Origin of the sequence: Rhodococcus sp. Eu-32, from assembly GCF_003336925.1 — a bacterium.
GTDB classification, from domain to species: domain Bacteria; phylum Actinomycetota; class Actinomycetes; order Mycobacteriales; family Mycobacteriaceae; genus Rhodococcoides; species Rhodococcoides kyotonensis_B.
In genome coordinates, this window is the sequence record NZ_QGNK01000009.1 from 115,344 (window position 1) to 230,686 (window position 115,343).

The following is a 115,343-nucleotide window of genomic DNA, read 5'->3' on the forward strand; positions in this document are numbered from 1 at the left end:
TCGACGCGCAATCCCCCGCAAGATCGCGCACGTCGTACTCAACACGATCGATATCGAACGCACCGCCGCGTTCTACACGCAGGTGCTCGGAATGCGGATCTCCGACTGGTCCGAGCGACAGATGACGTTCCTGCGGTGCAACTCCGATCACCACGTCATCGCGCTGAATCAGGCGTCGTGGGCGTCGGTCAACCACATCGCGTACGAGATGCCGACCATCGATCACTTCATGCGCGGCATCGGGAGCCTGCGCGCCCACGGCATTGCGCCGCAGTGGGGCCCGGGCCGTCACGGGCCGGGCGACAACACGTTTTCATACTTCACCGATCCGGCCGGTCTGGTCTGCGAATACACCTCCGAGGTAGCTCAGATCGACGAGGACGCCTGGCTGTGTCGAACCTGGCGTCGCACACCCGAACTCTCGGACCAGTGGGGTACCGCAGGCCCGCCGACCGCCACTGTGCGGGCCGCGATGGCCGGTATCCCCGACCTCGGCGCACGGGCCCAGTTCCAGTCGGATCATCCCGACTATTTCATCCCCACCCACGACCTCGTCGGTGCGTCGTGACCGAACTGCTGACGGAGCGCACGATGTTCGTGGACGGGCTGCACCTCGTCGAACATCGGCCGTCCCGCATGCCCGCCGCGACGCCGACGGTCCTGCTGTTGCACGGCATCGGCGGCTCGGCACGTTCGTGCACTCGGCTCGCGTCCGAGTTGGCCGACGCAGGCATCCATGCCTGGTCCCTCGACGCGGCCGGCTACGGTCGGTCTGCCGAACCCACAGGCCCCGATCACGACTTCGTCGCCGACATCTTCACGGTCGCCGACGCCGTCTCCCCCCACCGCCCCCTCGTGCTGCTCGGCACGTCGTGGGGTGGAGTTCTCGCCCTGAGCGCTGCTGTGGCTCGTCCAGATCGGGTGGCCGGACTCGTCATCGCGGACAGCACCCGTGGCAGCGGAACGACATCGGCGAAGGCCGCGGCGATGCGCGACCGCGCCCGAGACATGCGCACACGCGGTTCCGACGCCGTCGCGGTAGAACGGGCTCCGATGCTCGTCGCCCCGGGATCCGATCCCGCTGTCGCGGAATCGGTTCGACAGTCCATGGCTCGACTACGCCCCGAGGGATTCGGGGCAGCAGCCGAATTCATGGCCGCTACCGACCATGGACCCCGCCTGCATCAGATCGCATGTCCGACAATGGTCGTCGTCGGCGAATACGACGCGGCCACCGGCGTCCCGGAATCCCGTCTCCTTGCGGACCGCATACCCGACGCCAGTTTTCACCTGATCCCCGGTGCGGGCCACGTGGCCATCCAGGAACAGCCCGCGGCCGTAGCGTCACTGGTCGTCGACTTTCTGGAGCGTCTCTCATGACCGGCACGGTCGTCGTCACCGGCGGCGGGCGCGGACTCGGCCGGTGCATTGCCGAACGCCTGTGCGCCGACGGCAACCGAGTGGTCATCGCCGAACGAAACGCAGACACCGCCTACGCCACCGCAGAAGCACTGCGCAGGAACGGTTACGACGCCGACGCCGTCGTCACCGACATCGGTGACAGCGACTCCGTCCGCGCCCTCGCGGATCGGATGCGAACCGAGCGCGTCGTCGGGCTCGTCAACAACGCCGCTATCGCCGACGGCGTCGGAGGCAAGACCTTCTACGAACTCGCCGACGACGAATTCGACCGCGTCACCTCGGTCAACATTCGCGGCACGTGGGCAGTCACGAAGTACCTGTGGCCGGCGCTGCTCGAATCGACCGGATCCGTCGTCAACATTGCGTCCGACGTCGCGATGTACGGCTCACCGCGCCTGGTGCACTACGTCAGCTCCAAGGCCGCGGTCATCGGCATGACGCGATCGATGGCACGCGACGCCGGCGCACATGGCGTCCGCGTCAATGCCGTTGCGCCAGGCCTGGTTCGGATCGAAGCAACCGAATCGGTTCCCGATGCCCGATACCGGACGTACACCGAGGGGCGCGCACTGAACCGCGAGCAGACCCCGGACGACGTCGCAGGCGTCGTGCGATTCCTGCTGTCCGACGACGCTGCCTTCGTCACCGGCCAGACCATCGTCGTCGACGGCGGCTTCATCTTTCGCTGAGGAGCTCACCATGGATTTGCAGTTGAAGGGCCGAAGAATCCTGATCACGGGCGCGAGCTCGGGGATCGGACTCGCCACCGCGACGATGCTTGCGAACGAGGGCGCTCGTCTCGCTCTGTGTGCTCGCGACGAGAAGCGCCTGAGAGCGGCCACCGAGGGGTTGGCCGACACCACGGACGTGGTGACAGCGTCGTGCGACGTCACGCAGCGAGCGTCCGTCGAACGATTCGTCGACGACGCGGTGGCCCAGCTCGGCGGGCTCGACGGCGTGGTCTGCAACGCAGGCCGCTCGCTGATGAGCACACTCGACGAGACCTCCGACGACGAGATCCGAGCCGAATTCGACCTCAAGATCTTCGGCGCACTGAACGTCGTACGCGCCAGCCGGAAGGCTCTGGCGTCGTCGGATGCCGGCTCGATCGTCGTCGTCAACGCGATCCTGTCGCGCCAACCCGAATCGCGCCTCGCGGTCACCGCCGCCGCACGAGCGGCCTTGCTCAACCTGACACGGTCGATCGCCAACGACCTGTCGGCAGAACACATTCGAGTCAATTCGGTGTTACTGGGGCTGATCGACACGGGTCAGTGGCAACGCCGACATGCCGACAGCGACACCGATCGGTCGTTCCCGGAATGGAGCGGCGAGATCGCCGCCGATCGCGGAATCGGTCTCGGCAGGTTCGGTACCGCCGAGGAACTGGCCTTCCCCATCACCACGCTGTTGTCCCCGCGCAGCAGCTACATCACCGGCGCATCGCTCGACGTCGGTGGCGGTGTCCATCGCTACGTCTGACCGACCGTCCAGCCTAGGAGTAACCATGAAACCAGAATTAACCGATCGTCGAACCGGCGGTGACGTGCTGGTCGACGTCATGAAACGTCATGGCATCGGAACAGCGTTCGGTGTCATCAGCATTCACAATCTTCCGCTCGTCGAAGCCGTCGACCGTGATCTCGAGTTCGTCGAGATGCGTCACGAAGCCGCCGCCGTCAACGCTGCCGACGCGTATGCACGTACGACGGGGCGCATCGGCGTCGCATTGACGAGCACAGGGACAGGAGCGGGCAACGCGGCGGGTTCGATGGTCGAGGCGCTGACTGCCGGGAGTCGGGTCCTGCACATCACCGGCCAGATCGAAAGCGAGTTCCTGGCGCCGGACCGGCCGTCACCGAGCCGCGGTGTCATTCACGAGTTTCCGAAACAACCGCAGTTGCTGGGCGCCGTGTCCAAGCACAGTTCCACCATCTGCGACACCAAAGACGTTGTCGTGGAAATCGAAAGAGCCATTGGCCACATCACGACCGCACCGTACGGCCCGGCCAGCATCGAATGGCCCTCCGACCTGCAGTACCTGGCGACACCGGAGAATCAGCGACCGTTCGACGTCCTCGAACCGAGAACAGCGAAACTCGATTCCGCCGCACTCGACCGCGCCGCGGATCTGCTGAACGCCTCGGTGAGGCCGATGTTCTGGTTGGGCGGCGGTGCTGCAGGCACCGGTGAACTCGTGCGCGAACTCGCGCACCGGATCGGGGCCGGGATCCTCACCAGCAACTCCGGCCGCGGAATCGTCAGCGAGAACGACCCGTTGGTGATCGGCAACTTCGCTACCACCCCTCAGGGACGCGCACTGCTCGCCGACTGCGATCTGCTTGTCGCGGTCGGCACCCACTTCCGGTCGAACGAGACTGCCTCGTACCACCTTCCGCTACCGACGCGCATGATTCAGATCGACATCGAACCGTCGACGATCGGCCGGGTCTATCCCGCTGAAGTCGGCATCGTCGGCGATGCTCGATCTGTTCTCACGGCTCTCAGCGAGACGGTCGCTGAGAGCGATGGATGGGCCGGGGCCGTGACCGAGGTACGCGACAGCGTCCGCGCCGAGCTGAACGATTACATCGGCGGCTATTCCGAGATCTGCACCGCCATTCGGACGCAGCTTCCTGCTGAATCACCCATCGTTCGCGACGTGACCATCCCGTCGAGCCAATGGGGCAACCGACTGCTCCCGATCGTCGAGCGCGCCACCAACGTCTTCCCCCTCGGCGGCGGGATCGGCCAAGGCCTCGCGATGGGGATCGGCGCTGCGCACGGGCGCCCCGAAGTACCCACCCTGGTCATGGTCGGCGACGGCGGTCTCGCGGTTCACCTGGGAGAACTCGCGTCGTTGGCGGGATCCCACGCGCACGCGATCGTCATCGTCTTCAACGACGGCGGCTACGGCGTGCTTCGAAACATGCAGGAGAAGAACGGGTTCCGTCGTGCTGGCGTCGATTTGCACACGCCGCGTTTCGATCTTCTGGCAGCGTCGATGGACATTCCGCATCGATTGATCCAGAAAGCGGAAGCGTTCGCCGACGCACTCGCGGAGGCGATCGCGCGCAACGGCCCCAGCATCATCGAGGTCGACGTCGCCTCGATCGAACCGACACCGGGCCCGTTCGTACCACCGGTGCACATCCCACAGGACGCAGGCCGATGACCACGACCGCAGCCATCCGGTGGTGGGACGACGACGCACAGATAGCCGTCACCGCCGGAACGCCGACCCACGTGTTCGCTGCGAAAGCGGACGCATCGCCCGCCGTCGAACTCGCACTGAACTACCCGACCACAGTGCTCAGCCTGGTACTGGCCGACCCGCAGATCGACGTCGACGCACTGGCCGACCAGCTCGCCGCCGTGGCAGTGCCGACACTCGTCATCGCGTCGGCACCTGATTCGTCGACCGACTTGACTGTGCCGCAACGCCTTTCCGGCGCGATCGACAATGCGGTGTTCGTCGTCATCGACGACTGCACCCACCCTGTCCACACCGGCAACCGAGAGTCGTTCCGCGAATGGACCGCGTCGTTCGTCACCATCGCCGAGGGCCTCGCACGTCGCGCCGGTACAGCCCTGGCACCGCCCACTCCCCTCGCCGAAGGAGCACTCGAATGAACACTCGCACGGCCCGCGAGCAGTACCTGGACAGCAATCAGACTCACCCTCAACCGATCACACCCTACGAAGCCAAGCTCGCCGGGTCACTGACCGAGATCTACTCCGGCGGCGTCGAGACGCTCGACGGCGTCGTAGACGGTCTGAACGACCTCGGTCTGCACGGGCCGGACGGCGGTCCGTGGACTGCCGAGAACTTTCGCGCCGAGATGCGCAGATTGGGGAATTGACATGACCACCACCGAAGTTCGTGCAACCGGCCGTCGATCGGGCCCGACCTATGCCGTCGGCACCCGTCGTCACCTCGATGCTGCTGACATCGCCGCCACCGGGATCCGGGATCGCTGGTACCCGATTCTGCCGTCCCACATGGTCGAACCCGGCGCGATGGTGCCCGTTCGACGACTGAACGTCGACTGGGTGTTGTTTCGGGACGCTCAGGGCACCGTCCGCATGCTCGAGGACCGGTGCCCGCACCGCAGCGCACCGTTGTCGGTGGGCCAACACCTCGGCGACCGCATTGCGTGCCTGTACCACGGCGTTCAGGTCGACGGAACCGGAACCGTCGTTTCGGTCCCGGGCATGCCGGGGTGTGCCCTCGAAGGTCGGCGCGCCACAGTCTCTTTGGAGGTCGTCGAGGCGGCGGACACCATCTTCGCGTTCATTCCTCTGACCGCGGACTCGGTTCCTACGCCCTTCGTACTCCCCGACCGACTGGCCGACCCCGAGGTGTCCTGGTTCCCGAACTACGCCGAGTGGGCCGGACCATGGCGCTTCTACATGGACAACGTCCTCGATCCGATGCACGGAGCATTCCTGCATCGCAACTCGCATTCGATGTTCGGCGGCGACGTGTCGGCACGCTTCCGCATCCGCGAAACGGACCGCGGCTTCTTCTTCGAGAAGACCGACCAACGTGGCGTCAACTTCGACTGGGTCGAGTTCGTCCGCGGATCGATGGACTTCGTCGACCTCGAGATTCCCTACGGACCGGGCGCCGGCCCGGGCGGCGTCTTCGGCATCGTGGGGATGAGCACGCCCGTCGATGCCGAGAATTCCGTCGTCTTCCACTGGCGCACCCGACGCGTCAGCGGGTGGGAGAGGGAGTCGTGGCGGTTCCTGTATCGCACCGTGCTCGAGGAGAAGCACTGGCAGGTTCTGGAGCAGGACCGGACGGTCCTGGAGGTGCTGGCGTCCGACGCGGACCACGAAGAGCACCTGTACCAGCACGACCTCGGTGTCTCGCGCATTCGACGGATGTACCGCGCCGACGCCGTCGCCCAGGCCGAACAACTCGCGAAAGCGAACGCGTGACGTCCCCCGACAACACGCTCATGCTGACGATCTTCCTTCGCCACGATCAGCAGCAGAACCTCGAGCAACTACAGACGCGACTCGACGACGCCGACTGGTGGCACGGATTTCCGCCCGACAGCTGCGAGATCGTGTCCTGGGTGGTGGCCATGGGCGTCGGACAGATCGTGACGCTGCGGTTGCCCGCCCATCGTCTGGCATCGGTGAACGTAGAACTCGAACGCCGAGCCTGGGGAAGCTTCACCACGGACGTCCATCCCACCTACGACTTCCTCCCCGTCCGCGCACGCCTCACGCGCGAGTCCGACGACCGTCGCACCGTCGTCGAATCCTCCAACCTCCCTGCCGAACCGACACACCAGGACGCATAATGAGCGGACCGACTATGACAAGCAACCGCACCATCGAGATCACCCGGCCCAATTGGCCAGTGCTGGCACTGGCCTTCATCGCCGTGGTCCTCGACGGGTACGACACCATCGCATTGGGGCTGTCGATCCCCTCGCTCGCACGGGACTGGGACGAATCGGCGTCCCACTTCACACCGGCTCTCGCGTTGACGAGCCTCGGTGTCGCGATCGGTTACATCGCCGTCGGGCGGCTCGTGGCTCGGTTCGGGTGTCGACGCGTCGTCCTCGTCGCCGTCGCCGTGTTCACCGTCGGTTCACTGCTGACGGCGTGGGCAGACTCCATCGTGGAACTGACGACGTTGCGCTTCATCACCGGACTCGGACTCGGCGCTGTCATGCCTGCCGCAGTCGCCCAGGCGACCGCGCTCAACCCTGCACGGTTTCGCCAGTCGATCGCGGTGTTCGTGACCATGGGAATCTCGCTCGGTGCGCTCATCGCAGGCGTCGCCGGCAGCCAACTGGTGAGCAACTTCGGATGGCCGTCCGTGTTCATCGTCGGTGCCGTCGCGTCCGCGATCTTGATGCCGTTTCTCTGGATCGGGCTACCCGACGAGCGCGAGACGCTCGGTGATATTCCTGCCGTCGACGCCAAACACGGCGCATCGGTTGCCCGTTTGTTCGACGCTGACGTCCGTACCCGAACGATCTTGTTGTGGGCGTTCGCGTTTCTCGTGTTCTCTGTGTTCTACATATTTTCGTCGTGGCTACCGACTCTGCTCACGAGCTACGGCTTCAGCACCGGGCTTGCGCCACTCGGTTCAGCTGCTCTGGGCGTCGGCAGCATCATCGGCGCGGGCGTACTGATGCTTGGCGTACTGAAGTTTCGGATGACGTCGGTCTTGGCCGGAACAACCGTCGCCGCTATCGCTTTTCTCGGCATCTCCGCATTCTTGGGACCGGACAAAGCTTTGCTGCTACTCGTCTTCGGTGGTGTCGGGCTCGGTCTGCAGGCGGGCATGATCGGACAAGCTGCGGTTGCCGTGTCCATCTACCCGCAGCAGACCGCCGCTACCGGAGTCGGGTGGGCATCGTCGATGGGACGTCTCGGTTCGGTGGTCGGCCCCATTGTCGGAGGTGCGCTTATCGGCCTCGGCACATCGACCAGCACGATCGTGTTGCTTGCCTGCATTCCTGTCTTCGCGGCTCTGATCGTCATCCTGGTCCTCGGACGGGTTCCCGCAAAGGCCCCGGCTCGGCGCGAGAGCTATTCCGCCGTGCCGAAGACACGCTAGCCACGTCCATCTCCGACGGGAGTGGAGACGGAGAACGGGTTCCACACGTTGTCCTCCGTCGAGGCACCGGGCTGCCAATGCGAGATCCACGGCCCGGTGCCCTCACTTTGGTCGAGCACACCTGCTTCCATCCAGGTGTACTCGCCGTCGAGCAGACCGGACGCAATGTGGTGATCGGTGTCGTCGGTGTTCTGCCACAGTGCACCGAACAACTTCTCCACACGCAGCGTCGCCTGCTCACAGAACGCCGCCGCCAGGGCGTACGAGGCTTCGCCCTGGCTGGCGTCGTCGGCCCGCTGGCTCTCCGCGCGAACGATCACCGCGGACATCGCGAACAACTCTGCCCCGATATCCACGATGCGACCGAGGAATCCTTGCCGATACTCCAGCTTCGCCTGCCACCGCGCCATCCCGTACAGCATCGAACGGGCCAGTTTGCGCGAACTACGCTCGACGAAGCGCACATGCGTTGCCAGCGAACCGAACTCGCTGTACGACGTCGGAAGCTGCCCCTTGCCCGCGACGAGCTGCGGCATCCACTTGGCGTAGAACTTGCCGGCCTTGCCCGCGGCCTTCGCCTTCGTGTTCAGATCGGCCTTCGGGTTCACCAGATCGCCGGCCGCAACGAGATGCGCGTCGGACGCCTCGCGCGCGACGAGCAACCGCATGATTTCGCTCGATCCCTCGAAGATTCGGTTGATCCGCATGTCACGCAGGAGCTGCTCGACGGGGACAGCCCGCTCGCCGCGAGCTCTGAGCGAATCGGCCGTCTCGTAGCCGCGCCCACCTCGGATCTGCACCAACTCGTCGGCGACGACCCATGCCATCTCGCTCGACCACAGCTTCGCGAGCGCCGCCTCGATCCTGATGTCGTTGCGACCCTCGTCGGCCATCTGCCCGGACAGATCCAGGACAGCTTCGAGCGCGTAGTTGGTTGCCGCGATGAACGACAATTTGCTTTCGACTGCCGCGTGCTTGCCCACCGGTCGGCCCCACTGCACGCGTTCTGCAGACCATTCACGTGCGATCTTCTGGCTGAGCTTGCCTGCTGCCGAGCACATGGCAGGGATTGCCAGACGGCCGGCGTTCAGCGTGGTCAGCGCGATCTTCAGGCCGTCGCCTTCACGGCCGATCAGGTTCTCCTTCGGCACGCGCACCTTGTGCATGCGAGTGACGCCGTTCTCGATTCCGCGGAGGCCCATGAACCTATTGCGCCGCTCGACGGTGATGCCAGGCGAGGTGGCCTCGACGACGAATGCCGAAATCCCGCCGCGATGCCCCTCACTCTTGGGCACGCGAGCCATCACCACCAACAACTCCGCGACGACGCCATTCGTCGTCCACAGCTTCACGCCGTCGAGTTCGTACGCGTCGCCGCCCTCGATCGGGACCGCTGCGCTTGCCATGCGCGCAGGATCGGATCCGACGTCCGGTTCCGTGAGCAGGAACGCCGAGATCGCGCCCTTCGCGCAGCGCGGTAGGAACTTCGCTTTCTGCTCCGCCGTGCCTGCAAGCTTGAGCGGCTCGGGCACGTCGATCGACTGGTGGGCCGACATGAGCGCGCCGAGGGAGGCGTGCACCGAGCTGATCAGCATCAATGCCTTGTTGTAGGCGACCTGGGAGAGACCGACTCCGCCGTAGTCTTCGGAGATCTTGAGGCCGAAGCACCCGAGTTCTGCGAAGCCCTTGACGTACTCGTCGGGGATGCGTTCCTCTCGCTCGATCACCGAGCCGTCCACCGTGTCGCAGTACGCGGCCAGCTTTTTCAGGAAGCGGTCGCCCTTCTCGGCGTCCTCGGGTGTCGGTTTCGGATAAGGATGGACCAGGTCGAGCTGGAACCGTCCGAGGAACAGTTCTTTGCAGAACGAGGGTTTGTCCCACCCTTCGGTTCGCGACTCCTCGGCGAGAGCTCTCGACTGCTCTTCCGTTACGTTCGACTTCTGAGTGGTCACCATCTCGACTCCTCCTAAGCGATCGGCTATGAAGTCGAGTGTTCTCCTTCTCTGGCGTCTACGGACCGAAACGGGCGCTGGTGTTACCGATCGGTAGCGATCGACCGTGCACGGGTCGCACGTTCATCCCTTAGGACCCCACAGGCGTTTGCGCAGCGGCGGCGGTGAGAACAACGTTCTCGGGCTGAGTGACAACAACTCTCGACGGCGTGCTTCACTCTGATGCATCTCGCGGAGCACGGACAGCAGTGCGTTCGGCTCGACAGCCATCGCACCCACTGGTAGTTCGACGTAATCATCTGTGTCCCAACGAAAGCGCCCTTCTTGCGGGACAGAGCTGTGCGTCATCAAGCGGATCAACGGCGTCTTCGTGGTCCCCATTTTGTGGTGAATGAGCTTTACCTCGTCAGCGACGTCGAGGATGGATGCCCAGGACAACACGATGTCGCCGGCAGTCCGAGCAAATAGAGAGCGCTTGGTTGTCCTGACCACAACCTCCGAATACAGCTCAAGACCCAACGTCGAACGAAGCATCGAGAGAAGCGGCACCAAACCAATAGTGACTACCGCGAAGAACGCCGAGATGACGTAATGGTGAACACCTACCCGCGACTCCGGCAGGAGCGATTCGTAGCCCCAATGCCATACGAGTAGCACACAGGTGAAGAAGACGGCGCAGCCCAGCATCATGACCGTGATCAGATTCACCCCCAGCGCGCCTGGGCCAACCCGTACCCCGGATCCGTATTCGTCACGGACACAGGTAGTTACACGACGGGACAGCCGAACCCACCTGAAGCCCGCCATCTGCACGCCGATCCACAAGCATACGAGGATCATTGCGCCCCCACCGGCCGCGCCGATCGACCCAGCCACGCTGCCCGCATCACCCGACAATGCGAATACGAACGCGACGACTCCCCAAAAAGCCATGAAGACCGACATGGCCAACCACAGCAGGTTGAGCCGTTGCGGCCAAGTTTCACGCCAAATCGCCACTCCGGCAGATGATTCAGAGTTCGGGATCGGACCGCTCATCCTGCTACCTCCACAGGTATTGACCGAACTTCGGGAAGAAATATGCCGCGCCGGCACCCGCCGCTAATCCCACGACCAGACCCACGGCAGTTCCCGCACCGGGGACGAGTGACCCCATCACGGCACCCGCGCCCGCCGCGGCCGCGATACTCGCCAGCGTCCCCGCACTTTCCGTGACAATCGCCTTCGTCGGGTCCATCCCGCCTTCGATGTCGTTCGCGATGGCAGGGATGGTTCCGAGCACCGCACCTGCAGGTCCAAGCCTCCGACCGATGCCGTACACGAGATCATCCGCAGCAGATGCGGCAGCAGTCCTCAGACCCTCGCCTGTCGCTTCAGCCATTCCGCTGATCACCGTGCCCGCGACCAGTGCAGGCACGTCAGGCTTCCACGAGAACCCGCCACTTTCGTTCTCGACAACGGTCCCGCCCACCGTTCGGACCGAAAGCTCGCGCAGGGTCGAGACCTGTGACCTGAAGACCTCGCACACTCCCCTGGCCGCATCGTCTGCCTTCCTCAACGCCGTCGCGACCGCGACGGTGGCTTCTTGGGTTCGAATCTGTAGCGCAAGGACCGCATCCTCGGCGAGCGGACCGGCGATCTCGCGCAACGACGCAGTCACGCGGTCAGCGGTCACCGACCCGGTGTCGTCGACGTCGAATCCGCGGTCGAGCAAGTCGTCGACAAGATCCAGCAGGTTCGACCGAGCCGCATTGACCAACTCGAAGCCAACCTCGAACTTCTCACCGATCCGGCTCAGTTCATCGGCGAGTGAGGCAAGTGTCGACGCCTCCCACACGACTCGCTCGGCAGCGGCGACAGCAGCATCCCCATGCCACGATTCCGCCAGCACATTCTGCTCGGACACGACGTTGTCGCGCTCACTCCGAATGGACCTCTGCACCCGCTTCAGGCCGTCTGCCGCGTCGAGCAGGAACGTCGGGTTCCAGGCACGGACCTCAGCAATCGAGCCGCTCACTCGGCGCTGCTCATCGCACGAAGTCTGGCCGCGAACTCGTCCTCGGTCATGCGGTAGTCCTCGGCCGATCCCCGAGCAGACCCAGCGAGCGCGTCCATCCGCTGCGACATCCCGCGCAGAGCGGATCCGGAAACTCCAGATGCTTCGGTGCACAACCCAGGCAAGTCTGTGCCAGGTAGCGCGCTCTGCGCGGACCAGTACGCGCCGACGACGTCGATACTGCGCAACGCTTCGCTCACGTCCCGCGTCACCGAGGCAAACCGTCGCAAGATCCCTGGATCTACGTCCACCACCACACCCATCGTCCGGAAAAGGCCTACTTCTTCGGACGCGGCGGGACATGGGACGGTTCCATGCCCAGCACAGAACGCACGAAAACGGCGGGGCAGGTGACTTCATTGTCACCTACCCCGCCGCTTCGAAAACTTGCTATCTCGCCAACGCGACGGTTCTGAGAAACTCCGTCGGCACCGATCCGTTGTTGACGTACCGGTACGCCCGGTCACTGCGTAGACGCGCGGACTCTCCGGCCGCGATGGTGGCGACCTCGTCATCCGCCGTCAGAGTCAGCTCACCCGACGTCACGTGGAACAACTCGAACGACCCCTGCGCGTCGGGCATGCCGCCGTAACTGTCGCCCGGCACGAGCACCCATGACCACAGGTCCGCTGCACGCACACCCGGTGTCGACACGAGCAGGTGCGCCGTGCTTCCCGCCGGCGACGTCCACACCAGAAGGTGCTCGTCCGCCGGAATCTTCTCGATGGCCGCCTCACCCGGGACCGTGTCGCTCAGCAACTCGGTGAAGTCCGTTCCGAGACTGCGCGCGATCCGCGTGACCGCCACGAGACTCGGGTTGGCCTGCCCATGTTCGATCTGCGTCAGCAGTCGCCTGCTGACCTGGGCCTGGTCTGCCAACTGCTGCACCGTCATGTCGCGACCGGTGCGCAGAAGGCGGATGCGTGACCCCACCTGATTCAAGAAGCTCTGTGTCAGAACTCCGTCTTCGGTGGACTCGCCACCGCCTGAATCAATCACGCTGCGTCGCTCACACCGCGAAGAGCTGCTCGATGTCAGCGAACGCCTTGAACTCCAAAGCATTTCCCGACGGATCCAGGAAGAACATCGTCCACTGCTCGCCCTTCTCACCCTTGAAGCGCACGTACGGATCGATGACGAACTTCGTGTCCACAGCCTGCAGGCGTCCCGCGAGCTCCTGGAACTCGTCGACACTCAGCACCAGACCGAAGTGCGGAACCGGAACCTCATGTCCGTCAACGGGGTTGGTGCCGCGCACACCCTGATCGGGGCTTCCGCCGACCTCGTGCGTCACGACCTGGTGTCCACGGACGTTCCAGTCGGTCCACTTGGTGTCGGAGCGGCCACGCGAAAATCCAAGAACCTCACCGTAGAAGTGGCGAGCAGCTTCGATGTCGTGAACCGGGATTGCAAGGTGGAACGGGGGGATGTTGTTTGTCATGAGAGAAGAATACTGCTCATGTTATGAGCATGCAAGTGCGCATGTCATGAGCAGTATCACTACCGTCGACCCGTAAGGGCTTGCGGCGACAGCAATTTCGCCACGTCGTCAGGCGTCAGCAAGCCGGATTCCACGGCCAGCTCAGCGACAGTCCTGTCCGACGACAGTGCGCGTGCCGCGAGTTCGGTGGCCGCGTCGTACCCGATGTGCGGATTCAACGCGGTGACGACGCCGGCAGATCGCTCGACCGTCGCGCGCATGCGGTCGACGTTCGCGGTGATGCCGGGGACACATCGATCCGCGAGAGTGCTTGCAGCATGGGACAAGTGCGTGATCGAGTCGAGCAGCTTGTGCGCGATCAACGGCTCGAACGCGTTCAGCTGCAACTGGCCCGCTTCGGCGGACATGGTGATCGCGAGATCGTTGCCGATCACCTCGTACGCCACCTGCGTCACCACCTCGGGCACAACAGGGTTGACCTTGCCGGGCATGATCGACGAACCCGCCTGCACCGCCGGCAGATTGATCTCGCCGAGACCGGCACGAGGTCCAGACGACAGCAGTCGCAGATCGTTGCAGATCTTCGACACCTTCACCGCCGTGCGTTTCAGCGTGCCCGAAATCTGCACGAACGCACCGACGTCCTGCGTTGCTTCGAGCAGGTCGGTGGCCGTCGTCAACTGCAGACCGGTGAGTCGACTCAACTCGGACCGCACCAGTTCCGCATAACGTGGATGCGAATTGAGGCCGGTGCCGATTGCCGTTCCGCCGAGATTGATCTCGTCGATCAAACGTGCAGCCTCACCGAGTCGATGGATGTCCTCGCCGATCATGACGGCGTAGGTGCCGAATTCCTGACCGAGCGTCATCGGCACCGCGTCCTGCAGCTGCGTGCGGCCCATTTTGATGACGTCGGCGAACTCCAACGCTTTCGCCGCGAACGCCGCAGCCAGATGAGCCATCGCCGCTTCGAGATCCGCGAGCGTCGACCGCACGGCGATCTTGACCGCCGTCGGATAGACGTCGTTGGTGCTCTGCCCGAGGTTGACGTGTTCGAGCGGATGGATGAACGCGTAGTCACCACGACTACGTCCCGACAACTCCAGGGCGCGGTTCGCGATGACCTCGTTCGCGTTCATGTTCGTCGACGTGCCTGCGCCACCTTGGATGACGTCGACGACGAACTGATCGTGCAGGGAACCGTCGGCGATCTCGCAGCAGGCGGCGATGATCGCGTCCGCACGTTCCGCGTCGAGCAGCCCGAGTTCTTTGTTCGATTGCACCGCAGCTGCTTTCGTCAGCGCAAGCGACCGCACGAGCGCCGGGTACTTCGCGATCGCAACCCCGGTGATCGCGAAGTTCTCCAGCGCCCGCAGGGTATGCACACCCCAGTAGACGTCCGACGGCACGTCGCGATCGCCCAGCAGGTCGTGCTCGCTGCGGAACGAGTCCGTCATGACACGACCGCGTCGAGCACCAGCATGTGACCGGGGTAGTGCGTCGCCGCATACGCGAGATCGGCTGTGCCGAGTGCCAACTGAGGCGTGACGCCGCAATCCCAGAAGACGGGGACCTGCCCCTCCCCCACTCCGGCGAAGATGCCGAAGTCGGGACGGGAGATGTCGTCGATACCGAGGGCGGCCGGATCGCCGATGTGCACCGGTGCACCGTGACCGGTCGGGTAACGACCGGTCACGGCGACGGCCTCGTCGACCAGATCTGCATCGACCGGTCGCATGCTGACGGCGAGGGGTCCGTCGAACATGCTTGCAGCTCCGGCAGTTCGGAGGATGCGATCGGTGATGTAGACCGGCGGCGCGGTCGTGGCGACGGGAATGCCTGCGCGACGCAGCGGCCCGTCGAAGGTGTGGCTGCACCCGAGCACGAAGGCGACGGAGTCGTCCTTCCACCAGGCGCTGAGGTCGTTCGGCTCGTCGACGACGGTGCCGTGATCCCAGACTCGGTAACGCGGGAGCATCGTCGAGATGTCTACGGTGCAGCCCTGGTAGGTCATGGTCGGGTCACCGGGCTGCGTCCGCCCGAGGACCGGACACACCGTCGGATGCGCGGCGCAGTACTCCTCGAAAGCTGCTGCGGCACTGGCCGGCACGACGACGAGGTTGGCCTGCTGATGGTCGTCGAGCAGACCGGCTGTGGCCGTGGTCCATTCGCCCGACGCGATCCGCGTCCGCAAGTCCAGAGGCGAGGCAGGCGCTGTCACAGCAGAGCCTCCTTCGAGGACTCACGCACCGTCGTGAGGGTCACGAGCGCGAGCACCGCGGCGAAGATGAGCAGGAAGCCGGGCATGAGCAGGTTGTCCGTCTTGGAGATCAACCACGTCGCGAGGTACGGCGTCAGACCGCCGCCGATGATCGTGCCGATGTTGAACGCGAAGGACAGACCGGTGTAGCGCACCCGCGTCGGGAACTGTTCTGCGTAGGTCGGGTACGTGACCGACTGGACGATCGGCATCGGCAGTGCGAGAACGACCATAGCGCCGACGGCGAGAGCGAAGCTTCCCTGATCCATGACGATCATCGCGGGCAGAACGAGGATGGCGTACCCGAGGAAGCCGATGGTGATGATGCGCTTGCGGCCGTGCTTGTCCGACAAGCCACCGAAGATCGGCATGAGCGTCGCGACGAACAGACTGATGGCACCCATGATCCAGAAGGTGTTGGACTTCGAGTAGCCGAGGTACGTCGTCAGGTAGATGTTCATGAAGATCAGGCCGACCCAGTAGCCGGTGTTGGAGCCGATTGCCAGGAAGATGACCTTGAACAGTGCACCGGTGTGCTCGGTGAAGACCTCACGCAGAGGCGTCTTGGCCGGCTTCTCCTTCTCGGTGACGGCGAGGAATTCGTGCGAGTCCTCCAGCTTGCGACGCGCCATCAGCGTGACGACGATGAGCGGCAGGGCAAGCAGGAACGGGATACGCCAACCGAAATCGCGAAGTTGGTCGTCGGACAGGATCGTGCTCGTGAGGCCTGCGACCAGTGCGGCGGTACCGCCACCGATGGCCACGCCGACGGGGGTGAAGGCACCGAAGAATCCGCGACGGCCGTTCGGTGCGGATTCCGCTAGGTACGTCGCCGAGCCGGTGACCTCGCCGCCGGCGAAGAAGCCCTGGGCGAGACGGACGAGAAGCAACGCGAGAGGCGCGAGAATGCCGATGGATTCGGCCGTGGGCAGCAGGCCGACGACGGCGGTCGCGGTACCCATGCCGACCACGGTCGTGATCAGTACGGGCTTACGGCCGATGCGGTCACCCAGGCGACCGAGGACGATGCCACCGAGCGGACGCATCAGGAACGCGCTACCGAACACGGCGAGCGTCGACAACAGGGACGCCGTCGGGTTGCTGCTGGGGAAGAACAGCGGACCGATGACGACGGCGAGGTAGCCGTACACGCCGAATTCGTAATATTCGACGGCTGTGCCCGCTGCGGCCGCGACTGCTGCGCGGCGCGCGTTCTTGGGCTTCACGTGGTCCTCGGGTGGGGTGAGAGACCCAGGTACGGTGGTCATGGAATGTCTCCAGTTCGGTGAAAGTCGGTGACGTTCGCGGTGGACGGGCAAGTCGAGTCGCGGGCGCACTGATGAATGGGCGACGGTTCCCTGGAGTCCGTCGGCAGGATTGCCGTCCTGCTGATGGTCTTCGGGATCGTTCTGGTTGTCGGTCAGAGAGAGTTGGAGAACGTGACGGTGGATCCGACGGCGGCTTGGCCGAGCAGATCCAGATCGTCCTCCGTGACCACCCCGATGACGGGATAGCCTCCTGTCACGGGATGATCGGCCAGGAACACGATGGGCTCCCCGGATGGGGGAACTTGTATCGCGCCCAACGCCATTCCTTCACTGCGAAGGTCGACCGAGCCGATGGTCAGTGGCTCGCCGGTCAAACGGATGCCGACGCGGTTGCTGTTGGCACCCACTGTCCAGCTGGTCGATACCAGAGCTTGTTTGTCTTCCACGCTGAAGAGCGAATCTCTGGGTCCCCACCGAAAGCGTAGCTGCACAGTACCTTCCGGGTACCGGGAGCGTGCAAGTTCGAGTGGAAGTTCTGGGGCGGTCGTCGTCGGACCGAGCTTGTATTCGTCACCCGCTGCGATGGCGGCGGGGCCGAGACCGGACAGGGCGTCGCTGCTCGCGGAGCCGAACGTCGTGTCGGCACGGATGCCGCCCGAGATCGCGACGTAGATCCTCAGGCCGGCAACCGGTCGTCCGACCGAAAGGCGCTGACCTGCAGCGAGATAGACACGCTGCGGCTCACGCACGACACGGCCGTCGACGCGCACCTCCACCGGCGCACCGGTGAGCGCGACGTAACGCGGACTCGTGACGGTGAACGACAGTCCGCCGAACAGGTTCTCGAACACGGCAGCATTCTCGGCGTTGCCGACGAGTCGATTGGCCAGCGCTGCCGCAGCACGGTCGACCGGGCCCGACGCGGTGATACCGAGGTGGGCGTATCCCGCACGGCCCGCGTCCTGGATGGTCGTCGAGGCACCGGGATCGAGGATGCAGGCAACGACTGTCTGCGTCGGCTTTTCGAGGAGTGTAGTCATCGGATGACCCTTTCGAACACGATGCGGTCCCCGACAGCCAGCCGACTGGGGTTGTCCCACTCGGTGTTCCACAACACGGCATCGGTGTGGCCGATGATGTGCCACCCACCAGGCGTACGACCCGGGTAGACGACGGTTTGCGTGCCGGCGATTGCGATGGCACCGGCGTCGACCTTCGGTCGTGGCGACGTACGACGCGGCAGCGTCAGCTGGCCGGGGCAGCCGTCGATGTACGCGAAACCCGGTGCGAAACCGAAGAATCCGACGGTGTGGGTTGCCGCGGAGTGTTGTGAAGCTACTTCCTCGGTGGTGATTCCCAGTGCAGCGGCGACGTCGTCGAGGTCCTCGCCGTCGTAGACGACCGGGATGGTGACGGTGCTTCCGTGATGCTGTTGCGTGGCCTGGGTGAGGCTGGGGTCCTGCAGGAAGCCTCGGATGTGGTTCTCCAGCACGGGCATGTCGTGGCTGCGGTGCGCGATGAACAGAATCGACGCGGCTGCCGGGACGACGTCCTGCAGCAACGCTGCCCATTCGCTACGACGTACCGCGGCGATCCACGCCGGGATCACCTGCGGCTCGAGGTCCACGAGCCATCCGCGGTCGCCTGCGCGATGCAGGGTGTCGAACTGAATCACGGGCGCCGTCCGATCGGGCTCAGGCCGAAACCGCTGTCGGCCAGCGCCTTACGCGTCTGCATTGCGATCTCGACCGCGCCTGCGGTGTCGCTGTGCACGCACAGGGCAACCGCGTCGTACGACGGCGGGAGCACCCGCACGGTGTCGCCGTCGACGGACACCGTTTCACCGGTCTGCACCATCGTCACGGCCCGTTCGGCGGCAGCCTCGGGCTCGGTGATCAGCGCCGCCGGGTGACGGCGGCTGACCAGCCGAGCCTTGGACGTGTAGTTGCGGTCGACGAAAAGCTCTGCGATGGGATGAATTCCGGCATCGATGGCCTGGGTCCAGACCTCGGTGTCGTACTGGCACAGGATAGGCAGCGTCGGGTCGACGAGCGTGACTGCCTCGACGATGGCGCGGGCATGCCCGGCGTTGTCCGCTGCCACGTTGTACAGCGCGCCGTGCGCCTTGAGGTACGTGACCTCGGTGCCGGCGACACGGGCGAAGGCCTGCAGGGCGCCGATCTGATAGACGAGGTCGTTGACGAGCGTCGACACCTCGACGTCGATGAAGCGACGACCGAAGCCGGCCAGGTCACGGTAGGAGACCTGTGCGCCGATCGAGACACCCCGCGCGGCAGCCTCTTTCGTCGTCCGACGCAGGATGTCGGGGTCGCCTGCGTGGAAGCCACACGCGACGTTGGCTGCGCTGACGGTGTCGAGCAACGGGCCGTCGTCCATGATTCCCCAGACACCGAATCCTTCGCCGATGTCGGTGTCGATGTGCACGGCGGTCACAGTTTGGCCCTCCAATAGGTGTTCATGTCGTCGGCCGAGTTCTCCCAGGCCCGGTGCAGGCCGGTTTGCCCACCTTCGATGTGGGCCAAGATCAGATCGGCCAAGGCGGTCGCGTCACCACTGGAGAGCGCGTCGACCATGCCTTTGTGTTCGCACTGCACGCGCTCGTAGGCGTTGGTGCCGTGCACGTAGAAGCGGGAGTACGGCTCGAGCCGGTGGTACATCTGCGCGATGATCTCGTAGCGCATCGGTAGCCGCGACAGCCGATACATGTCGAGGTGGAACGACAGATTGGTGCGTGACCACGTGTCCGCGCCGGTGTCGCCGACGTTGTCCATCGCCTCGGCCATGGCCTCGAAGCGAGCGATGTCGCGACGAGAAACCCGCTCGACGACGTGCTCGGCGAAGCTGGGCTCGATCAGACGTCGGAGGTCGTAGATCTCGTCGATCTCCTCGATGTCGAGCGCGGTGACGAAGGTTCCGCGGCCACGTTCGGAGCGCAGCAGACCCTCGCCGACCAGCGTGCGCATCGCCTCGCGCAGCGGAATTCGCGAGACGCCGAAGCGATCCGCCAACTCCTCCTGCACCAGCCGATGGCCGGGCGGGTACACACCCTCGACGATCGCGGTGCGCAGGTCAGCGGTGAGATCACCGCCCTCGGTGTGGTGTGGGCCACGAACTGTTGAAGCCATATACGTTGTATACACTGCATCCAGAGGGCTGCGGAACCACTTTCCCGATTTTGTCCGAATCCGTAACGGAACCGACCCGTCGCGTAACACGGGCGATACAGAGGGGCCCCAAAGCACACCAGGCGGTACGTCCCGGTGTGAGTGATGTTCATGCCAACTTGGTTTACCTGGGCAGCGGCGAGCGTTTCGACAAGACCTGCCGTCGTCGGGTTGCCGACCGGGACGCTTTACATGACGCCGCTACTTCTCGGTCAGCGGCACCTGAACGACCATTTCGACGACTGCGCCGACAGATATCTGTTCACCCGGGACCGAGACAACCAGCGTGCCGTTCCCGACGGCTTCGGCTGCAGCTATCGATTCGCGGACGCACTGACTCCGGAAGACCCGACACCGTTCTGAAGGGCGGAGCGCTTACCCGATCTGTACCCTGCAGCGTTCTTCAGAACACCAGTCGCGATGGTCAGCATTACAGCGCCCGCGAGAACCCACAGCGCCAACGTCACGTCCGGTGCCCACAGCCGCATCATCGACAACGACGCACCGAACAGCGAAGGCACACCGATCAGCGCGCCGTACAGCAGGATTGCACCCACCAAGACGGTTATCGAGACGCGCATGACCGCGCCCCGGAACGACCGCGGCTCGACTCGACCAGTGAACAGCCTTGTCGCAATCCACAGCGCCAGGGCGACCAATACCGCAGCAAAGCCCAACAGAATGCCGAGCACCGAGGCTGCCGCCGATGCAGGCAGATCAGTCGTCGCCCCGGCGAGCACCAGCGTCGTCAGATTGCGGCCTACCGCGGCAACTCGGTCCGCTTCGATTTCGCCATATCGATTGGTAGTCAGAACCATTGCGGTATTCGCGGCGGGTACCAGCGCGACATATGTGTAGTATCCGGGAACAGCGCCCGAGTGCCACCACACCTCGCGCCCTTCGATGTTCTCGTGGAACAGTCCGTTACCGTACGTGGTCCCCTGACCCGTATTCACCTCACCCACGCCGGATTCCCACGCCTGCAACTGCCCGAGCCGCCACGACGCGTATCGGCTCAGTTGATCGATGGAACCGGCCAAATACCCGTAACCCAATCCCGCGGAGTCGACACCGACGTCGACCGGCTTGGACGAACCGAAGAACGGCACATGCCCAGGCGGGACCTCGCGAGCGAACTCGTCGGGATCGGTGATGGCGCCAGCTCCGGCCGGCGCCAGAACTTCCCTTTCCACAGCATCGGCGAAGGAACCGCCTGTGACCTGCTCCACGACGGCCTGCAGCACAAGGTAATTCAAACTCGAATACCGGAACGTGCCTCGCTCGGAGACCCCGTCGGGTCGCGTCATCGACGCGACTGCATCGGACGCTGATTTACGACGGCTCCAGTCGTCGGTCACGGTGACGTCGTGTGGGAGCCCGCTCGTGTGGTGCACGAGATCATCGACCGACACCGCAGGATCACCCAGTAGCTGCTCCGCCTGAGGTACGACGTCGACGACGGGGGTCGCTGCATCGACCACTCCCCTGCGCTCGAGTCCAGCCACGACAGCGGCAGCAAGTTGCTTCGACACCGATCCCCACACGAATGCGGTCGTCTCGTCGATTGCATCCCCGTTGCCATCGGAGCCAGTGGATGCCTCCGACACCACCCCGTCGATATCCACGATTCGAGCCGTCATCCCTGGTGCGCCGATCTCCGAGGCCCACTCGTCGACGGCGTCTCGAAGGTCGGTCGAGGACGGCGCCTGCGCGGCAACCGGACTTGCGAGTGCAAGCAGTATCCCGACCGAAATCACGCCTACGACAACCCTGCGCTGCGCGTTCGTCATTTGTCCCCCTCAATCGTTGATCTCAACCGCGCACCGTAGAACTGCAGCCCAAAAAGCATCAATATCCAGATCCGAGACTCTTCGCCCGGTCGCAGGCCCCAGGCGATCTTGCCCCAGAAGTTCAGCAAGGCCTGCAAATCCCTCGTGTCGCGCTATATGCCGGAAATAGCCCCACGAGCCGTACGTCATCAGCTCACCGGACTTGTTGATCCACAACGACATCGGCGGATATCTGTATCCGTAGGGGTGAAAGAAGATAGAGCCGTTGGGGGATGCCCCGAACCAGAAGTCATCATGGTCCCCTCTGGAGTCGTCGAGGCTCTCCTGCAGAACGAACAAGCTGTGCGCGCGACGCCGATCGTCGTCGGATCCGATGGCATCGAGAAATGACTCTTTGGTCCACGTCGTCGTATTTCGCGGAGCTCCGGCGGTTTTCGCCTTTGCTGCCGCCAGCTCAGCGCCGTAGGCCGAGGGAACGAGGAACTCCAAGTTACCGTGCCTCGCATATGCAAGTTGAAGCGCCGTCACGCGAATCTCGTCACGGGTGATGCGGTTCAAGTACTCGACAAGCCTGCGGAGATCAGCGTCGATACGGTCGACGACGAGGCACAAATGCACGCGGCCGAATTCGATGTTGTGGCCTAGCTGACCCAGACTGCTGTCTCCGAGGGCACGGAGGTCAAGTCCTCCCTGCCGCGCCCATTCCTGGCTGAACCATGACTCGCCTTCGACGCAGATGGCCGAGGCGTAATCGAGAACTTGCCCGATCACCATTCGTCGGCGTTCGGAATTGGAGGCCAGCTTGCACTCGACAACAGTTATCGATCCATCGAGATCGACAATGCACACGTCGGCCGGGCCGGCCGACGTCGAGAACTCGCGGACAGTCAGCGCGTCGGCGGACACACCCGGGACGTGACCAGGCGTTGCAGCGATCACTCGCTGCAGATGGTCTTCGTTTGCGTACGCCTCGACGTCTGGTGAGGTCCAATCGCCGGTCGAGCCGAATCTACGAACAAGGAACCCACTGTTCGAGCGGTCGGCCATCAAGTACTCCAGTCGGTCCACGTCGCTGACCCAGCGCACCCGAACGTACACGGCGGCGCACGCCGTCGCGACCCGTTCAGTCAGCCGACGCGCCGGGGCAATGCTTGGTTCACCAGACCGAACGACGATGATGTTGCCCGTGACCTTGTGGATTGTTGCAACCGGCGTCGAAGCCGCCGCAATCGTCGGCCTCGGCGTGTGGATGATCGTCACCCATCGGCAATTGAAGAGCACGCGCGACGCGCTCGAGCGCGCACGCAGCGATTCGCAGCACAAGCGTCGGCGACGCGGTATCGCACCGATGGCGATCAGAACGGCTTTCCAGACCGCGGACTCGCTGATCAACAAGGGGTTCGGCGCAACGGTGCGAAACTCGATCGAGGATCTCGCCGGATGGGCCAAGGTCGAACGCCCAGACCTGGCCCGGCTGACCGCGGACGGTGACGTCGTCGTCATGTTCTCCGACATCGAGGGCTCGACGGCGCGCAACGAAGAGCTGGGCGATCGAGGGTGGATGAAGCTACTGGAAAGACACAACAGGCTGATTCAGAAGCAAGTCGACGCGCATGGTGGCCACGTCGTCAAGAACCAGGGCGACGGCTTCATGATCGCGTTCTCCGACCCCGAGCAGGCTGTGCGATGCGGGATGGCCGTCCAGGAGGCGCTGCTCGAGAAACCGGATCGCTGGAACAACATTCGCGTACGAATGGGTATCCACACGGGCAGTTCGGTGCGACGCGGCGACGATCTCTTCGGGCTCAATGTGGCCATGGCCGCGCGCGTCGCAAGCCAGGCCGAGGGCGGGGAGATTCTCGTCAGCGAACCACTGAGCGTGAAACTCGGTCGTGACATCCCGCTGGGTAGGCCACGGAAAGTCGAATTGAAGGGTATGAGCGGCAGCCACGAACTGTATCCGGTCGGGCTCCCCGCACTAACGAAATCGAAAGACGATGCGCGAGAACTCGAATAATCATCACGGGTAACGCGTGCTCAGCAATGGCCGATGCACCAGTCGACCCTCGACGATTGGACTGCATGATGATCAAGAAGGTATTTGCCGCCACGGCCCTGGCAGTCGGCGCAACAGCCCTGACCGCAACGCCCGCGTCAGCCGATGGAATTTACGACTCTCCGTTCACCAGCGAGAACACCGAACGCTTCGTCAGCGCATTCGATCCCGCGGCCTATGGTCCACGGGGCAACGACCCCATCATCATCAGCCCGTACGGCACTGGCCAGCCGATCTACAGCTGGAGTTTCCACGGTCAGGGCCAAAGCTGGCAGGTCGACCCGTCAGGCAATGCCCACCTGCTCCGCGGAATCTCCATCCCGACCGGATCATCGGAGGGGGACGTCCGAGGAATTGCGATCTACGACCCCTTCACGATCCTCGACTACTGAGACAAGAATGGTCCATTCATGTTGTCAGACAACATGAATGGACCATCAAGCAATCAGCCCACGTGCACGAAGCGCCTACTCGCTTACGGACGCCAATGCATCGTTGAACGTCTTGCTCGGGCGCATGACGGCTGCGGTGGCCTCGGGATCCGGGAAGTAGTATCCGCCGATCTCGACCTCCTTGCCCTGAACCTCGTTGAGCTCGTTGACGATTGCCTCTTCGTTGTCGGCCAGCGTCTGAGCGAGACCGGTGAAGTGCTTCGCGAGCTCCGCATCCTCGGTCTGCGCGGCGAGTTCCTGCGCCCAGTAGAGGGCCAGGTAGAACTGGCTGCCGCGGTTGTCGAGCTCACCGGTGGAACGCGACGGCCCCTTGTCGTTCTCGAGGAGCTTGCCGGTGGCTGCGTCGAGGGCGTTCGCGAGAATCTTCGCCTTCTTGTTGTCGGTCTTGATACCGAGATCCTCGAGGCTGACTGCGAGCGCGAGGAACTCGCCGAGGGAATCCCAACGAAGGTGGTTCTCCTCGATGAGCTGCTTGACGTGCTTCGGTGCAGAACCACCTGCACCCGTCTCGTACAGTCCACCGCCTGCCATCAGCGGCACGATGGACAGCATCTTGGCACTGGTGCCGAGTTCCAGAATCGGGAACAGGTCGGTCAGGTAGTCGCGCAGGATGTTGCCGGTCGCCGAGATGGTGTCGAGCCCACGGATCAGGCGTTCCATCGTGTACCGGATCGCGCGGACCTGCGACATGATCTGGATGTCGAGACCCTCGGTGTCGTGATCCTTCAGGTACGTGCGGACCTTGCCGATGAGCTCGTTCTCGTGCGGACGGTACGGGTCGAGCCAGAAAACGACCGGCATGCCCGAGTTGCGGGCACGAGTCACGGCAAGCTTGACCCAGTCCTGGATCGGAGCGTCCTTGACGATGCACAGACGCCAGATGTCGCCTTCTTCGACGTTCTGGGTCAGCAGAACCTCGCCCGTCGCCAGGTCGGTGATGTTGGCGACGCCGCCCTCGGGTACCTCGAAGGTCTTGTCGTGCGAGCCGTACTCTTCCGCCTTCTGCGCCATCAAGCCGACGTTCGGAACGGTGCCCATCGTGGTGGGATCGAACGCACCGTTGGTCTTGCAGAAGTTGATCATCTCCTGGTAGATCCGGAAGAAGGTCGACTCCGGGCTGACCGCCTTGGTGTCCTTCGGGCGGCCGTCGGCGCCCCACATCTTGCCGCCTGCGCGAATCATCGCGGGCATCGACGCGTCGACGATGACGTCGCTCGGCGAGTGGAAGTTCGAGATGCCGCGTGCCGAATCGACCATGGCGAGCTCGGGACGCTTCTCGTGGCACTTGTGCAGATCGTCGATGATCTCCTCGCGCTGCGCGCTCGGAAGGGATTCGATCTTGCTGTACAGGTCGGACAGACCGTTGTTGACGTTGACGCCCAGCTCGTCGAACAGCTCACCGTGCTTGGCGAACGCGTCCTTGTAGAACACCTTGACTGCGTGACCGAACACGATCGGGTGCGACACGCGCATCATCGTGGCCTTGACGTGCAGAGAGAACATGATGCCCGTCTTGTAGGCGTCCTCCATCTGCTCTTCGTAGAACTCGATGAGCGCCTTCTTGCTCATGAACATGCTGTCGATGACGTCACCGTCGGTGAGCGAGACCTTGTCCTTGAGCACGATGGTCTTGCCGCTGGTCGTCAGCAGCTCCATCTTGACCTCGCGGTCGCCTTCGACGGTCATCGACTTCTCGCCGTGGTAGAAATCGCCGTGGCGCATGTGCGCGACGTGCGTGCGCGACGCGGGAGACCACTCGCCCATGCTGTGCGGGTGCTTGCGGGCGTATTCCTTGACCGCCTTCGGCGCGCGGCGATCCGAGTTACCCTCGCGCAGAACAGGGTTGACGGCGCTACCGAGGCACTTGGTGTAGCGGTCGCGGATGTCGCGCTCTTCGTCGGTCTTCGGGTTACCCGGGAAATCGGGAAGTGCGTAGCCCTTGCCCTGCAGTTCCTTGATGGCCGCGAGCAGCTGCGGGACGGACGCACTGATGTTCGGCAGCTTGATGATGTTGGTCTCGGGCAGGTGCGTCAGCCGACCCAGCTCGCCGAGGTTGTCCGGCACCCGCTGCTCTTCGGTGAGGTAATCCGGGAATTCGGAAAGGATGCGGCTCGCGACCGAGATATCGGTCGATTCGACGTTGATGTCGGCTGCACCCGCGAATGCCCGGATGACGGGCAGAAAAGCGTGGGTGGCGAGCATCGGCGCTTCGTCGGTCAGTGTGTAGATGATGGTCGGCTGTTTCGCACTCATGTTCTGCCTTTGCCTCAGTGTCCGTCGACGCAACGCTTCGTGTGCTTGCGTCCTCTTCAACCCTAAACTTTGACGTAACATTACGCGCGTACTGCCAGACGCGGAGAACCCCCCGCCTGCTGCGGAAAGTTACTCGCCAGTACCGATCTTGGTCACCCGAACCGGCCTCCCCGTCAAGCCTCGAGCAGCTGCGCGACGACCGTGCACAGATGCCTCACTTCGGCGTTCGTAGGCGCGAGTTCGTAGGCATGGTGATGGCACGCGACGCTCAAGCGGTTCCACGCTATCGCCGCCGCGTCGGCGTGTTCGGTGGTGTCGAGCGAACGCAAGATCGTCAACTTCGACCGCATGTTCGCAGCAGGCGCGTCCGCTCCGAGCGCTCGACAGCGCTGCTCCACCAGAACTTCCAATGCCTGCCTCGCCAAGAATGCGGCCAGACGCGTTGAAGTACCTGCAGCACCCACATTTCCGTCGAGCAGCCGTTCTGCGTTGCGCAGCGTCGTCGCGGGCGCGGTAGCCGTCGTCACGATCGCAGCATTTCGTCGACGACCTTCTGCAGATCATTCACGGACTGCCACGTGACGTCGACGTCGGCACCATGCGTCCCGGCATTCGCAATGTGCAATGCCGCGCGGCGCCCGTCGCGGTAGGACAGCCAGCCCGACAGATCCTTGTCCGGATCGTCGTGTACCGCCAAGGACAGTCGGCTCTTCGTCTTCTTGACGTCCGACCACCTCTGTTCGGTCTCGAATCTGCTTGCGCCACTCCGATGTTGCTTTGCGTAGAACAATTGCTGCGCAGCAGATTCCAACGCCAGTCGAAACAACCCTGGCGCGACGCGGCGCTTGATGTCGTCGGGCACCGCCTCGTCACGTACGAGGGCCCTGACGTCGCCGACGTACCGCGTCGCTTGGTTGAGAGTCTCCGCGACACGAATCTGTGAGCCCGCTTCCCGAGTCACCTCCACCAACCGCGCCTCGACGGCCATCTGCCGGATGGCGGCTGCGAGCCTGTCGTCGTGCGAGAACACGATGACCTGCCGGGTCGTGGCCAGATCGGAGAGAACACGTATGAACCCGTCGATCTTGGCCGGGTCCATCGCTTGAATCGGGTCGTCGAGAACGATGAAGCGAAACGGGCTGTTCGGCGTCGTCGCACGCGGGATGAACAACGCCAACGCCAGCGCATGCAATTCTCCCTGACTCATCACCGCCAGCGCGTCCGACGCGACCCCGTCGACCGAGCCCTTCAACACGGCCCGTCGACGAGTGTTGGTGCCCTCCAAATTGATCGACCCGATCTCGACGTTGCTCTCCTGACGCAGTTCTGCCCAGATCTTCCTGGCCTGGTCCGCGATGGGTTCGAGACGCTGGTTCCTCAACCCGATGGCGTGCGCCGTGATCCATTTCTTGGCTGCGTCCAGGTTGTCGACGGTCTCGTCCGTCGTGCGCGCCGCTTTCTCGAGCTGTACCCATGTCGCCAGACGCGCAGCGATGGGCGCCCACAGATCCTCACGCTCGACGACTGCGGCAGCGGCTTCCTTCTTCACTTGCTCGCCGGCGTCGAGCACTGGAGGCAACGTCCGACTCAGATGATCAGCGAGGTCGTGGATTCCCGGCACCTCGCGGGCTGCGGCGAGCGCAGATTGATACGCGGCGAGAGACGGCAGCTCGACGCCGTCGATGTCAGGCGCGTCCTGCAGATCGTCGATCAGGGATACGGCCGCCCTGCGCGCATCGCCGAGGTCACGACGCCCTTCCTTCAACTCGGTGAGCTGAGCGTCCTCGGCCGTCAACTGTTCGCGGGCGCGCACGGCCCACGCCTCGTCGAGCGTTCCCGTCGCGCACACCGGGCACTCGGTGGTACCTGTGTCTTGGTGGAGATCCAGCGCCGCGCTCAGTAGTGCCGTCCGGCGTTCGACGAGAGCCAGTGCGTCGTCGGCGAGTTCGACCGAGTTGGAGACCGCAGTGCTCAGCGTGCCCACGATCAGGTCGACCTGTTCCTGCAGTGGAATGGGCAGCGCTGCGACAGAACGAAGTCCGACCACCGCAGGTGACTGTGCCGCGGCGGACCCCGTCGCGAGAGCGAGAACGGCGTCGACGTCGACCTTTCGTTTCTTGATGAGCGTTGCAGCTTGGGTTGCGCGGTCGTCCGAGGACTCGGCGCAGATGCGCTTGAGCTGCTTCAATTCATCGCCGGCCTGCTGCCGCGGCGCTCTGGCCGACTTGGCCGCAGCAGCGAGCCGCTTCTCCGCGGCCGCGATCTCGTCCAGCCCCAGCAGCTTCGCGAGCGCGTCGTACAACGTCGACGGGCTGTCCTCGACCAGCCCACCGATTTCGTCGTACGACAGGATCGGGCGGTGCAGTTCGACGGCGTTCTTCCACCCCAAGGCGTCGGTGCCTGGAGACCTCTTCGCGTTGCCGACCTGCGTCCACGTCGAATGGTCGCGCAACGCGTCGTCGGCCTGCCATTCGACGCCGACGACAGTGGGTTCCGAGCCTTCGATGGTGAGCCCGACGCGCACCTCGCACGGCGACGGCCGATGGAGGTTCCGCCACGTATCGGCCCAGAGCTTGGCCTTGTTCTCCCATCGATAACTCTTGCCGGTGACGGCGAATTCGAGAGCCTCGGCGAAGCTCGACTTGCCTGACCCGTTGCGTCCGCTGACGATCGTGATGCCAGGAGCCGGGTGCAGCCGCAACTCGGATTTCGGGCCGATTCCACGAAAGCCCGCAACCGAAATCGACGTCAGGAAAGCGCCGACCGGCTGCTCGCGTTCCGTCGAGTCCGCCGTTCTCCGAGCCTGGATCGACGCGACCCCTTCGAGCTGATCGGCCAGTGCATCGGGACCTTCGAGAGCTGCCAGAACCAGGTATTTGGCGTCGTCGGACATGCCCTGTTCATTTTCGATCGCGTCGAACACGACCTCCATCAACGGTCTGTCCACGGCCTCGTCGGTAGCAGTCACTCGTACACCCCTTCGATGTCGGTCGTCGTCGAACCAGACCCCAGAGTTTCATACGAGTCCGACATCATGTCCCCGAACGGAGCGAGGGCGTCCCCCAGTCACTCAGAGTGACCGGAAAGCCACATTCGGTCCGAACCCCAGGCCCGCCCGAACCGAGCGAGGGCGCCCTCCGGTCACTCAGAGTGACCGGAAAGCCACATTCGGTCCGAACCCTGGCCCGCCCGAACCCCAGGCCCGCCCGAACCCCAGGCCCGCCCGAACCCCGGGCGACCGGCGAACCCGAGGGCGCCCCGCGCCACGAGTCACGTGTTCGGTCGTTCGAACGACACAGCTTTTCGTGTCGACTCCCCACGTTCGCGCAGTTCGCGGCCGCCGGGTTTCGCCGAAGTCGGTGAGAACGGAAAAGTGCCTCCCCGCAGGGCGTTACAGTGGTTCGTGGAAGGAGTCGAGACAACGGCTCACCTCCCATCTAGGAGTGCCCGCATGTCCGAGGACGCCGACTTCGACACGGAGATCGATGCCGCGTGGGAGCGATTCTGCGCCCGGCTCTGCACCTACATCGAGAACATGGAGACCGGCGATCTGCTGACCATCTGTCCGGGTGGTGGGAAACGCCGGGACGACCTGTACCTGACGGTGGCGAACGAACTCGGCGGCCGTCTCGTCGGTGACGCGGCGATGAACGGGCCTCTCGCAGCGGCCGTTTCGTACGAGCACACGACACTGCTGGCCGAACAGGGGTGGACCGAATACGACGTCGGCGACGGTCTGCAACGCACTTTCCGTTTCGAGGCCCGTCCGCACGCCCTGGCACAGGCAGTCGTCGTGCTCATCAGAGATGTGCGCGGGATTGCGCATCCGTCGTTCCTGGCCGCCAGCGCAGTCGGCGCACCGGTCACGCGGGTCTTCGACAGCGGTTCACAGCTGAAGGACTGGACGGTCGATCCCGTACGTGCTCGTCTGGTCGCCGAGGTGGATACCGCTCTCGAATCGATCACCGGGTCCGCGCCGGTCCGTGACGACGATGGCGATGTCATGTTCGAGGCAGGACGGCACACCGCCTACGCAAGGATTCTGGACAAGGAACCGGTCGTAGAGCTGTATGCCGTGTTCGCGATTCACACGCGAGGCCCCACCGTGGACTCCGTCGTGGTGGACCTGTCCACGTCGTGGCCGGATATCAAATTCCTGCCCAACCACACTCACGTCGTGGCGTCGACACGCGTCGACTGCGCGCCGGTCGTGGAGGAACATCTCGGGCGGCGTCTCGGCATGTTCTTGAAGTTCGTCGAGCAGGAGGGCGACGAGATCACCGTCAGGTTGTCCAGGGATGCCGGAATGCGTGTACCCACCCACGCGTTGCTGTCCGACCAGTTCAGACGAATGCGACTGGCAGACATGGATGCCGCCTCGTTGACGTTCACGATCGGATACGAGGCTCGTGAGCTCGGGTTCAGCTCTCCGATGCTTCAGGATGCCGTTGCCTTGGCAGCTGCCGCCCACCTCCATCAAAGGCGTGCCGGTACCGAAACAGGGAGCGACCCGTACATCGTTCATCCGCTTCGAAACGTGTTGCGGCTCGTGCGATTCGGGTGCACGGACGAGGTCGTCCTGGTTGCGGCCGCGCTGCACGACACGGTCGAAGATCAGACCGACAGGATCATCCTGTTGCTCGATGCGGGCACACCGGCCACCCATGACAATGCGCTGGCCGTCATCGCGCGCCATTTCTCACCGTCAGTCGCAACTGTGGTGGCCGCCGTAACCAATCCGTCCACACCGCAGGGCCTTTCGACGGACGAGAATAACCGCGCCTATGCCGAACACGTTGCGGATGCGATCACGGATCCACGGGTATTCCTGGTCAAGCTGTCGGACTTCATCGACAACGCGGGCAGCGTGGAGTATCTCGCCGACGAGAGCAAGCGAATCAGACTGCGCGACAAGTACGCTCCGATGGCCCAGATATTCCTAGACGCACGTGAAACTTTGGGAGACTCGCTGAACCTGACCGCCGAGGGCACGCGTCGTCTCGATGCCCGTCTGGGTAGGTTGGCGCGAGCGCTGGGGTGACCCGCCCGTGTCACGCCAGTGCCCAGCCCACGATTGCGGCGACGATGCAGAGGAAGAAGATCATCGCGATGATCTCCTCCGCATCGTTGCGGCCCTTCTTGCTCACTCTCCGCGCGCGGCGCGACGGTCTGCGTCGGAAAAGCCCGCCGCGGGAGGCGCTCCCATCACTCGCATCGCAGCGCGTTTGCGGTCCTGGTAGTTGGCGACCGAGTCGAACGCCGCGGTGACTCCGACGGTCGTCGACACATAGGTCATCGACTTGTCCGGCGCAAAGCCCAAATCGGTACCGACGTCGACCGCGTCGATGTTGGACCCCAGGAACACGAAGTCCCACTGGTAGTCACGTTCCTGCTGCTCGATGAGCGCACGCACAGCCGTATTCGTCCATTCGCGGCTGGCGTTCTCGTGCCCGTCCGTCATCACCAGGACCGTCACGGAACCGGGGCGCTGATCCTCGGGCAGGGCCGACAGCTCGGCGCCGACCTCGGTGACGAGCCGGCCGATGGCGTCGTACAGCGCGGTGGTGCCACGGGGTTCGAGGACCAGCGGCGGAACATCGGCGATAGGCCGCGAGCTGTACACCACCTCGTACCGATCGTCGAACTGCGCAAGCGTGACGACGGTATCGCCCTCCTGCGCACGTTCTTTCGCGATGAACGAGTCGAAGCCGCCTCGTGTGTCGTCAGCGATCGACTGCATCGAACCCGAGCGATCGAGCACTGCAGCAACAAGGGACAACTGAGGATTGGTCAACGGAACCTCCGGAGGGGAAATGCGCCCGAGATGACGCGATAACTCATGATGGGCGAACCATACCGAGGGGTACCGACAGAAACGGCTACGCTCGGCCCGTGAGCTGCCTTCGCTTCGCGAGGGGCGCCATCGCGAACCAACGCTTGCAGCTACGCGTCAAAGTGCTGGGCTCCGAGTAGCCCAACTGACGTGACACCTCCGAGAGCGAAACATCGACGTTCGACAGCAAGCTCAGTGCGAGTTCTCGCCTGGCGTCGTCGACCAGCGTTTCGAAGCTCTTTCCCTCCGCCCCCAGACGCCGCTGCAGTGTCCGCGGGTGAAGCACCATCAGCGCCGCCACACGATCCAACGTGGCCGCGGCTGCAGGCAACGATCGCACGATCAACGCAGACACCGCGTCGTGGAATGCGACGTGCGCGTCCCTGCCCGCCATGAACCGGACAGCCAGGTCGTATGCAAGTGGATCCACTCGCGGTAAGTGCCGATGCATGATCCCGCGAGGGAAAGTCAATGAATTGCGTTCGCACCCGAAATCAACCGCACACCCGAAATAGTCCGTGTACGTGCGCATTTCCGAAATACGTGGATGCTGGAAAGAAATGTGCGTCGGATGGAAATCCCTGCCGGCCATCATTCTGAACGTCTGTAGCGTCACGCCCAACGCGAGTTCCACGACGTGTGCGCGATACGGCAACCGATGCAGGACGGTATCGACCCCGTAAGACACATCGACCTCGCCGACGGCGAGTTCGACGGCGATTGCAGGGCTGTACACGTGCGCATAACGCGCGACGCCCGCCAGCGCGTCACCGATCGTGTCCGCGCTGCGAGCCGCGATCGCGACGGGACCGAGTATGTCGGGATCCTGTCGGGAAGCGAGCCTGAGCGCGAAGTCCGGCACTCCCAGCTCTCTGGCACACAGGCCGAGCAGCGTCGAGAGCGCACTGAACGGCACGAAGTTGTCGTATGTCCCGATCACAGCGAGATCGATCCCGACGCGGTCGCAGAATTCGAACGGATCTCCCCCGCACTCCTCGATCAGCTCGGGCACCCGGCTGAGGGAAGACGCGCTGATCAAGTCCGCCATGTGTCGAAATGTAAAAAATATGGCGTGTGATGTCAATTTTTCGGCAGCAGTGGCCGTGATGATCGACACAAAGGGCTTGTTCACCGTCGAACGCCTCCAGGAGGTCAACCATGACGACACGCATCGACCGCGACACATTGTTCATCGATGGGCAATGGCGTGAACCGGACACCGGTAACCGCATCACCGCAGTTTCCCCGCTCACCGAACAGGAGATCGGCTCGTTTCCTGCTTCGTCGACAACCGATGTCGATGAGGCGATCAGGGCTGCCCGTAGGGCACTGCGGAGTGACGACTGGGCCGGTCTGTCCACGTCGGAACGGGCAGACGCAATCCGCCGGTTCGCGAACGAATTGGAGAGCAGAGCCGAGGACCGCGCTACGACGGTCACACTGCAGAACGGTATGCCGATCGACTTGGCACGGTTCGCCGAGGGCGCTGCGCCTGTTCAGTTGCTCCGCTATTACGCCGATCTGGCCGAATCGACTGCTGTCGAAGAGCGACGCGTCAGCCAGCCGATGCCCGGGACCACGATCGTCCGTCGAGAACCGGTCGGGGTCGTCGCAGCGATCGCCCCATGGAACTTTCCCGCCGTGCTGTCGATGTTCAAGATCGCGCCCGCCCTCGCTGCAGGCTGCACCGTCGTGTTGAAGCCGTCGCCGGAAACCACGCTCGACTCGTATGTTCTGGCCGAAGCTGCCATCCGATCAGGACTTCCCGCGGGTGTCGTCAACATCGTCACAGGCGGCGCCGACGTCGGACAGTACCTCGTTGCGCATCCCGGCGTGGACAAGGTTGCGTTCACCGGATCCACCGCAGCTGGGCGACACATCGGCCGGGTGTGCGGCGAATTGCTTCGCCCCGCAACACTCGAGCTCGGCGGTAAGTCGGCCGCCCTCGTACTCGACGACGCCGACGTCGAGAACACGGTCAGCGGGCTCGCGACGGCCTCACTGCTCAACAGCGGCCAGACGTGCTACATGTCGACTCGAATCCTTGTTCCGCGCGCGAAGAGTCATACATACATCGATGCGATCACCGCCATGGCGTCGGGACTGACCGTCGGCGATCCCATGGACCCCGCCACCTTCATCGGGCCACTGGTCAGTGCAACGCAACGGGACCGTGTCCTCGCGCTGATCGAGCAGGGCCGATCCGAGGGCGGCACCATCACCACCGGTGGCGGTCGGCCCGACGGTGTCGGGTATTTCGTCGAGCCGACCGTGTTCGCCGACGTCGAGAACACCAGCACGATTGCGCGACAGGAAGTTTTCGGACCAGTCCTCTCCGTCATCGCGTACGACGACCTCGACGACGCCATCGCCCTCGCCAACGATTCCGACTACGGCCTCGGTGGCACCGTGTGGACCTCCGACGAGGAACGCGGCATCGATGTCGCGAGACGCGTCGACACCGGCTCGTTCGGCGTCAACACCTTCAACCTCGACTGGGGCTCGCCTTTCGGCGGCGTCAAGGCCAGCGGGCTCGGACGTGAACTCGGCCCCGAAGGCCTCGCGTCGTACCAGCAGCTCAAGTCCATCTTTCTCGCAACCACGTAAGAAACGAGAGGCTATGTCCGAAGCAGGACTGGCCGGTGCCCGCGCACTGGCCGCGAACACACTGAAAATCGCCGAACAATTCGGCGAGGCCGAATGGAGGGCGGATACTGCCTGTCACGGCTGGCGGGTCCACGATCTGATCGGCCACATGGCATTTTTCTTCAACTTCATCGCCGACCCGAACCTCGTGTTCCCGCCCAACCCGAGCGGTAAGTCCGAGCGGCTCAACGATGCAGCCGTTCGCGAACGTGCCGACCTTCCTCACGATCAGATACTCGAGTACTACCGCGAGCAGTCGGAGGCAGGCCTGGCCACTCTCGAAGCACTTCAGGGACCTGAGCTTCGCAACAACGCTCTCGAGATGTTGGACCTCGGCACCTACGAGCTTCACCAGCTCAGTGACGCAGTGTCGTTCGATCACCTCGTTCATCTGACGTCGGACCTTCTCGCGCCGTTCGGGCCCCTCCGCCCAGGCGACGTCGATGTCGCGGCAGCAATCGATCCGGCGATCGATTGGATGATCGCAGGACTGCCTCAGATGTGCGGCAACGGCGTGGCGACTGCGTCGACATCACCTGTCGGACTTCGACTTACCGGTGCGACGAATCGCAGTTTCGTCCTGACGGTCGACCACGCCACCGTCGTCGTCACCGAAACCGACGACCTTCCCGACCACGTCGCCACCACGTCGGCAACCGACTTTCTACGCTGGGGCACAACCCGATCCGCGTGGCGCTCGGCCGTCGACATCTCCGGTGACCGAACAATAGTGGCGCCGGTACTCGACGCCATCGACATCGTGTAGTACGGACAAAGAAAGAGAACGAACATGTCGCAGCACCTGAAGGACAAAGTCATTCTGATCACCGGTGCGGGCGGAGGTTTCGGGCAGCTCATCGCCGAGAAGACCGCCGCACAGGGCGCAAAGGTCGTCGGCGTCGACATCAACGAACAGGGCCTGAAAACTGTCTTCGACGGCATCGCCGCACGAGGTCTCCAAGGAACCTACTCGGTCGCAGACGTCACCGACATGGAACAGGTAGTGGCGGCAGCGCAGCATGCAGTCACTACCTTCGGCGCGTTAGACGTACTCGTCAACAACGCGGGTGTCATGCCGCTGGCCTACTTCGCCGATCACGAACGCGCATGGCAGAAGTGGCACAAGGCGATCGACATCAACATCAAGGGTGTCGTCAACGGAATCTCCGCCGTCTACGACCAGATGATCGCCCAGGGGCGTGGCCAGGTCGTCAACATCTCCTCGATCTTCGGCAATGCAGGTATCGACGGTTCCGGTGTGTACAGCGCCACGAAGGCTGCCGTCACGACGATTTCGGATTCGCTGCGCATCGAGGCCAAGGGCAAGATCAAGGTCACGACGGTCAAACCGACCGGCGTCACTGGAACCAATCTCGCGAGCTGGATCGTCAACGAGAACGCGATCCTCGGACTCACCGGCCAGCGCGCGTCGACCTTCACCGAGAACATGGGCGCAGCGACCACCGGCACCCTGCGTCCTGAGCAGACCGATGTCGACAACATCGAATACTGGCTCATCAAGCCGGACGATCTCGCCGACGCCGTCGTACATGTGATCGATCAGCCCTGGGGCATCAGCATCAGTGACATCACCGTCCGCGCCAGCGGCGAGGACTATCTCTACTGACCGTTCTCGACCGGCGTCACGCCGTCACCGCTGCGTTCTCGAAAGCCGACACGGTCGATCGCAGCTCCGACGGCGTGGCGCCGTGCAGGATCACGCCGTCGACTCCGAGGTCGAATTGGTGCCGCACAAGGTCGGCACACCGTTCGACGGAACCTGTTGCAGCGCAATTCAACCAGTCGGCGGGAATCACCTTCGTCAGTTCGGCGAAGGTATCGGTATCCCCCACTGCATCGGCCCACCCGGGGAGGCTCCGAACCACGTCGGATCTACGGAATTCCTCGAGCTTGGCCCTGTCCCATCGATTGACCTCGACCAACAGATCACCGTAGACCTGCAGGTAAGTTGCGATTCGGCCGACGGTCTTCTTCAAGATCGTCTGCTCGTCGATCTCGTCGCTGACCGTGGCGTAGCAGGACCAGATCTCGACGCTGTTCGGATCACGTCCAGCCTGCTCCGCCGCGTCTCGTACCGTCTTCACCGATCGTTCGACGGTCTCGTCGGAGAAAAAGGTGTGCAGGACGACGATGTCGTATGCCCGACCTGCCATCGCTAGTGTCTTGTCGCCGAACGCCGTTGTCGCGAGCGGGATATGTTCGTCGAACGTAGGGTCCAGGGACAGGGCCGGGAACGTGCCGAGCGGGCCGTCGTAGTTCAGAATCTTCTCACCGCGCCACAAACGTCGCATGACGTGGGCAAATTCCTCGAGTTCGACAGTAGTGGTCTGCTTCAAGCCCATCGCCGCAATCTGCGGGCGCAGTCCACGGCCGACGCCGAGGGTGAAGCGGCCGCCGGTGAGTCGGTGCATCGTCGAACCGAATGCAGCAGCGATGGAAGGGTGACGGGTGCTGATGTTGGTGGCAGCCGTGGTGATTCCGATGGTGGACGTCACCGCGCCCGCCGCGCCGGACAGTGCGCAGGCCTCCTTGACGTTGAGCCGTTCGGAGATGAACGCCTGGCCGAGGCCCATGGCCTCGGCTTCCGCCAACTCGTCGAGCATGGCCCTGGGACTTTCGACGTGCCCGCCCAAGGTGTAGAACCCGAGCTGGTCGACGCGCGGCTCAGACATGGACTGCCCGCTCGGCGATGTCGACAATGCACGCCATCGCATTGTGATCACGGGCGTGCGCAAGGGAATTGGCGACCATGGAGACGAACAAGTCGTCTCCCCTGTCGGTGCGCACGACCAGCATGGCCGCGGCAACCCCGATGACGAAATTCTGGAACGTGCCGATCGGGTAATCGCGCACGAGGTCCTCGAAGGTGTAGCCGGTGACACCGAGAGACTGCAGTTCGTCGTGATAGGTCTTCAGCAACGCTGCCTCGTTCGCACGGCGGGCTTCCTGCCCAAGCGCGCCTCCGATGAAGTACGCCACATCGACGATACCTGGCCCGAATATCGCTGTCTGCCAATCCAACACCGCAAGTGGCACGTCACCACCTGCGGCATCGAACAGCACGTTGTCGGGCCGAAAATCACCGTGCTGGACGGTGAAGGGCACCGTGCGCAACGCAGCGTAGTAGTCACCGATGTGGTCGGTGAAGGTGCGTCCGAGCGCGAGATCGTCGGCGCTCAACTTCTCCCGGTATCTTTCCTCGAATCCACTCCACCACACGGGCATCATGTCGATGAACCTCGACCAGTACGTGCCGGAGATGTCGAGCCACGGGTTACCCTCGAGTTCGTCCGATCCCCAGAACGGAGCGTGAATGCGGGCCGCTTCGAGAACGGCCAACTGCGTCTCCCCGACGGTGCATCCCTTGATCTGGTCTCCTGGTCTCGCCGGGCTGAGATCCTCGAGCATCAGCACGAATTCCGTTCGATTGGAGTCGATCTCGGCGTGGTGACAGTGCGGCACGCGGACCTTCAGGCGAGGCGCGATGTCCTGATAGAACCGGACCTCTCGCAGGTAGTTCATCTCCGTGCGACCCGCGGACCTGCTCTGCTCGTTCTCGGAGCTGACCTTGAGCACGAACGACGTCGGGGCGTCGTTCGGTCCGGAGTAACTCGGTGTCACCTGGATGCTGTCGGCAACCTGACCGGTGCCGATGGGGCGTGCGACGACGTCGGTGACGGTCACCGTCCGATCCAGCATCCCGGTCTCGTGCAATACCTGGTCGATCCAACTCGGGCAGATATCCGATGCGTGCATATGGGTCCGCCTCCTAGAGAACCGTCACGGTTCCGGTCGTGCCGTCGACCTCGATCCGAGCGCCGTCGGGAATGCGAACGGTTGCGTCGGTTGCCGACACGATGCACGGGATACCGAGCTCGCGGCTGACGATTGCCGCGTGAGAGAACGGGGCACCGACGTCGACAACGACGGCCGCGGCGGTGACGAAGAGCGGGGTCCACGACGGATCGGTGATCGGCGCGACCAGAATGTCGCCGGCGTCGAGGGCCGACGGGTCGTCCGGCGAGGTCAGGACTCTGGCTCGGCCACGAGCAACGCCGGTGCAGCCGGAGACGCCGACGATCGAATCCCCCTGGTTCAAAGTGGGACTGCGCCGATCGGACCGCAGCGGCCATTCCTCGACGGGAGGTGCGGTTCCGTCGACCACGAACGGCGGCTGGCGGTCGAACAGATCCAGGTACGTCTTCTCACGGTCGGCAAGGGTGGCGGTGAGCGACGTCGGTTCGGCGAGATACGCATCGATCTCGTCCGCGAACAACATGAAGATGTGCTTTACCTCGCCCAGCGACCCGGACGCCACCCCGCGCTGACCGAGTTCCAATGCAGCCAAACGTATTTCGTGCATCAACATAGCCGCGGTCGTGCGGCCACGCTCGCGCCCTCGCATCCAGAGCGCTGCCGCGTTCAACACTGCCTCGAATTGCGCCGACGCTTCGGCATCGGCGGCCAGCGCCTCACGTACGACTGCCGATGCCGATTCACGCTGCGATGCACGCTCGGCCGTCTTGGCTTCGGGAGCCTCGGATTCGTCGACGTGACGCATGCGATCGATGGTGCCCAGAGCCAGAGCGGGGTTCACGCCCCACGTCGTAGCGCGGATCTCCCACTCGGCCGGGCCGCGGAAGTCCCAATCCGTCAGGAAATCTTCGAGTTCGCTGGTGAAGCCGACCACGTCGGGATCGTCGGAGGCGCCGAGTCGCTCGTACAGGCCCTCGACCCCGGCGTCGAACAACGCGGCGATCTGGGGCGCCTGCGCGAGACGGCCCAACTTCCACATCCTGATCGACGGCAAGGCAGAGTCGACGTTTCCGATGCCCGCGACCAAGGTGAGCGCCAGCTCTGGACGTCCGATCGCTTCCGTCAACTGCGCCATCGCACCGAGGCCGACGCCGGACTTCAGGCTGGCTTCGATGTGATGCTTGAAGAGTCGGCGGAGAGTGTTCTCGAAAGATCGCATACGCGCGAACAATTCGGAGTCCGAGAGCGCGGACAACTCCGGACGGTCCGCTCGAATCTGCTCGACTTCGACGCGATCGGCGTCATAGGCCGCGAGATCGGTGGCACCGAGCACCTGCTCCGCGAGCCACTGTCCGGCCTTGGCCTCGAACTCGGGATTCTCGTCGAAGTCGCGTCGTTCGCTCTCGTAGCTCGGAATGCCAGGCATGTCGCCGAAGTACTGCAGGTCGACGGCCTCGGCCGACATTCCCGGAACCCGGACGCCGAACAGGCGCATCAGCGACATGTTGATGTAGAGGTAACTGCCGAACGCCGGCAGGATGTTCATCGCGACGTTCTCGTCGTACAGGTCGGGCTCCCACACCCCGCAGGCCACGAACGCATCGCGCCATCCGGGTTCCAGACAGTGTTGAAATCCGACCGACGCGTTCAGTGGGCTTATGGGGTCCGGGAAAATCTCGCCGACGTTCGCCCGCGAGTACAGCGGGTAGATCTTGGATGTTGCGTCGTCGATCGGCCACTCGGCCATGTCGTACCTCTTTCGTTGAGAGGGCCGTCCGCGACAGGGATGCAAGGAGGCCATCGTCGAACCAGACGGTTAGCGAACTTCTGTTCACATTATTATGTGACTGCGATCACGGTGTCAAGCAAGACTTCTGAGTCAGGACGCCCGAGCTGACGCCCTCGGCCCGAGATTGCCTCGACTAGCTGGACAAAAGTGCGAACCTTGAGTCACTATCGGTGAGACGATGTCGGCACACCCACATCGGGGTGTGCGCGAAAGGGGTAGTGCGATGCGCATTTTGGTGACCAACGACGACGGAATCGATGCTCCCGGCCTTTCGGCCGTGGCGGCGGCCCTCGTCGCCTCAGGACACGACGTCGTAGTGGGGGCTCCGGCCTACGAAAGCAGTGGGAGCGGGACTTCGTTGGGAACGCTCGAACACGGCGCGATCATCCCCGTCGAGAATCGTCGACTTCCCGAGCTACCGCGCGTGGACGCGTTCGCATTCGACTGCCCACCCGCGTTCGCCGTACTCGCGTTCTGTGCAGGACAGTTCGGCCCCGCACCGGATCTCGTGGTCAGCGGAATCAACCCAGGCCACAACACCGGCCGATCGGTTCTGTTCTCCAGCACCGTAGGGGCCGTACTGACCGCTCGAATCGCAGGTATCGGCGGTGTCGCCATCAGCTGCGGGTTTCCGCCGTCACATCGTTTCGACACGGCAGCCGAGGTCACCACACGCATCGTTCGATGGATGGACGACCACGGTGCCCTCGGTCTGACACTGAACGTCAACGTGCCGGATCTGGACTTCGACCAGCTCGGAGGTGTACGCGTCAGCACCCTTGGGGCAAGAAGCCTGCTCGGCCTGCGAATGACGAGGGTGGACGGCGGCGTCGAGCTGCGTCGGTACGACAACATTGCCGGGTTGGGTACGGGAACCGACGCGGCGACCGTGCTCGCGGGAGCCGTCGCCGTCACCGCTCTGACGACGGTGGATTCCGACAGGTCCACCATCGCAGCAACATTGGCCGATGTCGGGGATGCGCTGAATCCCGCTGGGGCCGTTCGCATGTGACGGGAGGGCGCACCTCTCGCTGTGCGCCCTCCCGCCAGAACCCGCGGAGCAGCTACTCGTCGTGCTCGCCGCGAGCCCGCCCCGACACCAGGAGCAGATCTTGGTGCAGTTCCATCCAGATGTCGTGATAGCTGTCGTTCATGGGCCGCGCGAACGCGCCGCGGTCACCGCCGCGAATACGCTCCAACGCCGCAGTCAACCGTGGCCCGTACAGAGACATTCGCGAATCCTCCGCGCCCAACGGAACCAGTAACGCCGCGAGCTCATCGTGCACCAGGGCCAGGTCCTCGATGACGCCTGCGTCGTACTCCGGATCCGCATGATCGTTGGGCGTGACTTCGTCCCGCATCTGCCAAGCGCTGCAGATCTTCTTGAACCTTCTGTTCAAGGGAAGAAAAGCTTCGTAGAAGTCGTTCACGGCCGGCCCCGGCGTCATCAAGGCCAGCAAGTCCGCGTGCTTCTCCTTGCCCACGGGGGTCAGCATGCTTCCGCTCATCCGACCCTCGCGCCGCACGACGAGATGCTCGGCGACGAGCGGCTTCAACCTCGAATGCAGGTCTTCCGGCGACATTCCGACCATGGCAGCGAGGACCGGATCGGTTGCCAATCCTTTGACGCGGATCGAATGCAGAATCGAGAATGATTCCTGAGCAGTGGGTGTCATGACTGTCCTCCTGAGTGAGCGAATGCATCTTTCAGTGCGCGCTTGTTCAATTTTCCGGTAGGCAACCGAGGAAGGCACGAGGTGAACTCGACCTCCCGCGGAGCTTTGAAGTGCGCGAGGCGATCTCGACAGAACTCGATCAGCTCTGCTGCAGTGATCGACGGCTCCCGCAGTTCGACGACAGCCTTGACCCGCTCCCCGAATTCGGCGTCGGGCACCCCGAATACGGCAGCATCGAGTACGCCAGGATGCGCGATCAAAGTTTCTTCGATCTCGTCGGGATAGATGTTGACCCCACCCGAGATGATCATGTAGCCGGTCCGGCCGACGAGATAGAGGTAGCCGTCGTCGTCGAGGTAGCCGAGGTCACCCATCTGCTTCCATCCGTTGACGTCTCCCGCGTTCCTATAGCTCGGCGCCGCAGTGGATTCGAACCACACTGTTCCGACGGTCCTCGATGGAACCTCGGCGCCCTCGGCGTCGGTGATGTGGACGACTGTGGGCCCCAGCGGTTTACCGACCGACCCCGGGCGCAAACGCGCCTCCGACGGCGCGATGTAGGTGTGTCCGTATCCCTCCGAAGCACCGTAGTACTCGTGTAGAACGGGCCCCCACCACGAATCGATCCGCGTTTTGATGTCGACCGAACACGGCGCCCCCGAGGTGAAGGCAACCCGGTGTGCCGCGCCCGTGAACTGCTGCTTGTCCGCAACATTCAACAACCGCACGAGCATCGTCGGCACCCATTGAGAATGGGTCACTCGGTACGTGTCGATTGCGCGCAGGGCAGCCTCGGCATCGAACTTCTCCATGCACACGACGGTTCCGCCCACCGCGAGCGTGATCAGCTGGAAAGTGAACGGCGCCGCATGATAGTTCGGCGCCGGTGACAGGAGGACGGTGTCGGCGTCGATGCCGAGCTTGTCGACCAGACCCGCGTGTCGCGGCGGCGCATCCTCGGGATGGACTCCGAGCAAGGCTTGACGAAACGCCTTCGGCCGTCCCGTCGTTCCGCCGCTGAACAACACTCGCGCGCCCAGTAGTTCACCGTCGACCGGGTTGTCGGGCAGGCTCTTCACCGCCGTGGCGAGGTACTCGAACCCGGCCACACCGTCGTCGACACTCTGTAACAACGGGTCATGTCCGACGGATTCGGTGGCCTGACGCACGACAGACGCCAGCTTCGCGCTCGTGACGACTACTGCAGGCTCGCACTCGGCCACGAGTGCTGTCAGTTCCGATGGCTGCAGATGCCAGTTCACCGGGGTCACGTACAACCCGGTGCGCATTCCGGCGGCGACTACCACCGGCCACTCGATGTTGTTCTCCATCGCGATCACCACGGTATCGCCGCTGCCGACACCATGCTCGCGCCACCGATGGGCGAGCTGATTGGATCTGCGGTCCAGCTCGCCGTACGTCAGGGATGCGCCTGACTCCGCCATCACGTATGCGACGGCGTCCGGCCTGCTCCTGGCAATTTTCGGTGGGTACACCTGCAACCTCGTTTGCGAATTGTCGGTCACTAATGCCCATCAGCTAACCGCACGCCACATTTTTGCACAAGATGTGGTTCACACCACTCCAGTTGTATGGTTTAGTGAAACACGAGTCGCAAACCAGTTCTGCACGGGAGGACACGATGACGATTACGGATGACGTCGACCTGATGGACCTTCGTCCGTTCGCGGATGGATCCGATCACCGGGTGTTCGCGCATCTGCGCAATACGGATCCTCTGCACTGGAATCCCGAACAGAACGGTCCTGGCTTCTGGTCGGTCACGCGATACGACGACGTCAAGACCGTGGCATCGTCCTACGAAAGCTTCTCCGTCACAGACGGCACGCAGATTGCGAGCAGGCGCGCCGAGGGAGAGGGCGCCCGGAGCATCCATCACGTCGACCCGCCCGAGCACGGACCGTTACGCGGAATCGTCACCCCACACGTGCGACCGGTGAAGATCAAGTCGCTGGAGAAGGACGTCGCGGCCGTGATCGACTCGCTGCTCGACACCGCCGTCGATGCCGGGGAGGTCGATCTGGTCGCGACCATCACGTCGCAGCTGCCGCTGGTCATGATCGGACGTCTGCTGGGTGCACCCCTCGAGGATTGCCCGAATCTGTTGAAGTGGACCAATCAGATGGCCAGCGAGGACCCCGACTACTCGGAGGGGCCGGAGACCGCGGTGAAGGCGCGCGACGAGGTGTTCGGGTACTTCCGCGGCCTCGAGAAATTGCGACGGCAGTGCCCCGCGGACGATCTGATCAGCGTTCTCACCGCCGCAGAATTGGACGGAAAGCCCTTGGCGCGTGGATATCTGGATGCTTACTACCTCATCCTCATGGTCGCCGGAAACGAAACCACTCGAAACCTGTTGTCCGGTGGAGTTCAGTTGTTGCACGAACACCCCAAGTGGTGGCAGTACATGCGCGACAATCCGGCGAAGATCCGCGTCGTCGTCGAGGAGATGGTGCGAATGACCTCGCCGGTACTGTCGATGCGCCGCACCGCAACACGCGACATCGACATGCACGACAAGACCATCCGCAAGGGCGACAAGGTGGTCATGTGGTTCTGTTCCGCCAACCGCGACGAGCGAGTGTTCGACAACCCCGAAGAATTCCGCGGCGACCGTTTCCCCAACGAACACGTCGGGTTCGGCTGGGGTGCCCACGCGTGTCTCGGCGCCAATCTTGCACGACTCGAAGCGAAATTGTTCTTCACTCGGATCGTCGAACGCGGTCTTCGCATGGACGTCACAGGTGACGTCGATCGATTGCAGAGCAACTTCTTCCGAGGAATCAAGACCCTCCCCGTGACTGTGAACCGGGCCGATGCCTGAGCACGCGGTGTCGTTGGTCGGCGGAACTGCCACGCGGTCGGGTGCACCCATCGACGTGATCGACCCCTTCACCGGCACGTCGATCGGGTTCACCCACGAGTCCGGTTCCGAGACAGTCGATCTGGCCGTACAGTCCGCAGAGCACGCGTTTCACGACTGGTCACGCACAACGATCGAGGAGCGTGCGGCAGTGCTCGAACGAGCGGCCGACCTGCTCGACGAACACGCCGCCGACATCGCCGGCACCGTCACCCGAGAGATGGGCATGCCCATCCGGTTGTCCACGGTGACACAAGCGGAGCTGCCGGCGTCGGTGCTGCGCGCGACAGCCGCTATCGCACGTTCGTTCCCGTGGGTCGAGTCGATCGACGGTGCCCAGTTGCGCCGTCGCGCAAGCGGTGTCGTCGGTGCCATCACACCATGGAACATGCCTGTTCACCAGATCGTCGCCAAGGTATCGGCGGCGTTGGGTGCCGGCTGCACCGTCGTACTGAAGCCGTCCGAGGCCACACCGTTCGACGCGGTGAGCGTGGCGCAGATTTTTCTCGACGCCGGTCTCCCGCCGGGGGCATTCAGCGTCGTACAAGGAACAGGGCGTGTCACGGGTGCCGCCCTCGCCGGGCATCCACGCATCGCGCATGTGTCGTTCACCGGAAGTGTCGACGCCGGACGCACCGTCGCCGCTCTCGCGGCCGGCACGTTGGCACGCACGACGTTGGAACTCGGAGGGAAGTCACCTGCGGTTATCCTTCCTGACGCCGATTTCGATGCGGCTGTCCCCGGCGCCCTCGGAAATGCGTTGGTCAACTCCGGTCAGGCCTGCAACGCACCGACGCGGATGGTGATACCGGCCGAATCTGCTGCCGAGATCGAGCAGAGGATCGCCGAGATGTCGATCGTCCTCGGCGATCCGTCCGACCCGGCCACGACGCACGGTCCCCTTGCCTCCGAGAGACAGCTCGCCCGGGTGGTCGACTACGCCCAGTCCGCGATCGCCGACGGTGGACGCCTCGTGATCGGTACCGGCAAGCCGGAAGCCGGCTGTTTCATGGCTCCGACCGTCATCGCCGATCTGCCTCCGACCTCGCGTGCCGTGCGCGAGGAGATCTTCGGCCCGGTCGTCGTCCTGCAGACCTATCGCGACGTGGAAGAGGCCGTCGCCATCGCAAACGACAGCGACTACGGGTTGTCCGCCGAAGTCTGGGGCAGCCCGACCGAGGCCGAGGCTGTGGCGTCGAAACTACACGTGGGACAGGTGAAGTTGAACGGGGTGAAGACCAGGAGCCGGCCCGCTGTTCCGTTCGGCGGAGTGAAACTGTCCGGGTACGGCCGAGAACTCGGTGCGCTCGGTTTCGCGGAGTTCACCGACGTGACGGCGGTGATGGCATGACACTCGTCGTGACGGGCGCGGCGTCGGGCATCGGTTTGGCACTGGTTCGACGAGCACTGCGAGCCGGCTCGGACGTGTGGGCGGTGGACCGCAACCCCTGCCCGGAGCCGGGCGCGCGAACCGTACTGTGCGATCTCTCGAGTCCTGGCGATATTGCGTCGATCGAACTACCCGACGATATCGACATGCTCGCCAATGTCGCAGGGGTTCCTGGAACCGCGTCACCCGAACTCGTGCTGGCCGTCAACACACTCGGAATGCGTCTTCTGACGGCACGGTGCCTCGAAACCATGACTGCAGGCTCCCGGATCGTCAACGTCGCATCCGTGGCCGCACACCGGAACACACTCGCACTGCCCGACATCGCGACACTGCTCGAGGTGTCCGATCGAACCGAGCTCCGCGCATGGCTCGACACTCACTCTCTCGACGGCCCTGCAGCCTACGACACCTCCAAACGCGCGGTCCTGGAGTGGACGTCGTCCCTTGCCACCTACCTGATCCCCCGGAGCATCGGCGCCGTCTCGGTCAGCCCTGGCCCCACCCAAACTCCGATCCTCGCCGATTTCACGACGAGTATGGGGGCCGCCTCGATGGACAGGTCGGTGGCCGCCGTCGGTCGACACGGAACGGCGGACGAGGTCGCCGCCGTCGTCGAGTTCTTCCTGTCTCCCGCCGCGTCGTGGAGCAACGGCATCGACGTTCCTGTCGAAGGCGGACTGCTCGCGACACGCTCTGCACTGCTGCCCGATCCGCTGAACCTTTCGAAAGGACTCGTTCCATGAGCCTGCCGACCATCGTCGACCTGAACGGTACCGAGCCCGGCAGCCGCGAGCTGCTCGGCGGAAAGGCATACAGCGTCAACAAGATGCGTGCCCTCGGTCTCCCGGTACCGCCCGCATTTGCGCTGACCACTCCCCTCTGCGCTCGGTATTACGAGAACGGCGGCACCTTGACGGACGAGCTGTGGACCGAGGTGCTCGAACACCTCGCACGGCTCGAACACGAGACCGGCCGCAGGTTCGGCGTCGGACCGTTTCCGCTACTCGTCTCGGTTCGTTCGGGTGCAGCCCAGTCCATGCCGGGAATGATGGACACGGTGCTCAATCTCGGCCTCACCGAATCGCTGCGCGACGAACTGGCAACGGCGACAGGCGACGACGCCTGGGCACAGAACACGTGGAATCGGTTCTGCGAGAGCTACACCTCCGTCGTCGGGCCTGTGCCGTCAGATCCGTACGAGCAGCTGCGCGGTGCCATCGGTGCGGTGTTCGACTCGTGGAACAACGAGCGTGTAGCCGCTTATCGTGCCCGCCACGGCCTCGGCGCGGGAACCGGCACGGCAGTGACGGTGCAGGCCATGGTCTTCGGCAACCGCGACGCCGAATCGGGTACAGGCGTTCTGTTCAGCCGCAACCCGAGCTCGGGGGAGAACGCTTTGTTCGGCGAATGGCTCGCGCAAGCGCAGGGTGAGGACGTCGTGTCCGGTGAGCGCACCCCGTCGCCTCTTGCACACCTGAAGACGACGCTCCCGCACCATTATTCGGAGTTGGCGCGGATTGCCGAAGTACTCGAACTGGACCACCGGGACCTCGTCGATATCGAGTTCACGATCGAAGCCGACACGCTGTACGTGCTGCAGTGCCGAAAGGGCAAGCGTTCGGCTGCGGCTGCCGTGCAAGTCGCTGTCGACCTCGCACACGCCGGCGTGATCTCGAAATCCGAAGCGATCGAACGTGTCTCGGCCGAACAAATCCGATCGCTGGAAACCAGCGGCGGCGTCACTGCGGGCGCACCGGTTGTCGCCCAGGGCAATGGGGCGAGCCCCGGTATCGCCGCCGGAATCGCCGTCACCGACACCGACGAAGCTCAGAATCTGGCCGCGGAGGGGACCTCAGTGGTGTTGGTCCGTCCGTCGACCGCACCCGACGACGTTCCGGCCATGTTCGAATCCGTCGCCGTCGTCACCGAAGTGGGTGGTTCGACGTCGCACGCGGCGCTCGTCTGCCGAGAGATCGGTCTCCCCTGCGTCGTCGGTTGCGGGCCAGGCACCGTTGCTGCACTACAGGGTCGGACGATCACAGTCGACGGTGCGTCGGGGAAGATCTACGAGGGGAACGTCCTCCAAACAGGCCACCGCACACACGCGTCGCTCGCAGAGTTGCTGACCTGGCTGCCCGACCCTCTCCCGGCCGACCACCACTTGGCGTCGGTGACCCGTCGACCACTCGAAAGCGCCTGAGACATGACAGAGAATGCGGCCACCACCGGAATCGATGCCGAGTTCACGCGCGCCGGCCTGGTGGAAAACACCGTCACCTCACCGAAACGCGCGAATCGACGCGGCGAACAGACCCGCGACAAGATCGTCGCCGCCGCGACCGAATGCTTCACGGAGTACGGATACACGAGAACTCGAATCTCCGACATCACCCACCGAGCGGACACCGCCCAGGGCAATTTCTACCGGCATTTCGCCGGTTTGGACGACGTGTTCCTCGCCGCCCTGCGGCCGGCATTGGAGGAACTCTCGAACTCACGAGGTCGTCCCGATCGAGCGCACGGCGAGCTGGCGTCGCTCATCGAGGTCAACACGACGTATCTGCAAACCTATGCGCGCCACCGCCACATGCTGCGCCTGCTGCGCGAGGCGGCTGCCGCGAGCGCGAACGAGGGGTTTCAGCAACTGTGGCTGAACCTACGTTCGGACTACGTCGCGCGCACCCGACGATGGCTCGAACGACTGGCCGAGGCAGGAGTCGTCGAGGACCGCGATTTCGAACTCCTTGCCGAAACCCTCGGATGTATGACCGAGCAACTGGCCTATGTGCACATCGGCCTGCCCGCGAGCACACCGAAACGAGAACGCATAGACGAACTCGGCAAGATTCTGGGCGAGGTGTGGCACCAGTCCCTGCCACTCAAGGTGGCCGCACCATGACACTCGTCGAAACGCGACTACTCGGGGTCGATCTTGAAATCCGCGACGTCGTGCAGGAAACACAGGACGCCGTGTCGATCGTGTTCGACGCCGACCTCCCCTACAAGCCAGGACAATTCCTTACTCTTCGCATCCCGAGCGAGCAGACCGGATTCGTGGCGCGGTGCTATTCGTTGGCGAGCTCACCGGCGACCGGATCCACACTCGAGGTGACCGTCAAGCGCACCCGTGCCGGGTACGGCTCGAATTGGTTGTGCGACAACGCGAAGGCAGGGATGACGTTACGCGTGCTTCCGCCTAGCGGAACCTTCACCCCGGACTCGTTCGATCACGACCTCGTCCTGTTCGCTGGAGGAAGCGGCATCACACCCATCATGTCGATACTGCGCACTGCCCTCGCGACGTCGGACGCACACGTCGCAGTGTTCTACGCCAACCGGGACCGTGAATCCGTCATCTTCGACCACGAACTCGAGCGTCTCGAGTCGCGGCACCCGGATCGTTTGCGGGTCGAGCACTGGCTCGAGAGCGACCGCGGGATCCCCTCCCCCGCAGGTTTACTCGACTTCGCGTCATCGACGACCGATCGGCACGCGTTCATCTGCGGCCCCGGCCCATTCATGTCCGCCGTGGAAGATGTTCTGCAAGAGTTGGGCGTCCCGAATGGGAACGTGCACGTCGAAAGGTTCGCCTCACTGTCCGGCGACCCGTTCACCCTTGCCATCGATACTCCGCAGACCGAGAGTTCGTCCACGGTGTCGGTGGAATTGGACGGCGAACAGCACACGCTGGCCTGGCCCAGCGAATCGACGTTGATCGACGTCCTGATCACGGCAGGCGTCGATGCCCCGTACTCCTGCCGTGAGGGTGAATGCGGGTCGTGCGCGTGCATCCTGCGGCGGGGAACGGTAGACCCGGGCACCAATTCTGCGCTCACGCCGGAAGATGTGGACGACGGCTACATCCTGGCCTGTCAGGCCAAGCCGACCAGCCCGAACCTGGAGGTGGAGTTCTAGCCAACGACATTTCGTACACCGTACGGTACGATGCGTCGGCACAGTCCGGCGAAAGGTGAGCATCGTCCATGACCATGACCGAAGCCCTGTCCACGATCATTGTCCGAGGCGCACGGGAGAACAATCTCCACGACGTCGATCTCGATCTACCCAAGCACTCGTTGATCGTCTTCGCCGGAGTGTCCGGCTCCGGTAAGTCCTCGCTCGTGTTCGACACGATCGCCGCCGAAGCGCAACGTCAGATCAACTCGACGTTCACCGCGTTCGCGCAGACATTCCTACCGTCGTACGGTAGGCCGGACGCCGACCTCATCGCCAATCTGTCCGCCGTCGTCATCGTCGACCAGAAGCGTTTGTTCGGTGGCCCACGCTCGACCGTCGGCACCATCACCGACATCGGCGACTGGCTTCGCATGCTGTGGTCGCGCGGGGTGCAACCGTCGATCGGATACGCCAACGCCTTCTCCTTCAACGACCCGGCGGGCATGTGCCCCGAATGCGAAGGACTCGGCGAGGCCAAGGTGATCGATCTCGCCGAGCTGGTCGACGAATCGAAATCGTTGCGCGAGGGGCCGTTCAAGCACCCGGACTTCGAGCCCGGCAAGTGGCCGTACCGCGTGTTCGCCGACTCCGGATTCTTCGACCTCGACGTTCCGATCGAGCAGTATTCGGCACGAGAACGACACCTGTTCTTCGACGCCCAGCCAGGCGAGGTGACGGTTCCGAATCCCGACGCCGTCATGAAGAGTTACGAAGGCATCATCTCTCGCTTCCGGCGCAGCTACCTGTCGAAGGATGCCGATGCACTCAAGGGCAAGGCCAAAGCCGCCTTCGAACGCATCGTCACACGTGGAATCTGCGACGCGTGCGGCGGCACCCGCTACAACGACACCATTCGCGGTGCGACGCTGGAAGGACTGTCGCTTCCCGACGCGTTCGCCATGCAGGTGTCCGACCTCGCCGAACGTCTCGACGGCTGGAGCTTGAAGGGTCTCGACGGCCCTCGGCAGGAAATCGTGCTGCAGCTTCGTCGTCTTGTCGACCTCGGTCTCGGCTACCTCAGCCTCGACCGCGCGACGTCGTCGCTGTCCGGCGGTGAATCGCAGCGCATCAAGATGGTGCGTCACCTCGGCTCGACGCTCAACGACATGCTGTACGTGTTCGACGAACCCACCACAGGCCTTCACCCGCGCGACGTCCACCGCCTGAACGACATGCTGCTCGCGTTGCGGGACAAGGGAAACACGGTCCTGGTCGTCGAACACGATCCCGAAGTGATGGCCATCGCCGACCGAATCGTCGAAATCGGCCCGGGCGCAGGCAAAGCAGGCGGAACCGTCGTCTTCGAGGGAACGTACGACGAGCTGCGGTCCGCCGACACCCGGACCGGAACCGCCCTGCGACGAGAAGGCGCGACGACGCAGCCTCCGCGCACCGCAACGAGTTTCGTGTCCATCGCGAACGCGACGACACACAACCTTCGCGACGTCAGCGTCGACATTCCACTCGGGGTCCTGACTGCAGTCACCGGCGTGGCCGGATCGGGTAAGTCGAGTCTGATTCACGGACACCTGCGTTCGGTCGCGGAGGATGCCGTCATCATCGACCAAGCACCCATCCGCGGCTCCCGTCGTTCCTCCCCCGCCACCTACACCGGCCTGCTCGATCCGATCCGCGCATACTTCGCGAAGAAGACCGGCCAGCCCGCGTCGTTGTTCTCCCCCAACTCCGACGGCGCGTGCCCCGATTGCCAGGGCAGCGGCATCATCTTCACCGATCTCGGGTTCACCGATCCCGTGACGAGCATGTGTGAAACGTGTCAGGGCAGGCGATTTCGATCGGGCGCGATCAAGCACACCGTCGACGGCGTGAGCATCGCAGACATCTTCGAGATGTCCGTCGAGGATGCGCAGGACTTCTTCGAGGTCAAGAAGATACGCGACATTCTGCATCGCTGCTCCGACGTCGGACTCGGGTATCTGTCTCTCGGACAGAACCTTTCGTCCCTGTCGGGTGGCGAGCGTCAGCGACTCAAGCTCGCGACGGAGTTGGTGGGCTCGTCGCCGATCCTCGTTCTCGACGAACCCACGACCGGACTGCACCCGTCGGACGTATCGAAGTTGATCGCATTGCTGTCCGGGATGGTCGACGAGGGTCGCACCGTCATCGTGATCGAACACAACCTCGACGTCGTCGCGGCTGCGGACTGGGTGATCGACCTCGGGCCCGACGGCGGACACAACGGTGGCGAGATCGTGTTCACCGGTACGGTCGACGCGCTGGTGAAGTCCGATACACACACCGGCGTCTATTTGGCGAAGAGTCTGGGCCGCTAGCTTACCTACAGGTAAGTTCGAGCAGCATGAGCCTGACTGAGATCGCACGTGCCGCCTACACGACGCTCGAACCCTTTCACGTGTCGGCTTACTTCAACCCCCAGGTAAGGGAGGCGGGTGACGAACTGGGACTCGACGGGCACGCCTGGTACGTCGGTGCCCGAGCAGCACCGATGGGTGAGACCGCCGCCAGTGTCGTCGCGGCGGCGTTCTACAACTTCAACCCCTCCATGATCGAGAAAGCCTGGCCTGCTGCCGTCGGCGCCGGGTTGGACAGGGTGTCGGATCGACGGTGGGCGATGCTCGACTCGGTCCTCGGTGATGCACTGGGTTCTCGTACTGGCGACTCCGAACTGGTCGAGGTTGCGAAGCGGCTCAGGCACATCGGCGACACCGCGGTGTTCGCCGGCCGTCCACTCGCCGCCGCCTGGCATTCGGCGACCGCACCGGACGCGCCGCACCTTGCGTTGTGGCATGCGATCACCGTCATCCGGGAGTGGCGCGGTGACGGCCACATCGCAGCACTGGTCGACGCGCAGCTGGACCCGACCGAGGCCGTCGTCTTCCACGAAGCTTTCCACCCCGAACCGAAGGCCCGACGCGTCCTCGGAAAGCGGATCACCCAGTTGACTCGCCAATGGTCGGACGAGGAATGGGACGCCGCATTCGATCGCCTCGCCACGCGAAACCTGCTGATGCGCACCGACGCAGGCGAAGCATTGACCGACGACGGCGTCGCACTCGATGCGCACATCGAGGCCAGGACCGATGCACTGGCGTCGGGCATCTGGCGCGACGTGCCCGATGCCGAGGACCTGATCATCCGTGTGCGGCCCTACGTCAAGGCCGTGATCGACGCGGGCATCCTGCCGGGAACGAAGAAGCGCTGACGGGTGGGCATGGTGTACCAGTTACGGTCGGTCGGGTGCGGGAGATCCCGTCCGTCGAGTGACAAAAGTGGTACACCATGCCCACCGAGGTCACTCCGCCCGGCGGTAAGCCTCTTGCACGACATGCTCGGCGATTGCGAGCGACGAGGTAGCGCCCGGCGACGGCGCGTTGCGTACGTGGAGGATCCGCGCGCTACCGGTGATGACGAAGTCGTCCTCGAGGCTGCCGTCGCGGTTCATCGCCTGCGCACGAATGCCGCGAGGGCCGCGTCGGACATCCTCGACGGAGATGGCGGGGACGTATCGACGCGCTTGTTCGACGAAAACTCGTGTGCTCAGCGCAGTTCGGGTCTCGCGTACTGCGGCTGGGATGTTGCGCGCGGCGAATCTCCAGAACCCGGGGAAGCCGATGGCGTCGGCCACGTCCTTCGGCGACAGCGTCCGACGGTCGTAGGATTCGCGACCGAGTGACAGAAAAGCGTTGGGCCCCAACGTCACATCGCCCTGAATCGTCTTGCTGACATGCACGCCGAGGAACGGGTACTTCGGGTCCGGCACCGGATAGATCAACCCGTTCACCAACGCCGACTTCTCGGGTGACAGCAGGAAGTAATCGCCGTAGAACGGCACGATCTTCGGAAACGACGACTCCCCTGCTGTCACGGCGAGGCGGTCCGACTGCAGACCAGCGCATGCGATGACCCGGTCGAATCGGTCTGCACCAGAGCGGGTCTGAACGTCTACGCCACCGGACCGCTCGGCCAGATCCGTCACTGCGGTACGCAGCAGGATCTGCCCGCCGAACGCCGTGATGTCCTCGGCGAGCGCGCGCGTCATGCCCGGATAGTCGACGATCGCCGTTTCCGGGGAATGCAGCGCCTTACGACCGCGGGCGTGCGGTTCGATCGCGCGTATGTCCTCCGCTTCGATCAGCTTGACGCCGGGAACACCGTTGGCCAGCGCTCGCTCGTGGATGGCGTCGAGGCGCCGGCATTCGTCCTCGGTGTGCGCGACGACGATCTTGCCGCACTTGTCGAACGCCACGCCCTTCTCGGCAAGGAATTCTTCGAGCAGCGAAACGCCGCGGCGGCACAGCCTCGCCTTGAGGCTGCCCGGCTCGTAATAGAGGCCCGCGTGCACGACGCCGCTGTTGTGACCGGTCTGGTGCGCTCCGACGAAGGCCTCTTTCTCGAAGACGGTCACCTCGACGCCCCTCGACCTCATCAGCTCCCGAGCAACCGCAAGCCCGATGATTCCGCCCCCGACAACCGCAACCTTGCTTCGCGCCACGTCCCCACCTCGCGTCGATGCTCCGATGACCGGGCCATTCTCACACGGGCCGCGGCGTGTAGAAGTTTTTTTCTGTCGGCGGGAATTGATACCTTGTCGAGCACGTTAGTTGAGTCGAAGACGCTCAAGCTTCCGTAGGAGGAACACGAATGCCGGCATACCTGGGGCCCGAAGGCCCTCGTCGCATCGATATCAGCCGTCTGATGAGCAGGTCCACCCAGTCGCTCATCGGCGACGCGGCCACGTTCGCTGCCGGACGCGGCGACGCCGAACTCGATGCGTTGCACGTGCTGCACGTCATGGCACAGAACGATCCCACCCGCAGCCTCATGCAGCGCGCAGGTGTCCAATCACCCGCCGTCGTCGACGCGGTGGAGTTGCGACTGCCGCAAGGCGGCGGCTCGGTGAATGCCACCGCCCTGAGCAGCACGTTGAAGACCGCGATCCTCGAGGCGCACCACATCGCGCAGTCGCTCGGATCGACGTACATCGACCCCGAACACCTGTTCCTGGCGTTCGCCGCCGATCAGGATCACATCGCCGGTCGCCTGCTGGCGTCGGAAGGAATCACCCCCGAGGGGCTGCAGACCGCGCTCAAGGGCGGAACGGTCGAACCCGCGTCGAATTCCGAGACGCCGACGCTCGACAAGTACGGCGTCGACCTGACCGAACGTGCCCGACAGGGCGGTGTCGACCCGGTCATCGGCCGTACCGACGAAATCCAACAGACCATCGAGATCCTGTCACGTCGCACCAAGAACAACCCGGTGCTCGTCGGTGAGGCAGGCGTCGGCAAGACCGCCGTCGTCGAGGGCCTCGCGCAGCGCATCGTCGACGGCGACGTGCCCGAGCGCCTGCAGGGCAAGCGCATCGTTCAGCTCGATCTGTCGTCCATGGTCGCCGGTACGCGCTACCGCGGCGACTTCGAAGAGCGGCTGACCAAGGTGATCGACGAGATCTCCGCACACAAGGACGAACTCGTCATCTTCATCGACGAGGTTCACACCCTCGCGGGTGCAGGCGGCGGCGCCGACGGCGCCATGGATGCCGGAAACATCCTCAAACCCAAGCTCGCTCGCGGCGAACTGCATATCGTCGGTGCCACCACACTCGACGAGTACCGCACCAACATCGAGAAGGACCCCGCTCTCGAGCGTCGGTTCCAGCCCGTGACAGTGCCCGAACCGAGCGTCGACGACGCCAAGGCCATTCTCACCGGGCTGCGTAGCCGGTACGAGGAGCACCACGGTGTTCGATACACCGACGACGCGATTGCCGCTGCCGTCGACCTGTCCGATCGCTACATCGGCGACCGGTTCCTGCCCGACAAGGCGATCGACCTGATCGACCAGGCCGGCGCCCGTAAGCAGCTGACCCGTCCGGTCGTCGACAGTGCAGCGATCGAAAAGCAGCTCGCCGCACTGGAAGTCGAGAAGGAACAGGTCATCGCTCGCGAGGACTACGAGCGTGCGTCGCAGATCAGGGACGAGGTATCAACGCTGCAGGGGCGCCTGAACGGAACGGTTGCCGACGCTCCCGACGTGACCGCCGAGGACATCGCCGACGTCGTTTCACGTGCAACCGGCATCCCCGCCAGCCAGATGACGCAGGAGGAGAAGGAACGTCTGCGTCGCCTGGAAGCGGAACTGCACGAACGCGTCGTCGGACAGGACGAAGCAGTGAAGGCCATCGCCCGTGCGGTGCGTCGTAGCCGGACCGGTATGAGTGATCCGGATCGCCCCGTCGGCAGCTTCCTGTTCCTCGGTCCAACCGGTGTCGGCAAGACCGAGCTCGCGAAGGCGCTGGCTGCGTCGTTGTTCGGCGACGAGAAGAAGATGCTGCGCCTCGACATGAGCGAGTTCGGCGAACGGCACACCGTGAGCCGTCTCGTCGGTGCGCCTCCCGGATACGTCGGTTACGGCGAGGCGGGTCAGCTGACCGAGCAGGTTCGACGCAACCCGTACTCGGTGGTGCTGCTCGACGAGATCGAGAAGGCACACCCCGACGTCTTCGACACGCTGCTACAGGTGCTCGACGACGGCAGGCTCACCGACGGGCAGGGCCGCACGGTCAACTTCCGCAACACCGTGGTGATCATGACGAGCAACCTCGGCTCGGACATCATCTCCAGCAAGTCCGGTGGTCTGGGGTTCACGACGGGCGAGCAGGACGAGAAGCCTCTGCGCGACCGGGTGATGGGTCGGCTGCGTGAGTCGATGCGGCCGGAATTCCTCAACCGCATCGACGAGATCGTGGTCTTCCGCAAGCTCGACACCGACCAACTGCACCGGATCACCGACCTCATGCTGGAGGAGAGCCGGGAACGGTTGTCGGCCAAGGGCATCGAGATAACCTTCAGCGATTCAGCGGTCGACTGGTTGGCACGGAACGGGCATCAGCCCGAGTTCGGTGCGCGGCCGTTGCGTCGCTCGATTCAGCGGGCGCTCGACGACCGGATCGCCGATCTGCTGCTCGACGACATCCTCACCGAGGGTGGCACCGTGTCGGTGGACGTCGCAGACGACGAGTTGGCACTGAACGTCGCCTAGTGACAATCGAAGCCGCCCGTGTACTTCCGAGTACACGGGCGGCTTCGTCGCATCCTGACCGACCCGCGCACCGAGGCCGCCTTCGCCGGACGCCTGACGTAGACGCTCACCGAATCGCCAGCCGCACGTCGTTTTGCAAGCAATTCAGGCCGCACCTGGCAACATGGTGAGCACCTGCGGGGATACGGACAACACTCCCGCGCGCTATGTTCGACGATGACCCCCTCAGCGTCGAAGGAGCAGCCGTGGCCGATACGTCGTCGTACATCTCGAAGCAGGACCAGCTGGAGATCAGCACCTACACCTGGCCGACACAGCAGACTCCCATCGGCGTCGTACAGATCGCGCACGGACTCGCCGAGCATGGCAGCCGCTACGCGCGATTCGCCGAAGCTCTCAACGGTGCGGGATTCCACGTCGTCGCCTCCGATCACCGTGGCCACGGTTCGTCGATCACCGACACACCTGGAGACCTGGGCTCGATGGGGTTCCCCGCACTGTGGGCGGACATCGAGCAGCTCGGCGAACACCTGCTGGAGACCTACCCGGACCTACCGCTGTTCTTGTTCGGGCATTCGATGGGTTCGTTTGCGGCGCAGCATGTTCTGGTCGAGCGATCCGACCTGTATGCGGGCGTGGTCCTGTCGGGATCGTCGGCGATCGACGTACTCGCAGCAGGCATGGCGGACGCCCCCGCCGGCGATCTGAGTGTGTTCAACAGCGCCTTCGAGCACCGCACCGGTTACGAGTGGCTCTCGCGCGACGAGGCGGAGGTGGACGCCTATGTCGCCGACGCGTTGTGCGGGTTCGACCTTCCCGCCGCCACCGTCCCGGCATTGTTCACCGAGGCCGACAAGCTTGCCGACCCGCACAAGCTCGAAGAGGTTCGCTCCGAGCTGCCGCTGCTGATCGCGTCGGGTTCGGACGATCCACTCGCCGGTGGTGGACAGCTCGTCGAGTTACTCGGGTCGCGCTACCGCGAGGCAGGCTCGAGCGACGTCACCGTCACGATCTACGACGGCGCCCGCCACGAGATTCTGAACGAGACGAACCGCGACGACGTCACCGCCGACATCGTCCGCTGGCTGACCGACAGGGCGACCGGCTAACGGCGTCGTAGATTCACGGGCTGCCCGTCCTCGGGGAAGGGCAGCGACGTGAAATTCAGTGGCGCAGTGTAATTCGGGTCCACACTCCACTCGAACCGCCTCAGCAAGTGGAACATGATGGTCTTGATCTCCGCACCCGCGAAGTACATGCCGATGCACTTGTGGACCCCGCCGCCGAACGGTTCCCACGCGTAGCGGTGCACCTTGTCCTCGCGCCGCTCCGCGGAGAACCGTTCCGGGTCGAACTTCTCCGGATTCGGCCAGTACTGCGCCATGTGGTGCGTGAAGTGCGGTGCCACGGACGCGTACGTGCCCGCGGGGATGTACTTGCCCTGCACCACGGTGTCTTTCACGGCGCGGCGCGCGACGACGGGCGTCGGCGACACGAGCCGCAGACACTCCTTCATGACCAGATCGATGTCGACGAGCTCGTCCAACTGCTGAAACGTCGGCGAATCCGTCTGCAGCGCAAGCGCCTCCGCACGACACCGTTCGCGCCACTCCGGATGTTGGCCCAAATACTGCATCATCGTCGACAGCGTGATGGTCGACGTGTCGTGTGCGGCCATGAGCAGGAAGATCATGTGGTCGATGACTTCGTCGTCGGTGAAGCGTTGCCCGGTATCGGATTCGATGTGGCACAACACCGAGAAGAGGTCGTCGGTCTCGTTGTCACGTCGCGCTGGAAGGTAGCGCCGAAAGAACTGCTCGAGCACCTTGCGCCCGTCGAGACCTCGCTTCCACCTGGTGCCGGGAACCCGATATCGGACGATCGACGTCGCAGCCTGAACGCATGCGACGAAACTCGCGTTGATCGTGTCGATTTCGGCTTCCGTGCTGCCTTCGGCACCGCCCATGAAGATGTTCGTCGCAACATCCAGTGTCAACGCCTTGAGCGCAGGATAGACATGGAAGTCGGCGCCCGGCTCCCAGTGTTCCAACCCTTCGGCGACGACCGGGTTCAACGCGTCGACCGACTTCGCAATACGCTGCCGGGTGAACGCCTGTTGCATGATGCGCCGGTGGCGCAGATGTTCGTCGTCGTCGAGCAACATGAGCCCGCCGTGAAAGAACGGCCCGATCAGCAGCGACCACCCGTCGCTGTTGACGAATGCCTTGTCCTTGTTCTGAAGAACTTCCTGGCACGCGTCGGGTCCGAGAACCGTGATCCACCGCTGGCCCGCCATGGTCAACCACGACACGTCGCCGTATTTCTCCCAGCGACGTCCGAACAGCTTGAGCGGATCCCTCATGTATTCGAGGGTGTGTCCGACGATGGGCACCCCGCCGTCGCCGCGCACGGCGTCGAGCTGCGAATCGGCAGGTGGGGCAGCGAGCATTCGAGCCATGGCAAACCTCCCGTAATCTGACAGGGCATCATGTCAGATAGATGTAGTCTGCGTCACATCCGCCGCATCTGTCAACATCGACACATGACCCCGACGACGCGTCGCTACGCCGGAATGAGCGCCGACGACCGTGCAACCGAACGAAGGTCCCGACTGCTCAACGCCGGGTTGGACGTATTCGCCGACGCAGGCGCGAAGGGCGCGACGATGACCGCGATCTGCGCGCGAGCCAAACTCACCGAGCGATACTTCTACGAGAGCTTCAGCAGCAGGGACGAACTGCTGCGCCAGGTGGTCGACATGGTGTCCGACGAGATCCGGGTCGCCGCACTTGCCGCGCTCCATTCGTCCGACGGCACCGTCGAAACCCGAGTGCGGCAGGCAATCACCGCTTTCGTGACCGTATTGACCGACGACCCGCGCAAGGGACGAGTCGCCATGATCGAGTCTCTCGCCGTCGACTCGTTGCGCCGATATCGTCGAGAATCGTTGCGCGACTTCGCTCGCCTGGTAGCAGACCAAGCGCACGAACTGTACGGCAGCGACGCATGGCCCGAGCCACGGTCGGAGATCAACGGCCTGCTGTTCACCGGCGGTCTCGCCGAACTGATCATCGCGTGGCTGAACGACGAGATCGACGTGACGCCGCAGCAGATCGTCGAGTCCGCGACCTACCAGTTCATCTCCACATCGCATCGACCACGGTAGCTACAGTGGATTCGGTGGCCCACGCTCACCGCTCCAGGCAAACGACACCCCCGGACAAGACGTGCGCGTCGTGCGGCCGCCGAATCGAATGGCGCAAGAAGTGGGAGCGACACTGGGATGACATCAAGTTCTGCAGCGACGCGTGCAGGCGGCGCAAGGTGACATCCTCGGATCACGACCTCGAGAACAAGATCAGGGAATTGCTCGACGCCCGTTCCCGCGATGCGACCATCTGTCCGTCCGACGTCGCCCGGGCGATGTCCGACGACAACTGGCGCGATCTAATGGAGCCGGTGCGTCGCGCCGCCCGCCGCATGGTCGACGCAGGCGAGGTCGAGATCACGCAGAAGGGGTCGGTCGTCGACCCGTCGACAGCCAAGGGGCCTATCAGAATCCGCTGGGCGGCTACGCCGCCCGTGCGCGGATAGTTGGCCTGGGTTGCAACTATCCGCGCACGGGTGCGGAGCGCAATCAGCGCACGAGCCCCGCAGCGGTCCCGGCGTCGATGATCAGCGACGACACCAGTCCGGATTTCAGCACCGCTCGGACGGCCGCGACCTTCGCTTCACCCGCCGCAATGGCGATGACGTGCTCGATACCGCGCAGGCCGTCCTCCGACACGCCCATCCGCCGATCGTCCAACCCGTGCACGCGGTTGCCTTCCGCGTCGAGCAGGAGCGCACAAGACTCGGCCACCACACCTTTCGCCGTCCAGTCCCTCGCCTCCGACGGCGTCAGCAAGTCGTACACCTGCGACAGACCCGGCCCCCACGCGCCGATGGAGACAACGGCTTTCGTCACCGAGGCATGGTGACGCAACGTCTCCTGAATTCCCCGACTGCTGCTCAGCGCAGCGCACGTGCGGGCGTCGGACACGACGAGCGGCGCGTACATCGACCACGCCTGCCCTCCCCCGAGTTCGGTGATTCGACGCACCAGTTCGGCGGATGTCGCACCGACGGCACCCGCCATGCCCGTCAACTGCACGACGTCGCATTCGGCGATGGCGTCGAGATGCGTCGTCATCCGGGACAACGTTCGACCACAGTCGACGCCGAGTACGTCTGCGGGAGTGACGATTTCGCTCAACAGCTCAGCGGTGACGCGACCCACCGCGTCCCACAGCTCGTCCTGACCGTCACTGGCGGTGCGGACCGCGAACGCCATCCGCAATCCGAACTCGTCCTTCAGTGCGCGCGAAAGTTCTATGTCGATCGATTCCGGGGCGTGCACGGTGATCTCGACCATTCCCGACGCGACGGCGTCCTCGAGAATGCGAGCCACCTTGAAGCGGGAAAGACCGAACTCGTCCGCAATCTGAACCCGTGTGCGCCCGTCGACGTAGTACCGACGCGCAATCAATCCTCGCTGGACGAGTTCCTCCGGCCCCACTCTGCGGACCTCGGACTCCTGCGGCATCCCCCCACCTTTCGCTGTCACTGACACCATCATCATCACATGCGCTCATCTGAGCAAGCTGATTGACACATGAGCACGGACAAAGCATGATCCTGTTCACTATGCATGTGAGCAGTGAGGTGCGACATATGAGCAAGCTCGACGACGCCGAACTTCGGCGTCTCGCGCACACCGTGTTGGTCCGGGAGGCCGTCGGCCTGGCCAACCTCGCAGATACCGTCGAGCCCAGCGTCGTTCGCGTCGCCCGCGCCGTGGTCGAGACGTCCGGCAAGGTCATCACCACCGGTTCGGGAACGTCGGGAATCATGGCCGAGCGCCTGGCCCATTTGCTGTCCGTCTGCGGCGCACCCGCCCTCTACCTCCCCGCGATGGATGCACTGCACGGCGGAATGGGCGCGATCGAGACGTCCGATCTCGTGCTCGCCATCTCCAAGACAGGGCGCTCGTCCGAGCTCACTCGACTGGTGACCCGCCTCGTCGAGCGCGGGGTTCGTGTCGTCGCCGTCACCGAGTCCGTCGAATCCCCCTTCGCGTCCGCGGCCACCGACATCGCGGAACTCCCTGCAACCCAGCCCGATTCCGACCCGGGAAACATGATCGCCATGGCGAGCACGCTCGCAGTCGGCGCATGGGGAGACGCGGTCGGCGTCGTCGCCATGTCGTTGAGCGGCCACACGATGCACGACGTCGTGAACTCGCACCCGGCAGGCGGCGTCGGAACTCGCGACGACGTCATGTCCGCGTCGAACGAACCGGTGGTCGGACTGTGACGCGACAGGTCGTCGTCGGTGTCGACTCGTCGACACAATCGTGCAAGGCCGAGGTACGCGACGCCGAGTCGGGCGAGCTGCTCGCCTCCGGGTCCGCGCCTCATACTCCCGCGTTCCCACCGTGCAGCGAACAGGATCCGCGTTCGTGGTGGGAGGCGCTGGTGATCGCCGTCCGAGCCGCGCTCGCCGCAGCCGGCGACGTACAGGTGACCGCGCTGTCCGTCGCGGCACAGTGCCACGGCCTGGTGTTGCTCGACGCCGAAGGTGAGCCGCTGCGCCCCGCGAAACTGTGGAACGACACCACAGGCGCAGAGCAGCTCGCGAAGCTCGTCGAGGCGATCGGTGGCCCGAAGTGGTTGCGCCGCATCGGTTCTCTTCCGACCGCTGCATTCACCATCGCAAAACTCGCGTGGGTCGCCGAACACGAACCCGCGACGGTGGACGCCACGCGTCGAATCCTGTTGCCGCACGACTACTTGACCTTCCGGCTCACCGGTCGCGCCGTCACCGATCGATCCGACGCGTCCGGCACCGGCTACTTCGACGCGACGACGTCGACCTGGCTGCCTGAATTCCTGGATGCGGCCGCGGGTCCACGCGACTGGCTGCCGATGCTCCCGACAGTCCTCGGAGGCGCCGAGCCCGCCGGGGCACTGACCGAGTCCGCGGCCGCCGCGCTCGGCCTTACCCGTTCCGTGCTCGTCGGAGCAGGTGCGGGCGACCAGCACGCCGCATACCTCGGACTCGGTCTGAGCGACGGCGACCAGTACATCGGTCTCGGTACGTCCGGCGTGTTCGCAACCTCGACGCGCACACCGGTGTTCGACGAGGCAGGCATCGTCAACGGTGTCGCCGACACCACCGGCGGGTACCTGCCGCTCGTCTGCACGCTCAATGCAGCCCGAGTCGGTGATACCGCCGCCCGAATCCTCGGAACCGACCACGCCGGGCTCGCCGCTCTCGCCCTCGCCGCCGAACCCACCGTCGGCCCGACACTCGTGCCATTCCTCGACGGCGAGCGGACGCCGAATCGTCCCTACGCACGGGGCCTGCTCTCGGACCTCACGTCGGCGACGACGCGGGAGGAAATGGCACGCGCGTTCCTCGAAGGTCCGCTGCTGTCTCTTTTGTCCGGTCGAGATGCGTTGCGCTCGTTCGGGATCGACTGCGACGGCCCGCTCACGGTCGTCGGCGGTGGCGCCCGGTCACCGGCTACGCTGCAGCTGCTCGCCGATCTCTCCGGCGACACCGTCACCGTTCCCGACGCCGACGAGGCGACGGCACGTGGTGCATGCGTGCAGGCAGCAGCCGTAGCAGCGGGCGTCGACGAGGCGGGGATGGTCGAACTCGCACGGCGATGGACCCCACCCGCACGGACGACCGTCTCGCCGCGGGAGACCACCCGGGACATCACCGAAGTCCGCGCACGCTGGGCGGCAGCAACTGCCGTCGACGCACTGGACCGGCGGGACGACGCATGACGATCACGTTGGCTCCCTGGCACGTCGGGTACGAAAAGCACCTGGCCGGAAGCGTGTACGCCGCAGCACCAGGACTTCGGACGCAGGCCGCCGAGGCACTCGTGGCGGCAGGGATCGCGGTGCACGTCGACGTCATGGCGCCCGGCGAAGGTCTCCCCGTCGGTGTCACGCTGGACGAACTGGACGAGCTCGCTGCCATCGTGCCGCGCGACATGCTCGGAGTTCACCTCGTCGGAAGCGCAGACGGAGTCCGCGCCATGCTCCCGCGTATCCCGGACGTGGGCGATCTGTACGTGCCGCTGGGCACCCCCGGTATCGGCTCGTCGCGAGTGTGGGCGGCGGTGTGGGACGAGGTCGACGAGGCGAGCGCATCGACGGTCGATCTGACCGGGTACGACGGTGTGCTGCTCATGCTTCTCGAACCCGGAACATCGGGAGTTGCCGACCCCGATCGCCTCTCGATCGCCACAGCCCTCGCACGTCGAATCGACGTCACGCTCGACGGCGGAGTGACCGAACATCTGATGCCTGCATGCCTGAGCACCGGTGCGTCGACCGCCGTCGTCGGCCGCGCCCTCATCCTCGATTCCCCACTGCCGGAAGGACACTCATGACCACCGCAACACCGACACCGCCCGCATCGTCGATGCGCGCGAGTGTGATGACGGGCGTGCGGACGCTCGAGATCGAAGATCGCCCCGTTCCGACGCCCGCACCGAACGAGGTGCTCGTCGAGGTCGCGGCAGTGGGCGTCTGTGGTTCGGACGTTCACTACTATCGCGAAGGTCGCATCGGCGACTTCGTGGTTCACGACCCGATGGTTCTCGGTCACGAGCTGTCCGGACGGATCGCCGCCGTCGGCGAGGGTGTCGACGAGAGCCGCATCGGTCAGCGCGTCGCCGTCGAACCGCAGCACCCGTGCCGTCGCTGCGCGCAGTGCATGGCCGGGCGTTACAACCTGTGCCCCGACATGAAGTTCTACGCGACGCCTCCTGTCGACGGCGCCTTCTGCCGCTACGTCACGATCGACGCGGACTTCGCTCACCCGGTTCCGGATTCGCTGTCCGACGAGGCCGCAGCGCTGCTCGAGCCACTGTCGGTCGCCGTCACCACGATGCGCAAGGCCGGGATCGCTCCCGGGTCGTCCATCCTGATCGCAGGCGCAGGCCCCATCGGCATCATCACCGCACAGGCCGCGCGCGCCTTCGGTGCTGCGCGAATCGTCGTCTCCGACCCGGTCGCCTCGCGGCGCGAGCGCGCCCTGACCTTCGGCGCCACCGAAGTGATCGATCCGACGGTCGACGACGTCGCCGCGCTCGATCCACAGGTCGACGCATTCGTCGACGCCAGCGGTGCCGTCCCGGCCGTGCAGAGCGGCATCCGCGCCGTCGGACCTGCCGGGCGCGTCGTTCTGGTCGGAATGGGTGCCGACGACTACCCCCTCCCCGTCAGTCACATCCAGAACCTCGAGATCACGGTCACCGGCGTGTTTCGCTACACCGACACCTGGCCCGCTGCAATCCATCTCGCGTCGTCCGGACTGGTCGATCTCGACCGACTCGTCACCGGACGCTACGACCTCGAGCACGTCGCCGACGCGCTCGAAAGCGACACCGACCCTGCCAGCCTCAAGTCGATAGTGGTGCCTGCATGAGCAACAATCCCTTTGATCTGACCGGACGTACCGCGATCGTCACCGGCGGCAACCAAGGACTCGGACGCGCGTTCGCGTTCGGTCTCGCCGCGGCGGGCGCCAAGGTCGCCATCGCCGGACGCAGCGCGGAACGCAACGAGAAGGTCGTCGCCGAGGCCGCAGCCGAAGGCCACGAGTTCGCGGCAATCACAGCCGACATCACCCGGCACGCCGACGTCGAGCGGATGACCGCCGAGGCGATCGACACGCTCGGTCACGTCGACATCCTCGTCAACAACGCCGGAACCTGCTACCACAACGACTCGTGGGACGTCACCGAAACCGAATGGGACAACGTCTTCGACCTCAACGTCAAAGCGTTGTGGGAGTGCAGCATTGCCGTCGCCGCCCACATGCGCGAGCGTAAGAGCGGGTCGATCGTCAACATCGGTTCCATGTCGGGCATCATCGTCAACCGCCCGCAGATGCAGCCTGCGTACAACGCGTCGAAGGCCGCCGTACACCATCTCACCAAATCCCTTGCCGCCGAATGGGGACCGCTGGGCATCCGCGTCAACGCCGTGGCCCCCGGTTACTGCAAGACCGAGATGGCTCCGGTGGACCGCCCCGATCTCAAGCGCTACTGGATCGACGACGCACCCATGCAGCGATACGCGATGCCCGAGGAAATCGCTCCGAGTGTCGTGTTCTTGGCCAGTGACGCAGCGAGTTTCATCACCGGCTCGGTTCTCGTCGCGGACGGAGGATACACAGCATGGTGAGCACCGAGGTGTCCACCGTCCGGCGCATCCTCGTCGAAGGCATCGACAGCGTCAGCGTCGAGACGGTCGCGACTCCGGAAGCGGCGACCGGAGAAGTCCGCGTACGCAGCACCGTCGTCGGCATCTGCGGATCCGATGTCCACGCCGCACACGGTCGGCATCCGTTCATCGACCTTCCGTTTCGGCCCGGCCATGAGGTCGTCGGCGTCGTCGACGCAATCGGCGACGGTGTCGACGCATCCCTCGTGGGCACACGCGTCGTCGTCGAACCCAACCTCGCGTGCGGGCACTGCACTCAGTGCCTCGCCGGGCGTTACAACATCTGCGCCGAACTCGCGGTGTTCGGGTGCCAGACACCCGGCGGCCTGACCGACGCGTTCACGATCGCTGCCGACCGCGTGATCCCTCTCGACGACGCACTCGACGACCGTCACGCGGCCCTCATCGAGCCCCTCGCCACCCCCGTTCACGCTGTACGACGGGCCGCGACACTCGTCGACGGACTCGACGGCAAACGCGTCGCAGTGTTGGGCGCGGGGCCCATCGGATTGTTCGTGCTGCTCGCAGCACGTCGTGCAGGTGCGACCGTCGTCGTCGCAGATCTTCTGGAGTCGAAACGCGCTCGGGCGCAACGGCTCGGCGCCGTCGGCAGTTTCGATCCGACCGCTTCGGACGCCGTCGCCACCGCGAAAGAAGCCCTCGGCGGGCCTGCCGACGTCGTCATCGACTGCGTCTCGCGGGAATCGTCGGTCGCTCAGGCAGTCGACCTCGTGGACAAGGGCGGCGCCGTCCTGATCGTCGGCGTTGCTGCCGGCGCGACGGCGGTACCTCTGGACCTCGTTCAGGACCGCGAGATCATCGTCGCCGGGTGTCTGATGTACGTCCGCGAGGACGTGCAGGAGGCCATCGACATGCTGACCGAAGGCCTCGTCCCGATCGACGAGTTCGTGACCGGCGAATTCCCGCTCGATCGCGCCGCCGACGCGTTCACGGCGTCGACCGATCCCGAACACGTCAAGGTACTCATCACCGTCGGAGGACGACCGTGACCCGGCTGCTCGAATGTCGAGAGGTGACGAAGAGTTTCGGTGGAGTGCCTGTCCTGAAGGGTATTTCACTCGAGCTGGAGCCCGGCACCGTCACCGCTCTGGCGGGTGAGAACGGCGCAGGCAAGTCCACTCTGATGAAGATCGCGACCGGTCAGATCCGCGCCGACACGGGGACCGTCACGATCGGCGAGCACACCTTGTCCGCCGGCGACCCGAGGGACGCCGTGCGGCACGGTGTGGCCATCGTGCCGCAGGAACTGGCGTCGATCGACGACATGACGGTGTACGAGAACATGTTCGTCGGCCGCGAGAAGCGCCGCGGCTTCTTCCTGGACCGCCGCGCGATGATCGACGAGGCAGCGAAAGCGCTTGCGGTGTTCGACGTCTCGATCTCGCCGACCGCACGGATGGGTAGTCTGCCCGTCGGGCTGCGCCAGATCATCGAGATCGTCAAGGCCGCGCGGACCGGCGCCCAGGTAGTCATGCTCGACGAGCCGACCTCTGCGATCTCCGAGCGCGAGGTCGAGGGTCTCTACAAGGTCATGAAGCAACTGCGTGATCGCGGTGTCGCCATGGTCTACACGACGCACAAGATGGCCGAGATCCGTGCCATCGCAGACCGAGTCGTCGTGCTGCGCGACGGAAAGCTCATCACCGACGAGAAGCTCACCGACATCACCGACGACGAGATCGTCACCGCGATGATCGGACGTGAACTCGAAACCCTGTTTCCCGACGTCGTATCCGGCACGGGTGACGTCGTCCTCGAGGTCGAGAACCTGCACGTGTCAGGCGCTTCGGCTCCGGTGAACCTGACGGTGCGGCGCGGCGAGATCGTCGGTCTGGCCGGGCTCGTCGGCGCCGGTCGCACCGAACTGCTCGAAGCACTGTTCGGTATGCGCGCGGTGACGTCGGGAACAGTCAAGGTGGACGGTCGCACGGTCCCGAAAGGCAAGCCCGCTGCGGCCATCACCGCAGGCATGGCGATGGTTCCCGAGGATCGCAAGATCAACGGCGTCGTCCTGTCGATGAGTGTGTTGGACAACGGATCACTGCCCAGACTGTCGAGCTTCAGCATCGCCGGCTGGCTGCGAAACAGGACTCGCACCAAGACGGTCTCCGACGCCATGGAGTCGGTGCGGCTGCGTAGCCGAGGAATGGGACAGTCCGTCGGTACTCTTTCCGGTGGAAATCAGCAGAAAGTCGTGCTGGCGCGGTGGTTGACCGGTACCGTCAACGTGCTGCTACTCGACGAGCCCACTCGTGGCGTCGATGTCGGGGCCCGCTCCGAGATCTACCGCATCATCACCGAATTCGCCAGCCGCGGAATGGCTGTCGTGATGGCGTCGTCGGACATGCCGGAGATCGTGGGACTGTCGCACCGCGCGTTCGTAATGCGTGACGGTGCGTTCGTCGGCGAACTCGATCGGGACGCACTCGATCACCCCGAAGTTCAAGACTCGGTCTTCCGCATGGCGACCGCCCTGGACACACGTAGCGAAAACCCTGCGGCCCTTGACCGGTCGCCACTCGAGGAGGCACAACAGTGACAACACCCGTCGCTGAACCGGACGCCAAGACGTCCGTCTCGGCAACGACCGGAGAACCGGTGCGCCGATTCTCCGGCGCGTGGGCCGGAGCTCTGGCATTGCGTTATTCCATGGTCATCGTCATGCTGCTGGTGATCGGCTACTTCTCCTACCGCAGTGCTCGTTTCGGCACCGTCGACAACCTGCAGACCATCCTCGTGGCGGCCGCGCCGTTCGCGTTGATCGCCCTCGGGCAGACACTCGTCATTCTCACCGGTGGCATCGACCTGTCGGTCGGCAGCGTCATCGCAGTCTCGGCCATGGCGTCCGCCGCCGTGGCCAAGGCCAACCCGGGCCAGATCTGGATGACGGTACTCGTGGCCGTGGCCGTCGGACTCGTCGCCGGTTCGATCAACGGTTATCTCGTTTCTCGCATCAATGTGCCCCCGTTCATCGCGACACTCGGTATGCTCACGGCCGGTTCGGGTTTCGCGTACGTGATCGGCGGTGGCGCTCCGATCAACGGCCTTCCGTCCGAGTTCGGACAGATCGCCAACACCAAGATCTTCGGAATTCAGATTCCGGTGCTCGTGATGATCATCGGAATCCTCGTGTTGGCCGTCGTCATGAAGCGAACTGCGTACGGCATGCGGGTCTACGCCGTCGGCGGCAACCGCACGGCGGCCGAGATCGCCGGCATCAACGCCAAGAACGTCCTGTTCAGCGTCTACGCGCTGTCAGGCGTGCTCGCGGGATTGTCGGGTGTCATGCTTGCCTCTCGCGTCATCTCGGGCCCGCCGAATCTCGGCCAGGGATACGAACTCGACGCGATCGCCGCGGTCGTCATCGGCGGCGCGAGCCTCATGGGTGGGCGCGGAACCATCTGGGGCACCGCGCTCGGCCTGTTCATGATCCAAACGCTCAACAACGGTCTCGACCTTCTCGTCGTCCCCGCCTACTGGCAGGACGTCATCAAGGGCGTGCTCATCGTCGCCGCGGTGTCGGTCGACGTCTGGTCGTCGAAACGAAGAACCTGACCGATCTTTTCCGAACCCTCGCACAACCCTTCACCGATCTGGAGATGACAATGAAGTTTGCTTCCAAAGTGCTGACCGTGGCCGCCGCCGGCGCGCTCACTGTCGGCCTCACCGCCTGCGGCGCAGGTGATACCAGCGCTCAGGACGGCAAGACTCGTATCGGCGTCACCGTCTACGACATGAGCTCGTTCATCACCGCGGGCAAGGAAGGTATGGACACCTACGCCGCGGCGAACGACATCGAGTTGCTGTGGAACTCCGCCAACAACGACGTCTCGACGCAGGCAAGTCAGGTGGACTCGCTCATCAACCAGGGCGTCGACGCGATCATCGTCGTGCCTGCCCAGGCTGATTCGCTTGCCCCGCAGGTCCAGTCCGCCAAGGACAAGGGAATTCCGGTCATCGCAGTCAACGCAGCACTCGAGACCGATCAGATCTCCGGCAACGTCCAACCCGACGACGTCGCCGCAGGCGCACAGGAAATGCAGATGATGGCCGACAGGCTCGGCGGACGCGGCAACATCGTCATCCTGCAGGGACCACTCGGCGGATCCGGTGAGATCAACCGTGGCGCAGGCATCGACCAGGTTCTCGCGAAGTACCCGGACATCAAGGTTCTGGCCAAGGACACCGCGAACTGGAAGCGTGACGAAGCCGTCAACAAGACGAAGAACTGGCTCTCCAGCTTCGGTGACCAGATCGACGGCGTCGTCTCGCAGAACGACGACATGGGCCTCGGCGCGCTGCAGGCACTGAAGGAAGCAGGACGCACCGACGTTCCGATCGTCGGCATCGACGGCATCGAGGACGGTCTGAACGCCGTCAAGAGCGGCGAGTTCATCGGCACGTCCCTTCAGAACGGCACCGTCGAACTGTCCGCCGGTCTCGCCGTCGCGAACCGCATCGCCAAGGGCGAAGAGGGCGACACCGCGCCGGTGTACGTCATGCCTGCCATCACCCAGGACAACGTCGACGTCGCCATCGAGCACGTCGTCACCGAGCGTCAGGCCTTCCTCGACGGTCTGGTCGAGCTGACGAACAAGAACCTCGAGACCGGCGACATCGCCTACGAGGGAATTCCCGGTCAGTAGCTCGACCCGAAGTCGATTTCACTTCGAGGCGGGGCGGTGCCCCTCCATGCCCGCCCCGCCTCGAACACCACTGTTCGAACGAAAGGTGTGCCCTGACATGACGTCCCTCCCCGCGCCCGTCGACTTCTCGTTCGACGGCATGGTGGCCGTGGTATCCGGAGGTGCGTCGGGTATCGGCGCTGCCATCGGTGCAGCCTATGTGGCACAGGGCGCCACCGTGGTACTGCTCGATCGCGACGGCGACGCGGCCGCCAGGGCTGCGTCGGACATCGGCGCTCGCAGCGTTTCCTGCGACGTGGCCGACCGCGAATCGGTCCGTTCCGCAGTCGATTCGGTGATCGCCGATTTCGGACACGTCGACGTTCTGGTCAATTCGGCAGGCGTTGCGCGTCTGGCACCTGCCGAAGACCTGTCCGACGACTTCTGGAACCTCACCATCGACGTCAATCTCACCGGCACGTTCCTGATGTGCCAGGAGTTCGGGCGCGCCATGCTCGAACGCGGCTCGGGCCGCATCGTCAACATCGCCTCGCAGGCGGCCACCGTCGCCATCGAGGAACACGCCGCCTACTGCGCCTCGAAGTTCGGTGTACTGGGGTTGACGAAAGTCCTTGCCGCAGAATGGGCGGGCCGCGGCGTCACCGTCAACACCATCTCCCCCACCGTCGTCATGACGCCCCTGGGTCGTGAGGCCTGGTCCAACCCCAAGGGCGACGCTCTGCGCGCCCGCATACCGGTAGGCCGCTTCGCGGAAACCCACGACGTCACGTCGGTTGCGGTCTTCCTCGCCTCCCCCGGCGCAGCCATGATCAACGGCGCCGACATCCTCGTCGACGGCGGTTACACGATCTTGTAGTGCGACTGCGCCACCCGTGCGTGGATCGTCGGCCCAGGTTGCAACTATCCGCGCACGGGTGCGGAGCGCAACTCCCGTTTCAGAAGTTTGCCGCTCTGGTTGCGCGGGAGCTCGTCGACGAACGTGACGGTCTTGGGCACCTTGAACGGTGCGATCAAGCCCTTCACGTGGTCGACGATCACCTGCTCGGTCACGCCGTCCGCGCCGTCCTTCAGCACCACCACCGCGGTCACGGCCTCGATCCATTTCTCGTCGGGCGTACCGATGACGGCGACCTCCGCGACAGCGGGATGCGTGTAGACGGCGTCCTCCACCTCACGTGAGGCGACCAGAATGCCGCCGGTGTTGATCACGTCCTTGATCCGGTCGACGACGGTGATGAACCCTTCGGCATCCCGCGTCACGAGATCACCGGAGTGAAACCACCCGTCCTGGAACGCTTCTGCCGTCGCCTCGGGCTTGTCCCAGTAGCCGTCGCACAGTTGCGGTGAGCGGTAGAGAATCTCACCGGGCTCGCCGTCGGGAACGTCGTCGCCGTTCGCGTCGACGACACGTGTCTCGACGAAGAACACCGCACGACCGCACGAGGCAGGACGCTCCTCGTGCTCCTCTGGTTGCAATACCGTTGCGAGCGGACCGATTTCGGACTGTCCGAAGCAGTTGTAGAATCCCAGGTCCGGATACCGCTCCCGTAGGCGGTTCAGTACGGTCACCGGCATGATCGACGCGCCGTACTGGGCCTTGGTCAGCGACGACAGGTCACGCGTCTGCAGATCCGGATGATTCGCGAGCGGCACCCACACCGTCGGCGCGAGGAACAGCGAACCGATTCTGTCCTCCTCGATGCGCCGCAGGATTTCCGGCACATCGGGACGCCTCATCAGATGCACTGTCGCACCGACCGACAGGTACGGCATCGTGAACACGTGCATGCCGGCCGAGTGGTACATCGGCATCGCGATCAGCGGATTGTCGTCCTTGGTGAAACCGAGCGCGATCACGGACGAGACGTACTCCGCGATCAATGCGCCGTGAGACATCATGGCGCCCTTCGGTTTCGACGTCGTTCCCGACGTGTAGAGCAGCTGCGCCAGGTCACTCGACTCAACGGCGGACTCGAGTTCGTCGATGCTCTCGGAACCGTCGAGCAGGTCCGGAAGAGCCAGCACGTGATCGACCGGCAAGTCGGCGCGGACGGAGTCGAGCGTGGCCGCGAGTTCCGGGTCGACCAGTACCGCGCGCGAACCGGACTGCTCGACAAGATATTTCAGCTCGTCCCCGACGAGTGCGTAGTTGACCGGAACGTGCACCAGCCCTGCCCGCGCGCACGCGAGGAACCCGACGACGTACGCATCGGAATTCACGCCGTACGCGGCGACGCGGTCGCCGGTGACCAACCCCAGCGCGAGCAGGCGTCGCGCGGCCCGGCTGACCGCGTCGTCGAGCTCGCGGTACGTGTGGCTGCGGCCCTCGAACGTGATGGCGGTGCGCTCGGGGAATCGGGCGGCCGACCGGCGCAGTACGCCGTCGATGGTGTTGGTTCGGGTGCTCATGAGCGGAGATTATCGTGCGGCTGTGCCACCCGTGCGCGAATAGTCGGTCCAGGATGCAACTATCCGCGCACGGGTGGCGAAGCCGCCCGAACGAACGTCCGCATTGGTTACCATCGCGGGATGCGCTCCTCCGTGCCCGAAGCCGCCTCGTCGTGGCAGGACACACTGTCCCCCGAGCATCTGCGTCGCATACTCGGGGTCCTCGACGTGTGCCGCACTTCCCCGGGTGGCACGCAGTTCAAGGAAAGTCTGGTCGACGCCATCGCGACGATCTTCGACGTCCGCGACGTCACGTTCTTCTTCGGATCGACCTATCCGACGCTGTTCGCCGACCCCGCGCCCCTGCTCACCGGTGCCGCCGAGCCGCTGCTCGTCGAATACCAGGAGCGATGGCGCGACAAGGACGTCTTCGCGCTCCCGCAAGCCCGACGCACGCTGACCGACGACGGGTTCGCGACGCTGGACGATCTCGCACGTCTCCCGGTTCCGCAGAGGTCCTACGTCGAGGACTATCTGGCATCGCACGGGATGGGCACCGCGTCGGCGATCCACCTTCGCTTCGCCGACGGCGAGGCCCTCGTCGGAATGTTCGACCGCGAGCGCTACTGGGATCTCGGCGATCTCACCGCGATCCGATTGCTCGCCGCCCACCTGCGCGTGGCCAGTCGATCCATCGTCATCGGTGACGACGTCGACGCAGAGGACCCGCTCGCGGGGTTGACTCCCCGACAGGTCGAGGTGGCCGAACTGATCAGTGACGGCTTGACCAACGCGCAGATCGCCGCCGAACTGACACTGACCGAAATGACTGTCAAGAAATACGTCAGCCGCATCTTCGAGACCACCGGACTACGCAACCGCGCAGCTCTCACGGCCTCGCTGCTGCGCAGAAACGGGTCGGCTGCCCGTTAGGTTGTCCACTTTCGAGGACTGTCAGCGAGTGTGGCGTGGGTCATACAGTCGCTGGGACCCCATCCCCTCATCACAGTTGGAGAACCGATGACGCGCCTGAAGTTCGGTACGTTCCTCGCCCCGATCCACACGCCCGGACAGAACCCGACGCTTCTGCTCCAGCGCGATCTCGAGCTCGTCGAATACATCGAGAAGCTCGGCTACGAGGAAGCGTGGTTCGGCGAGCATCACTCTGCGGGCGCCGAGATCTACGCGTCCCCCGAGATCATGATCGCCGCCGCAGGCGAACGCACGAGTCGTATCAAGTTGGGCACCGGCGTCACGTCGGTCAGCTACCACAATCCACTATGGGCGGCCGAGCGCATGGTGATGCTCGACCACCTCACCCACGGCCGCGTCCTGTTCGGCCTCGGTCCAGGATCGCTGCCGACCGACGCCGCGATGCTCGGCCTGTCGCAGATCGACACCCGCGAACTGTTGGCGGAGAACGCCGACATCATCATGCGACTGCTGCGCGGCGAAACCGTCAGCGCGAAGACCCGCACGCACGAGTTGTTCGACGCGAAGATCCAGATGGCCCCGTACTCGGATCCGCTGTTCGACGTCGTCGTCGCCGCCATCGCGTCGCCGACCGGCGCTCGCCTCGCCGGCAAGCTCGGCATCGGCCTGCTGTCCATCGCCGCCACCCTGACCGCCGACGGCTTCAGTGCACTGCAACACCATTGGGGCATGCTCGAGGAATTCGCCGAGCAGGCGGGACGGTCCGACGAAGTGGATCGTTCGACGTGGCGCCTCGTCGGCCCGTTCCACATCGCCGAGACCGTCGAGCAGGCATACGAGGATGTCGAGCACGGGATCGAGTACTGGTTCAACTACCTGCAGCACGTTGCCGCGTTCCCGCAGATGGACGTCCGCGGTGAGAACAAGAAAGAGATGATCGACTTCATCAACACGTCGGGCATCGGCGTCATCGGTACCGCGGAGCAGGCACGCGCACAGGTGCAGCGACTCGTCGACCAGTCCGGCGGCTTCGGCACGCTGCTGCTGCAGGGCCACGACTGGGCGAACCCGCAGGCCACCAAGCGTTCCTACGAACTGTTCGCACAGGACGTCATGCCGTACTTCCAGGGCCAGGCGCAGCCGATGCTCGATGCGGCAGCCCATGCCGAATCGGTCCGCGAGGGCCAAGCCGACGAGCATCGCAAGGCCGTCGACCACATGACGAAGAAGTACAACGCCGAGTTGGGAAGGGCCTGATCATGGCAACTATCTCGGTACGACAGGAATTCGACCAGAGCCCGTCCGCGCTGTGGGCCGTCGTCGGCGATCCGGCGGCTGCCGCGTCGTGGATCCCGTCGCTCGGCTCGGCCACGATGGAGGGCGACGTCCGGCACGGTGTGTTCACCGACGGAAACCCGGTGCGGGAACGCATCGTGGCCCACGACGACGAGAACCGCACGTACACGTACGAATACGTCGACGGGCCGCTGCCGCTGGCCAAGTACGTGTCGACGATTCGCGTCGACGCCGCGGGATCCGGATCGGTCGTCTCGTGGGACGCGGAATTCACCGCGTCGGGCGACGACCCGGCCGCGTTGGAGAAAGATCTCGAGAGCGGCATCGGCGACATCTACCGCGCCGCACTCGACGAAGCCGGGCGGCTGGCCCAGTCGTGACGGCCGGTCTTGCTTCACTGTTCGACAAGGTCACCGTCATGCACTCGACCAGCGAATGGGCCGACGTGCATCGTGACCTCGTCGACGTTCTGGGTCCGGCCGTCTTCTCCGACGGCCGGGCCTGGGCCAGTTTCGGCGCGGTCAGCGTGTCCGACGAACCCGGGCCTGCGTGGTCCCTTCTCGCGAAGACGACCGATCTCGAGGCCGTCGCCCGGGCCGCGGAAGACCTCGGGTGGGACGTAGGCACACCGGTTCGAGGTGGCCACGAAACGCGCCTCCCTCTGCGCTCCCCCGCCGGGCTGACCGTCGTCGCCTACGCACCGGAAGGAAAGACCTCATGACCGCACCAGCGCACGACCCCACGCACTTTCGCACGGTGTTGGGCCAGTTCTGCACCGGGGTCGTCGTCGTGACTTCGGTCGACGACGCCGGAAGCCCGATCGGCATGGCCGTCGGGTCGTTCACCTCCGTCTCGCTCGACCCGCCGTTGGTGGCGTTCTTCGTCGCGCACACATCGACGACGTTCCCGAAAATCGCTGCCAGCGAGCGGTTCTGCGCAAACATCCTGTCCCACGATCAACTCGACCTCTGCCGGGCGTTTTCCAAGTCCGGCGGGGACAAGTTCGCGGGAATCGGTTGGCATCCGACCGAATCCGGCGCCCCGGTGTTGGACGGAGCTCACGGCTGGATCGACTGCGCCATCGACAGCGTGCAGCGGCTCGGCGACCACGACCTGGTCGTCGGCAGAGTCGAGCAGCTCGACACCGACGGCGCCGACGAGTCTCCTCTCGTGTTCTACCGCGCCGGGTTCCACGCACTGCAGCGCTAGAGCTTCAGCCCCTCGCCCGCGGGTCGGTGCGCAACGAGGTCGAGGGCGAACCGGACGTACGCAGCCGCGATCTCCTCGGGCTGCTCGTCGCCCTGCGGGTTGTACCACTGCGCGACGGACACGCACATCGTGACGACGGCACGCGCGGCCTCGTGCGGACGGTTCGTTCCGAACAGGCCGAGGTCGACGCCGGACTGCACCTCGACGTCGACCATTCGCTGCAGCGCAACGCGTTTCGTGGCGATGGCGGCATAACTGTCGTCTTCGAGGCTGCGCATCTCGCTCGATCCGACGAACCCCATCTCCTTGCGGTAGCTGTGGTAGAGCGTCAAGCTCTCGACGAGGCGTGAGAACCGCTCGACATGATCGTCGGGATCGCACTCGTCGCGGGCGGCGGTCGCGCGTCGCAGCAGATCGGTCATCGTGAGCTCGAACAGGGCGACCAGCATGGCCTGTTTGCTCGGGTAGTAGTGGTAGAGCGCGGACACACTCGATTCCGCTTCCTCGGCGATGTCGCGAATAGAGCAGCCGTGGTAGCCCTTGCGGACGATGCAGGCCAGCGCGGCCCGCAGGACGACATCCATCGGGACGTCGTCGAACTCGCGCCAGTTGCCGGTGGTCGATTCGTCCTCGTCGGGTCGCCTCGACGCGACGCTCGCCGAACCCGTCGCGAACAGATCGGCGGGCGAGACACCGAGCGCGGTGGCGATCTCGTGCAACCGATCGACACTCATGGTGGTCCTGCCCTTCTCGAGGGCGGTGATGGTCGCCGGGCTCAGTTCGAGACGCCGCGCCAGTTCGCGGAGGGACACACCCGTCGCCATCCGGGTCTCGCGTACGCGCGCCCCGATGTGCACCCCGGGACTGTCTGCCATGGACACCATCTGTTCAGCGTAACGGAACGTGATTGTTCGGCACGATCGAACGACTCGGACATGCGTCAGGGCTAGGGCCTCAGCGCATCGAGATTCGTCCGTAACAGCAACACGTTGTAGTCCGACCACCGAGAAGCCGTGAAGTACAAGTCTTTTCCGTTGGTCGTCGGGTGAATGTAGGGCGCGTAGATGCCACCCGAGGTGTTACGGGCGTCGAGCAGCGTGGTCGGCGCGGTCCACGGGCCCTCGGGCTTCTCGGCGGTCCGAGCGACGATCGTGCGGTTCGCCTCGTTTCCGTACAGCATGATGTACCGCTGCAGGTAGTCGTTCCAGGCCACCGACAACTCGCTGACGGGTTCTTCGACGACCGAGACCGAATCGGCGACATCCGTCGACCACGGTCGTGCAGGATCCGCCGTCGAATATTCGTACTTGCCGAGATCGAGAATGTTCTCCGGCAGGACACGAGACAGGAAAGCTGCGCCGAATCGTCCATTGGGCGTGCCGAATTGGTAGATGTAACCGTCCTGCCCGCGTGTGTACGCGTTCATCTGGAACTTGCCGTTGCTCTCCTCGACCTGCTCGACGCCGGGGATCGTGACACCTGCATTCACACGGATCGTCGACGGCGCCGTCGCCCAGGTCTGGCCGTTGTCGTTCGAGACGGCGATGGCGGAGAAGTTCGTGACCCACCGCCCGGGCGCTCCCCATTCACGCACCGACATGTAGTTCATGTACTGGACGCCGTCGATCGAGATGGCCGCGGTCGGGATCGTCGTGTCCTCGACCTTCGGCAGTCCGAGGCTCGGAATGACTTCACTGGCGAAGTTCGGGGCGAGTGGCTGCACGACCGCGCCCGAATCGACGTCACCAGGAACAGCCGGGCCGACGGTGATCCCGTCGGACAGGTTGTCGTCGTTCGACCTCAGCAGAACGTTGCTGCGCCACTGCTGACCGGTGACCGAGCAGTTGCCGAAGGTGTCGCCGAACGCCATCAACGTCTGACCTGCACCGTTGTCCCAGCTGATGCCGAGGTCGGTGCCCGAGATGCCGAGGGTCTCGTACGTGTCGTTGGGACTCTGCGGTCCGGTGACCCACGCGATCGACTGCGTGGCGCCGGTATCGATGCGCGGCAACGGGCCCTGCGGGCCTCGTGGATCTCTGCCGTCGCCACTTCCCGACGAGCCGAACAGCGGCGACGACCCCGGGCCGCCCAGTCCTCCACACGGATCCGCCGACGCGACAGGGCTGGCGAGGACGGCGAACCCGCTCGTCATCAAGGTGAGGGCCGCACCGAGTGCGATCTGTCGACGTCGTGTGCGCATACGAATCCTCACGGGGTCGTGTTACTCGTGTGACTGATGTGGTGAGTGTTACTGAAATCAACTGTTTGCGCAAGAAATGGGCATCGGCAAACCCCGTTGCAGCGGAATGACATTGGTGTGATTTGCGCGAGAATGCAGCGATACGACTGGCGGCGGGGACGCTACTCGGGCTGTCTCTGCGGAACGGCACCTGTGAAGAACAGGGCGGTCACCGCCAGGAGTGCGGTGAGCGACAACGCCATGCGCAGAGCTTCGAGACGCGCATCCGCATTCAGCTGCACGATGTCGTTCACTCTGGCCTCGTCGATCGAGGCATCCTCGGCGGCCGCGCGCAGCTGTGTGTCGGACAGGAACGGTACACCTGACGACAGTTCGGTCGACGCCTGCTCCTTCACCGCGGCGGGGACATCCGAATTGGTTTGTATGCCAGTGACTATCGACGCGCTCAGCGTGGCGATCAGCACCGAACCGATCAGAGCCGTTCCGAGGGATGCCCCGAGATTGGTGGCCGTGTTCTGGAGTCCACCGACCTCTGCGCTCTGCGAATCCGGCACGGCGGACACCGTCACCGCACCGAGTTGCGACGCGAGCGCACCCAGTCCGACACCCATCAGCAGCATCGGAAGTGCAACGATCCCCGCGTTGGCCCCCGGATCCAATCCAGCGACCAGAATCAGAATTCCGACGATCATCGACGCCCAGCCCGCTCGTACGACACGTCGGGGATTCGCGCGCGGCCACATCCGCGGAATGCCTGCCGCCGAGACGAGGAGCGCCACCGACAGCGGCAGCAGTCGAAGTCCGGTCTGCAGCGCACTGAGTTCGAGGACGACGGACAGGAACAACGGGACGGTGAAGAAGACACCGGCCTGAACGGTGAATTGTGAGAAGAACATGGTCAGCCCAGCGGTGAGCTGGCGGTTTCGCAGCAGTTGCGGGTCGACGAGCGGCTGCGCATCCGTGGCCGCGAGGTGAGTTTGCCAGCGCAGGAAGACGTACAGCAGCCCCGTTCCGGCGAGGATCAGCCAGATCACCGGCGACAACCCAAGGAACATCGGGCCGCCCGTCTGCGCACGCACCCAACCCCATTCGCCGGAACGCAGGACACCGAACACGATGGACCCGAGACTGGCGATCGACAACAGTGAGCCGACGACGTCGAGCCGGGCAGGCTCGGGTGGGACATCCTTGACCCGGCGCAGAACCGCCAGAATGGCCACGACGAGAACGACTTCCCCGAAGAACACGTACCGCCAGGAGGCGAACGTCGTCACCCCACCGCCGATCAGGGGGCCCGCGGCGACCGCCATGGCCCCGGCCGCTGCCACGAGACCATAGGCGCCTGCACGTCGCTCCGGCGGGAAGTTGGCCGCGACCAGCGCCACGATGGCCGGCATGATCAACGCAGCACCGATGCCTTCGAGCAGTGACCACCCGAGCAACAGGACGGGAAGTCCGGGTGCGAGACCCGTCGTGAACGAGCCGGCGCCGTACACGACCAGTCCGATGCCGAAGGCCCGTCTGCGCCCGATGATCGTGCCGATCTTTCCGCCAGTGATCATCAGCGTCGCCATCACCAGCGTGTACAACGTGATCGCAGTCTGAATACCGGTGATGGAGGTGTCGAGGTCGGCCGCGACCGACGCCATCGACACGTTCATCACCGAGCTGTCCAGCGTCATCAGGAATTGGCCTGCGGCCAGTACCGCAAGCACCAACGACGAACCGGACTTCACCCGGGCGGGCATCCTCCGATGATGCGCCGGGAGCTGCCGCCTTCGAATCACCCGGGGAGGGTGACTGTCACCGCTGTACCGCGGCTCCTGATCCGGCGCGGGCGGTGAAGATCATAGGTGCCGGGTAGCCGTTTTCGGCGATGTCCGACGCGATCTTCTCGGCGATCGCATCTTTCTCGGCGGCCTTGACGAGAGCAATGACGCACCCGCCGAATCCGCCGCCGGTCATGCGGGCACCGAGCGCACCGTGCCGGACCGCCGAGTCCGCGATCAGATCGATGTGCGGTGTGGTGATCTCGAAGTCGTCGCGCATCGACGCATGCGACTGATTCATCAGATCACCGACGCGGCGGAATCCGCCGGCCGTCAACGCTATTCCGCAGTCGAGGACGCGTTCGTTCTCGGTCAGGACATGCCGTGCTCGGCGACGGTCGGTCGGATCGTCTATTCGGTTCAGGACATCCTGCCCCTGCACTTCCCGGAGCGAATCCGCCCCGAGAACGTGCGCCGCCCGTGTGCAGGATTCCCGACGCGCCGCGTATTCCCCTGTCGAATGCTGATGTGCTGCATGGGAATCGACGACCAATAACGCCAGACCATGACTGGCCGGGTCGAAGTCGACGGGCGTGACGTCGGACGCCTCGAAGTCGATGAGGAGCGCGCGGTCGGCTTCGCCGTGGAGCGACGCAAGCTGGTCCATCAGGCCGGTCGGGGCGCCGACGAAGTCGTTCTCGGCTCGCTGCGCGATCCGCGCGACATCGAGAAGGTCGAGTTCGACGCCGGTCGCTTCGTTCATGGCCAACAGCACCGCACATTCGAGCGCTGCGGACGACGACAGTCCCGCGCCGATCGGCACAGTGCTGCTGATCGACATCGTTCCACCGACGACGCGATGGCCTGCCGCGGCCAGAGCCCAAACGACACCCGCCGGGTACGCGGACCAACCGTCGACGTCGCCGGGTTGTGCGGTGACGTCGAAGGCGTGCTTCCCTGCCTCCCTGTCTGTTTCGATCGTGATCGTCGTGGAGTCGTCCGGCTCGAAGCGGACGGTCGTACGCTGCTCGAGCGCAATGGGCATTGCGAAGCCGAGGTTGTAGTCGGTGTGTTCACCGATCAGATTGATGCGGCCGGGTGCCTGCGCGACGATCACTTACGCCAACTCCTTCAGACGATCGGCCATCTGCTCGGGTGTCACGTCGGTGATGAACGCGTCCATCGCCGACTCCGACCCCGCCAGGAACTTCAGCTTCGTGGCGGACCGACGCACCGACATCAATTCGATGTGGAAGTACCCGTCCTGCTGACCGCGATCCGGTCGATACTGATGTAGCGCCGAAATGTACGGCAGCGGTGTGGGATACATTCGGTCGAACCGACCGAGCACGTCGAGGTACACGTCGGTGAGCCCGTCGAGCTCCGCTTCGGTGAGGTCGGTGAGATTGTGCACGTGGCGATTCGGAAAGATGTGCACCTCGACCGGCCAGCGCGCCGCGAACGGCACGAACGCCGTGAACTGCTCGTTCGACGCGATCACTCGGACACCGTCCCGAATCTCTCTCGCCAGGATGTTCTCGAAAAGGTTTGCGCCGTGGTTGTTCTCGGCGAAAACGCGAGCCTGACGCAGCATCGACGTGGTCCTCGGCGTCAGATACGGGTAGCCGTAGATCTGCCCGTGCGGGTGGGACAGCGTGACGCCGATTTCCTCCCCCCTGTTCTCGAAGCAGAAGACCTGCTCGATCCCAGGCATCGCCAACAGCGTTTCGGTGCGGTCCCGCCAGACGTCGACGACGAGCCGTGCGTGCTGGTGACTCAGTTCGAAGAACGACGTCGTGTGGTTGCTGGAGAAACAGATGACCTCGCAGCGGCCGACGCCGGGACCCGAATCGCGTTCCGGGTCCAGCGGTTCGGCGGTAGGTCCTGCGTGTGACAGGCTGGGGAAACGGTTCTCGAACACGACGACGTCGTAGTCCGCGGCCGGCACCTCACTCGAATCGCCGCGCGGGGACGGACACAGCGGGCACTGATCGGCCGGAGGCTTGTAGGTGCGGTCCTGACGCAACGCGGCGATCGCGATCCAATCACCGGTCTGGCGGTCACGCCGAACCTCGGACTGCGCGATGGTGGGGCGCGGCGACAGCGGCCTCACATCCGGCACAGGACGAACGTCGTTGCCGGGCAACGAGAAGAAGAGTATTTCGCGACCGTCCGCCAGCGTCGCCTGTGTGGTCTTCATGCATTCTCCGTCTCGGCTACGACAATGGTGTCGACATGTTTCGCGAGTGCCCTGCGGTCGGCGGAAGCGAGTCCGTCGTCCACGACGAGCGTGTGGACGTCCGACATCCGTCCGAACACGTTGGTTCCGACCTCGCGGTACTTGGTGTTGTCGGCGAGCACGAACAGCCGCCGGCCCGTGGCGATGAGACGCCGATTCGTCTCTGCCTCAGCGATATTCGGCGTGGTCAGCCCCGATTCGACGTCGAATCCGTGCACACCGAGGAAGACCGCGTCGACACGGAAGGAATCGAGCGCCGCGTTGGCGACCGGACCCACCAGCGCATCGGACGGCGTACGCGACCCTCCCGTCAGGTAGACGATGGGGTCGGGTTCCGACGGGTGTCCGGTCAGCTCCTGAAAGATCGGGATCGAATTGGTGACGACGGTGATCGAACTGCGTCCGCGCAGTAGCCTGGCCAGCTCGAGCGTCGTGGTTCCTGCGCTGACCGCGATGGTCATGCCGTCCTCGACCGCGCCGAGAGCTGCTCGACCGATTGCCACCTTCTCGGCGTGCTGACGTGCGGCCTTCGCCGTCGACGGTGGTTCGACGCCTCGGTTGTCGCGGGCGATAGCGCCACCGTGCACCTTGCGCAGAACCTCCCGCTCGTCGAGAACGTCGAGGTCACGCCGGATGGTCATCTCGGACACGTCGAGACTGTCCGCGAGGTCGACGACCTTGACGGCACCCTCCGCGCGAAGCGCCGACATGATTCGTTCATGCCGCTCTGCTGCGAGCATCCGCTTCTACCTCCGAGTCCCTGGTGAAATCGAACATTACCAAACATCGAGCTTGGAAATAACGGTCGAATCTGTACGTAAATGTTTGACTCTGTTACTTTATGTTCACATTGCTCACGACCGTGAGCCAGCTCACTCGACCAGGGAGGTTGACGCGTGACGTCGAACCTTGCGGCAGAAGGCGCGCTGTCGTTCAACACGAACGCGCTGGACTACGTCCTCATCGCCGTATATTTCGTATTCGTCCTCGGAATCGGATACGTAGCCCGCCGACAACTGTCGACGAGCCTCGACTTCTTCCTCTCCGGCCGTCGGCTACCCGCATGGGTCACCGGCATCGCATTCGTGTCCGCGAATCTCGGAGCCGTGGAGATCATGGGCATGTCCGCCAACGGCGCCCAGCTCGGTCTTGCCACGATGCACTACTACTGGATCGGAGCGATCCCGGCGATGCTGTTCCTCGGCATTGTCATGATGCCGTTCTACTACGGCTCGAAGGTACGCAGCGTTCCTGAGTTCATGCGCAAGCGGTTCGATTCCAAAGCGCATCTGGTCAATGCGATCAGCTTCGCCGTCGCGCAGATCCTCATCGCGGGTGTCAACCTGTTCCTGCTCGCGACCGTCGTGAGAACCCTTCTGGGATGGTCGCTCTGGGTGTCGCTGATCGTAGCCGCCGCAATCGTGTTGACGTACACCGTCCTCGGCGGCCTGTCCGCCGCCATCTACAACGAAGTGCTGCAGTTCTTCGTCATCCTCGCTGCGCTCGTGCCGCTGACGGTCATCGGGCTCATCAAGGTCGGCGGCTGGTCCGGTCTCAAGGAAAAGGTCGTCCCGACGGTCACCGACGGCAGCGTCACCGCGTCGACGGGTGAACAGCTCTCGTCGTGGCCCGGGCAGGCGTTGAGCGGTTTCGATTCCCCGATCCTGTCCATCGTCGGCATCGTGTTCGGCCTCGGTTTCGTGTTGTCGTTCGGCTACTGGACGACGAACTTCGTCGAGGTGCAGCGCGCCATGGCGTCCGATTCGATGTCCGCAGCCCGGCGCGCCCCGATCATCGGCGCGATCCCGAAGATGTTGGTGCCGTTCGTCGTCGTGGTCCCCGGCATGATCGCGGCCGCGGCCATCGGCGACATGATCAACCTGAAGCAGAACGGCACCGGCGACATCACCTACAACGACGCCATGCTGTTGATGATGCGCGACATCCTGCCCAACGGTTTGCTCGGCGTCGCCGTCGCCGGTCTGATGGCCGCGTTCATGGCCGGTATGGCCGCGAACATCTCGGCGTTCAACACCGTGTTCAGCTACGACCTCTGGCAGCAGTACATCGTCAAGGATCGCGAGGACGGCTACTACATCACGGTCGGACGCGTCGCGACCGTCGTCGCAACGATTCTCGCGATCTTCACCGCGTTGATCGCGTCGGGATATTCCAACCTGATGGACTATCTGCAGACGTTGTTCGGATTCTTCAACGCACCGCTCTTCGCCACGTTCATCCTCGGTATGTTCTGGAAGAAGATGACGCCCGCGGCCGGGTGGATCGGGCTCGTGTCGGGAACGGCGTCAGCGGTGTTCGTGTTCGTCCTGTCCGAGGTCGGGGTGATCAACCTGCCCGGTCAGGGCATGCCGTTCGTGGCCGCATCCGCTGCGTTCGTCGTCGACATCGTCGTCAGTATCGGTGTCAGCATGGTGACCCGACCGAAACCGGCGAAGGAACTCGTCGGCTTCGTGTACTCCGAGACTCCTCGCGAGATGTTCGCCGACCCCGAAGATGCCACCAACCCGTGGTTCAAGCGGCCGGTTCCGTTGGCGGGCTTCGCGTTGGGCCTCGTCGTCGTTCTCAACATCGTCTTCCACTGATAGGGCACTGACATGACCTCACCAGATTCGAAGCCCAGCGCGATCGCGCGGTTGTTCGACATCCGCTCCGTCATCGGCGCGCTTCTCGGCATCTACGGAATTCTGCTGACGCTGGCGGGCCTGTTCCCGTCTGTGTTCGGTAACGAGACCCATTCCTCGCCGTCGAACAACGTGGTCGACATGAGCGTCGGAACGAGCGCCAACCTGTGGGTCGGGCTCGTCATGCTCGCTCTCGCGCTCACATTCGGTGGATGGGCACTCGCGCGGCCTGCGGTCGTCGGGGACAAATAACACCCGTGCGCGGGAATGTATACCCCTCTATACATTCCCGCGCACGTGGGGCTTACAGCCCGATGGTCACACCACCCGACAGCAACGAGTCGTGCAGTTCGATCTGCGTCGGAACGGTCCCGACAGGGACGTCGAAGACGATCGTCGCCTCGATCGCGTTGCCCGGGTTGATCTGCTCGAACGCGATCCCCTGATCGAGCACGATGGTCGCCATGTCGTCGACGGAGTACTGACGCCCCTGGCCGTCGAGCAGCTTCTGCGCCGACGTCGTGAAACTCTGCGCCTGATCACCGATGTTGCGGACCGACATCGTCACGAGCACGTACTCGCCCTGCGCGGTCTCGGTCAGAAAATCCTGTCCGACGCTGGGTACTCCGGGCTGAGCGCCGGTGACGACGAACTCGAATTTGCCGTCGCGCAACGGGGTTCCGAGGCCGACAACCGGTTCCGTTGCCTCGGGAGCCGGGGCTCCAGGGCTCGACGTGCTGGTGTCCCCTGATCCACTGTTGACCGCGGTGACCACGATGACGAGCACGATCAGCGCGAGAATTCCGGTCAGGATCTTGTGCCGGAAGAACCAATTGCGCTTCTCGGTGGGGACGGGCTGAGGTGTTGTCATGAGGAAATCCCTTCGTTCGTTTGCGATGGGACAACAACACCGCAGCGGGCGTGGTCGGCACTTCGGCAAATCGGACGAACCGCCTCATCCTTTCGGTCGGTCGACGGACCGGTCGGTCGATGCCGGACTGTCGGTGACGAACCGTATGGTTTCCGTCCATGAGTACGAACACGCCGCCGAGGTGGCGTCGCCGCGTGTGGACCACCGCTGCGGTGACACTGAGTGTGTTCTGCTCGCTGATGACGCTCGGGCTCGCATCGACATCGGACAATGGGGCGGTCTGGAACTACGGATTCGGTCTGTTGCTGAATCTGATTGCCGGCTTTGCGTTGATCTGGCGTCACGAGAAGCCGTTTCTCGTCCTCGGCCTCTCGGTGATCGGGCCTCTGTTCCTCGAGACCGACGCGACGGCCGCGCTCATCGCGCTGTATGCCGTCGCCCGTTTCGCCACCGGCCGCGCCCTCGGTGTCTCGACGGCCCTGGTGTTCGCCGCGTGCGGAGTTTCCTTGACGTACGACGCCTTCCGGCGTCGCGACTACTCGGTGCTCACGATGGGTGTCAAGGTAGCCGAAGACGGTCCCGTCCCCGACTGGAACGTCCCGCTGTGGATCGCGTGGCTGGTGGCAGCCATCCTCGTCGGCGCCGTCACCGGTCTGGCCGTTCTGCGCCGCACCCAGTCCGATCTCGACGCCGCGGTGCACACCCGCGACCGATATGCCAAGCAGTCCGACGCGTTGCGCGAAGAGGCGATTCTCGTTGCCGAGCGCACCCGAATCGCCCGCGACATGCACGACACGTTGGCGGCCGGCCTCAGCCGAATCTCGTTGTTCGCGGGCGGATTGCAGGTCAACAGCACCGAAGGGCCCGAGAAGGTCGCCAACACCGCGTCGTTGATCAGGCAGACCGCCCACGACGCGCTCGACGACCTGAGGCGCATCATCGGCGTGCTCCGCGGCACAGGCGACTACGCGGGCGGACGGCGAAGCATCGAAGGGGTATCGGATCTCGTGCACAGCGTCCGCGACGCCGGCACCCATGTCACCTACTCGCTCGACCTGGCGCCCGGAGACCTCGGAGCGTCCACCAGTCAGGTGGCCTATCGCGTCGCGCAGGAGTCACTGACCAACGCCCAGAAGCATGCACAGGGCGCGCCGATTCATGTTGACGTGCAGGGCAACAGCGACGTCGGACTCCGCGTCGTCGTCCGTAATCACCTCACCGGTGCACCGGCGTTCGCGCACGGATCGGGCACCGGCCTGACGGGGTTGAGCGAGCAGGTTCGCCAGATCGGCGGCACCTTCGATGCACAGGTCGTCCCCGGCGAATTCGTCGTCCAGGCCTGGCTTCCCTGGCACACGTGAACTTCTGTCGGTGGCGCGTCGTAAGCTTCGCGCACCATGACAGCACCGGGCATCATCACAGTTCTCGTCGTCGACGACGATCGGTTCGTGCGCGCAGGCGTTCGTGACATCTTCGCTGCCACCGGCGACATCGAGGTGGTCGGCGACGTCGACGACGGTGACCGAGTCATGCAGGCCGTGAGTACATTCCGTCCGCACGTGGTGCTGATGGATCTGAAGATGAAGCGCATCGGCGGACTGGAGGCCACCCGTCGGCTCATGACGCTGCAGAACCCGCCTGCCGTCATCGCGATGACGGCACTGGACGTCGACGACCTCGTCGTGCAGGCGGTCGCGGCAGGCGCGCACAGCTTCGTCAGCAAGGACGAAGCGCCCGAAACCTTTCATCTCGCTGTACGCGGGGTCGCCACGGGCAACACGGTCTTCAGCAAGGACTCGCTGCGCCGGATCGTCGCGTCGCAGAATCCGCCTGCACGGACCGTCCCCCCTGCACTGAACTCGCTCACCGACCGCGAGCGAGAAGTGCTGTGCATCATGGCATCCGGCGCGACCACCGCAACCATCTCGAAGGAGATGTTCCTCAGCGAGACCACGGTCAAGACGCACATTTCGGGGATCTTCACCAAGCTGGGTGTCAACAATCGAGTCGAGGCTGCGCTCAGCGCCTTCCGCGCCGGTTGGGTCAGCTGACGACGCCGCGTCACACCAATCCGCGCAATTCCTCCGCACCCGCCCGCAGGAATTCGACGAGGTCCGCGTTGTCCGCGGACACCCGACCCGCGATGCCTTGAAGACACAGCCCGCCGACGACGTCCGACCCGCGCTCTCGCACCGGGACAGCCAGTGCCGCACGCCCGATCCGCGCTTCCTCGCATTCGAACGAGACCTCAGTCGCGAGAATGCCCGCCAACTCCGCGTGCAACGCAAGGCCGTCGACCAGCGTGTGCGCCGTGACGGCTTTCAGCTCCACCGCGTCCAGACATCGAGGCCGGTAAGCCAACAACAACTTTCCGGCAGCGTGAGCGTGCAGGTTACGAGAGATCGTCGACGCCGACACCACCTCGTGATCGGGATCGGTGTCGACGATCTTGAGCGCCCCTCCGCGGAAGGACGCCACGTACAGCCCGTGCCTCGTCTCCGACCGCATCGAATCGAGGACCTGGGCCACGGTACGAGTCTGGTCGGCACCGGTTGCGGCATATGCCAACTCGGACGTGCGACGACCGAGAGCGAAACCCGACAAGTCAGGCGTCCGTGCGAGAAAGCCGTCGGCGACGAGGTAGTTGAGCATCCGGTATGCCGTTGCGGGCGGCACCTGTGTGTGCGCTGCAATCTGTTTCGCGGTGGCTCCCGCCCCGAGATACGCGACCGCTTCGAGCATTGCCAGCGCCTTCTGGACGGCCTTGGGTTGCTGACCCCCGAACCCTGTGCCGGATCCACCCGCCCGCGCATCACGTCGTTCGGTCACCACGTCTACCGCCCGCGCGGGGCCGGAGTCAGGACCGGCTTGCCCGCGTCGTCGATATGCAGTGACGACGCGCCGGGCAGGAGATCTGCGGTCTCGACGCTGTCGAACACACCGATGGCATCGATGCTTTCGGGCCGGACACGTCGGAGTACCAGGTACCACAGCGCACCGGAGCCACCGAGAGCCGCACACCAGGCGATGTACAACCAGGCGCCCGATCGCGCGGTGTCCACCACCGCGAACGACAGCAGCCCTGATCCCGCCGCGGCCGTAAGCAACCCACACACCCGAGTGAAGACGGTGTGCTCACCGATACGACTCAGGAACCGCAGCGCTGCGACCGCGACCATCGTGTATCCCAGGATCAACGCGATCTCGACGACGACGTCGTAGTTGTCGGGCGCGTGATCCGGGTCGTGCCACAGTGATCCGATCAACGACAGGCCGACGAACACGAGAACCCCGGCATACGGCGTCCGAAATCGTGGGTGGACACGCTCGAACACACCGGGTATGACTCGCTCGACGCTCATCGAGAACAACAGCCTCGAGCCCGCTTGCGCGAACCCGAGCGTCGACGCGATCCACGACGAACACACGCCGAGATTGACCGCGAGTACGAGCAGCATGCTGGCACCGGACTCGGTTCCTCCGAAGTACGCGTTGATCAGCACGCCCGCATGGCCGCTCATCCCAGCCCAACCCGCGAACACGTACAGAGAGCCGACGAGCAGCGGCGTCACCAGAATCGTCGACGTGACGGTCCGCAGCGGGCGCCGCGCTTCGGGTCCGAAGAACGCCGCGCTTTCGAATCCCGCCAGGCTCAAGACTGTCTGCATCGCCAGGAACAGCGCGAATCCGATGGGCGCAGACGACGTTGTGACGACGGCGTCGACAGGCACGGGCGACTGCAGCATCACCATCGTGATCACCACCAGCGTGCACACTTCGATGAAGAGAATCGTTCGAGCTGCGAACCGCACCCCGCGGATCGCGACGAGAGCCACCGCAAGCGCGACGACAAGACACCCGATCACCGCCGAGCCGCCGCCGAGTTGAAGTCCGGCCTCGTCGCCGAGTTCCACGAGATTGGCGCTTGCATTCGACAACACCGAGATCGACACCCCGAAGTAGCCGACGAGCAGTGCCGCACCGGCGGTAAGCGTCGCTCGCTTCCCGAGGCCGTGCGCGACGAAGCTGTACAGGGATCCTGATGCCGCCAGCCTCACCGTGAACTGCCGGATACACAGAGCGACGAGCGTCATGATCAGTGTTGCGCCGATGATCGCCAACAACCCGCCCGGTCCCCCTGCGGTCGACGACATCCACAGCGCGATGAACACCATGCACGTCGCCGGTGCCATCGTCGACATCGATTGCCCGACGAGGTCGATCGGTGTCAGCTGTTTGCGACCCAGCGCACCGAGTGGCGAGTACACAGGATCCGAGGGTCGTTCGGTCAACGCGGCTTGCCGAAGAGCTGCGCGTAATGCGCTCGTGTTCATGTTCATCCTGGTGGTGGGTTGTTCCGTGGAACCGAAATGTACGGGTGCCCGATTGCACGCGTGTTTCGTCGGTGACGCCCAATCGAACTTCAAGTGAGAAACGCGGACCGAAAATCGGACCGCCGACGACCGATCTCTGTGGCTCCCGACACATTCGACGCCTCATCAGGCCGTCGACCAGCATGGATGCACCTGTCATGACCTCACACGAACTCGCTCAGCACGTAACGCGCGAGAAGCATCCGCGTCGCATCTCGCTCGCATGATTTCCCCGAAGCACCCGAACGACTCGATCGGGAGCGTATGGACGAGGAGGTGGGCGATGCTGTGGGCAGCTCTGTCGAGTGTGGTCGGTGCCGTGTTGTTGGTGGCCGGCATTCCGAAGGTCGGCGACCGCGATCGGATGGCTCGCCTGGTTCGCGGCTACGAACTACTTCCCGACGCGGCAGCCGGGGTCGTCGGGGCGGCGCTGCCGTGGGTGGAGATCATCCTCGGAAGCGTCCTGCTCCTCGGGATCGCGCCGTCGGTCGGCGGCATCGTATCCGCCGCCCTGTTCGTCACGTTCTTCGCCGGGCTGACCGCGAACCTGTTGCGCGGACGCCGTGATATCGACTGCGGTTGCTTCGCGTTCGGTGGCGGCGCCGACGAAGTCGAGCGCATCGGCTGGTGGCATTCCGCCCGAGCCGCAGCGTTCGCGATCGTGAGCGTCGTCGTCGTCGTGACCCCCGCGTTGTCCGTCCTCGAGCGGGTCGCCGGCGCCGGAATCGGTGTGTTCGGCGTCGGACTCGTCTGCGTCGGGCTCTACGCACGTTCGGTGATGTCGTTCGGGCGCAGGCCGATCGACGACTACTTGAGCAACGCCGCCATCGAGATGCGGGCGGTGCAGTCCGTCAGCCGTTACTGATCGATCCCGAGAAAGGTTCTTCCCACGATGACCGCATTTCTGTTCACCATGGTTCTCCTCCTCACCGCTGCTGTCGTCGGCTTGTTGCTGATGATTCTCGGGCTCGCTCGCGAAATCGGCCGTGTGCAAGTACGTCTCGGTCCACTCGGCGCCCGGATGATGGATACGGGTCCGAAGATCGAGCAGGTCGGCCCGACGTTCCACGGACTGCAGGATCATGTCGGCCGGACGGTCAGCGTCGGCGGCCACCGTGACCGGCCACAGCTGCTGCTGTTCACCGCACCCGGTTGCTCCACCTGCAAGTCGCTGCTCCCTGGCGTGAAGGCAATGGCCAAGGGCGAAGGGGACGTCGACATCGTCATGATCTCGGACGGGACTCCGCACGAACATGCCGAGTTCCTCGCGGGCGCGAACCTCGGCAGCGAACTGAGTTACGTCGACGGCCGAGACGTCGGAATCGCCTACCAGGTCGGCACGACGCCGTTCGGTGTCATGCTCGACGAGCACGGGAAGATCAAGGCCAAGGGTCTCTGCAATCACATGGCTCAGGTCGAAAGTTTGCTCAACGCATTGGAATCCGGCATTCCTTCGCTTCAGCACCTTCACACCCAGGCCGCCCGGAACCGCGGCGTCGCTTAGTTTTTCGTCCACCATCCAGAACGGAGAGCACATGGATAATCACGACCACGCGAAATCGACCGAACAGCGTTACCCGGTCGACGAGAGCACCGTTGCGGAACAGGCGGAGTGGATGGCGGGGCGCGGAGGAAGTTTTGCGAGCCGCTCGGGCCGCAAACTGTCCGAACGTGTTTCGCGACGATCGATGATCTCGAAGATCGGCCGCTGGACTCTCGGCGCGTCTGGCGTCGCGATAGTCAGCTCGTTGCCGGTGTCCCGAGCTCATGCGCAGGAAACTCCGGCATCGCCCCAACCGCAGGTCCCGGAATACGACGGCAGCAACCCCGCCGAGTGCGACTACTGGCGCTGGTGCAGCATGGACGGAACCTCCTGTGCGGCATGCGAGGGCGGCGGATTGACCACGTGCGCACCGGGTTCCAAACCGGGAGCCGAATTCTGGGTCGGTTGCTGCACCAACCCGGCCGACGGCAAGACCTACCTCATCGCGTACTACGACTGCTGCGGCGCCCCCAGTTGCTCCAACGCGTTCTGCGGCGAGCCTGACATGCAGGCGTCGATGTACAACCCCGTCAGCGGAAGCTACGACCAGGAGATCATCTGGTGTGTCTCCGACGAATCCCAGGCGTACACCTGCACGATGGCGCCGATCGTCGGCGAAGATTGCCAGGTCAGGCCGGCCGCACGTCCCAAGGTCGGTGCCGGATCGTGACTCGACACCGCCGCAGGGCAGCATTTGCCGTCGCCCCTCTGGCCGCATTGCTCGCCGTCTCGTCGTGCAGTGCGAGCGACGAGAGCGCCGACGATTCCGCATCGTTCACCGAGGTCGTCTATCCCACAGTCGAATTCACCGCACCTGGTGAAGGAATCGGACTGGGCGAGGAAGACCAGAAGATCACAGGTGAGATCCCCGAACCACTACACGTCGGCGAGATCACCCCGATCGGCGCAAACCAGATCCTGGGTGTCGAGGGTGGATTCGGCAAACTCGAACTGACCGTCAACGCGCTGGACCCGGCGACGGGCGAAGTGACGACACGGGTTGTCGTCGGGCCCGGCATCTGGGACCCCGTCATCCACGGCTTCGTCGGCGAAACCGCAAGCGACCCTGCCATCATCGCCGCCGAGGTGTGGCGTCCACGAGGATCTCGCGGCGCCGCCGACTTCACCGTCACCACGTACTCCGGCAACCTGCTCGACCCGAAGGAAGCGGTGCTTCCCGACGTCGCTCGCGTCCACTCCCGTGAGGGATCGAACGCGGTGACGTCCGACGGGAAGTACTTCGTCAGTTGGGACGACGGACTGTACGGAATTCGCGTCGTCGATCTGGAGTCGGGCGAAGAGTCCGGCGCGATCCGAATCGTGGGTTGTGGGCCGTTCACGTGGATGGTCGGGCACGAGCTGTACAGCGTCTGCGAAGAGACCCGAGAGTTGTTGCACGTGAACATCGGCGACAACGGCGTACCGACCGAAGTCGGACGCGAGAAGGTACTGCCGGACGATTTCGTCAGTACCCGCAAGACCACGTTCGCCGAAGAAGCGAAGAAGGCGCTTCTCGTCAGCGAGAACGGAGACGTCTTCGTCTTCGACTTCTCGGACGGGCTGCCGACACTTCCCGTCACTCCGATCGGAAACGCGGGCGACCCGTCGGGACGCTTCTCGGAGAACGTGATCAACGCCGACGCAACACGATTGACGATCACGTACACCGACAGCATCATCCATCCCGACTCGGCGCGAGGCGGTTCCGTCGCGAAGGTCGTCGTCTACGACGCCGCAAATCTCGCGCCGGTTCGCACGTTGTCGCTTGCCGACATCGGAATCACGAGCTTTTCGTCGATGGCATACAGCGTCGACGGGAAGACGTTCTACGTTCTCGGTGACGGCCCGGAGGTCGACGGCGAATCCCCGCAGAAGCTCGTCGGATTCGATGCAACCACCGGCGCCCAGGTCAGCTCCGTCGACCTCAGCGGGAATGTCGATACCGTCACCAGCCTGTTGACCCCCGAGGAGCTCGAATGACTCAGCCGGCACCCCGGTTGATGCTCGGCCGTCGTCGATTCCTGTCACTCGCAGGCGCAGGCGTCGGCCTGGCAGGAATCGGCGCACTCGGCGTGACCGGATGCAGCTCCTCGTCGGGGGCGGCATCCGGTACCACCGAGAAGCTCGACTACATCAAGTCGACGGACCCCGAGATCGCGGCGGCGGAAGCACTGCGTTCGTCGACGGGCCGGACGGCTGCGTACGCGTTGACGGCAGGCCTGGCCACCGTCGATCTGGGTGGTCGGTTCGTGAACACGTGGTCGTACGGCGGCGCTGCGGTCGCCCCAGAGCTGCGGATGTCCGTCGGCGACACCATGAAGGCGTCGGTGACCAACTCGGTACCTGCGGACACCAGTATCCACTGGCACGGCATTCGCATCCGCAACGACATGGACGGCGTGCCGCCGGTCACGCAGGACCCGATCGTGCAGGGCTCCACGTTCGAGTACTCGTTCATCGCTCCTGATCCCGGAACCTACTGGTACCACTCGCATTCCGGCCTTCAGGCAGATCGTGGCCTGTTCGGTGCGCTGATCGTCGAGGACCCCCAGGACACCTCGGGAGCCGACGCGGATGCCGTTCTCGTGCTCGACGACTGGGTCGATGGTCTCGGCACGACGCCGGATGCCGTCATGTCGGCACTGAATCCAGATCTGCACGGCGGCGGCCATGCAGGACACGGAGGCGCGTCGACCCCGGTTCCCGTGGGCGCCGACGAGGCGACGGTAGCAACGTCGTTGACGTCGTCGGGACACGGCGAGTCTGCTGTGCTGGGCGGCATGACACAACACATCGCGTATCCGCTGCACTTGATCAACGGGCGGCCACCGAACGATCCAGCAGTGGTGGAAGCTGCAGCCGGATCGCGGCTGCGTCTGCGAATAATCAACGCTGGAGCGGAAACTCCGTATCGTTTCGCAATTGCAGGCCACCGGATGACGATCGTCGCGGTCGACGGATTCGACGTCAAACCCACCGAGGCGGACGCCATCCTGGTCGGCATGGCCCAGCGGTACGACGTGCTGATCACCGTCGCGTCGGGCACCTGGCCGATGGTCGCGGCCGTCGAAGGACGCCCGGGATACGCGTCGACCGTGCTGCGTAGCCTCGACGCGGCCCCACTGTCGAATCCCGATGTCGGAGGATCGATTCCGGAACTCGGACGTGAACTGGTGCTCGAAAGTGACTTGCGTCCGGCCGCGAAGGTCATGCTCGACAGCAAGTCTCCCGACCGCGACTACCAGGTGGAGTTGCTTCAGGCCGGTGACCGCTACGTGTGGGCGATGGCAGGCGCCGATGCAGGCAAGCTCGTCATGAAGCACGGCGAACGCATCCGCATCACGATGACGAACAACTCGACGATGTGGCATCCGATGCACACGCACGGCCACACGTTCGCGGTCCCGGACTACGGCGGTCTCCGACGCGACACCGTCAACGTGCTCCCCGGAACCTCGCTCGCGATCGAGTTCGACGCCGACAACCCCGGCGAATGGATGTTTCACTGCCACAATGCCTATCACTTCGAAGCCGGCATGACGGCGAACCTGATGTACGTCCGATGAGAGGTAACCCATGAAGAAGCTCCTGATACTCGTCGTCGCCCTCGCGGCACTGCTCGGCCTGACTGCCTGCGGCAGCGGCGATTCCGGCAGCGACACCCCCGCAGCGACGGTGCGAGTCGAGAACATGAGCTACAGCCCTGCGTCGGTGACGATCGAGAAGGGCGAGACCGTCGAGTGGATCTTCGACGACAACGGTCTTCCACACGACGTCGTCGAATCCGGTGACGAGCTGTTCAAGAGCGAGCTGCTCACGGAAGGCTCGTTCACCTACACCTTCGAGGAGGCAGGCACATTCGACTACCACTGCACGCCCCATCCGATGATGTTGGGCACCGTCGTCGTCGAGGAGTGAGAGTTGTTGCTGCAGCGTCGATTCTACTGTTCGCGACCGGCTGCTCTTCGGAACCGGACATCGACGCGACAGTGCTGATCAGCAATATCCGCTTCGCCCCTCGGGAGGTGAGCATTCCCGTCGGCGGCACCGTCGAGTGGATCTTCGACGACGGCGGCCTCCTCCACGAAGTGCACTCCGACGGCGTATTCGACAGTGGTGTCAACGGCGACAGCACTTTTCGGTTCACGTTCGACACGCCAGGTGACGTGGAGTACCAATGCTCGATTCACCCGTACATGTCCGGGATCGTTCACGTCGGTTGACGTGACCCCATTCGGAAAGGTAACTCGATGACCACAACGATCGATCACTCTGCGCTGCAACAGGATATGCCACAGATACGACCGTCCCTGCAGAACGCGGTCGGGCTCGGATCCCGAACGGTGCTCGTGGCAGGCGCAGCGGCCGTCGGCGCTGGGGTTGCACTTGCTCTGTCCCCCAGCACGACGTCGGGGCTCGTCGGAGCGGTCGTCGTCGCGGGTGCCGTCACATCGCTGGCTGCCAACTGGTCCACGTGCGGAATGTCCGTCGCGGGCGTCGTCGTAGCCCCGAAACAACCGGGCCGCAAGGGCTCTTCGACCCCTGTGCGCCGATTGGGCTGGCACGTACTCGGTTCCGTGGCCACAGGCTCGGTGACCGGCGCAGCGATCGGACTGCTGGGCGGATTCGCACTGGAAGCAGTCCCGGCGGCAGCGATGCTGGGCGTGTGGGCAGTTCTGTCCCTCGCGTACGGACTCCACGAACTCGGCCTCGTGTCGATGCCGACGCCGATGCGTCGGCAGCAGTTGCCCCGGCACCTACGTCGGAGTATGGAGCCGTGGAAGGTGTCGCTGTTGTTCGGCGCGATCATCGGACCAGGGTTCCTGATCTACATCCGGTCCAGCGCGTACTACCTGATGGCGTTGGGCGTGGCAGCTGTCGGATCACCCGCGTTGGGTGCTGCGCTGTTCGTTCTCGTGTCACTCGGTCGATGCATGCCGAGCGCGCTGGCGATCGTGCATACCCGTCGCGGCGGATCGATGCCCGGATTCCTGTCGCTGATGTGTGTCCTCGACCGCCGTGTGCAGGCGGTGACGGGCGCAGTTCTCATCGGTCTTGCGGTGTTCGCGGGACTGAGTATCTGACCCCCTCGTGGATGGCAATGTAGGCGGTCTCGAGCGTTCGTCGGGACAAACAGCACACGTGCGCGGCAATGTATACCTTCATACATTCCCGCGCACGTGGCGCTTACAGCCAATGGTCACACCACCCGACAGCAAGACGCACATCAACGGCTTCTTCACCAAGCTGGGTGTCTCCAACCGCGTGAAGACAGCACTCGATGCTTTCCGCGCCGGGTGGGTGACGTGAGCCGGGCGTCAGATCGGCAGCAGCGGTTCCAGAAGTGCGAACTGTTCCCGGTCCACCCACGACGGGTTGGATTGCTGCGGTGAGCGAAACACCTCGAGACCGGCCAGACCCGGCACGTTCCTGATCGTCGACGCGAGGAGGGGCTCGGGGAAGAGATCGATGTCGGTGGCAATCTTCCACCGAGGCCCAGGAACCGCGGTGCCGGTCACGACGCCGGCGCCCCAGAATCCGCGTCGAGGATGTGCACTCACCCAGAACAGCACTCGCTGACCGGCACTCATCAGCCGCGTCCGATAGTTCGAGGCGACACACCAGTTCTCGTTGGCTCTGCCGGCGGCGATCATCGGCCCGAGGTCCGTCGTGTTCGGGTTGCACTTGACTACCCAGGCGCCCAACGACTCGGGCGTCACCGTTCGTGTCGTCACCGTTGCCAGCGTAGGACGCTACCGTGGGCAGCATGATCTGGTACGTCTCCTACGGCTCTAATCTGCTGGCAGAGCGGTTTCGGACCTATCTGACCGGGTCGGCCGCTGATGGCGAGTTCGGCTTCCATCCCCCTGCTCCGTCGCCGGCGCCGCCCGCGGACGACCGCTGGCTGTGGATCGACCACGCCCTGTATTTCGCCGGGGTGTCTCAGCGGTGGACGGGTTCGGCCGCGTTCGTGTCCACCGAGCGCGGCGACGTGCGGTCTGTTGCCCACGGATACCTCGTCGAGCACGACCAGTTCGCACACTTGCTCGCCGTCGAGAACGTCGTCGACGACATCCACGTCGTGGAGCCCACCGAGATCGAGGTCGGAGCCGTCGGACTCCTCGACATCGACCGGCGCGGCCAGGCTTTCCGGGGTAAATACGACGCCGTCCTCCGCCTTCCCGATATCGACGGCATCCCGGCGGTGACCGTCACCAGTTCGACGGTCCGTGAACGCGGGACACCCGCCGACCGTTACGTGCAGACGATCGGACGAGGTGTAGCCGCGTCCCCGTTCGATGTCGATGCCGACACCTATGTCGCCGACGCGATCGCCCGGTCGTCGACGATCACCCTCCCCGAGGAATCGGACGAAAGCCGTCTTCCCAGGTGATCGAGTTTGAAAGTGTGATCGACCGTCAATCCTCGGTCGGAGCGCGGCAGGCCCGCGCCTGAAAAGAAGGTACGTCGACCGAAAGGCATCCGATGAGCATCAACGACGACGACATCACGACGAGCGGCTCGGGCGGCGAAGGACCTGCCGACGGCGGCTCGAACCCCAGCGGCCACGACGGCGGCGCCGACGGCACGGCAGGACCGGGCGAAGGCCCCGCTGACGGCGGCTCGAACCCCAGCGGCCACGACGGCGGCGCCGACGGCACGGCAGGACCGGGCGAAGGCCCCGCCGACGGCGGCTCGAACCCCAGCGGCCACGACGGCGGTGCGGACGGCACGGCTTGAGCCACATAGCTGACGACCAGCGCGGATCGGGCAACCGGTCCGCGCTGGGCCGTCTGATCTCCGTCGAAGAACGAGTTTTCGCCGACGACTACTGGGGCCGACAGCCCCTCCTGTCGCGCGCCTTCGAGCTTGCCGGATCGTTCGACGACCTGATGACGCCTGCGGCAGTCGACGAGCTCGTCTCGCATCGCGGTGTCCGCACCCCGTTCGCGCGCATGGCCAAGGACGGGTCGCTGCTGGACAGATCGCAGTTCACGTCGTCCGGCGGATTCGGCGCCGAAATGACCGATCAACTGGACTCCGCCGCCATCCTGTCCGCGTTCGCCGACGGGCACACACTGGTCCTCCAGGGTTTGCACCGCCTGTGGCCGCCGCTGATCGACTTCGTCCGCGATCTGGTCGACGACGTCGGGCACCCGACGCAGGTCAACTCGTACATCACGCCTGCGTCGTCGAAGGGGTTCTCTCCGCACTACGACGTGCACGACGTGTTCGTGCTGCAGATCAGTGGCGAGAAGCGCTGGATCCTGCACCCTCCCGTGTACACACATCCGCTGTCGAATCAGCCGTGGTCGGACCGCACGTCGGCGGTCGAGGAACGTGCACGCGACACTCCCGCGATGGACACCGTGCTTCGGCCCGGCGACGTCCTGTACCTTCCTCGTGGTTGGATTCACTCCGCGGAAGCATTGGGCGACACGACGATTCACTTGACCATCGGGGTCGCGTCGCTCAATCGATACGACGTCGCGCACCAGTTGTTCGGCGCGCTCCAGGACGAGGCCGCTCTGCGTGCGCCCCTTCCCGCAGGCATCGATCCGACCGACACCGACGCCGTGCTCCCCCACGTGGATCGAGTCATCGACGACGTCGCTCACGTGCTGCAGCAGCTCAGGACCGACGAGTCTGCACGTCGGCGCATCGCCGAACGCCTCGGCAGGCGCTTCTCCGACATCACACGACCCGAGCCGGTGAATCCACTGCGCACCGTCGACTTCATGAACGACCTGGGCGCGGAGAGCGTCGTGATGTGGAGGCAGGGACTCGACCCGGCGATCACGCAGGGCGGCGGCAAGATTCACCTCGGACTACGCGGTAAGACCGTGTCCCTTCCCGATGAATGCGCCGACGCGATACACCAGCTGCGGTCTCGAAAGCCCTGCCGCGTAGGCGAACTCGTCGGACTCGACCTCGGCAGCGCGATCGTCGTGGCCCGACGCCTCCTTCGGGAAGGCGTACTGGTACCGGCGTCGTGACGTGCAGTGAGGCCGCGCGTTCGCGTGGGGATTCTCTGGCGGGAACCGCATCCGCGGGTCGGCGCTGGTTTCTGCTCGAAATCGACGGCGCGTGGGGACATTCGGCGTTCGTGAATTCCGACCGCGTTCTCGCACCCGCGCTCGGTTTCGGTATCGCGCGGCACGTGGAGGCCGCCGGTATGCGCAGCCTGGCAATTCGACGCCCCGGCCGTCACCGCGGTGAGGGTCGGTGGCGCTGGGCCGTCGTCGATGCTCGCGTCGGCACGGAAAGCATTCGCTGGGGTGAGGTCGAGCGTCCCGAGGACGTTCTGGAACTCGACGTCGACGATCCTGCCGGGACGCTGTCGACCGACCCCATCGTCGCGGTATGCACTCACGGCCGTCACGACCAATGCTGCGCGGTGCGCGGGCGCCGAGTTCTGCCTGCGCTCATGACCGCGCACAGCGAGATCACCTGGGAATGCTCGCACCTCGGCGGCGATCGGTTCGCCGGCACAATGGTGGTCTTTCCCGAAGGTCTGTACTACGGGAACGTCGACGACGCGGATGCAGAACAAATCGTCCGTCTGCACGGCGAGGGAATGGTGGATCCCCGTTTTTTCCGTGGACGCTGCTCGCTGTCAGCCGTCGCACAGGCGGCGCAACACCACGCACGAGTTACGCTGTCCGACAACCGAATCGACACCCTTCATCCGGTTTCCGAACGACAGGACGGGTCGGCATGGACCGTCGTTCTCGATCACGACGGCCGGCATGTCGAAGTGCGGCTAGAGCAGGGCCTGTCCGACCCCATCACCACGACGTGCAGAGCCACGCAGGCAGGCCCGGTTCGTAGGTTCGACGTCATCTCCATGTCACCGATTGGGTAGCGTGCGCCGAGTGGATCAACCGATGACCGGCCGACGCGTCTCACTCTCCGCCGCCTCAGGACTCGCGGCCGCGATGGGCGTCGGCAGGTTCGTGTTCACACCGATTCTGCCGATCATGGTCGACTCGGCCGGCGTCAGCCCGAGCAGCGGCGCGGTCATCGCCACCGCGAACTACGCGGGCTACCTCCTGGGCGCAGTCGTGCTGTCGATTCGGCCGGGCGTCAACACCACCGCGGCGTTCAGAGCTTGGGCAGTCGTGCTCGTCGTCAGCGAGCTCGCGATGGCTGCCGTGGACAGCACCGCATTGTTCTCGTTCCTCCGCTTGCTCGCCGGTATGGCCAGTGCGGCAATTTTTCTCGGATGCGCCAGCACCGTCGCACATCATGCCAAGGCGTCGCCCGGTGTAACGTTCGGCGGGGTAGGCACCGGCATCGCGGCGTCGGGAATTCTCACACTCGTTGCAGCGCCGCACCTTTGGTGGCAAGGACTGTGGCTCTGCTCGGCAGCGTTGACGGCTATTCTGATTGCGCCCGCGCTCGCCCTCCGCATCCACGCCGAATCCCGTTCGGGCGGTGGCGAAAACCCGTTGTCGACACGTGATCGCACCATCTGGCGGGTCCTGCTGGCCACGTACTTCCTCGAAGGCCTCGGTTACATCATCGTCGGCACATTCCTCGTTGCAGCGGTCGGCGGTCACGGAAATTCGTCGGTCGGCCCTGCAGTCTGGATCGTGGTCGGCCTGGCCGCGGTGCCCGCAACCGTCCTGTGGCACGCCGTCGCTCGTCGCATCACGACGAAACGCGCACTGGTGGCTGCATTCTCGTTGCAGACGATCTCCGCGCTGCTCCCAGCGCTGACCTCGAACTCCGCCGTCGCCGTCGTCTCGGCCGTCCTGTTCGGCGGCACGTTCATGGGCATCACGCTGCTGACTCTCACGACCGCCGCCCGCCTGCCCATCGGCCGCACGGCCGCCGCCCTGACCACGGTCTACGGTGTCGGCCAAGTCCTCGGGCCGCTGGTCGTCGCACGGGCAATCGGAGACTCGTACACCGTCGCGTTCATCGTCGCCGCGGTCGTTCTCGCTCTCGGCACGATCGGCGCCGCTGCGGTCGCGCGACTGCAGACCGATGTCCGTGCCGAGGTGTAACTTGCGGTCATGACTACCTCGTGGCAAGACCCGAAAGCAGTCGACCTCATGCTCGACGACCTCGAGACGTGGGCAGTGGTCGGTCTGTCCGGCGATCCGAGCAAAACCGCGTACTCCATTGCCGAATTGTTGCAGCAACGCGGCAAACGAATCGTTCCGATTCACCCCGACGCACCGACCGTGCTCGGCGAACAGGGCTTCGCGACGCTGGCCGACGTCCCCTTCCCGATCGATGTCGTCGACGTGTTCCGACGATCCGAGGCGGCAGGCCAGTTCGCCGACGAGGCGGTAGCGGTGGGCGCTAGGGGCGTGTGGTTTCAGCTCGGCGTCGTCGACGAGGCAGCGTTCGAACGCACGACCGCCGCTGGGGTTGCGATGGTCATGGACACCTGCCCGGCCATCGAATGGCGGCGCAGACCGTAGCCTGAACCACACGAAACGGACATCTTCGAAAGGTTTCCCATGGCGATCGACAACACCCGCAGACCGTCCGATTCCGGTGCGTCCGGCGTCAACCTCGGCAAGGTCACGCTGTCCAAGGCTGCGCCCACGGTCAGCCTGGCCAAGAAGGGCGAGTCCCAGGGCACCATGCGCGTGAACCTGAACTGGTCGAGCGGGGCGCCAGCGCAGCCGACGAAGCAGGGCTTCTTCGCCAAGCTCGCCGCGGCCGCGAGCGCACCGAGCGCAGTCGATCTCGACCTGGGCTGTCTGTACGAGCTGGCCGACGGGTCGAAAGGCGTCGTTCAGGCCCTCGGCAACAGCTTCGGCTCGGTCCAGGGTCACCCGTTCATCGCTCTCGACGGCGACGACCGATCCGGCAACGTCGCGGGTGGCGAGAACATGCACGTCAACCTGGCGAACCCCGCCCTCTTCAAACGAATACTGATCTTCGCAATGATCTACGAGGGCGCTCCCCACTGGGCTGCCGTCGACGGTGTCGTCACGTTGTTCCCCACCAGCGGACCGCAGGTCGAAGTGCGACTGGATTCAGCCAGCAATGCCGCCCGCATCTGCGCAATCGCACTTCTGCAGAACTCGGGGCAGGGTTTCACCGTCACCCGTGAGGTCAAGTACATCGACGGCGGCCAGGCCGAGCTCGACAAGGCATACGGCTGGGGAATGCGCTGGACGGCGGGGCGTAAATAGAGGTCCGACCACACCCGGTTGCGTGATCGCGTTCACCGAAGGTCACTATGGAGGTACAGAGGATCGGTTACGTGAACTAAGCAACAGGGTGGGTGCACATGAGCGACGCGGCAGCAATCGGAGACGGCATCTACCGAATTCCGGTGCCCATCACCGACAACCCCCTCGGCCACACACTCGTGTACGCGATGGAGTCACCGAACGGCTTGATCCTCGTCGACGCCGGTTGGGACGACGACAACGCCTGGCACGGCCTCACGTCGGGTTTAGAGGCCATCGGCCACTCGGTGACCGACGTGGAAGGCGTCGTCCTGACGCATTTCCACCCCGACCACATCGGGCTGTGCGGCCGGGTGCGCGAGGCGTCGGGCGCGTGGATCGCGATGCACGAGGCGGACCATGCACAGTTCAAGGGCATGGTCGAACCACGCGACAACGACTGGCTCGAGGCCGAGAAGCAGAACATGATCGCGGCGGGCGCGTCGACGGCTGACCTCGCCGCGTGGCAGAACGTCGCACCCGAGCCGCCGACGGGTCCCGAATCCGCGCCCGATCGAGTACTGGTGGACGGCGAAGCGATCGCACTCGCCGGCCGTGAGCTGCGTGCTGTCTACACCCCCGGCCATACCCCGGGACATGTCTGTTTTCACCTTCCCCAATCCGATGTCATGTTCACCGGCGATCATGTTCTGCAGAAGACCACCCCACACGTCGGGAACTTCGTGTACCCACTCGAGGAACGCGACGCGTTGGCCGAATTCATGGACTCGCTACGACGGGTGCAGACGATGAACATCACTCGCGGCCTCGGCGCTCACGGACTTGCGATCGACGACGTCGCCGGTCGTGCAGGCGAATTGATCGAACATCACGAGGAACGACTCGACCATCTGCACGACGCGTTCGGCGACGATCGAATCTCCGTCTGGCAGGTCGCCGAACGGATGCAGTGGTACAAGCCGTGGGCCGACATCTCACCGATGGGAAAGGTGATGGCGCTGTCCGAGGCGGCTGCACACCTGCGACACTTGGTGGCGCGCAACCTGGTTCGTCAAGTACCGGAGACATCGCCTTCGTTGTTCGCGAGAGTCTGATCGACCGGGGTCATCTCCAGTCGGACACCCATCAGGCGCACTTGTCGAGTGTGATCGAAGCGGTCGACAAGGGCGGCGGCGGCGTCGGAGATAACCGCCGGGTCGAACGTCGGTTCTCTCAATGCGGCTGTGGTGGTGTGAGTTTCGAACGGCACGTATCGGACCTTCAGCGTGACACGTACGGCCATGCGGTCGGCCGCCATGATGTCCTCGCGTACTCGCAGAGCCAGCGTCCGCACCTCCTCGGTGACGGCTGACCAGTCGTCGAGATCCTGCTGAAACGTCGTCTCGCGACTGTGTGACCGCGGAATCCACGGTTCCGCGGACACCGGTGACAGGTCGACGCCCCGGCCTTTGGTGCCGATCCACGGCCCCGTCTTCGGACCGAACGCCGCAGCGAGCACGCCGTCGTCGGCCGCTGCCAGCTCGGCGACCGTCGTGATGCCGAGTGTCGCAAGTTTTTTCGCGGTTTTCTTACCTATCCCCCAGAGCGCGTCCGTGCCGCGTTCCCCCATGACTTCGAACCAGTTGTCCTGCGTCAACGTGTAGATGCCTTGCGGTTTTCCGAAGTCCGTGGCGATCTTCGCCCGGAGCTTGTTGTCGCCGATGCCTACCGAGCAGTGCAGGGCCGTCGCCTCGAACACCTCGTCGTGCACTCGTCGCGCGAACGCGATCGGATCATCGGTCTCGACGCCGAGAAACGCCTCGTCCCAACCCATCACCTCGACGACCACGCCCAGCCCTCGCAGCGTCTCCATCACCACGTTCGACGCGGCCGTGTACGCCTCACCGTCGACCGGAAGAAAAATTGCGTCCGGCAACTTCTTCGCAGCCACACGTAGCGGCATCCCGGAGCCGACGCCGAACGCACGGGCCTCGTACGACGCCGTCGACACCACGCCGCGTTCCGTCGGATCTCCCCTGCCGCCCACGACGACCGGTTTACCTGCGAGCTCAGGATTGCGTAATACCTCGACCGCGGCGATGAACTGATCCAGATCGACATGCAGCACCCACCGTCGGCGCGGGGTGGCGGTCATGAGGACATTCTGCGTCATGGGTGCGCCGAGATCGAGGTTATGACGCCCAATCAGGTGATTCGGCGACATAACCTCGATGTCAGCGGAAGACGCTGCCTTTGTTGGCCAACGCCTTGACGCGGTCGACCGTCCACTCGACGAGGACTTCTGCCTTGCGCTTGCGGCCCGTCTCCCGCCGAGTGTCGATCTCCTGCTCGGCGATGATGTCTCGAAGCTGGTCGACCGTCAGCTCGTTGAGCTTCGTAGTGAGGTGCTCTTCGCCTTCGTCGCGCAGTACGACGAAGGGATCGAACACGCCAGGCTCTCGAGCGGGCTTCTTCGCAGGCGCTGCCCGTCTTCTGGCGGGAGCCTTCGTCTCGGCGACCTTCGCGACGGGGCCATCCTCGCTGGGTGCAACAGCGAACGCGGTCGCCAGAGCCTTGGCGAATCGGGGTGTTCGAGCTGCCTCCTCTGCAACCACGTGAAACAACTTCGTCAGCAGCGATGCCGCCGTTGCGTCAGCACTGTTCAGCTTCATCAATGCACCGCTCAGTTCCTGAACCTGGACGCGCTGCTGTGCGTCGTCGGTGATACTCATAGCTTGGCTTCCGCTTCCGTCAGAATGTGCTTGGTTATCTCACGCAGCTGGTCGAATTGACCGGCGTTGCCGTATTTGGTTTTCAGGGTTGCGTATGGCTCGAACTGAGCCGAGGCGGCAATCGCGTTCGATTCGGCCAGGTAAACGGGAAGTACGTTCTGGATATTGGGGTCACGCCGCAGATTCCGAATCGTGGTCCGGTGGATCGCCGAGTTGGACTTGTATTTGGTGATCACCAGGCCCAGTTCCACGATATTCCTACCGAGCTCGTCGCCGAACTTCTCGATGCGATTCTGAATCTGTGGAATTCCGTAGGTGGACAGAACATCTGGGATGGTTGGAATGATGTACCCGTCGGCCATCGCAAGACCGTTCAGAGTGATGGGGCCGACGTTGGGCGGGCAATCGATCAGGATGTAGTCGTAGTAGGCCTTCACCGGTTCGATCGCCTCCGCGAGGATGTCGACGGCACTGGTCTCGGACCCATCATTGACGCGAAGTGCACTGACCCGCTCCTGAAGTTCAATCAAGTCCAACGATGACGGCAACAGGTCCACTCCGGTCACCTTCTTCACCGGTGACACCGACTGCTGGATGCTGGCCTGCACATCGAAATTCGACGTTCCTTCGACAGCGTCCCGGAACAACGTCGCCAGTGTCAGGCCCTTGTTGTTCAGGTCGAACCAGTCGACCTCACTGATCATCATGGTGGTCAGGTTGATCTGCGAGTCCAAGTCGATGAGCAACACCTTGCGCCCGAACTCCGCCGACATGAACTCGGCGACGCCTGACGTGATGGTCGTCTTGCCGACGCCGCCCTTCAGGCTGATCGTCGCAATTACCTTGGCCATAGAGCACCGTTCCTGTTCATAGCATTCTTCTCACTTTGCATCGACGATCGCACCTGCGCCCGACTTCTTGACCCGAAATCCGATGCGCGGAGTTGGCTCCGAGGCATAGGGCAAGGCATACGAGAACAGGGTCGCGAAATCCATTGGGTTGACCGGACCCGTCTGAGCCTTCTTATAGTGCCGCGATCGAATTTTTGGGTCGTTGGCGAACAGTAAGATCAGTCCGCCGCGGGTTGGCCGATACAGTTTCGCCGCCGCAGGCCCTCCATCCTTTGCGGGGCTTCCGGCAATGTGTTCGATGACCTGGCGCTCACGCACCGCCGTCCCGGAAAAGCCTGTTCGGTACTCACGATCTTGGCGCTTGCGGTTCACGATCGGGAGCTTTTCGTGCCAGCCGACGACTTCCAGGGCGGGCCTTGTTCGTGGGTGAGGTAGGAGAATAACGAAGTCCTCCAAGGTGTTCGCGTCGATCTTGTCGCGCATCGCAGCGACGTGTGGCTCGAAATCCCAGTTCGGGTCCCATACGAACTGCTCGATCACGTCCAAGACCACGTCGGCCTCGATGACGCCGTAACGAGCTTCGAAATTTCCTCGCACACCGCTGCTCTGCGTGACCTCGAACGTGTCGGTTTGCGCCAGACACTCCAACAGCGGAGCGATCGCACCGAAGTGCCGAACGTTGTTGGAGCCGTCTCCACGGGGCGGTTGCATGGTGAAGCTGAAAGCTTGCCCACCAACACCGCGGTAAGCCAACTCGGCGTTGTACATCTTGTTCGCAGCGGCGGGTTTCAACCAGGGCTGGGACTGAAACACCATCGGCGGAACGTCCATCGGTGTCACCATCGGCTCATCATTGGAGTTCAACTGAGAGAACCGGCGGAGTTCCTTCCGAAATTCCTCCTCGTCCTGCACGATCGTCTCGAACGCCGCGTACATATCGAACGGTTTACCCGCGGGGCCGGCGACGTTTCGGCCGATGAACAGCCGAACCAGGTCGCGGTAACCTTTGCGAAATCCGAACCAGCGCCCCATTTGCATCAGGGTGTCCGCCTGAGGCGTTCGCCGGGTGTAGTAGGTCGTGGTCAATCCTTCGACTGTAAACCCACGGCTGAGCTTGGCTCCACCGACCAGAATTTTCCACACATCTCGCTCCTGAAAGTCGAGCGCATCCTGGGTGTAGTCCTTCTCCGCCTCGCCATTGACCACGATGACGGGGCTCGTACCCTCGGAAATCTTGTCGCGAGCGGCCCCCACGAACTCTTCCAGATCGTCGAAGGATCCGGGGTTGGCGAAACCGTCCTCCGATCGGACTGCTGAAACTTTCGAGAAGTCATCTGCCCACAGCTTTGCAAGGCGATCGAGACCCGACGGCTGGCTGTAACCGGCGGTCTTCCACAGCGTCCTGAACTCTTCCGCCAACGCCGCATGCTCGGCTTGCTTCACGGACTGGTGTACCAACATCGTGTGATGTCCGAACGGTTTTGCGCCCTTCGCTTCGCGGAAAAGCTTGATCGCACCCGAAAGAACAAAGGAATCCAGAGCCTGTAGTTGCTCTTCTTTGCGTCCCTCATCGTCCCACCCCGCGAAAAGATCCCGAACGTACGATGCCTTCTTCGAATTGCATGGTGTTCTCTCGACTCCCGAATAATCTTCGTCGAAGTCGTGAAAGTCGCTGCCTCCCATGTAAGGCCCCGGTCGGTCCAGACTGATAATGAAGTCGCGGGGGAAGATGTTTTCACTGTCGACCGGATCGACGAAGACATTCGCGAACGGTGTTGCGGTGTAACCGACATACTGTGCGCGCTTCAGATGTCGCAGCAACTGAGAAATGCGATCGTTGATCGCGGTGCGCTCGATTCTGTCCTTCGCCCACTTCTCCGGGTTTAAAGTGTTGACCGAAGCCTGGTCTGCCTCGTCGTCGATGATGAGTGCCGGAATCTGGTCGAGTTCGGTTGGAACCCGTTGCAGGTCTTCGACCAACTTCTTCAACACCGTCGAGTTCTTCTTCACGATGGCGATTCGAACGTTGCTGGAGTAGAGGTTGACGGGATGATGCAGCGGCTTGCTGTGGTCGGCAATCTCGTATTGCAGTGCCGAGAGACCTTTTCCAAGCGATTTGAAGTCGTCCGACGCCCCGGTCAGACGTCGGATCGCCGGGGCCTTCGACGACGTGTTCGGGTCGACTTCATGCTCGAGGAACTTTCCATCGATCCAGTCCTGATCCAGCGAATAGTCGCCATCAGCGCCGATGTTCTGCCGACCAATCAGCTCCATGTCCAGCCTGCGCTGCGTCTGGCTGCGAAGCATCTCGATGGTGCCGGTCAGGACGATGATCAACCTGTATCCGGCATCGATTGACTTCGCGATGACACCAGCGAAATTTGCGGTCTTTCCACTCTGGACGTATCCGACGACCAGACCTTTGGACTGGTAAGGCTCCTCACGAGTCGGGTCTGCCAACCGTTGGACGATCTCGCGCGTCATCACGTCCAGTCGGTCGACAGTCGCCGAATCCAATTTCTTGGCAACGACATTGGAGTATGCACGCCAATAGAAGTCGCGCTCTTGGCGTCGCGTCTCCGTGTACCACGGTGCCCACGGCTGGGGTGCAGCGATGACGACAGGACCGCCGATGATGGGATACCGCGCGGTGATCTCGTCGTGTCCCGCTGGAATCCCGAGCCTTTCGTAAGTCCGGACTCGCCGTTCGACGCTGTTCGGAGCTGTGCCATCGGCCCACTCTGCTGCAGAGTCCGAGTCCCACCGAACAAGACTGCTGGCGAACACATTTCGTAGAACCACCGCCGAATCGTCGATCAGCACCGAAACAATGGTCTCGATGTCGACTCCCTGCGGGTGACCGTCGAGATGGCGCGAGTTAACGGGTCCGAGAATTTCGGACGGGCCGAAATCTCCGAATTCGCGCGCAATCGCCTCTTCCAACTTCATGATTCACCCCCTGCCTTCTCGCGATGCGCTGACATCGCCGAGACCAACACGTCCTGCCACGCCTTCATCTGCTCGATCTGCCTTCCACTCAGACGCTGCGCCGTGAACATCTGGTGCACAAGGAGATACAACAGCGCCTTCACAATTGGAGCATCCGTATTGTCTCGGCTGCGCTTCCCGAGCAGTTCGGTGCGGAATCGTGCGTTGATCCACAGCGTTCGGTTCTTCAGATCCACCTCGAAAAATCTGTCACGCTTGAGCACCCGCCACTGCATGGCCACCGGTTCCTGGCCGTCGTCGAAGGTGAAGGCGTCGCTGAAGGAGTCGAGCACGTCCTCGGGAAATCCCGAACTCGGTTGCAGCGCGGTGATCGGTTTCGGAGTTCGGGTTCGCGCGGACTTCGTGGTTGAAACCGCATCCGCGACGACCTGAGCCAGCACCGACCGCAAGGCAGCGGAAACGGTGGCGTCGAGCGTGACGCCCGATTTCTCGGGATTGATCTGGACATGCTGCGTCCATGCATCGTCGAGATCGATCGCAACGCGGGCCGGCCCGTAGTCGGGACGCGCGTGCCATAGCCCGTTCCAACCGCCGACCTGCAGCAGCCGCCGATGACGGTAGAAGTACAAACCCTGACGATCCCGACCCGGCGCACCGAACAACCGGTACTCCGGCTGACTGCTCCGCGCAGGCCAGATATGGCACGTGATACTTGCAGTACCGGAGGGTAACTCGACGGTGGACGTGCGAGGGTAGTCCTGTCTACCGGTGCCCGGATACGCAAACGGGTCTATCGAACGAACTACCCGTGGCGGACCTGCTCTGTTGTAAGCGACGTCGAACACATCGACAGTCATCCTCACCGATCCATCGAGAATCCGGTGGAAGACGACACCGAGGTGACTTCGGACGTCGTCGATGGCTGTCTCCAACCAGCTGACCTGTTCGTCCTCGTCGGCAGACATGAGGAATGTCGTAATTCCGCGCCACTCGACGATCGTGCCCGCGGTGAATGGGAAGCGCGGGTTCGTCGACTCGAAGACTGCCTGCGCTTCAGCACCTTTCACCGTCGACACCATGTGATCCGACGACTCGATCGTACGTCCTACTGCATCGCCACCGGCCGACTTGGACCACACCACAAGCGTATTCGCCTGACTGAGCGACGCTGCCTTCATCCCGACGCCGAAATGTCCGAGATCGCCCGACGCGTACTCGCGCTTGTTGCCGTAGGTCATGGCGGCGTCGATAGCGGCGGCGTCCATGCCCTTGCCATCGTCGATGATCTTCAAGCCGGTAATACGCGTCCCCTCGCGAACGAACCTCACCAGAATGTGCTCGGCGCATGCATCCAGACTGTTGTCGACCAGATCCGCGATCGCTGTCGGCAACGTGTGATGCAAGCCGATCGCCCGGGTAAGCGATGGATCTGCAACCGACTCGCGACTGGAGACCACCTCGACGGATTCACTCATCGACTGAACCGGTATGCATCCAAGCCTCTTCCAGCAATGCCACCACGTGATCCTCACTGCTCGATTCGTAAGCGCTCAACAGCCTTCGCGGTCGGGTTTCCCCGTACAGCCCAATTGCGTCTGCGAGGACACGAATCAGGTGACGCTCCGCGATTCCTGATGGCTGAGGATGTCCGATCGCTGCCAGTGCGCGTCGCAGTGGGTCAGCGTCGGCCGCGAGGGTTTCCGGCCGAACGATAGCGAAGCTGCGATCGGGCGAGAACTCCAGAAGCACTTCGTCGCCGACATGGGCGTCCAATTCGCGCAGGAACCGGCCGATCGTCCCCGAGGTCGGCTGAGCGCCTGTCCAACGGACCATCTGGGTGCCGAGACGGCTCTTCAGTTCGACCGTCTGCCCGCGCTCACACCCGACTGCAGCCGCGACACCAGCAGGCAACGCGAACCCGGACCCACGCAGCTGGTCGGCGGTTACGACGATCCGGTATCTCCAGGACAATCCGATTCGGTAGAGCCGTCGCGTCTGCTCAGGCCTCTTGGTGACTCTGCCCGCACGTCGTCGCACTACCCCTTCGACAGCCTCGAACTGTTCGACATCCGGTTCGATGGGTGTGGGCACCGCCGTCTCCCAACCGATCAAACGCCACAGTCCGTCGGCTCCGAGCAAGGCACGCTCGTCGGCTTCCAGGGCCCGGTGCACAGATGCGGCGGGCTTGCCCGTCCGGCCGCGCTCGGCGAGTTGCGTCGCACTCTGCGGCTCGCCGATCGCTTCCAATGTTCCGACGAGTGTGTCCGCCAATTTCTTGGTGCGAGTCAGCACCGATCCCTCGATCACGGGGATATCGCACCAAGCGAGCCACGAGCGAAGCTCGTCCGGCGGCACTTCCGTCAGACCAGCAAGTTCCTCGAATGCCACGACGCCGTTGGGTGATTCGAGGTCCTCCAAGAGTGACCGAGTTCGTTTCCTCGCTCCGTCGACGTCGGGTGCAGCTGCCCACCCATTCGTGACCTCGAAATAGTCGTCGATACCGTCGAGGACGAGCCACAACGGCACGTCGAGAGTCGGCACTGTCCGACCGATCGTCGGATGCACTGCGATGAGACGCTCCATCGATGCCACTGGCTGGATCTCGATGCGCAGACTTGCCAACAGGTTGCCGACAGCGGTTCCGTAGCCGCAGGCAGCGTTGATCTTCGCCTTCGCCTGCGACTCGACCGCGCTCGCTGCGGGCTTGGACAAATGCAACCGTGTGCTGAGTTCTCCCAGCGAAATCGGTTCGAGCGCGAGCAGTCGGAGGCGAAGAGCCAGTAACTCACGGCTTTCGAGTTGGCTGAGGATGTTCTCGATCTCGTCGACAGGATCTCCCTGTTCGACGTCCGGGAGGTCGAGTGAACTGATCGCGGAAATCCGAGCGGCCAGCTCTTGAATCTGCTCGGGAGATTCGTCCTCGATATCGACCGCCAACAGGGGTCGATCATGTTGACCGCGCAGTCTTCTCCAGGATGCGAGCGCTGCAAGGTCGTCGATCAGCTGAGTTAGCACGGGAGCGTGGTCCGAGCCTTCGTCCTCGACGGGCCCGCGAGCATGTGGTTCGACCAGAATCGAAATCTCGAGCAAGGCGTAGGCGACGTCGCGAACAGTCTGCTCGCTGGTGCCTGGGATGACGAACAAATCTTGCGCTGTGCTCGTCAGCAAGCCCTCGACAGTCTTGTCCTCGGTCAGGCGCCGGACTGTCGTGGATGCACGTGTCTGCAGTCCGAGGAGCGAGATCGGGAGCCCAGCTTCGACTGCGGGAAAACCCTCGGCGAAAGTCAGCGATTTGTGGCCGGAAACGAAGAGCTGGGCAAGCTCAGCAAGAACTTTCTCCAGATCGACATCTTCGGCGGTTGCCAATGGTCCATCGTCGAGCCACCACGCCTCCCCAGGGGCCAACGCTTCGAGCAGAGCCGCACGCTCTGATACATAGTCATCGAGCCAGGGCATGAGCTCGACCCATGGCGTCGCACGAAGGTCGGTGGCGGGCAGCGAGTTCACACCCAACATCTACGCTCTACTCCCCCGTGAATCCACATCGATTGGTCAAAGGTAGTGCACAGACCACCCGGCCGCTTTCCATAGTTTTCTACCGTGCAGGTCGTGGGATCACATTCATTCAGGCAAATGACCGGGTCCTGCCTGTGCAACACTCGATGGCATGGATTCGCATCCACTCGAGATCACGGTCGTCGGGCGAGGGCAGGCGACGTACACGCCCGAGCGCTGCACGGTCTCGCTCGTTGTGAGGACCGACGGCCGTTCCGCGGAAGCGGCTGCCGAACCTGCCCACCGGCTGGTGAAGGAACTGACGGGGCTGATCGATCCGCTGTTCAACGAGACGTCGGGTCCCATCGACACGTGGGCGCTCGATCAGGTGCGCCATTCGCGGAGGCGCCCGTTCAACCAGGACGGTGAGCAGCTTCCCTACGTCTATCAGGCAGTCGCAACGATCGAAGTGCAGTTCAGTCAGATCGACGTCATCGATGCGTTCGTCTACGCCGTGTCGGCGCTCGACGGCGTCGACGTCGGTCGTTTCGACTGGGCTCTGACCGAACAGAGCGCGTTGGAGAAGACCCGCTTCGTCCGCACCCTCGCGGTGCAGGACGCAGTCGAGAAGGCGGAAGTGTATGCGCAGAGCGTCGGACGCACCGCCATCACCGCACGGGCGATCGCCGATCCTGGACTTCTCGGTGTAGCGGCCGCGACCCACTCCGACTACGCACTTGCGTCGCGCGCCTATGTGGGCGGGGCGGACGACGGGTTCGAGTTGAAGCCGCAGGACATCGTCATTCACGCCGAGGTACACGCCCGGTTCTCCGCGAGCTGAGGCCTGCGCGACGGCTCTGCGCCGTTGCGCCGCCGCACGCGTTCGACGCACGACCGACCACGACCATGACGGAACGGCGGCCGTCACGACACCCTTCGACTCGAGCTGATTCTGACCCTGGACCGGTACCGGACGCATCCGTACCTTCGTCACAATGTCAGGAAACACGCTGTATCGCAGACTGATCCGCACACTCGCCGCGGTCAGCGCTTTGT

General features: G+C 64.1%; 112 protein-coding genes and 1 pseudogene (2 of these 113 cut by a window edge). 68 read left to right on the forward strand and 45 right to left on the reverse strand.

Annotated features, from left to right (window positions below):
• The 10 genes in view from DK926_RS13075 to DK926_RS13120 are tightly spaced (at most 25 nt apart) and all read left to right on the forward strand, a layout consistent with a single transcriptional unit that may run on beyond the window.
• Positions 1-568: the 3' portion of a VOC family protein gene (locus DK926_RS13075; protein ID WP_114330759.1), read on the forward strand. It extends 446 nt beyond the left edge of the window; the window shows 568 of its 1,014 coding nt (coding positions 447-1,014); its start codon lies off the left edge, out of view; the stop codon is at positions 566-568.
• Positions 565-1,380 carry an alpha/beta fold hydrolase gene (locus tag DK926_RS13080; RefSeq protein WP_243636788.1) on the forward strand — a complete coding sequence of 272 codons (816 nt, stop codon included), beginning with the start codon at positions 565-567 and terminating at the stop codon, positions 1,378-1,380. Before DK926_RS13075 ends, DK926_RS13080 begins: the two co-directional genes overlap by 4 nt.
• Positions 1,377-2,111, forward strand: a complete 735-nt coding sequence (locus DK926_RS13085) for an SDR family oxidoreductase (RefSeq protein ID WP_114330760.1) — start codon at positions 1,377-1,379, stop codon at positions 2,109-2,111. Before DK926_RS13080 ends, DK926_RS13085 begins: the two co-directional genes overlap by 4 nt.
• A 10-nt stretch (positions 2,112-2,121) precedes the next feature.
• Positions 2,122-2,904 (forward strand): SDR family oxidoreductase, encoded by a 783-nt coding sequence (locus DK926_RS13090; RefSeq protein ID WP_114330761.1) that lies wholly within the window; start codon positions 2,122-2,124, stop codon positions 2,902-2,904.
• 25 nt (positions 2,905-2,929) lie between these two features.
• A complete protein-coding gene (locus tag DK926_RS13095; RefSeq protein WP_114330762.1) occupies positions 2,930-4,597 on the forward strand; it encodes a thiamine pyrophosphate-binding protein in 1,668 nt (555 codons plus the stop codon).
• Positions 4,594-5,055 (forward strand): alpha/beta hydrolase, encoded by a 462-nt coding sequence (locus DK926_RS13100; protein WP_114330763.1) that lies wholly within the window; start codon positions 4,594-4,596, stop codon positions 5,053-5,055. Before DK926_RS13095 ends, DK926_RS13100 begins: the two co-directional genes overlap by 4 nt.
• Positions 5,052-5,285, forward strand: a complete 234-nt coding sequence (locus DK926_RS13105) for a recombinase-like helix-turn-helix domain-containing protein (protein WP_114330764.1) — start codon at positions 5,052-5,054, stop codon at positions 5,283-5,285. The genes DK926_RS13100 and DK926_RS13105 overlap by 4 nt, the downstream gene beginning before the upstream one ends.
• A 1-nt stretch (position 5,286) precedes the next feature.
• Positions 5,287-6,369, forward strand: a complete 1,083-nt coding sequence (locus tag DK926_RS13110; protein ID WP_114330765.1) for a Rieske 2Fe-2S domain-containing protein — start codon at positions 5,287-5,289, stop codon at positions 6,367-6,369.
• Between the two features lie 20 nt (positions 6,370-6,389).
• Complete coding sequence (locus tag DK926_RS13115) at positions 6,390-6,740, forward strand: hypothetical protein (protein WP_114330863.1); 351 nt, start codon at positions 6,390-6,392, stop codon at positions 6,738-6,740.
• On the forward strand, positions 6,740-8,011 hold the full coding sequence (locus DK926_RS13120) for an MFS transporter (RefSeq protein WP_114330766.1): 1,272 nt from the start codon (positions 6,740-6,742) through the stop codon (positions 8,009-8,011). Before DK926_RS13115 ends, DK926_RS13120 begins: the two co-directional genes overlap by 1 nt.
• Here the strand turns inward: DK926_RS13120 and DK926_RS13125 are convergent.
• The 15 genes from DK926_RS13125 to DK926_RS13200 all read right to left on the reverse strand — a co-directional run bounded on the left by DK926_RS13125 (position 8,008) and on the right by DK926_RS13200 (position 23,223).
• Positions 8,008-9,966 carry an acyl-CoA dehydrogenase family protein gene (locus tag DK926_RS13125; protein WP_114330767.1) on the reverse strand — a complete coding sequence of 653 codons (1,959 nt, stop codon included), beginning with the start codon at positions 9,964-9,966 and terminating at the stop codon, positions 8,008-8,010. The two genes, DK926_RS13120 and DK926_RS13125, sit on opposite strands and share 4 nt — an antisense overlap.
• A gap of 120 nt (positions 9,967-10,086) precedes the next feature.
• Positions 10,087-11,001 carry a hypothetical protein gene (locus DK926_RS13130; RefSeq protein WP_125833404.1) on the reverse strand — a complete coding sequence of 305 codons (915 nt, stop codon included), beginning with the start codon at positions 10,999-11,001 and terminating at the stop codon, positions 10,087-10,089.
• Positions 11,002-11,005: 4 nt separating this feature from the next.
• Positions 11,006-11,980, reverse strand: a complete 975-nt coding sequence (locus DK926_RS13135) for a hypothetical protein (protein WP_114330769.1) — start codon at positions 11,978-11,980, stop codon at positions 11,006-11,008.
• Positions 11,977-12,231, reverse strand: coding sequence for a hypothetical protein (locus DK926_RS13140; protein ID WP_125833405.1), 255 nt, complete (start codon positions 12,229-12,231; stop codon positions 11,977-11,979). Before DK926_RS13140 ends, DK926_RS13135 begins: the two co-directional genes overlap by 4 nt.
• A 178-nt stretch (positions 12,232-12,409) precedes the next feature.
• Positions 12,410-13,018 (reverse strand): cupin domain-containing protein, encoded by a 609-nt coding sequence (locus tag DK926_RS13145; RefSeq protein ID WP_165839573.1) that lies wholly within the window; start codon positions 13,016-13,018, stop codon positions 12,410-12,412.
• 10 nt (positions 13,019-13,028) lie between these two features.
• On the reverse strand, positions 13,029-13,460 hold the full coding sequence (locus DK926_RS13150; RefSeq protein ID WP_114330772.1) for a VOC family protein: 432 nt from the start codon (positions 13,458-13,460) through the stop codon (positions 13,029-13,031).
• A gap of 59 nt (positions 13,461-13,519) precedes the next feature.
• Positions 13,520-14,917: an aspartate ammonia-lyase gene (locus DK926_RS13155; RefSeq protein ID WP_114330773.1), complete on the reverse strand. Its 1,398-nt coding sequence runs from the start codon at positions 14,915-14,917 to the stop codon at positions 13,520-13,522.
• Entirely contained in the window at positions 14,914-15,681 is a 768-nt protein-coding gene (locus tag DK926_RS13160) for a DUF1445 domain-containing protein (protein ID WP_114330774.1), read from the reverse strand. The genes DK926_RS13155 and DK926_RS13160 overlap by 4 nt, the downstream gene beginning before the upstream one ends.
• The gene (locus tag DK926_RS13165) at positions 15,678-16,988 is read right to left on the reverse strand and encodes an MFS transporter (protein WP_068430309.1); all 1,311 of its coding nucleotides are present in this window, start codon (positions 16,986-16,988) and stop codon (positions 15,678-15,680) included. The genes DK926_RS13160 and DK926_RS13165 overlap by 4 nt, the downstream gene beginning before the upstream one ends.
• A 152-nt stretch (positions 16,989-17,140) precedes the next feature.
• Positions 17,141-18,028 (reverse strand): biotin-dependent carboxyltransferase family protein, encoded by an 888-nt coding sequence (locus DK926_RS13170; protein ID WP_114330775.1) that lies wholly within the window; start codon positions 18,026-18,028, stop codon positions 17,141-17,143.
• Entirely contained in the window at positions 18,025-18,663 is a 639-nt protein-coding gene (locus DK926_RS13175) for an allophanate hydrolase subunit 1 (protein ID WP_114330776.1), read from the reverse strand. Before DK926_RS13175 ends, DK926_RS13170 begins: the two co-directional genes overlap by 4 nt.
• Entirely contained in the window at positions 18,660-19,442 is a 783-nt protein-coding gene (locus DK926_RS13180) for a 5-oxoprolinase subunit PxpA (RefSeq protein ID WP_114330777.1), read from the reverse strand. Before DK926_RS13180 ends, DK926_RS13175 begins: the two co-directional genes overlap by 4 nt.
• On the reverse strand, positions 19,439-20,134 hold the full coding sequence (locus DK926_RS13185; RefSeq protein ID WP_068430303.1) for a GntR family transcriptional regulator: 696 nt from the start codon (positions 20,132-20,134) through the stop codon (positions 19,439-19,441). Before DK926_RS13185 ends, DK926_RS13180 begins: the two co-directional genes overlap by 4 nt.
• A gap of 353 nt (positions 20,135-20,487) precedes the next feature.
• Entirely contained in the window at positions 20,488-21,963 is a 1,476-nt protein-coding gene (locus DK926_RS13195; protein ID WP_114330779.1) for a serine hydrolase domain-containing protein, read from the reverse strand.
• A 9-nt stretch (positions 21,964-21,972) separates the two neighbouring features.
• Positions 21,973-23,223 carry a hypothetical protein gene (locus DK926_RS13200; protein WP_207890815.1) on the reverse strand — a complete coding sequence of 417 codons (1,251 nt, stop codon included), beginning with the start codon at positions 23,221-23,223 and terminating at the stop codon, positions 21,973-21,975.
• On the opposite strand from DK926_RS13200, the gene DK926_RS13210 reads away from it, so the two are divergent.
• A complete protein-coding gene (locus DK926_RS13210; protein ID WP_207890813.1) occupies positions 23,141-23,980 on the forward strand; it encodes an adenylate/guanylate cyclase domain-containing protein in 840 nt (279 codons plus the stop codon). The genes DK926_RS13200 and DK926_RS13210 overlap by 83 nt on opposite strands.
• A 65-nt stretch (positions 23,981-24,045) precedes the next feature.
• Positions 24,046-24,411, forward strand: coding sequence for a hypothetical protein (locus tag DK926_RS13215; RefSeq protein WP_243636789.1), 366 nt, complete (start codon positions 24,046-24,048; stop codon positions 24,409-24,411).
• Positions 24,412-24,486: 75 nt separating this feature from the next.
• On the opposite strand, the gene DK926_RS13220 is transcribed toward DK926_RS13215, so the two are convergent.
• From DK926_RS13220 to DK926_RS13230, 3 genes are all read right to left on the reverse strand, one after another.
• Positions 24,487-26,724, reverse strand: a complete 2,238-nt coding sequence (locus DK926_RS13220) for an NADP-dependent isocitrate dehydrogenase (protein ID WP_114330782.1) — start codon at positions 26,722-26,724, stop codon at positions 24,487-24,489.
• A gap of 173 nt (positions 26,725-26,897) precedes the next feature.
• Positions 26,898-27,251 carry a hypothetical protein gene (locus DK926_RS13225; protein WP_243636790.1) on the reverse strand — a complete coding sequence of 118 codons (354 nt, stop codon included), beginning with the start codon at positions 27,249-27,251 and terminating at the stop codon, positions 26,898-26,900.
• Positions 27,248-29,692, reverse strand: coding sequence for an AAA family ATPase (locus tag DK926_RS13230; RefSeq protein ID WP_114330783.1), 2,445 nt, complete (start codon positions 29,690-29,692; stop codon positions 27,248-27,250). The genes DK926_RS13225 and DK926_RS13230 overlap by 4 nt, the downstream gene beginning before the upstream one ends.
• A gap of 483 nt (positions 29,693-30,175) precedes the next feature.
• Between DK926_RS13230 and DK926_RS13235 the strand changes: the two genes are divergently transcribed.
• A complete protein-coding gene (locus DK926_RS13235) occupies positions 30,176-31,765 on the forward strand; it encodes an HD domain-containing protein (RefSeq protein ID WP_114330784.1) in 1,590 nt (529 codons plus the stop codon).
• Between the two features lie 102 nt (positions 31,766-31,867).
• On the opposite strand, the gene DK926_RS13240 is transcribed toward DK926_RS13235, so the two are convergent.
• Together DK926_RS13240 and DK926_RS13245 are read right to left on the reverse strand one after the other, a co-directional pair.
• A complete protein-coding gene (locus DK926_RS13240) occupies positions 31,868-32,518 on the reverse strand; it encodes a VWA domain-containing protein (protein ID WP_243636791.1) in 651 nt (216 codons plus the stop codon).
• An 85-nt stretch (positions 32,519-32,603) separates the two neighbouring features.
• Entirely contained in the window at positions 32,604-33,605 is a 1,002-nt protein-coding gene (locus tag DK926_RS13245) for an AraC family transcriptional regulator (RefSeq protein WP_114330785.1), read from the reverse strand.
• A 110-nt stretch (positions 33,606-33,715) separates the two neighbouring features.
• Here DK926_RS13245 and DK926_RS13250 point away from each other — a divergent pair, with 110 nt between their 5' ends.
• Genes DK926_RS13250 through DK926_RS13260 form a run of 3 tightly spaced genes read left to right on the forward strand, consistent with a single transcriptional unit; the run spans position 33,716 to position 36,830 of the window.
• A complete protein-coding gene (locus DK926_RS13250; RefSeq protein ID WP_114330786.1) occupies positions 33,716-35,164 on the forward strand; it encodes an aldehyde dehydrogenase in 1,449 nt (482 codons plus the stop codon).
• 13 nt (positions 35,165-35,177) lie between these two features.
• Positions 35,178-35,969 carry a maleylpyruvate isomerase N-terminal domain-containing protein gene (locus DK926_RS13255; protein WP_114330787.1) on the forward strand — a complete coding sequence of 264 codons (792 nt, stop codon included), beginning with the start codon at positions 35,178-35,180 and terminating at the stop codon, positions 35,967-35,969.
• A 24-nt stretch (positions 35,970-35,993) separates the two neighbouring features.
• A complete protein-coding gene (locus DK926_RS13260; protein ID WP_114330788.1) occupies positions 35,994-36,830 on the forward strand; it encodes an SDR family oxidoreductase in 837 nt (278 codons plus the stop codon).
• Positions 36,831-36,846: 16 nt separating this feature from the next.
• On the opposite strand, the gene DK926_RS13265 is transcribed toward DK926_RS13260, so the two are convergent.
• From DK926_RS13265 to DK926_RS13275, 3 genes are read right to left on the reverse strand one after another with little or no spacing between them, the layout of a single operon-like run.
• Positions 36,847-37,896, reverse strand: a complete 1,050-nt coding sequence (locus tag DK926_RS13265) for a TIGR03857 family LLM class F420-dependent oxidoreductase (RefSeq protein WP_114330789.1) — start codon at positions 37,894-37,896, stop codon at positions 36,847-36,849.
• Positions 37,889-38,980 (reverse strand): phosphotransferase, encoded by a 1,092-nt coding sequence (locus DK926_RS13270; protein WP_114330790.1) that lies wholly within the window; start codon positions 38,978-38,980, stop codon positions 37,889-37,891. Before DK926_RS13270 ends, DK926_RS13265 begins: the two co-directional genes overlap by 8 nt.
• Before the next feature lie 13 nt (positions 38,981-38,993).
• Entirely contained in the window at positions 38,994-40,727 is a 1,734-nt protein-coding gene (locus DK926_RS13275) for a PEP-utilizing enzyme (protein ID WP_114330791.1), read from the reverse strand.
• Positions 40,728-40,992: 265 nt separating this feature from the next.
• Between DK926_RS13275 and DK926_RS13280 the strand changes: the two genes are divergently transcribed.
• Positions 40,993-41,781, forward strand: coding sequence for a 5'/3'-nucleotidase SurE (locus tag DK926_RS13280; RefSeq protein ID WP_114330792.1), 789 nt, complete (start codon positions 40,993-40,995; stop codon positions 41,779-41,781).
• 52 nt (positions 41,782-41,833) lie between these two features.
• Here the strand turns inward: DK926_RS13280 and DK926_RS13285 are convergent, their stop codons facing one another.
• Together DK926_RS13285 and DK926_RS13290 are read right to left on the reverse strand one after the other, a co-directional pair.
• Positions 41,834-42,445, reverse strand: coding sequence for a MarR family transcriptional regulator (locus DK926_RS13285; RefSeq protein WP_114330793.1), 612 nt, complete (start codon positions 42,443-42,445; stop codon positions 41,834-41,836).
• Complete coding sequence (locus DK926_RS13290) at positions 42,442-43,941, reverse strand: AMP-binding protein (RefSeq protein WP_114330794.1); 1,500 nt, start codon at positions 43,939-43,941, stop codon at positions 42,442-42,444. The genes DK926_RS13285 and DK926_RS13290 overlap by 4 nt, the downstream gene beginning before the upstream one ends.
• Before the next feature lie 146 nt (positions 43,942-44,087).
• Here DK926_RS13290 and DK926_RS13295 point away from each other — a divergent pair, with 146 nt between their 5' ends.
• From DK926_RS13295 to DK926_RS13330, 8 genes are all read left to right on the forward strand, one after another.
• The gene (locus DK926_RS13295; protein ID WP_114330795.1) at positions 44,088-45,290 is read left to right on the forward strand and encodes a cytochrome P450; all 1,203 of its coding nucleotides are present in this window, start codon (positions 44,088-44,090) and stop codon (positions 45,288-45,290) included.
• Entirely contained in the window at positions 45,283-46,680 is a 1,398-nt protein-coding gene (locus DK926_RS13300; protein ID WP_207890811.1) for an aldehyde dehydrogenase family protein, read from the forward strand. The genes DK926_RS13295 and DK926_RS13300 overlap by 8 nt, the downstream gene beginning before the upstream one ends.
• Positions 46,677-47,465 carry an SDR family oxidoreductase gene (locus tag DK926_RS13305; RefSeq protein WP_114330797.1) on the forward strand — a complete coding sequence of 263 codons (789 nt, stop codon included), beginning with the start codon at positions 46,677-46,679 and terminating at the stop codon, positions 47,463-47,465. The genes DK926_RS13300 and DK926_RS13305 overlap by 4 nt, the downstream gene beginning before the upstream one ends.
• Complete coding sequence (locus DK926_RS13310; protein WP_114330798.1) at positions 47,462-48,922, forward strand: pyruvate, phosphate dikinase; 1,461 nt, start codon at positions 47,462-47,464, stop codon at positions 48,920-48,922. Before DK926_RS13305 ends, DK926_RS13310 begins: the two co-directional genes overlap by 4 nt.
• A 3-nt stretch (positions 48,923-48,925) precedes the next feature.
• Positions 48,926-49,621, forward strand: coding sequence for a TetR/AcrR family transcriptional regulator (locus tag DK926_RS13315; RefSeq protein ID WP_114330799.1), 696 nt, complete (start codon positions 48,926-48,928; stop codon positions 49,619-49,621).
• Positions 49,618-50,637 (forward strand): ferredoxin--NADP reductase, encoded by a 1,020-nt coding sequence (locus tag DK926_RS13320; RefSeq protein ID WP_114330800.1) that lies wholly within the window; start codon positions 49,618-49,620, stop codon positions 50,635-50,637. The genes DK926_RS13315 and DK926_RS13320 overlap by 4 nt, the downstream gene beginning before the upstream one ends.
• A 68-nt stretch (positions 50,638-50,705) precedes the next feature.
• Positions 50,706-52,973: an excinuclease ABC subunit UvrA gene (locus DK926_RS13325; protein WP_114330801.1), complete on the forward strand. Its 2,268-nt coding sequence runs from the start codon at positions 50,706-50,708 to the stop codon at positions 52,971-52,973.
• A gap of 26 nt (positions 52,974-52,999) precedes the next feature.
• Positions 53,000-53,863 carry a hypothetical protein gene (locus tag DK926_RS13330; RefSeq protein ID WP_114330802.1) on the forward strand — a complete coding sequence of 288 codons (864 nt, stop codon included), beginning with the start codon at positions 53,000-53,002 and terminating at the stop codon, positions 53,861-53,863.
• 90 nt (positions 53,864-53,953) lie between these two features.
• Here the strand turns inward: DK926_RS13330 and lhgO are convergent, their stop codons facing one another.
• Entirely contained in the window at positions 53,954-55,153 is a 1,200-nt protein-coding gene (gene lhgO / locus DK926_RS13335; protein ID WP_114330803.1) for an L-2-hydroxyglutarate oxidase, read from the reverse strand.
• Positions 55,154-55,302: 149 nt separating this feature from the next.
• Here lhgO and DK926_RS13340 point away from each other — a divergent pair, with 149 nt between their 5' ends.
• Both DK926_RS13340 and DK926_RS13345 read left to right on the forward strand, forming a co-directional pair.
• Positions 55,303-57,702, forward strand: a complete 2,400-nt coding sequence (locus DK926_RS13340; RefSeq protein WP_114330804.1) for an ATP-dependent Clp protease ATP-binding subunit — start codon at positions 55,303-55,305, stop codon at positions 57,700-57,702.
• 245 nt (positions 57,703-57,947) lie between these two features.
• Positions 57,948-58,811, forward strand: a complete 864-nt coding sequence (locus DK926_RS13345) for an alpha/beta hydrolase (RefSeq protein WP_243636792.1) — start codon at positions 57,948-57,950, stop codon at positions 58,809-58,811.
• Here the strand turns inward: DK926_RS13345 and DK926_RS13350 are convergent.
• On the reverse strand, positions 58,808-60,160 hold the full coding sequence (locus tag DK926_RS13350) for a cytochrome P450 (protein WP_114330806.1): 1,353 nt from the start codon (positions 60,158-60,160) through the stop codon (positions 58,808-58,810). The two genes, DK926_RS13345 and DK926_RS13350, sit on opposite strands and share 4 nt — an antisense overlap.
• Before the next feature lie 84 nt (positions 60,161-60,244).
• On the opposite strand from DK926_RS13350, the gene DK926_RS13355 reads away from it, so the two are divergent.
• The 3 genes and pseudogenes from DK926_RS13355 to DK926_RS13360 all read left to right on the forward strand — a co-directional run bounded on the left by DK926_RS13355 (position 60,245) and on the right by DK926_RS13360 (position 61,296).
• Positions 60,245-60,868, forward strand: coding sequence for a helix-turn-helix domain-containing protein (locus DK926_RS13355; protein ID WP_207890812.1), 624 nt, complete (start codon positions 60,245-60,247; stop codon positions 60,866-60,868).
• 14 nt (positions 60,869-60,882) lie between these two features.
• A pseudogene (locus DK926_RS27030) lies at positions 60,883-61,011 on the forward strand (DUF2256 domain-containing protein); the annotation flags it as partial.
• A gap of 15 nt (positions 61,012-61,026) precedes the next feature.
• Positions 61,027-61,296, forward strand: coding sequence for a DUF3253 domain-containing protein (locus DK926_RS13360; protein WP_243636796.1), 270 nt, complete (start codon positions 61,027-61,029; stop codon positions 61,294-61,296).
• Between the two features lie 43 nt (positions 61,297-61,339).
• Here the strand turns inward: DK926_RS13360 and DK926_RS13365 are convergent, their stop codons facing one another.
• On the reverse strand, positions 61,340-62,287 hold the full coding sequence (locus DK926_RS13365) for a sugar-binding domain-containing protein (protein ID WP_068430235.1): 948 nt from the start codon (positions 62,285-62,287) through the stop codon (positions 61,340-61,342).
• A gap of 128 nt (positions 62,288-62,415) precedes the next feature.
• On the opposite strand from DK926_RS13365, the gene DK926_RS13370 reads away from it, so the two are divergent.
• The 10 genes from DK926_RS13370 to DK926_RS13415 all read left to right on the forward strand — a co-directional run bounded on the left by DK926_RS13370 (position 62,416) and on the right by DK926_RS13415 (position 72,515).
• Positions 62,416-63,057: an SIS domain-containing protein gene (locus DK926_RS13370; RefSeq protein ID WP_243636793.1), complete on the forward strand. Its 642-nt coding sequence runs from the start codon at positions 62,416-62,418 to the stop codon at positions 63,055-63,057.
• On the forward strand, positions 63,054-64,538 hold the full coding sequence (gene xylB / locus DK926_RS13375; protein ID WP_114330807.1) for a xylulokinase: 1,485 nt from the start codon (positions 63,054-63,056) through the stop codon (positions 64,536-64,538). The genes DK926_RS13370 and xylB overlap by 4 nt, the downstream gene beginning before the upstream one ends.
• Positions 64,535-65,152 (forward strand): hypothetical protein, encoded by a 618-nt coding sequence (locus tag DK926_RS13380; RefSeq protein WP_114330808.1) that lies wholly within the window; start codon positions 64,535-64,537, stop codon positions 65,150-65,152. Before xylB ends, DK926_RS13380 begins: the two co-directional genes overlap by 4 nt.
• Positions 65,149-66,192: an NAD(P)-dependent alcohol dehydrogenase gene (locus DK926_RS13385; RefSeq protein WP_068430223.1), complete on the forward strand. Its 1,044-nt coding sequence runs from the start codon at positions 65,149-65,151 to the stop codon at positions 66,190-66,192. Before DK926_RS13380 ends, DK926_RS13385 begins: the two co-directional genes overlap by 4 nt.
• Entirely contained in the window at positions 66,189-66,953 is a 765-nt protein-coding gene (locus DK926_RS13390) for a glucose 1-dehydrogenase (RefSeq protein ID WP_114330809.1), read from the forward strand. The genes DK926_RS13385 and DK926_RS13390 overlap by 4 nt, the downstream gene beginning before the upstream one ends.
• Entirely contained in the window at positions 66,947-68,002 is a 1,056-nt protein-coding gene (locus DK926_RS13395; RefSeq protein ID WP_114330810.1) for an alcohol dehydrogenase catalytic domain-containing protein, read from the forward strand. Before DK926_RS13390 ends, DK926_RS13395 begins: the two co-directional genes overlap by 7 nt.
• Positions 67,999-69,552 carry a sugar ABC transporter ATP-binding protein gene (locus DK926_RS13400; protein ID WP_114330811.1) on the forward strand — a complete coding sequence of 518 codons (1,554 nt, stop codon included), beginning with the start codon at positions 67,999-68,001 and terminating at the stop codon, positions 69,550-69,552. The genes DK926_RS13395 and DK926_RS13400 overlap by 4 nt, the downstream gene beginning before the upstream one ends.
• On the forward strand, positions 69,549-70,568 hold the full coding sequence (locus DK926_RS13405) for an ABC transporter permease (RefSeq protein WP_068430212.1): 1,020 nt from the start codon (positions 69,549-69,551) through the stop codon (positions 70,566-70,568). Before DK926_RS13400 ends, DK926_RS13405 begins: the two co-directional genes overlap by 4 nt.
• A gap of 50 nt (positions 70,569-70,618) precedes the next feature.
• Complete coding sequence (locus DK926_RS13410) at positions 70,619-71,659, forward strand: substrate-binding domain-containing protein (protein WP_068430208.1); 1,041 nt, start codon at positions 70,619-70,621, stop codon at positions 71,657-71,659.
• Positions 71,660-71,756: 97 nt separating this feature from the next.
• The gene (locus DK926_RS13415; protein WP_114330812.1) at positions 71,757-72,515 is read left to right on the forward strand and encodes a GolD/DthD family dehydrogenase; all 759 of its coding nucleotides are present in this window, start codon (positions 71,757-71,759) and stop codon (positions 72,513-72,515) included.
• Positions 72,516-72,559: 44 nt separating this feature from the next.
• Here the strand turns inward: DK926_RS13415 and DK926_RS13420 are convergent, their stop codons facing one another.
• Positions 72,560-74,068, reverse strand: a complete 1,509-nt coding sequence (locus DK926_RS13420; protein ID WP_114330813.1) for an acyl-CoA synthetase — start codon at positions 74,066-74,068, stop codon at positions 72,560-72,562.
• 120 nt (positions 74,069-74,188) lie between these two features.
• Here DK926_RS13420 and DK926_RS13425 point away from each other — a divergent pair, with 120 nt between their 5' ends.
• The 5 genes from DK926_RS13425 to DK926_RS13445 all read left to right on the forward strand — a co-directional run bounded on the left by DK926_RS13425 (position 74,189) and on the right by DK926_RS13445 (position 77,485).
• Positions 74,189-74,980, forward strand: coding sequence for a LuxR C-terminal-related transcriptional regulator (locus DK926_RS13425; RefSeq protein ID WP_114330814.1), 792 nt, complete (start codon positions 74,189-74,191; stop codon positions 74,978-74,980).
• 87 nt (positions 74,981-75,067) lie between these two features.
• Complete coding sequence (locus tag DK926_RS13430) at positions 75,068-76,237, forward strand: LLM class flavin-dependent oxidoreductase (protein WP_068430196.1); 1,170 nt, start codon at positions 75,068-75,070, stop codon at positions 76,235-76,237.
• A gap of 2 nt (positions 76,238-76,239) precedes the next feature.
• Positions 76,240-76,656: an SRPBCC family protein gene (locus tag DK926_RS13435; protein WP_114330815.1), complete on the forward strand. Its 417-nt coding sequence runs from the start codon at positions 76,240-76,242 to the stop codon at positions 76,654-76,656.
• 38 nt (positions 76,657-76,694) lie between these two features.
• Positions 76,695-76,997 carry a hypothetical protein gene (locus tag DK926_RS13440; protein ID WP_243636794.1) on the forward strand — a complete coding sequence of 101 codons (303 nt, stop codon included), beginning with the start codon at positions 76,695-76,697 and terminating at the stop codon, positions 76,995-76,997.
• Positions 76,994-77,485 carry a flavin reductase family protein gene (locus DK926_RS13445; RefSeq protein WP_114330817.1) on the forward strand — a complete coding sequence of 164 codons (492 nt, stop codon included), beginning with the start codon at positions 76,994-76,996 and terminating at the stop codon, positions 77,483-77,485. Before DK926_RS13440 ends, DK926_RS13445 begins: the two co-directional genes overlap by 4 nt.
• Here the strand turns inward: DK926_RS13445 and DK926_RS13450 are convergent.
• From DK926_RS13450 to DK926_RS13475, 6 genes are all read right to left on the reverse strand, one after another.
• Complete coding sequence (locus DK926_RS13450) at positions 77,482-78,369, reverse strand: TetR family transcriptional regulator (RefSeq protein WP_114330818.1); 888 nt, start codon at positions 78,367-78,369, stop codon at positions 77,482-77,484. The genes DK926_RS13445 and DK926_RS13450 overlap by 4 nt on opposite strands.
• Before the next feature lie 62 nt (positions 78,370-78,431).
• Positions 78,432-79,685, reverse strand: coding sequence for a DUF4185 domain-containing protein (locus DK926_RS13455; protein WP_114330819.1), 1,254 nt, complete (start codon positions 79,683-79,685; stop codon positions 78,432-78,434).
• A gap of 161 nt (positions 79,686-79,846) precedes the next feature.
• Entirely contained in the window at positions 79,847-81,433 is a 1,587-nt protein-coding gene (locus DK926_RS13460; RefSeq protein WP_114330820.1) for an MFS transporter, read from the reverse strand.
• 55 nt (positions 81,434-81,488) lie between these two features.
• Complete coding sequence (locus tag DK926_RS13465; RefSeq protein WP_114330821.1) at positions 81,489-82,571, reverse strand: galactokinase; 1,083 nt, start codon at positions 82,569-82,571, stop codon at positions 81,489-81,491.
• Positions 82,572-83,654 (reverse strand): galactose-1-phosphate uridylyltransferase, encoded by a 1,083-nt coding sequence (gene galT, locus DK926_RS13470; RefSeq protein ID WP_114330822.1) that lies wholly within the window; start codon positions 83,652-83,654, stop codon positions 82,572-82,574. It abuts the gene before it with no gap.
• Positions 83,651-84,433 (reverse strand): DeoR/GlpR family DNA-binding transcription regulator, encoded by a 783-nt coding sequence (locus DK926_RS13475; protein WP_068430178.1) that lies wholly within the window; start codon positions 84,431-84,433, stop codon positions 83,651-83,653. The genes galT and DK926_RS13475 overlap by 4 nt, the downstream gene beginning before the upstream one ends.
• A 156-nt stretch (positions 84,434-84,589) precedes the next feature.
• On the opposite strand from DK926_RS13475, the gene DK926_RS13480 reads away from it, so the two are divergent.
• Together DK926_RS13480 and DK926_RS13485 are read left to right on the forward strand one after the other, a co-directional pair.
• Positions 84,590-86,296 carry a sodium:solute symporter family protein gene (locus tag DK926_RS13480; RefSeq protein ID WP_243636795.1) on the forward strand — a complete coding sequence of 569 codons (1,707 nt, stop codon included), beginning with the start codon at positions 84,590-84,592 and terminating at the stop codon, positions 86,294-86,296.
• Positions 86,297-86,308: 12 nt separating this feature from the next.
• Entirely contained in the window at positions 86,309-86,587 is a 279-nt protein-coding gene (locus DK926_RS13485) for a hypothetical protein (RefSeq protein ID WP_068430175.1), read from the forward strand.
• Positions 86,588-86,639: 52 nt separating this feature from the next.
• Here the strand turns inward: DK926_RS13485 and DK926_RS13490 are convergent, their stop codons facing one another.
• Complete coding sequence (locus DK926_RS13490) at positions 86,640-87,206, reverse strand: DUF4352 domain-containing protein (RefSeq protein ID WP_114330823.1); 567 nt, start codon at positions 87,204-87,206, stop codon at positions 86,640-86,642.
• 158 nt (positions 87,207-87,364) lie between these two features.
• Between DK926_RS13490 and DK926_RS13495 the strand changes: the two genes are divergently transcribed.
• Together DK926_RS13495 and DK926_RS13500 are read left to right on the forward strand one after the other, a co-directional pair.
• Positions 87,365-88,567: a histidine kinase gene (locus DK926_RS13495; protein ID WP_114330824.1), complete on the forward strand. Its 1,203-nt coding sequence runs from the start codon at positions 87,365-87,367 to the stop codon at positions 88,565-88,567.
• A 36-nt stretch (positions 88,568-88,603) separates the two neighbouring features.
• Entirely contained in the window at positions 88,604-89,257 is a 654-nt protein-coding gene (locus DK926_RS13500) for a response regulator transcription factor (RefSeq protein ID WP_114330825.1), read from the forward strand.
• Positions 89,258-89,267: 10 nt separating this feature from the next.
• Here DK926_RS13500 and DK926_RS13505 read toward each other — a convergent pair whose 3' ends face one another.
• Positions 89,268-90,035, reverse strand: coding sequence for an IclR family transcriptional regulator C-terminal domain-containing protein (locus DK926_RS13505; protein WP_114330871.1), 768 nt, complete (start codon positions 90,033-90,035; stop codon positions 89,268-89,270).
• Positions 90,036-90,040: 5 nt separating this feature from the next.
• Positions 90,041-91,540: an APC family permease gene (locus DK926_RS13510; protein WP_114330872.1), complete on the reverse strand. Its 1,500-nt coding sequence runs from the start codon at positions 91,538-91,540 to the stop codon at positions 90,041-90,043.
• A 322-nt stretch (positions 91,541-91,862) separates the two neighbouring features.
• Between DK926_RS13510 and DK926_RS13515 the strand changes: the two genes are divergently transcribed.
• From DK926_RS13515 to DK926_RS13555, 9 genes are all read left to right on the forward strand, one after another.
• The gene (locus DK926_RS13515) at positions 91,863-92,444 is read left to right on the forward strand and encodes a MauE/DoxX family redox-associated membrane protein (RefSeq protein ID WP_114330826.1); all 582 of its coding nucleotides are present in this window, start codon (positions 91,863-91,865) and stop codon (positions 92,442-92,444) included.
• A gap of 27 nt (positions 92,445-92,471) precedes the next feature.
• On the forward strand, positions 92,472-93,083 hold the full coding sequence (locus DK926_RS13520) for a redoxin domain-containing protein (RefSeq protein ID WP_114330827.1): 612 nt from the start codon (positions 92,472-92,474) through the stop codon (positions 93,081-93,083).
• Between the two features lie 31 nt (positions 93,084-93,114).
• A complete protein-coding gene (locus tag DK926_RS13525) occupies positions 93,115-93,792 on the forward strand; it encodes a methylamine dehydrogenase light chain (RefSeq protein ID WP_114330828.1) in 678 nt (225 codons plus the stop codon).
• Entirely contained in the window at positions 93,789-95,102 is a 1,314-nt protein-coding gene (locus tag DK926_RS13530; RefSeq protein ID WP_114330829.1) for a hypothetical protein, read from the forward strand. Before DK926_RS13525 ends, DK926_RS13530 begins: the two co-directional genes overlap by 4 nt.
• Complete coding sequence (locus tag DK926_RS13535; protein WP_114330830.1) at positions 95,099-96,688, forward strand: multicopper oxidase family protein; 1,590 nt, start codon at positions 95,099-95,101, stop codon at positions 96,686-96,688. The genes DK926_RS13530 and DK926_RS13535 overlap by 4 nt, the downstream gene beginning before the upstream one ends.
• A 10-nt stretch (positions 96,689-96,698) precedes the next feature.
• Positions 96,699-97,040 (forward strand): plastocyanin/azurin family copper-binding protein, encoded by a 342-nt coding sequence (locus tag DK926_RS13540; RefSeq protein ID WP_114330831.1) that lies wholly within the window; start codon positions 96,699-96,701, stop codon positions 97,038-97,040.
• On the forward strand, positions 97,037-97,345 hold the full coding sequence (locus DK926_RS13545) for a biphenyl 2,3-dioxygenase (RefSeq protein WP_114330832.1): 309 nt from the start codon (positions 97,037-97,039) through the stop codon (positions 97,343-97,345). The genes DK926_RS13540 and DK926_RS13545 overlap by 4 nt, the downstream gene beginning before the upstream one ends.
• Before the next feature lie 27 nt (positions 97,346-97,372).
• Positions 97,373-98,206: a methylamine utilization protein gene (locus DK926_RS13550; RefSeq protein ID WP_114330833.1), complete on the forward strand. Its 834-nt coding sequence runs from the start codon at positions 97,373-97,375 to the stop codon at positions 98,204-98,206.
• Between the two features lie 112 nt (positions 98,207-98,318).
• Positions 98,319-98,432 carry a response regulator transcription factor gene (locus DK926_RS13555; RefSeq protein ID WP_114330834.1) on the forward strand — a complete coding sequence of 38 codons (114 nt, stop codon included), beginning with the start codon at positions 98,319-98,321 and terminating at the stop codon, positions 98,430-98,432.
• 8 nt (positions 98,433-98,440) lie between these two features.
• Here DK926_RS13555 and DK926_RS13560 read toward each other — a convergent pair whose 3' ends face one another.
• Positions 98,441-98,857, reverse strand: coding sequence for an EVE domain-containing protein (locus DK926_RS13560; protein ID WP_114330835.1), 417 nt, complete (start codon positions 98,855-98,857; stop codon positions 98,441-98,443).
• Positions 98,858-98,889: 32 nt separating this feature from the next.
• Here DK926_RS13560 and DK926_RS13565 point away from each other — a divergent pair, with 32 nt between their 5' ends.
• The 8 genes from DK926_RS13565 (at position 98,890) to DK926_RS13600 (ending at position 105,375) form a co-directional block, all read left to right on the forward strand.
• A complete protein-coding gene (locus DK926_RS13565; RefSeq protein ID WP_125833407.1) occupies positions 98,890-99,516 on the forward strand; it encodes a hypothetical protein in 627 nt (208 codons plus the stop codon).
• Positions 99,517-99,608: 92 nt separating this feature from the next.
• A complete protein-coding gene (locus tag DK926_RS13570; protein WP_114330837.1) occupies positions 99,609-99,863 on the forward strand; it encodes a BatC protein in 255 nt (84 codons plus the stop codon).
• Positions 99,864-99,868: 5 nt separating this feature from the next.
• The gene (locus DK926_RS13575; protein ID WP_114330873.1) at positions 99,869-101,119 is read left to right on the forward strand and encodes a cupin domain-containing protein; all 1,251 of its coding nucleotides are present in this window, start codon (positions 99,869-99,871) and stop codon (positions 101,117-101,119) included.
• Entirely contained in the window at positions 101,116-101,988 is an 873-nt protein-coding gene (locus DK926_RS13580; protein WP_114330838.1) for a sucrase ferredoxin, read from the forward strand. The genes DK926_RS13575 and DK926_RS13580 overlap by 4 nt, the downstream gene beginning before the upstream one ends.
• A 22-nt stretch (positions 101,989-102,010) precedes the next feature.
• Positions 102,011-103,135, forward strand: a complete 1,125-nt coding sequence (locus DK926_RS13585) for a YbfB/YjiJ family MFS transporter (protein WP_114330874.1) — start codon at positions 102,011-102,013, stop codon at positions 103,133-103,135.
• A gap of 9 nt (positions 103,136-103,144) precedes the next feature.
• Entirely contained in the window at positions 103,145-103,558 is a 414-nt protein-coding gene (locus tag DK926_RS13590; protein ID WP_114330839.1) for a CoA-binding protein, read from the forward strand.
• A gap of 39 nt (positions 103,559-103,597) precedes the next feature.
• The gene (locus tag DK926_RS13595) at positions 103,598-104,281 is read left to right on the forward strand and encodes a tellurium resistance protein (protein WP_114330840.1); all 684 of its coding nucleotides are present in this window, start codon (positions 103,598-103,600) and stop codon (positions 104,279-104,281) included.
• Positions 104,282-104,379: 98 nt separating this feature from the next.
• Complete coding sequence (locus tag DK926_RS13600; protein ID WP_114330841.1) at positions 104,380-105,375, forward strand: MBL fold metallo-hydrolase; 996 nt, start codon at positions 104,380-104,382, stop codon at positions 105,373-105,375.
• Here DK926_RS13600 and DK926_RS13605 read toward each other — a convergent pair.
• The 6 genes from DK926_RS13605 to DK926_RS13630 form a co-directional block, all read right to left on the reverse strand.
• Entirely contained in the window at positions 105,333-106,415 is a 1,083-nt protein-coding gene (locus DK926_RS13605; protein WP_114330875.1) for a DNA polymerase IV, read from the reverse strand. The two genes, DK926_RS13600 and DK926_RS13605, sit on opposite strands and share 43 nt — an antisense overlap.
• A 79-nt stretch (positions 106,416-106,494) precedes the next feature.
• On the reverse strand, positions 106,495-106,992 hold the full coding sequence (locus DK926_RS13610) for a hypothetical protein (protein ID WP_114330842.1): 498 nt from the start codon (positions 106,990-106,992) through the stop codon (positions 106,495-106,497).
• The gene (locus tag DK926_RS13615; protein ID WP_114330843.1) at positions 106,989-107,843 is read right to left on the reverse strand and encodes a ParA family protein; all 855 of its coding nucleotides are present in this window, start codon (positions 107,841-107,843) and stop codon (positions 106,989-106,991) included. The genes DK926_RS13610 and DK926_RS13615 overlap by 4 nt, the downstream gene beginning before the upstream one ends.
• Positions 107,844-107,873: 30 nt before the next feature.
• Positions 107,874-110,792, reverse strand: coding sequence for a Z1 domain-containing protein (locus DK926_RS13620; RefSeq protein WP_114330844.1), 2,919 nt, complete (start codon positions 110,790-110,792; stop codon positions 107,874-107,876).
• Positions 110,789-112,267 (reverse strand): ATP-binding protein, encoded by a 1,479-nt coding sequence (locus DK926_RS13625; protein WP_114330845.1) that lies wholly within the window; start codon positions 112,265-112,267, stop codon positions 110,789-110,791. Before DK926_RS13625 ends, DK926_RS13620 begins: the two co-directional genes overlap by 4 nt.
• A complete protein-coding gene (locus DK926_RS13630; RefSeq protein ID WP_114330846.1) occupies positions 112,260-114,308 on the reverse strand; it encodes a hypothetical protein in 2,049 nt (682 codons plus the stop codon). Before DK926_RS13630 ends, DK926_RS13625 begins: the two co-directional genes overlap by 8 nt.
• 151 nt (positions 114,309-114,459) lie before the next feature.
• Between DK926_RS13630 and DK926_RS13635 the strand changes: the two genes are divergently transcribed.
• Positions 114,460-115,128 carry an SIMPL domain-containing protein gene (locus tag DK926_RS13635; protein ID WP_114330847.1) on the forward strand — a complete coding sequence of 223 codons (669 nt, stop codon included), beginning with the start codon at positions 114,460-114,462 and terminating at the stop codon, positions 115,126-115,128.
• A gap of 154 nt (positions 115,129-115,282) precedes the next feature.
• A protein-coding gene (locus tag DK926_RS13640; protein ID WP_114330848.1) for an ABC transporter substrate-binding protein crosses the window boundary here: on the forward strand, positions 115,283-115,343 show its 5' end (the start). Its footprint extends 1,022 nt past the window's final position; only the first 61 of its 1,083 coding nucleotides appear in the window; the start codon lies at positions 115,283-115,285; its stop codon lies off the right edge, out of view.

What these genes read in the sequence shown, in the direction of transcription:
- DK926_RS13215 (WP_243636789.1), top strand. Translation starts at nt 24,046, where the DNA reads ATGATGATCAAGAAGGTATTTGCCGCCACGGCCCTGGCAGTCGGCGCA.
- DK926_RS13165 (WP_068430309.1), bottom strand. Translation starts at nt 16,988, where the DNA reads ATGACCACCGTACCTGGGTCTCTCACCCCACCCGAGGACCACGTGAAG.
- DK926_RS13100 (WP_114330763.1), top strand. Translation starts at nt 4,594, where the DNA reads ATGACCACGACCGCAGCCATCCGGTGGTGGGACGACGACGCACAGATA.
- DK926_RS13280 (WP_114330792.1), top strand. Translation starts at nt 40,993, where the DNA reads ATGCGCATTTTGGTGACCAACGACGACGGAATCGATGCTCCCGGCCTT.
- DK926_RS13585 (WP_114330874.1), top strand. Translation starts at nt 102,011, where the DNA reads ATGACCGGCCGACGCGTCTCACTCTCCGCCGCCTCAGGACTCGCGGCC.
- DK926_RS13265 (WP_114330789.1), bottom strand. Translation starts at nt 37,896, where the DNA reads ATGTCTGAGCCGCGCGTCGACCAGCTCGGGTTCTACACCTTGGGCGGG.
- DK926_RS13460 (WP_114330820.1), bottom strand. Translation starts at nt 81,433, where the DNA reads ATGCCCGCCCGGGTGAAGTCCGGTTCGTCGTTGGTGCTTGCGGTACTG.
- DK926_RS13555 (WP_114330834.1), top strand. Translation starts at nt 98,319, where the DNA reads ATGGTCACACCACCCGACAGCAAGACGCACATCAACGGCTTCTTCACC.
- DK926_RS13570 (WP_114330837.1), top strand. Translation starts at nt 99,609, where the DNA reads ATGAGCATCAACGACGACGACATCACGACGAGCGGCTCGGGCGGCGAA.
- DK926_RS13540 (WP_114330831.1), top strand. Translation starts at nt 96,699, where the DNA reads ATGAAGAAGCTCCTGATACTCGTCGTCGCCCTCGCGGCACTGCTCGGC.
- DK926_RS13275 (WP_114330791.1), bottom strand. Translation starts at nt 40,727, where the DNA reads ATGGCCGAGTGGCCGATCGACGACGCAACATCCAAGATCTACCCGCTG.
- DK926_RS13095 (WP_114330762.1), top strand. Translation starts at nt 2,930, where the DNA reads ATGAAACCAGAATTAACCGATCGTCGAACCGGCGGTGACGTGCTGGTC.
- DK926_RS13435 (WP_114330815.1), top strand. Translation starts at nt 76,240, where the DNA reads ATGGCAACTATCTCGGTACGACAGGAATTCGACCAGAGCCCGTCCGCG.
- DK926_RS13445 (WP_114330817.1), top strand. Translation starts at nt 76,994, where the DNA reads ATGACCGCACCAGCGCACGACCCCACGCACTTTCGCACGGTGTTGGGC.
- DK926_RS13515 (WP_114330826.1), top strand. Translation starts at nt 91,863, where the DNA reads ATGCTGTGGGCAGCTCTGTCGAGTGTGGTCGGTGCCGTGTTGTTGGTG.
- DK926_RS13605 (WP_114330875.1), bottom strand. Translation starts at nt 106,415, where the DNA reads ATGACCGCCACCCCGCGCCGACGGTGGGTGCTGCATGTCGATCTGGAT.
- DK926_RS13350 (WP_114330806.1), bottom strand. Translation starts at nt 60,160, where the DNA reads ATGGCTCGAATGCTCGCTGCCCCACCTGCCGATTCGCAGCTCGACGCC.
- DK926_RS13365 (WP_068430235.1), bottom strand. Translation starts at nt 62,287, where the DNA reads ATGCCGCAGGAGTCCGAGGTCCGCAGAGTGGGGCCGGAGGAACTCGTC.
- DK926_RS13255 (WP_114330787.1), top strand. Translation starts at nt 35,178, where the DNA reads ATGTCCGAAGCAGGACTGGCCGGTGCCCGCGCACTGGCCGCGAACACA.
- DK926_RS13525 (WP_114330828.1), top strand. Translation starts at nt 93,115, where the DNA reads ATGGATAATCACGACCACGCGAAATCGACCGAACAGCGTTACCCGGTC.
- DK926_RS13155 (WP_114330773.1), bottom strand. Translation starts at nt 14,917, where the DNA reads ATGACGGACTCGTTCCGCAGCGAGCACGACCTGCTGGGCGATCGCGAC.
- DK926_RS13120 (WP_114330766.1), top strand. Translation starts at nt 6,740, where the DNA reads ATGAGCGGACCGACTATGACAAGCAACCGCACCATCGAGATCACCCGG.
- DK926_RS13285 (WP_114330793.1), bottom strand. Translation starts at nt 42,445, where the DNA reads ATGACACCCACTGCTCAGGAATCATTCTCGATTCTGCATTCGATCCGC.
- DK926_RS13520 (WP_114330827.1), top strand. Translation starts at nt 92,472, where the DNA reads ATGACCGCATTTCTGTTCACCATGGTTCTCCTCCTCACCGCTGCTGTC.
- DK926_RS13270 (WP_114330790.1), bottom strand. Translation starts at nt 38,980, where the DNA reads ATGCACGCATCGGATATCTGCCCGAGTTGGATCGACCAGGTATTGCAC.
- DK926_RS13085 (WP_114330760.1), top strand. Translation starts at nt 1,377, where the DNA reads ATGACCGGCACGGTCGTCGTCACCGGCGGCGGGCGCGGACTCGGCCGG.
- DK926_RS13220 (WP_114330782.1), bottom strand. Translation starts at nt 26,724, where the DNA reads ATGAGTGCGAAACAGCCGACCATCATCTACACACTGACCGACGAAGCG.
- DK926_RS13130 (WP_125833404.1), bottom strand. Translation starts at nt 11,001, where the DNA reads ATGAGCGGTCCGATCCCGAACTCTGAATCATCTGCCGGAGTGGCGATT.
- DK926_RS13305 (WP_114330797.1), top strand. Translation starts at nt 46,677, where the DNA reads ATGACACTCGTCGTGACGGGCGCGGCGTCGGGCATCGGTTTGGCACTG.
- DK926_RS13485 (WP_068430175.1), top strand. Translation starts at nt 86,309, where the DNA reads ATGACCTCACCAGATTCGAAGCCCAGCGCGATCGCGCGGTTGTTCGAC.
- DK926_RS13425 (WP_114330814.1), top strand. Translation starts at nt 74,189, where the DNA reads ATGCGCTCCTCCGTGCCCGAAGCCGCCTCGTCGTGGCAGGACACACTG.
- DK926_RS13315 (WP_114330799.1), top strand. Translation starts at nt 48,926, where the DNA reads ATGACAGAGAATGCGGCCACCACCGGAATCGATGCCGAGTTCACGCGC.
- DK926_RS13150 (WP_114330772.1), bottom strand. Translation starts at nt 13,460, where the DNA reads ATGACAAACAACATCCCCCCGTTCCACCTTGCAATCCCGGTTCACGAC.
- DK926_RS13610 (WP_114330842.1), bottom strand. Translation starts at nt 106,992, where the DNA reads ATGAGTATCACCGACGACGCACAGCAGCGCGTCCAGGTTCAGGAACTG.
- DK926_RS13415 (WP_114330812.1), top strand. Translation starts at nt 71,757, where the DNA reads ATGACGTCCCTCCCCGCGCCCGTCGACTTCTCGTTCGACGGCATGGTG.
- DK926_RS13260 (WP_114330788.1), top strand. Translation starts at nt 35,994, where the DNA reads ATGTCGCAGCACCTGAAGGACAAAGTCATTCTGATCACCGGTGCGGGC.
- DK926_RS13210 (WP_207890813.1), top strand. Translation starts at nt 23,141, where the DNA reads ATGTTGCCCGTGACCTTGTGGATTGTTGCAACCGGCGTCGAAGCCGCC.
- DK926_RS13615 (WP_114330843.1), bottom strand. Translation starts at nt 107,843, where the DNA reads ATGGCCAAGGTAATTGCGACGATCAGCCTGAAGGGCGGCGTCGGCAAG.
- DK926_RS13115 (WP_114330863.1), top strand. Translation starts at nt 6,390, where the DNA reads ATGCTGACGATCTTCCTTCGCCACGATCAGCAGCAGAACCTCGAGCAA.
- DK926_RS13590 (WP_114330839.1), top strand. Translation starts at nt 103,145, where the DNA reads ATGACTACCTCGTGGCAAGACCCGAAAGCAGTCGACCTCATGCTCGAC.
- DK926_RS13600 (WP_114330841.1), top strand. Translation starts at nt 104,380, where the DNA reads ATGAGCGACGCGGCAGCAATCGGAGACGGCATCTACCGAATTCCGGTG.
- DK926_RS13110 (WP_114330765.1), top strand. Translation starts at nt 5,287, where the DNA reads ATGACCACCACCGAAGTTCGTGCAACCGGCCGTCGATCGGGCCCGACC.
- DK926_RS13420 (WP_114330813.1), bottom strand. Translation starts at nt 74,068, where the DNA reads ATGAGCACCCGAACCAACACCATCGACGGCGTACTGCGCCGGTCGGCC.
- DK926_RS13185 (WP_068430303.1), bottom strand. Translation starts at nt 20,134, where the DNA reads ATGGCTTCAACAGTTCGTGGCCCACACCACACCGAGGGCGGTGATCTC.
- DK926_RS13235 (WP_114330784.1), top strand. Translation starts at nt 30,176, where the DNA reads ATGTCCGAGGACGCCGACTTCGACACGGAGATCGATGCCGCGTGGGAG.
- DK926_RS13455 (WP_114330819.1), bottom strand. Translation starts at nt 79,685, where the DNA reads ATGCGCACACGACGTCGACAGATCGCACTCGGTGCGGCCCTCACCTTG.
- DK926_RS13550 (WP_114330833.1), top strand. Translation starts at nt 97,373, where the DNA reads ATGACCACAACGATCGATCACTCTGCGCTGCAACAGGATATGCCACAG.
- DK926_RS13295 (WP_114330795.1), top strand. Translation starts at nt 44,088, where the DNA reads ATGACGATTACGGATGACGTCGACCTGATGGACCTTCGTCCGTTCGCG.
- DK926_RS13195 (WP_114330779.1), bottom strand. Translation starts at nt 21,963, where the DNA reads ATGACGAACGCGCAGCGCAGGGTTGTCGTAGGCGTGATTTCGGTCGGG.
- DK926_RS13330 (WP_114330802.1), top strand. Translation starts at nt 53,000, where the DNA reads ATGAGCCTGACTGAGATCGCACGTGCCGCCTACACGACGCTCGAACCC.
- DK926_RS13250 (WP_114330786.1), top strand. Translation starts at nt 33,716, where the DNA reads ATGACGACACGCATCGACCGCGACACATTGTTCATCGATGGGCAATGG.
- DK926_RS13450 (WP_114330818.1), bottom strand. Translation starts at nt 78,369, where the DNA reads ATGGTGTCCATGGCAGACAGTCCCGGGGTGCACATCGGGGCGCGCGTA.
- DK926_RS13500 (WP_114330825.1), top strand. Translation starts at nt 88,604, where the DNA reads ATGACAGCACCGGGCATCATCACAGTTCTCGTCGTCGACGACGATCGG.
- DK926_RS13245 (WP_114330785.1), bottom strand. Translation starts at nt 33,605, where the DNA reads ATGGCGGACTTGATCAGCGCGTCTTCCCTCAGCCGGGTGCCCGAGCTG.
- DK926_RS13320 (WP_114330800.1), top strand. Translation starts at nt 49,618, where the DNA reads ATGACACTCGTCGAAACGCGACTACTCGGGGTCGATCTTGAAATCCGC.
- DK926_RS13510 (WP_114330872.1), bottom strand. Translation starts at nt 91,540, where the DNA reads ATGAACACGAGCGCATTACGCGCAGCTCTTCGGCAAGCCGCGTTGACC.
- DK926_RS13565 (WP_125833407.1), top strand. Translation starts at nt 98,890, where the DNA reads ATGATCTGGTACGTCTCCTACGGCTCTAATCTGCTGGCAGAGCGGTTT.
- DK926_RS13440 (WP_243636794.1), top strand. Translation starts at nt 76,695, where the DNA reads ATGCACTCGACCAGCGAATGGGCCGACGTGCATCGTGACCTCGTCGAC.
- DK926_RS13340 (WP_114330804.1), top strand. Translation starts at nt 55,303, where the DNA reads ATGCCGGCATACCTGGGGCCCGAAGGCCCTCGTCGCATCGATATCAGC.
- DK926_RS13475 (WP_068430178.1), bottom strand. Translation starts at nt 84,433, where the DNA reads ATGCTCGCAGCAGAGCGGCATGAACGAATCATGTCGGCGCTTCGCGCG.
- DK926_RS13625 (WP_114330845.1), bottom strand. Translation starts at nt 112,267, where the DNA reads ATGAGTGAATCCGTCGAGGTGGTCTCCAGTCGCGAGTCGGTTGCAGAT.
- DK926_RS13300 (WP_207890811.1), top strand. Translation starts at nt 45,283, where the DNA reads ATGCCTGAGCACGCGGTGTCGTTGGTCGGCGGAACTGCCACGCGGTCG.
- DK926_RS13630 (WP_114330846.1), bottom strand. Translation starts at nt 114,308, where the DNA reads ATGTTGGGTGTGAACTCGCTGCCCGCCACCGACCTTCGTGCGACGCCA.
- galT (WP_114330822.1), bottom strand. Translation starts at nt 83,654, where the DNA reads ATGAAGACCACACAGGCGACGCTGGCGGACGGTCGCGAAATACTCTTC.
- DK926_RS13410 (WP_068430208.1), top strand. Translation starts at nt 70,619, where the DNA reads ATGAAGTTTGCTTCCAAAGTGCTGACCGTGGCCGCCGCCGGCGCGCTC.
- DK926_RS13535 (WP_114330830.1), top strand. Translation starts at nt 95,099, where the DNA reads ATGACTCAGCCGGCACCCCGGTTGATGCTCGGCCGTCGTCGATTCCTG.
- DK926_RS13390 (WP_114330809.1), top strand. Translation starts at nt 66,189, where the DNA reads ATGAGCAACAATCCCTTTGATCTGACCGGACGTACCGCGATCGTCACC.
- DK926_RS13635 (WP_114330847.1), top strand. Translation starts at nt 114,460, where the DNA reads ATGGATTCGCATCCACTCGAGATCACGGTCGTCGGGCGAGGGCAGGCG.
- DK926_RS13310 (WP_114330798.1), top strand. Translation starts at nt 47,462, where the DNA reads ATGAGCCTGCCGACCATCGTCGACCTGAACGGTACCGAGCCCGGCAGC.
- DK926_RS13490 (WP_114330823.1), bottom strand. Translation starts at nt 87,206, where the DNA reads ATGACAACACCTCAGCCCGTCCCCACCGAGAAGCGCAATTGGTTCTTC.
- DK926_RS13170 (WP_114330775.1), bottom strand. Translation starts at nt 18,028, where the DNA reads ATGACTACACTCCTCGAAAAGCCGACGCAGACAGTCGTTGCCTGCATC.
- DK926_RS13090 (WP_114330761.1), top strand. Translation starts at nt 2,122, where the DNA reads ATGGATTTGCAGTTGAAGGGCCGAAGAATCCTGATCACGGGCGCGAGC.
- DK926_RS13385 (WP_068430223.1), top strand. Translation starts at nt 65,149, where the DNA reads ATGACCACCGCAACACCGACACCGCCCGCATCGTCGATGCGCGCGAGT.
- DK926_RS13370 (WP_243636793.1), top strand. Translation starts at nt 62,416, where the DNA reads ATGAGCAAGCTCGACGACGCCGAACTTCGGCGTCTCGCGCACACCGTG.
- DK926_RS13395 (WP_114330810.1), top strand. Translation starts at nt 66,947, where the DNA reads ATGGTGAGCACCGAGGTGTCCACCGTCCGGCGCATCCTCGTCGAAGGC.
- DK926_RS13105 (WP_114330764.1), top strand. Translation starts at nt 5,052, where the DNA reads ATGAACACTCGCACGGCCCGCGAGCAGTACCTGGACAGCAATCAGACT.
- DK926_RS13125 (WP_114330767.1), bottom strand. Translation starts at nt 9,966, where the DNA reads ATGGTGACCACTCAGAAGTCGAACGTAACGGAAGAGCAGTCGAGAGCT.
- DK926_RS13620 (WP_114330844.1), bottom strand. Translation starts at nt 110,792, where the DNA reads ATGAAGTTGGAAGAGGCGATTGCGCGCGAATTCGGAGATTTCGGCCCG.
- DK926_RS13430 (WP_068430196.1), top strand. Translation starts at nt 75,068, where the DNA reads ATGACGCGCCTGAAGTTCGGTACGTTCCTCGCCCCGATCCACACGCCC.
- DK926_RS13495 (WP_114330824.1), top strand. Translation starts at nt 87,365, where the DNA reads ATGAGTACGAACACGCCGCCGAGGTGGCGTCGCCGCGTGTGGACCACC.
- DK926_RS13325 (WP_114330801.1), top strand. Translation starts at nt 50,706, where the DNA reads ATGACCATGACCGAAGCCCTGTCCACGATCATTGTCCGAGGCGCACGG.
- DK926_RS13380 (WP_114330808.1), top strand. Translation starts at nt 64,535, where the DNA reads ATGACGATCACGTTGGCTCCCTGGCACGTCGGGTACGAAAAGCACCTG.
- DK926_RS13355 (WP_207890812.1), top strand. Translation starts at nt 60,245, where the DNA reads ATGACCCCGACGACGCGTCGCTACGCCGGAATGAGCGCCGACGACCGT.
- DK926_RS13595 (WP_114330840.1), top strand. Translation starts at nt 103,598, where the DNA reads ATGGCGATCGACAACACCCGCAGACCGTCCGATTCCGGTGCGTCCGGC.